The 113,754-nt window shown below is 73.6% G+C and carries 104 protein-coding genes and 2 tRNA genes (2 of these 106 running past the window's edge); 64 read left to right on the forward strand and 42 right to left on the reverse strand.

Annotated elements, in window-relative coordinates; all coding sequences use genetic code 11:
- Together ABZ249_RS03155 and ABZ249_RS03160 are read right to left on the reverse strand one after the other, a co-directional pair.
- Positions 1–515: the 5' portion of a HAMP domain-containing sensor histidine kinase gene (locus tag ABZ249_RS03155; RefSeq protein ID WP_220564970.1), read on the reverse strand. The gene continues 772 nt to the left of window position 1, outside the view; 515 of the gene's 1,287 nt are visible here — the first part of the coding sequence; the start codon lies at positions 513–515; its stop codon lies beyond the left edge, outside the window.
- 58 nt (positions 516–573) lie between these two features.
- Positions 574–1,242, reverse strand: coding sequence for a response regulator transcription factor (locus ABZ249_RS03160; protein ID WP_017570862.1), 669 nt, complete (start codon positions 1,240–1,242; stop codon positions 574–576).
- Positions 1,243–1,693: 451 nt separating this feature from the next.
- Between ABZ249_RS03160 and ABZ249_RS03165 the strand changes: the two genes are divergently transcribed.
- Positions 1,694–2,101 (forward strand): hypothetical protein, encoded by a 408-nt coding sequence (locus tag ABZ249_RS03165; RefSeq protein ID WP_355256528.1) that lies wholly within the window; start codon positions 1,694–1,696, stop codon positions 2,099–2,101.
- Positions 2,102–2,172: 71 nt separating this feature from the next.
- Here ABZ249_RS03165 and ABZ249_RS03170 read toward each other — a convergent pair whose 3' ends face one another.
- Positions 2,173–4,293: a 5'-nucleotidase C-terminal domain-containing protein gene (locus ABZ249_RS03170; RefSeq protein ID WP_355256531.1), complete on the reverse strand. Its 2,121-nt coding sequence runs from the start codon at positions 4,291–4,293 to the stop codon at positions 2,173–2,175.
- A 252-nt stretch (positions 4,294–4,545) separates the two neighbouring features.
- On the opposite strand from ABZ249_RS03170, the gene ABZ249_RS03175 reads away from it, so the two are divergent.
- Positions 4,546–5,079 (forward strand): hypothetical protein, encoded by a 534-nt coding sequence (locus tag ABZ249_RS03175; protein WP_355256534.1) that lies wholly within the window; start codon positions 4,546–4,548, stop codon positions 5,077–5,079.
- Here the strand turns inward: ABZ249_RS03175 and ABZ249_RS03180 are convergent.
- Positions 5,064–6,089 carry a serine/threonine-protein kinase gene (locus tag ABZ249_RS03180; protein WP_355256536.1) on the reverse strand — a complete coding sequence of 342 codons (1,026 nt, stop codon included), beginning with the start codon at positions 6,087–6,089 and terminating at the stop codon, positions 5,064–5,066. The two genes, ABZ249_RS03175 and ABZ249_RS03180, sit on opposite strands and share 16 nt — an antisense overlap.
- Before the next feature lie 123 nt (positions 6,090–6,212).
- Between ABZ249_RS03180 and ABZ249_RS03185 the strand changes: the two genes are divergently transcribed.
- The 8 genes from ABZ249_RS03185 to ABZ249_RS03220 all read left to right on the forward strand — a co-directional run bounded on the left by ABZ249_RS03185 (position 6,213) and on the right by ABZ249_RS03220 (position 15,372).
- Complete coding sequence (locus tag ABZ249_RS03185) at positions 6,213–7,262, forward strand: hypothetical protein (RefSeq protein WP_355256539.1); 1,050 nt, start codon at positions 6,213–6,215, stop codon at positions 7,260–7,262.
- A 91-nt stretch (positions 7,263–7,353) separates the two neighbouring features.
- A complete protein-coding gene (locus ABZ249_RS03190) occupies positions 7,354–7,734 on the forward strand; it encodes an MmcQ/YjbR family DNA-binding protein (RefSeq protein ID WP_355256542.1) in 381 nt (126 codons plus the stop codon).
- 15 nt (positions 7,735–7,749) lie between these two features.
- A complete protein-coding gene (locus ABZ249_RS03195) occupies positions 7,750–9,990 on the forward strand; it encodes an ATP-dependent RecD-like DNA helicase (RefSeq protein WP_355256545.1) in 2,241 nt (746 codons plus the stop codon).
- Complete coding sequence (locus tag ABZ249_RS03200; RefSeq protein ID WP_355256548.1) at positions 9,972–10,424, forward strand: (deoxy)nucleoside triphosphate pyrophosphohydrolase; 453 nt, start codon at positions 9,972–9,974, stop codon at positions 10,422–10,424. Before ABZ249_RS03195 ends, ABZ249_RS03200 begins: the two co-directional genes overlap by 19 nt.
- 168 nt (positions 10,425–10,592) lie before the next feature.
- Positions 10,593–12,485, forward strand: a complete 1,893-nt coding sequence (typA, locus tag ABZ249_RS03205; RefSeq protein WP_355256551.1) for a translational GTPase TypA — start codon at positions 10,593–10,595, stop codon at positions 12,483–12,485.
- Positions 12,486–12,586: 101 nt separating this feature from the next.
- Complete coding sequence (locus ABZ249_RS03210; RefSeq protein ID WP_355256554.1) at positions 12,587–13,246, forward strand: DUF6758 family protein; 660 nt, start codon at positions 12,587–12,589, stop codon at positions 13,244–13,246.
- An 85-nt stretch (positions 13,247–13,331) separates the two neighbouring features.
- A complete protein-coding gene (locus ABZ249_RS03215) occupies positions 13,332–14,207 on the forward strand; it encodes a PHP domain-containing protein (RefSeq protein ID WP_355256557.1) in 876 nt (291 codons plus the stop codon).
- A 109-nt stretch (positions 14,208–14,316) separates the two neighbouring features.
- Positions 14,317–15,372 carry an MBL fold metallo-hydrolase gene (locus ABZ249_RS03220; protein ID WP_355256560.1) on the forward strand — a complete coding sequence of 352 codons (1,056 nt, stop codon included), beginning with the start codon at positions 14,317–14,319 and terminating at the stop codon, positions 15,370–15,372.
- An 81-nt stretch (positions 15,373–15,453) separates the two neighbouring features.
- On the opposite strand, the gene ABZ249_RS03225 is transcribed toward ABZ249_RS03220, so the two are convergent.
- Complete coding sequence (locus tag ABZ249_RS03225) at positions 15,454–16,362, reverse strand: alpha/beta hydrolase (RefSeq protein WP_355256563.1); 909 nt, start codon at positions 16,360–16,362, stop codon at positions 15,454–15,456.
- Between the two features lie 158 nt (positions 16,363–16,520).
- Positions 16,521–18,074: a DEAD/DEAH box helicase gene (locus tag ABZ249_RS03230; protein ID WP_355256565.1), complete on the reverse strand. Its 1,554-nt coding sequence runs from the start codon at positions 18,072–18,074 to the stop codon at positions 16,521–16,523.
- Between the two features lie 576 nt (positions 18,075–18,650).
- On the opposite strand from ABZ249_RS03230, the gene ABZ249_RS03235 reads away from it, so the two are divergent.
- From ABZ249_RS03235 to ABZ249_RS03245, 3 genes are all read left to right on the forward strand, one after another.
- The gene (locus tag ABZ249_RS03235; protein WP_355256568.1) at positions 18,651–19,346 is read left to right on the forward strand and encodes a ferritin-like fold-containing protein; all 696 of its coding nucleotides are present in this window, start codon (positions 18,651–18,653) and stop codon (positions 19,344–19,346) included.
- Between the two features lie 225 nt (positions 19,347–19,571).
- On the forward strand, positions 19,572–19,883 hold the full coding sequence (locus tag ABZ249_RS03240) for a DUF6401 family natural product biosynthesis protein (RefSeq protein ID WP_220564986.1): 312 nt from the start codon (positions 19,572–19,574) through the stop codon (positions 19,881–19,883).
- Positions 19,884–20,288: 405 nt separating this feature from the next.
- The gene (locus ABZ249_RS03245; RefSeq protein WP_220564987.1) at positions 20,289–20,531 is read left to right on the forward strand and encodes a hypothetical protein; all 243 of its coding nucleotides are present in this window, start codon (positions 20,289–20,291) and stop codon (positions 20,529–20,531) included.
- Positions 20,532–20,660: 129 nt separating this feature from the next.
- Here ABZ249_RS03245 and ABZ249_RS03250 read toward each other — a convergent pair whose 3' ends face one another.
- From ABZ249_RS03250 to ABZ249_RS03260, 3 genes are all read right to left on the reverse strand, one after another.
- Positions 20,661–21,473 (reverse strand): hypothetical protein, encoded by an 813-nt coding sequence (locus tag ABZ249_RS03250; RefSeq protein ID WP_355256572.1) that lies wholly within the window; start codon positions 21,471–21,473, stop codon positions 20,661–20,663.
- Between the two features lie 280 nt (positions 21,474–21,753).
- Entirely contained in the window at positions 21,754–22,404 is a 651-nt protein-coding gene (locus ABZ249_RS03255; protein ID WP_355256575.1) for a TetR/AcrR family transcriptional regulator, read from the reverse strand.
- A 193-nt stretch (positions 22,405–22,597) separates the two neighbouring features.
- Entirely contained in the window at positions 22,598–22,816 is a 219-nt protein-coding gene (locus ABZ249_RS03260; protein WP_355256578.1) for a hypothetical protein, read from the reverse strand.
- A gap of 302 nt (positions 22,817–23,118) precedes the next feature.
- Between ABZ249_RS03260 and moeZ the strand changes: the two genes are divergently transcribed.
- From moeZ to ABZ249_RS03290, 6 genes are all read left to right on the forward strand, one after another.
- Positions 23,119–24,282, forward strand: coding sequence for an adenylyltransferase/sulfurtransferase MoeZ (moeZ, locus tag ABZ249_RS03265; protein ID WP_355256581.1), 1,164 nt, complete (start codon positions 23,119–23,121; stop codon positions 24,280–24,282).
- 141 nt (positions 24,283–24,423) lie between these two features.
- Positions 24,424–24,810 carry an SPW repeat protein gene (locus ABZ249_RS03270; protein ID WP_355256584.1) on the forward strand — a complete coding sequence of 129 codons (387 nt, stop codon included), beginning with the start codon at positions 24,424–24,426 and terminating at the stop codon, positions 24,808–24,810.
- Between the two features lie 92 nt (positions 24,811–24,902).
- The gene (locus ABZ249_RS03275; protein WP_220564993.1) at positions 24,903–25,229 is read left to right on the forward strand and encodes an MGMT family protein; all 327 of its coding nucleotides are present in this window, start codon (positions 24,903–24,905) and stop codon (positions 25,227–25,229) included.
- An 86-nt stretch (positions 25,230–25,315) separates the two neighbouring features.
- The gene (locus ABZ249_RS03280; protein WP_355257094.1) at positions 25,316–28,456 is read left to right on the forward strand and encodes an ATP-dependent DNA helicase; all 3,141 of its coding nucleotides are present in this window, start codon (positions 25,316–25,318) and stop codon (positions 28,454–28,456) included.
- Positions 28,449–31,832, forward strand: a complete 3,384-nt coding sequence (locus tag ABZ249_RS03285) for an ATP-dependent DNA helicase (RefSeq protein WP_355256588.1) — start codon at positions 28,449–28,451, stop codon at positions 31,830–31,832. The genes ABZ249_RS03280 and ABZ249_RS03285 overlap by 8 nt, the downstream gene beginning before the upstream one ends.
- 41 nt (positions 31,833–31,873) lie before the next feature.
- Complete coding sequence (locus tag ABZ249_RS03290) at positions 31,874–32,758, forward strand: phosphotransferase (protein ID WP_355256591.1); 885 nt, start codon at positions 31,874–31,876, stop codon at positions 32,756–32,758.
- Between the two features lie 77 nt (positions 32,759–32,835).
- On the opposite strand, the gene ABZ249_RS03295 is transcribed toward ABZ249_RS03290, so the two are convergent.
- Positions 32,836–33,462 carry an NAD(P)H-binding protein gene (locus tag ABZ249_RS03295; RefSeq protein ID WP_355256594.1) on the reverse strand — a complete coding sequence of 209 codons (627 nt, stop codon included), beginning with the start codon at positions 33,460–33,462 and terminating at the stop codon, positions 32,836–32,838.
- Positions 33,463–33,564: 102 nt separating this feature from the next.
- Here ABZ249_RS03295 and ABZ249_RS03300 point away from each other — a divergent pair, with 102 nt between their 5' ends.
- A complete protein-coding gene (locus tag ABZ249_RS03300) occupies positions 33,565–33,924 on the forward strand; it encodes a helix-turn-helix domain-containing protein (RefSeq protein WP_355256596.1) in 360 nt (119 codons plus the stop codon).
- A 67-nt stretch (positions 33,925–33,991) separates the two neighbouring features.
- On the opposite strand, the gene ABZ249_RS03305 is transcribed toward ABZ249_RS03300, so the two are convergent.
- Positions 33,992–34,327: a multidrug efflux SMR transporter gene (locus ABZ249_RS03305; RefSeq protein WP_355256599.1), complete on the reverse strand. Its 336-nt coding sequence runs from the start codon at positions 34,325–34,327 to the stop codon at positions 33,992–33,994.
- Complete coding sequence (locus ABZ249_RS03310; protein WP_355256602.1) at positions 34,324–35,079, reverse strand: SDR family oxidoreductase; 756 nt, start codon at positions 35,077–35,079, stop codon at positions 34,324–34,326. The genes ABZ249_RS03305 and ABZ249_RS03310 overlap by 4 nt, the downstream gene beginning before the upstream one ends.
- 131 nt (positions 35,080–35,210) lie before the next feature.
- Here ABZ249_RS03310 and ABZ249_RS03315 point away from each other — a divergent pair, with 131 nt between their 5' ends.
- On the forward strand, positions 35,211–35,825 hold the full coding sequence (locus tag ABZ249_RS03315) for a TetR/AcrR family transcriptional regulator (RefSeq protein WP_355256605.1): 615 nt from the start codon (positions 35,211–35,213) through the stop codon (positions 35,823–35,825).
- Positions 35,826–35,925: 100 nt separating this feature from the next.
- Here ABZ249_RS03315 and ABZ249_RS03320 read toward each other — a convergent pair whose 3' ends face one another.
- Positions 35,926–36,471 carry an EF-hand domain-containing protein gene (locus tag ABZ249_RS03320; protein WP_355256608.1) on the reverse strand — a complete coding sequence of 182 codons (546 nt, stop codon included), beginning with the start codon at positions 36,469–36,471 and terminating at the stop codon, positions 35,926–35,928.
- A gap of 114 nt (positions 36,472–36,585) precedes the next feature.
- Here ABZ249_RS03320 and ABZ249_RS03325 point away from each other — a divergent pair, with 114 nt between their 5' ends.
- The 9 genes from ABZ249_RS03325 to nudC all read left to right on the forward strand — a co-directional run bounded on the left by ABZ249_RS03325 (position 36,586) and on the right by nudC (position 45,803).
- Positions 36,586–37,365, forward strand: a complete 780-nt coding sequence (locus tag ABZ249_RS03325; protein ID WP_220564997.1) for a GntR family transcriptional regulator — start codon at positions 36,586–36,588, stop codon at positions 37,363–37,365.
- A 138-nt stretch (positions 37,366–37,503) separates the two neighbouring features.
- The gene (locus ABZ249_RS03330) at positions 37,504–38,622 is read left to right on the forward strand and encodes a TIGR03364 family FAD-dependent oxidoreductase (RefSeq protein ID WP_355257097.1); all 1,119 of its coding nucleotides are present in this window, start codon (positions 37,504–37,506) and stop codon (positions 38,620–38,622) included.
- Entirely contained in the window at positions 38,619–39,290 is a 672-nt protein-coding gene (locus ABZ249_RS03335) for a phosphonatase-like hydrolase (RefSeq protein ID WP_355256612.1), read from the forward strand. The genes ABZ249_RS03330 and ABZ249_RS03335 overlap by 4 nt, the downstream gene beginning before the upstream one ends.
- A gap of 3 nt (positions 39,291–39,293) precedes the next feature.
- Positions 39,294–40,358, forward strand: coding sequence for an ABC transporter ATP-binding protein (locus tag ABZ249_RS03340; protein ID WP_355256615.1), 1,065 nt, complete (start codon positions 39,294–39,296; stop codon positions 40,356–40,358).
- Complete coding sequence (locus ABZ249_RS03345) at positions 40,355–41,275, forward strand: 2-aminoethylphosphonate ABC transporter permease subunit (RefSeq protein ID WP_355256618.1); 921 nt, start codon at positions 40,355–40,357, stop codon at positions 41,273–41,275. Before ABZ249_RS03340 ends, ABZ249_RS03345 begins: the two co-directional genes overlap by 4 nt.
- Complete coding sequence (locus tag ABZ249_RS03350; RefSeq protein WP_355256621.1) at positions 41,262–42,059, forward strand: ABC transporter permease subunit; 798 nt, start codon at positions 41,262–41,264, stop codon at positions 42,057–42,059. The genes ABZ249_RS03345 and ABZ249_RS03350 overlap by 14 nt, the downstream gene beginning before the upstream one ends.
- Positions 42,060–42,099: 40 nt before the next feature.
- Positions 42,100–43,149, forward strand: coding sequence for a 2-aminoethylphosphonate ABC transporter substrate-binding protein (locus ABZ249_RS03355; protein ID WP_355256624.1), 1,050 nt, complete (start codon positions 42,100–42,102; stop codon positions 43,147–43,149).
- A 163-nt stretch (positions 43,150–43,312) separates the two neighbouring features.
- Positions 43,313–44,689 carry a dipeptidase gene (locus tag ABZ249_RS03360; RefSeq protein ID WP_355256627.1) on the forward strand — a complete coding sequence of 459 codons (1,377 nt, stop codon included), beginning with the start codon at positions 43,313–43,315 and terminating at the stop codon, positions 44,687–44,689.
- 133 nt (positions 44,690–44,822) lie between these two features.
- Positions 44,823–45,803 (forward strand): NAD(+) diphosphatase, encoded by a 981-nt coding sequence (nudC, locus tag ABZ249_RS03365; protein WP_355256630.1) that lies wholly within the window; start codon positions 44,823–44,825, stop codon positions 45,801–45,803.
- 78 nt (positions 45,804–45,881) lie between these two features.
- Here nudC and ABZ249_RS03370 read toward each other — a convergent pair whose 3' ends face one another.
- Positions 45,882–46,370 (reverse strand): ANTAR domain-containing protein, encoded by a 489-nt coding sequence (locus ABZ249_RS03370; protein WP_255647067.1) that lies wholly within the window; start codon positions 46,368–46,370, stop codon positions 45,882–45,884.
- Positions 46,371–46,476: 106 nt separating this feature from the next.
- Positions 46,477–46,737, reverse strand: coding sequence for a mycoredoxin (locus tag ABZ249_RS03375; protein ID WP_220565553.1), 261 nt, complete (start codon positions 46,735–46,737; stop codon positions 46,477–46,479).
- 295 nt (positions 46,738–47,032) lie between these two features.
- On the opposite strand from ABZ249_RS03375, the gene ABZ249_RS03380 reads away from it, so the two are divergent.
- The 6 genes from ABZ249_RS03380 to ABZ249_RS03405 all read left to right on the forward strand — a co-directional run bounded on the left by ABZ249_RS03380 (position 47,033) and on the right by ABZ249_RS03405 (position 52,294).
- Positions 47,033–49,159: an ATP-dependent DNA helicase UvrD2 gene (locus ABZ249_RS03380; protein WP_355257100.1), complete on the forward strand. Its 2,127-nt coding sequence runs from the start codon at positions 47,033–47,035 to the stop codon at positions 49,157–49,159.
- A complete protein-coding gene (gene tesB, locus ABZ249_RS03385; protein WP_355256633.1) occupies positions 49,156–50,070 on the forward strand; it encodes an acyl-CoA thioesterase II in 915 nt (304 codons plus the stop codon). The genes ABZ249_RS03380 and tesB overlap by 4 nt, the downstream gene beginning before the upstream one ends.
- A gap of 181 nt (positions 50,071–50,251) precedes the next feature.
- On the forward strand, positions 50,252–50,668 hold the full coding sequence (locus ABZ249_RS03390; RefSeq protein ID WP_355256636.1) for a hypothetical protein: 417 nt from the start codon (positions 50,252–50,254) through the stop codon (positions 50,666–50,668).
- A gap of 206 nt (positions 50,669–50,874) precedes the next feature.
- Entirely contained in the window at positions 50,875–51,153 is a 279-nt protein-coding gene (locus ABZ249_RS03395; RefSeq protein ID WP_220565007.1) for a WhiB family transcriptional regulator, read from the forward strand.
- Between the two features lie 57 nt (positions 51,154–51,210).
- Entirely contained in the window at positions 51,211–51,372 is a 162-nt protein-coding gene (locus ABZ249_RS03400) for a hypothetical protein (protein WP_355256639.1), read from the forward strand.
- 349 nt (positions 51,373–51,721) lie between these two features.
- Positions 51,722–52,294 (forward strand): M48 family metallopeptidase, encoded by a 573-nt coding sequence (locus ABZ249_RS03405; RefSeq protein ID WP_255647068.1) that lies wholly within the window; start codon positions 51,722–51,724, stop codon positions 52,292–52,294.
- Between the two features lie 48 nt (positions 52,295–52,342).
- Here ABZ249_RS03405 and ABZ249_RS03410 read toward each other — a convergent pair whose 3' ends face one another.
- Positions 52,343–52,900: an NUDIX domain-containing protein gene (locus tag ABZ249_RS03410; protein WP_220565009.1), complete on the reverse strand. Its 558-nt coding sequence runs from the start codon at positions 52,898–52,900 to the stop codon at positions 52,343–52,345.
- Complete coding sequence (locus ABZ249_RS03415; RefSeq protein ID WP_355256642.1) at positions 52,901–54,349, reverse strand: zinc-dependent metalloprotease; 1,449 nt, start codon at positions 54,347–54,349, stop codon at positions 52,901–52,903.
- Positions 54,350–54,472: 123 nt separating this feature from the next.
- Here ABZ249_RS03415 and ABZ249_RS03420 point away from each other — a divergent pair, with 123 nt between their 5' ends.
- The 3 genes from ABZ249_RS03420 (at position 54,473) to ABZ249_RS03430 (ending at position 57,185) form a co-directional block, all read left to right on the forward strand.
- Positions 54,473–55,537, forward strand: a complete 1,065-nt coding sequence (locus ABZ249_RS03420) for an NAD-dependent epimerase/dehydratase family protein (protein ID WP_220565011.1) — start codon at positions 54,473–54,475, stop codon at positions 55,535–55,537.
- A gap of 97 nt (positions 55,538–55,634) precedes the next feature.
- Positions 55,635–56,072, forward strand: a complete 438-nt coding sequence (locus tag ABZ249_RS03425; protein WP_220565012.1) for a molybdenum cofactor biosynthesis protein MoaE — start codon at positions 55,635–55,637, stop codon at positions 56,070–56,072.
- A gap of 51 nt (positions 56,073–56,123) precedes the next feature.
- Positions 56,124–57,185, forward strand: a complete 1,062-nt coding sequence (locus ABZ249_RS03430; RefSeq protein WP_355257103.1) for a PDZ domain-containing protein — start codon at positions 56,124–56,126, stop codon at positions 57,183–57,185.
- 68 nt (positions 57,186–57,253) lie between these two features.
- On the opposite strand, the gene ABZ249_RS03435 is transcribed toward ABZ249_RS03430, so the two are convergent.
- Positions 57,254–57,760: a PPA1309 family protein gene (locus ABZ249_RS03435; RefSeq protein ID WP_255647069.1), complete on the reverse strand. Its 507-nt coding sequence runs from the start codon at positions 57,758–57,760 to the stop codon at positions 57,254–57,256.
- A 266-nt stretch (positions 57,761–58,026) separates the two neighbouring features.
- On the opposite strand from ABZ249_RS03435, the gene ABZ249_RS03440 reads away from it, so the two are divergent.
- The 3 genes from ABZ249_RS03440 (at position 58,027) to ABZ249_RS03450 (ending at position 61,513) form a co-directional block, all read left to right on the forward strand.
- The gene (locus ABZ249_RS03440; protein ID WP_355256647.1) at positions 58,027–61,014 is read left to right on the forward strand and encodes a UPF0182 family protein; all 2,988 of its coding nucleotides are present in this window, start codon (positions 58,027–58,029) and stop codon (positions 61,012–61,014) included.
- A 146-nt stretch (positions 61,015–61,160) separates the two neighbouring features.
- Positions 61,161–61,237: transfer RNA gene (locus ABZ249_RS03445), tRNA-Met, on the forward strand.
- Positions 61,238–61,439: 202 nt separating this feature from the next.
- Positions 61,440–61,513: transfer RNA gene (locus ABZ249_RS03450), tRNA-Met, on the forward strand.
- 210 nt (positions 61,514–61,723) lie between these two features.
- Here ABZ249_RS03450 and ABZ249_RS03455 read toward each other — a convergent pair.
- The 5 genes from ABZ249_RS03455 to hisN form a co-directional block, all read right to left on the reverse strand.
- On the reverse strand, positions 61,724–62,353 hold the full coding sequence (locus ABZ249_RS03455; protein WP_355257105.1) for an ABC transporter ATP-binding protein: 630 nt from the start codon (positions 62,351–62,353) through the stop codon (positions 61,724–61,726).
- An 86-nt stretch (positions 62,354–62,439) separates the two neighbouring features.
- The gene (locus ABZ249_RS03460; RefSeq protein WP_355256649.1) at positions 62,440–63,489 is read right to left on the reverse strand and encodes an efflux RND transporter periplasmic adaptor subunit; all 1,050 of its coding nucleotides are present in this window, start codon (positions 63,487–63,489) and stop codon (positions 62,440–62,442) included.
- Positions 63,490–63,498: 9 nt separating this feature from the next.
- Positions 63,499–64,749: an ABC transporter permease gene (locus ABZ249_RS03465; protein ID WP_355256652.1), complete on the reverse strand. Its 1,251-nt coding sequence runs from the start codon at positions 64,747–64,749 to the stop codon at positions 63,499–63,501.
- A 191-nt stretch (positions 64,750–64,940) separates the two neighbouring features.
- Complete coding sequence (locus ABZ249_RS03470) at positions 64,941–65,471, reverse strand: hypothetical protein (RefSeq protein ID WP_355256656.1); 531 nt, start codon at positions 65,469–65,471, stop codon at positions 64,941–64,943.
- Between the two features lie 72 nt (positions 65,472–65,543).
- Positions 65,544–66,350 (reverse strand): histidinol-phosphatase, encoded by an 807-nt coding sequence (gene hisN / locus ABZ249_RS03475; RefSeq protein WP_355256659.1) that lies wholly within the window; start codon positions 66,348–66,350, stop codon positions 65,544–65,546.
- Positions 66,351–66,486: 136 nt separating this feature from the next.
- Here hisN and ABZ249_RS03480 point away from each other — a divergent pair, with 136 nt between their 5' ends.
- Together ABZ249_RS03480 and ABZ249_RS03485 are read left to right on the forward strand one after the other, a co-directional pair.
- Positions 66,487–67,065: a TetR family transcriptional regulator gene (locus tag ABZ249_RS03480; RefSeq protein WP_355256662.1), complete on the forward strand. Its 579-nt coding sequence runs from the start codon at positions 66,487–66,489 to the stop codon at positions 67,063–67,065.
- The gene (locus ABZ249_RS03485; RefSeq protein ID WP_355256665.1) at positions 67,062–67,313 is read left to right on the forward strand and encodes a DUF2087 domain-containing protein; all 252 of its coding nucleotides are present in this window, start codon (positions 67,062–67,064) and stop codon (positions 67,311–67,313) included. The genes ABZ249_RS03480 and ABZ249_RS03485 overlap by 4 nt, the downstream gene beginning before the upstream one ends.
- Before the next feature lie 6 nt (positions 67,314–67,319).
- Here the strand turns inward: ABZ249_RS03485 and ABZ249_RS03490 are convergent, their stop codons facing one another.
- On the reverse strand, positions 67,320–68,213 hold the full coding sequence (locus ABZ249_RS03490) for an NAD(P)-binding domain-containing protein (RefSeq protein WP_355256667.1): 894 nt from the start codon (positions 68,211–68,213) through the stop codon (positions 67,320–67,322).
- A 91-nt stretch (positions 68,214–68,304) separates the two neighbouring features.
- Here ABZ249_RS03490 and ABZ249_RS03495 point away from each other — a divergent pair, with 91 nt between their 5' ends.
- The gene (locus ABZ249_RS03495) at positions 68,305–68,646 is read left to right on the forward strand and encodes a helix-turn-helix domain-containing protein (RefSeq protein WP_355256670.1); all 342 of its coding nucleotides are present in this window, start codon (positions 68,305–68,307) and stop codon (positions 68,644–68,646) included.
- On the opposite strand, the gene rsgA is transcribed toward ABZ249_RS03495, so the two are convergent.
- Both rsgA and aroA read right to left on the reverse strand, forming a co-directional pair.
- Positions 68,643–69,659, reverse strand: a complete 1,017-nt coding sequence (gene rsgA, locus ABZ249_RS03500) for a ribosome small subunit-dependent GTPase A (protein WP_355256673.1) — start codon at positions 69,657–69,659, stop codon at positions 68,643–68,645. The two genes, ABZ249_RS03495 and rsgA, sit on opposite strands and share 4 nt — an antisense overlap.
- Complete coding sequence (gene aroA, locus ABZ249_RS03505) at positions 69,656–70,930, reverse strand: 3-phosphoshikimate 1-carboxyvinyltransferase (protein ID WP_355256676.1); 1,275 nt, start codon at positions 70,928–70,930, stop codon at positions 69,656–69,658. Before aroA ends, rsgA begins: the two co-directional genes overlap by 4 nt.
- Before the next feature lie 51 nt (positions 70,931–70,981).
- Between aroA and ABZ249_RS03510 the strand changes: the two genes are divergently transcribed.
- Positions 70,982–72,169 carry a cysteine desulfurase family protein gene (locus ABZ249_RS03510; RefSeq protein ID WP_355256679.1) on the forward strand — a complete coding sequence of 396 codons (1,188 nt, stop codon included), beginning with the start codon at positions 70,982–70,984 and terminating at the stop codon, positions 72,167–72,169.
- A gap of 16 nt (positions 72,170–72,185) precedes the next feature.
- On the opposite strand, the gene ABZ249_RS03515 is transcribed toward ABZ249_RS03510, so the two are convergent.
- Complete coding sequence (locus tag ABZ249_RS03515) at positions 72,186–72,815, reverse strand: peptidylprolyl isomerase (protein WP_355256682.1); 630 nt, start codon at positions 72,813–72,815, stop codon at positions 72,186–72,188.
- An 84-nt stretch (positions 72,816–72,899) separates the two neighbouring features.
- Entirely contained in the window at positions 72,900–73,283 is a 384-nt protein-coding gene (locus ABZ249_RS03520; RefSeq protein ID WP_355256685.1) for a PLD nuclease N-terminal domain-containing protein, read from the reverse strand.
- A gap of 187 nt (positions 73,284–73,470) precedes the next feature.
- Here ABZ249_RS03520 and ABZ249_RS03525 point away from each other — a divergent pair, with 187 nt between their 5' ends.
- The 3 genes from ABZ249_RS03525 (at position 73,471) to ABZ249_RS03535 (ending at position 75,960) form a co-directional block, all read left to right on the forward strand.
- On the forward strand, positions 73,471–74,289 hold the full coding sequence (locus ABZ249_RS03525; RefSeq protein ID WP_220565025.1) for a helix-turn-helix transcriptional regulator: 819 nt from the start codon (positions 73,471–73,473) through the stop codon (positions 74,287–74,289).
- 74 nt (positions 74,290–74,363) lie between these two features.
- Positions 74,364–75,578, forward strand: coding sequence for an amidohydrolase (locus ABZ249_RS03530; protein ID WP_355256689.1), 1,215 nt, complete (start codon positions 74,364–74,366; stop codon positions 75,576–75,578).
- A gap of 196 nt (positions 75,579–75,774) precedes the next feature.
- Positions 75,775–75,960, forward strand: coding sequence for a hypothetical protein (locus ABZ249_RS03535; RefSeq protein ID WP_355256692.1), 186 nt, complete (start codon positions 75,775–75,777; stop codon positions 75,958–75,960).
- Positions 75,961–76,153: 193 nt separating this feature from the next.
- Here ABZ249_RS03535 and ABZ249_RS03540 read toward each other — a convergent pair whose 3' ends face one another.
- A complete protein-coding gene (locus ABZ249_RS03540) occupies positions 76,154–76,972 on the reverse strand; it encodes a TIGR03089 family protein (protein ID WP_355256695.1) in 819 nt (272 codons plus the stop codon).
- 285 nt (positions 76,973–77,257) lie between these two features.
- Between ABZ249_RS03540 and ABZ249_RS03545 the strand changes: the two genes are divergently transcribed.
- Genes ABZ249_RS03545 through ABZ249_RS03555 form a run of 3 tightly spaced genes read left to right on the forward strand, consistent with a single transcriptional unit; the run spans position 77,258 to position 81,394 of the window.
- A complete protein-coding gene (locus ABZ249_RS03545) occupies positions 77,258–79,297 on the forward strand; it encodes a hypothetical protein (protein WP_355256698.1) in 2,040 nt (679 codons plus the stop codon).
- A 43-nt stretch (positions 79,298–79,340) separates the two neighbouring features.
- Positions 79,341–80,285 carry a glycosyltransferase family 2 protein gene (locus ABZ249_RS03550; protein ID WP_355256700.1) on the forward strand — a complete coding sequence of 315 codons (945 nt, stop codon included), beginning with the start codon at positions 79,341–79,343 and terminating at the stop codon, positions 80,283–80,285.
- On the forward strand, positions 80,282–81,394 hold the full coding sequence (locus ABZ249_RS03555; RefSeq protein ID WP_355256702.1) for a glycosyltransferase family 4 protein: 1,113 nt from the start codon (positions 80,282–80,284) through the stop codon (positions 81,392–81,394). Before ABZ249_RS03550 ends, ABZ249_RS03555 begins: the two co-directional genes overlap by 4 nt.
- Positions 81,395–81,440: 46 nt before the next feature.
- Here the strand turns inward: ABZ249_RS03555 and ABZ249_RS03560 are convergent, their stop codons facing one another.
- The 4 genes from ABZ249_RS03560 to ABZ249_RS03575 all read right to left on the reverse strand — a co-directional run bounded on the left by ABZ249_RS03560 (position 81,441) and on the right by ABZ249_RS03575 (position 85,438).
- Entirely contained in the window at positions 81,441–82,487 is a 1,047-nt protein-coding gene (locus ABZ249_RS03560) for a hypothetical protein (RefSeq protein WP_355256705.1), read from the reverse strand.
- A gap of 186 nt (positions 82,488–82,673) precedes the next feature.
- Entirely contained in the window at positions 82,674–83,804 is a 1,131-nt protein-coding gene (locus ABZ249_RS03565) for a CU044_5270 family protein (RefSeq protein WP_355256708.1), read from the reverse strand.
- The gene (locus ABZ249_RS03570) at positions 83,801–84,406 is read right to left on the reverse strand and encodes a sigma-70 family RNA polymerase sigma factor (protein ID WP_355256711.1); all 606 of its coding nucleotides are present in this window, start codon (positions 84,404–84,406) and stop codon (positions 83,801–83,803) included. Before ABZ249_RS03570 ends, ABZ249_RS03565 begins: the two co-directional genes overlap by 4 nt.
- Positions 84,407–84,475: 69 nt before the next feature.
- Entirely contained in the window at positions 84,476–85,438 is a 963-nt protein-coding gene (locus ABZ249_RS03575) for a lysylphosphatidylglycerol synthase domain-containing protein (RefSeq protein ID WP_355256714.1), read from the reverse strand.
- A 157-nt stretch (positions 85,439–85,595) separates the two neighbouring features.
- On the opposite strand from ABZ249_RS03575, the gene ABZ249_RS03580 reads away from it, so the two are divergent.
- Entirely contained in the window at positions 85,596–88,211 is a 2,616-nt protein-coding gene (locus ABZ249_RS03580) for a bifunctional FO biosynthesis protein CofGH (RefSeq protein WP_355256717.1), read from the forward strand.
- 127 nt (positions 88,212–88,338) lie between these two features.
- On the opposite strand, the gene ABZ249_RS03585 is transcribed toward ABZ249_RS03580, so the two are convergent.
- The 5 genes from ABZ249_RS03585 to cofD form a co-directional block, all read right to left on the reverse strand.
- Complete coding sequence (locus ABZ249_RS03585) at positions 88,339–90,693, reverse strand: glycosyl hydrolase family 18 protein (protein WP_355256720.1); 2,355 nt, start codon at positions 90,691–90,693, stop codon at positions 88,339–88,341.
- A 155-nt stretch (positions 90,694–90,848) separates the two neighbouring features.
- Positions 90,849–92,108 carry a glycosyl hydrolase family 18 protein gene (locus tag ABZ249_RS03590; protein WP_355256723.1) on the reverse strand — a complete coding sequence of 420 codons (1,260 nt, stop codon included), beginning with the start codon at positions 92,106–92,108 and terminating at the stop codon, positions 90,849–90,851.
- A 163-nt stretch (positions 92,109–92,271) separates the two neighbouring features.
- Positions 92,272–93,855, reverse strand: coding sequence for a Na+/H+ antiporter (locus ABZ249_RS03595; RefSeq protein WP_355256726.1), 1,584 nt, complete (start codon positions 93,853–93,855; stop codon positions 92,272–92,274).
- A 170-nt stretch (positions 93,856–94,025) separates the two neighbouring features.
- A complete protein-coding gene (locus tag ABZ249_RS03600; protein ID WP_355256728.1) occupies positions 94,026–95,330 on the reverse strand; it encodes a coenzyme F420-0:L-glutamate ligase in 1,305 nt (434 codons plus the stop codon).
- Complete coding sequence (gene cofD, locus ABZ249_RS03605; RefSeq protein WP_355256731.1) at positions 95,327–96,313, reverse strand: 2-phospho-L-lactate transferase; 987 nt, start codon at positions 96,311–96,313, stop codon at positions 95,327–95,329. Before cofD ends, ABZ249_RS03600 begins: the two co-directional genes overlap by 4 nt.
- Before the next feature lie 262 nt (positions 96,314–96,575).
- On the opposite strand from cofD, the gene ABZ249_RS03610 reads away from it, so the two are divergent.
- The 4 genes from ABZ249_RS03610 to ABZ249_RS03625 all read left to right on the forward strand — a co-directional run bounded on the left by ABZ249_RS03610 (position 96,576) and on the right by ABZ249_RS03625 (position 103,844).
- Complete coding sequence (locus ABZ249_RS03610; RefSeq protein WP_355256734.1) at positions 96,576–97,895, forward strand: hypothetical protein; 1,320 nt, start codon at positions 96,576–96,578, stop codon at positions 97,893–97,895.
- 238 nt (positions 97,896–98,133) lie between these two features.
- Positions 98,134–98,421, forward strand: coding sequence for a WhiB family transcriptional regulator (locus tag ABZ249_RS03615; RefSeq protein WP_211715498.1), 288 nt, complete (start codon positions 98,134–98,136; stop codon positions 98,419–98,421).
- 323 nt (positions 98,422–98,744) lie between these two features.
- Positions 98,745–102,194, forward strand: a complete 3,450-nt coding sequence (locus tag ABZ249_RS03620; RefSeq protein WP_355256737.1) for a glycosyltransferase — start codon at positions 98,745–98,747, stop codon at positions 102,192–102,194.
- A 3-nt stretch (positions 102,195–102,197) separates the two neighbouring features.
- Complete coding sequence (locus tag ABZ249_RS03625; RefSeq protein WP_355256740.1) at positions 102,198–103,844, forward strand: DUF5719 family protein; 1,647 nt, start codon at positions 102,198–102,200, stop codon at positions 103,842–103,844.
- A gap of 69 nt (positions 103,845–103,913) precedes the next feature.
- Here the strand turns inward: ABZ249_RS03625 and ABZ249_RS03630 are convergent, their stop codons facing one another.
- Positions 103,914–104,264, reverse strand: coding sequence for a metallopeptidase family protein (locus tag ABZ249_RS03630; RefSeq protein ID WP_255647077.1), 351 nt, complete (start codon positions 104,262–104,264; stop codon positions 103,914–103,916).
- Positions 104,265–104,531: 267 nt separating this feature from the next.
- Between ABZ249_RS03630 and ABZ249_RS03635 the strand changes: the two genes are divergently transcribed.
- From ABZ249_RS03635 to ABZ249_RS03650, 4 genes are all read left to right on the forward strand, one after another.
- Positions 104,532–104,906: a DUF3499 domain-containing protein gene (locus ABZ249_RS03635; RefSeq protein WP_220565046.1), complete on the forward strand. Its 375-nt coding sequence runs from the start codon at positions 104,532–104,534 to the stop codon at positions 104,904–104,906.
- 118 nt (positions 104,907–105,024) lie between these two features.
- Positions 105,025–106,377 carry a phosphomannomutase/phosphoglucomutase gene (locus ABZ249_RS03640; protein WP_355256744.1) on the forward strand — a complete coding sequence of 451 codons (1,353 nt, stop codon included), beginning with the start codon at positions 105,025–105,027 and terminating at the stop codon, positions 106,375–106,377.
- 65 nt (positions 106,378–106,442) lie between these two features.
- Complete coding sequence (locus tag ABZ249_RS03645) at positions 106,443–106,619, forward strand: Trm112 family protein (protein WP_013154764.1); 177 nt, start codon at positions 106,443–106,445, stop codon at positions 106,617–106,619.
- Between the two features lie 197 nt (positions 106,620–106,816).
- Positions 106,817–108,175, forward strand: a complete 1,359-nt coding sequence (locus ABZ249_RS03650) for a protein kinase (RefSeq protein ID WP_355256748.1) — start codon at positions 106,817–106,819, stop codon at positions 108,173–108,175.
- 61 nt (positions 108,176–108,236) lie between these two features.
- Here the strand turns inward: ABZ249_RS03650 and ABZ249_RS03655 are convergent, their stop codons facing one another.
- Positions 108,237–109,376 carry a hypothetical protein gene (locus ABZ249_RS03655; protein ID WP_355256751.1) on the reverse strand — a complete coding sequence of 380 codons (1,140 nt, stop codon included), beginning with the start codon at positions 109,374–109,376 and terminating at the stop codon, positions 108,237–108,239.
- Between the two features lie 103 nt (positions 109,377–109,479).
- Positions 109,480–109,872: a MerR family transcriptional regulator gene (locus ABZ249_RS03660; protein ID WP_220565050.1), complete on the reverse strand. Its 393-nt coding sequence runs from the start codon at positions 109,870–109,872 to the stop codon at positions 109,480–109,482.
- A gap of 128 nt (positions 109,873–110,000) precedes the next feature.
- Here ABZ249_RS03660 and ahcY point away from each other — a divergent pair, with 128 nt between their 5' ends.
- Together ahcY and ABZ249_RS03670 are read left to right on the forward strand one after the other, a co-directional pair.
- The gene (ahcY, locus tag ABZ249_RS03665; RefSeq protein WP_355256754.1) at positions 110,001–111,437 is read left to right on the forward strand and encodes an adenosylhomocysteinase; all 1,437 of its coding nucleotides are present in this window, start codon (positions 110,001–110,003) and stop codon (positions 111,435–111,437) included.
- A 67-nt stretch (positions 111,438–111,504) separates the two neighbouring features.
- Positions 111,505–112,767: an adenosylhomocysteinase gene (locus ABZ249_RS03670; RefSeq protein WP_355256757.1), complete on the forward strand. Its 1,263-nt coding sequence runs from the start codon at positions 111,505–111,507 to the stop codon at positions 112,765–112,767.
- A gap of 39 nt (positions 112,768–112,806) precedes the next feature.
- Here the strand turns inward: ABZ249_RS03670 and ABZ249_RS03675 are convergent, their stop codons facing one another.
- Positions 112,807–113,622 carry an RDD family protein gene (locus ABZ249_RS03675; RefSeq protein WP_355256760.1) on the reverse strand — a complete coding sequence of 272 codons (816 nt, stop codon included), beginning with the start codon at positions 113,620–113,622 and terminating at the stop codon, positions 112,807–112,809.
- 114 nt (positions 113,623–113,736) lie between these two features.
- Between ABZ249_RS03675 and ABZ249_RS03680 the strand changes: the two genes are divergently transcribed.
- A protein-coding gene (locus ABZ249_RS03680) for a stage II sporulation protein M (protein ID WP_355256763.1) crosses the window boundary here: on the forward strand, positions 113,737–113,754 show its start. 987 nt of this gene lie beyond the right edge of the window; 18 of the gene's 1,005 nt are visible here — the first part of the coding sequence; the start codon lies at positions 113,737–113,739; the stop codon falls past the right edge of the window.

The raw sequence follows: 113,754 nt of genomic DNA on the forward strand, positions 1-113,754 counted from the left end.
AGGCGCTCGGCGGTGGCCGCCAGGTCGACCAGCGGCAGCGTGAGCCTCCGGGCCTGGAACATCGACAGGCCCACCGCCACGCCGATCGCCAGCAGGGACAGCGAGGCGATGCCCAGCCAGGCGCGCACCACGCTCTGCTGGACCACCTCGCCGCTCATCCACACCTCGACCACCGTGCCCCGCCCGGTCGTGGCCGTGGCCCGCAGCAGGGGCGGGGCCTCCGGCGCGTTCGGGTCCAGGGCGGGGTTCCCGGCCGTCACGGTGCTCGAACCGTCCGCCGTCGTGATCCGGATGAACCGTTCGGGGTGGTCCCGGTCGAACTCGGCGAGGTTGATCTCGCCGTGGATCTCCAACATGGTGTCGCTCTCGGCGCCGATCAGCTCGGCCTCGCCCAACAGGGCGCGACTGCTCTCGTCGTGCACCAGCTTGTAGGTGAGCGCACCCAGGGGCAGGCCGAGCAGCATGACGGCGATGACGGTCACCACCAGGGTGGAGAAAACCATCCGCCTGCGCATGTCACCTCATGTTCGTCCGACCGGGAGACGGCCGAGGCGCGTCGGACACACGGTCCGATCAGTCCCGCTCGAAGCGGAAGCCGACGCCCCGGACGGTCGTGATGTACGACGGCTGGTTGGCGTCGTCGCCGAGCTTGCGCCGCAGCCAGGAGATGTGCATGTCGAGGGTCTTGGTCGAGCCCCACCAGTTGGTGTCCCACACCTCGCGCATGATCTGCTCGCGTGTGACGACCTTGCCCGCGTCGCGCACCAGCACGCGCAGCAGGTCGAACTCCTTGGTGGTGAGCTGGAGCTCGCGCTCGCCCAGCCAGGCCCGGCGGGAGTCGTTGTCGATGCGCACGCCGTGGACGACGGGCACCTCCGCCCCGCCCCGGCGCAGCAGCGCGCGCACCCGGGCCAGCAGCTCGGCCAGCCGGAAGGGCTTGGTGACGTAGTCGTCGGCGCCGGCGTCGAGGCCGACCACGGTGTCGACCTCGTCGGCGCGGGCGGTCAGGATGAGGATCGGCGTTCCGTGGCCCTCGGCTCGCAGCCGACGCGCCACTTCGAGCCCGTCCATCTCGGGCAGACCCAGGTCGAGGACCATCAGATCGATGTCCCCCGCACGGGCACGGTCGAGTGTCTCAATGCCGTTGACGGTCACGTCCACCGTGTAGCCCTCGCGTCGGAGTGCGCGCGCGAGAGGCTCGGAGATCGAGACATCGTCTTCGGCCAGCAAAACGCAGGTCATGATGTCGATCGTAGGTCCGGGGTCACGCATTTCCCTATTATGCGCGCCGGATGGCCCAAGGTTGGCCGAAAATACGGTATTCGCATACCGGACAAATAGTTCAGTTGCTCAATTCGTGTGCTTTCTTTGCCCTTGCTTGGTGAAAACCCGGTTCTTGGTGAAGTGGTGTGCGTTCGGTGGCCGGTGTGCGCCGTGGGGTCACCGTTTCCCGGAGTCGGCGGTCGTTTCCTGGGGCAAGGGGTGATCCGGAAGGAAAAGCGGCGCCATCCCGGCGGCCCGGGTTCACGGGGAGAACGCGCGGGCCGAAGTCGTGCACGTGTCGCGACGGGGGAATTGTTCACTCTGAGTGACAATATGGTGATGGATGGTTATCGCCGTCCGTCGTCCCATTCCAGCAGGATCATCCGCCCCGCGCCGGCGACCGGTGCCCGGGGAGCCGAGGAGCATTCCGATGACCCGAGCAGGCACTCTGCGCGCCGCGGCCGCCGCCGTCGCCCTGGCCCTGCCCCTGACCCTGGCGGCCCCGGCCACCGCCGCACAGGACGCCCGGGAGCCGGCCGGCACGGCCGCCGCGGAGCGCGGCGCCCTCTCCGTCCGCCACTACTACACGACCTGGCGCGACGCCCGCTCCTACTGGTCGGCGGACACCCGCTACGCCACCAGCGGCTGGCTGTGGGCCGGCCGGCACTACTTCTTCTGCCAGACCGAGGGCACCGCCCACTCCGACGGCGAGGGCGCGTTCTCCACCTGGTGGGTGCTCACCGACGACGACACCGGCAACCGCGACGTGTTCGTCAGCGCCACCGCCCTGCGCGTCGCCGAGCCGTGGAAGCCCGTCGAGGGCCTGCCCCGCTGCTGACCCGGGGCACCGGCCCCGGAACGCGGAAGGGCCCCGCCGGACGGATCCGGCGGGGCCCTCGGCTCACGGGGTCAGGCGTCCGGAGCGGTGTCGTCCGCCGGCGCCGCCTTGCGCTTGCGGCCCAGGTACAGGGCCGCGCCGCCCGCACCGGCCGCGACCACGGCCGCCGCGACCAGGCCGAGGACCGCGGTGCCGGTCCTGGGCAGCGAGCCGTTGCCGTTCCCCGGCTTGGGGCTCTGGCTCGCCGGGTCGGAGGGCTTGCCGCTCGGCCCGTCGGTCGGTCCGGCCGTGGGGCCGTCCGTGGGGGAGGGCGACGGGGACGGGGAGGGGGACGGGCTCGGCCCGGTGCCCGGCTCGGGGACGGTCGCCTCCTCGCCCACGATGATGCGGCCGGAACCGCCCTCGGGGTAGGCGGCCTCGGTGATCCGGCCGTCCAGGGTGCCGGTGACCAGGCGCTCCAGAGCACCCTGGTAGGTGGAGCCCACCACGGTGTAGTCCGCCCCGCGGAAGGGGTACAGGTCGCCGCCCCGGGCGGAGAAGTCGTTGGTCACCACGGTGACCGGGTCGCCGTCCACGACCTCGCCGTCCTCCACGATCACCGTTCCGTCGTGCAGGATCACGTTGCGGACCCGCTCGCCCGGTGTCGTGATGGTGCCGTCCGCCGCCGCCACCTGGGCGGTCCGCTCCGGGTCGTAGGCGAAGTTCACGCCCGCCACCTGCATGAAGGCGCCGCTGGCCGTCGGGGCGGCGGCCACGCCCTGCTCCAGCAGCTCCTTGATCTGGGAGCGCGGGAGGTCGGGCACCACGGCCACCTGGTTGGCGAACGGGGCGATGGCGTAGGTGTCCAGCGCGGTCAGCGGCCCGGCCGGGATCACCGAGGCGTTGCGGATGCCGCCGCCGTTCTGGATGCCGATCTGCGGCTCGGGCACCCCGTACTGCGCGGCGTTGCGGACGCCGGTGTCCAGCAGCCCGTCGGCCACCAGGTTCCCCAGGTTGGTCTCCTGGGTCCGGACGCCCGGGTTCTGGACGCCGTTGAGGTCCACCTCGCTCTGGGCGACCACGGTCTCGGCCAGCTCGGCCACGTGGTCGGAGACCGGCTTGGTGACCTGCGCCTCGACCTCGGGGTGCGGGGCGACCGCGTCGTCGCCGGTGCCCGAGACGCGGACGGCGCCGGAGCGGTCCGACACCGACGTCACGTTGCCCTCGGCGTCGAAGTTCAGGACCAGCAGGCCCACGTACTTGTAGTTGGAGCCCGCGGTGACGATCGGCACGGTCTCGCCGTCCGGGTTCGTGGCGAGCAGCGGGTAGGACAGCGGCTGCCCGGTGTCCGGGTGGACGGTGACCTCGTCACCGGGGACCAGGGCGTCGTCCGCGTTGGCCATGACCTCGTGGCCGCCGCCCGAGACGATCGCGTCGATCCCGGTCAGCTCCCGGGCGACCCGCTCCTCGTAGGTGATGTTCTGCAGGTGCGAGATCATGATGATCTTGTCCACGCCCGCCGCGTCGAGGCGGTCGACCTCGGCCTGGACCGGGGCGACGAGGTCCTCGACCACCACGCCGCGCGGGCTGGTGATGGTGGCCAGCGGCGGGTACAGCGCACCGACGATGCCGACCTGCTCCCCGCCCGTCTCGACGACGGTGCTGGGCGCGATCCGCCCGGCCTCCTCCAGGGCGGCCAGCGACGGCTCCTTGGAGACGTCCACGTTGGCGGCCACCACCGGGACGTCCGGCAGCTGCTCGATGAACTCGGCGTACACGTCCGGGCCGAAGTCGAACTCGTGGTTGCCCATGGAGACCGCGTCGTAGCCCGCGTACCGCGCGGCCACCGCGTCGTAGAACGGGGCGCCGTCCTCGCGGGAGGCGGCGAACTCCGGGCCGGGCAGGTACATGTCGCCGGAGTTGACGGTCACCACACCGCGGTCCTCGGCCTCGTCCGCACCGGCCAGGGCCCCCGACTCCTCCGCCGCGCGCAGCTCGTTGACGAGGGTGGTGAACCGGGCGGCGCCGCCGAAGTCCTCCTGTCCGGAGGCGGCCAGCAGCTGAGACTCCGGGTCGTTGGCGTGCAGGAGCGACAGCGTGAACGCGGTGTCGCCCGCGGGCTCCATCGGGGCGGCTCCCGCCGCGGGGGCCAACGGCACCGTGAAAGCGCCGGTCAGCATCAGTGCGGCCGAGGCGCGCACGAGTCTGGACATGGGTTCCGTGCTCCTTCGTGGGGGATCGGGGGATCGTCGTGATGTGCCGCTCGGGGTGGAAGCGGGCCCAGAGACGCAACCCTAGATGTGATCGCTCCGGGGGTCATGGGCCCCAGGGTTACGATTTGTAGAATCTGTCGGACTGAAGCAGATTTTTCGACCCGTCCGTATCACCGGGTCCTGCACCTCGTCCCACCCCCGGCCCCTACCATGAGGGGTGCCGGTGACCCCGAAACCCCTTGGAGGACGGTCGTGGCTCCCCCTGGCAAGGACCCCTACGAGCCCGAGCATGGGGGCCTTCCCGACTTCGAGGCGAGCTTCGCCGCCCTGCGCCCGGACGCGCCCCTGCCCCGGCGGGTGGCGGTCGTGCGCATCCTCATGTTCATCGGCGGGGCCTGCGGCATCGCGATGGCGCTGCTCTTCCTCCAGGGTCTGGTCCTGCCCCAGGAGCAGATGGAGGAGGCGCTGGCCGTCCAGGCCGAGGCGCTCGCCCAGCAGGGCGTGCGACTGGAGCTGGGTGTGGAGGCCATGCGGGCCATGATCCTCGTCCTGGCCCTCGTCACCGGCGTCTACGGGGTGCTGTCCACCCTGCTGGCCGCCCGCATCAGGCGGCGCACGGTCGGCGTCTTCTGGGGCGTGGTGCTCTTCCACGGCGCCGCGGGGGCGCTGCTCGCCTGGAACCTGTTCGCCGGCGCCTGGGAGGCCGTCGTGCCGCTGGGCTTCGCGGTGTACATGATCGCCGTCATGTTCGGGCGCGACGCCCGCGCCCACTACGGCCTGCTCTGACCGAAGAGGCGCAGCCCCTGCCGGGGCGGCTCCGGCGGGCGCACCGCCACCTCCGTCCAGGACCGCTCCAGCAGCTCGCGCACCGTCGCCGCACCGTCCAGGGCCAGCACCCCGCGCAGCAGCCCGCCCGCGTCCGGCCGCTCCCCGGGGTCCTTGGCCACGGCCGCCTCGACCACCTTCTTCAGCCCCGGCGGCAGGTACTCCAGGTCGGGCTCCTCGAACAGCACCCGCCGGGCCATCTCCCTGGCGTCGGCCCGGCCGAACGGGTCGTGGCCCAGCGCGGCGAACGCCACCGTCGCCCCCCACAGGAACACGTCCGAGCCCTGCGTGGTGGGCTGGCGGGAGTACTGCTCGGGGCTGATCCACCCGGGGGTGCCCAGCTTGTCCACCCAGGCGGCGACCCGCCGGTCGGGCAGGGTCTCGGGCGAGGGCAGCCCGAGGTCGCGGTAGGCGCGGCGCATCCGCCGCAGCCGGATCCACTTGGTGGGGTCGGGGTCCTCCACCGGGTGCGCGATCCCGAAGTCCACCAGCTTGGGGCCCTTCGCCGACAGCACCACGTTGCTCGGCTTGAGGTCCCGGTGGACCACCCCGGCGGCGTGGATGGCGCGCAGGGCCTCGGCGGTGCCCGCGGCGACCCCGAGCAGCATCCCCTTCTTCAGCCGGCCGAACCGCTCCACGTGGTGGCGCAGCGTCGGGCCGGGCACGTACTCGGTGATCATCCACGGCAGGTCGGCCTGCACGTCGGCGCGCACGAACCGCGCCACCGAGGGGCTGTTCACCCGCGCCAGCAGCCGCGCCTCCAGGGCGAACCGGTCCCGGAACCGGTGGTCGGACGCCTGCTCGGGGTGGATCACCTTGACCGCCATGTAGCCGCCGCTCCCGGGGGAGGCCGCGGCGTAGACGGTGCCCATGCCCCCGGAGCCGACCCGGCCCACGATCCGGTGGCCGCCGACCTCCTCCGGGTCGCCGGGTTCCAGGGGGTGGAGCCTGCGGATGCCGCGCGCCTTCATGGGGACTCCGATCACGGGGGACGTGGCGGGAGTCTATCCGCGGGGCCCCGTCCGAAACCGGGACCGCGGACCGCCCGTTCGATATAAAGGAGGACGGAATCCCCCTTCCCCCAGAGGAACCGCTTGGACGTCACACTCGCCGACGGTCGCACGATCCCCCTGAGCCGCGGGCTGGCCGAGGCGGTGCTGGGAGCCTCCCCGCTGCCGGACGCCCCGCACGTGTGGTCGCCGGTGTACCTGGGGGCGCCCGGCAACGCGGCGCTCATCGACCTGGGCCTCGCGGAGCGCACCCGCCAGGGGTTCCTGGGGCTGACCCCCCTCGGCCACGAGGTCCGCGCGCGCCTCCAGGACCCGCGCCCGGAACGGGTGACCCTGGACCCCGGGCTGTCGGGCGACCGCAAACAGGCACTGCTGGTGGCGCTGGCCGACCCCGGAGCGGGGCCCGGACCCCGGGGGAGGCGCTGGACCGCCCCGCGGGTGGTCTACGCGGCGGCCATCGCATTCCTGGCCGTTCTGCTCCCTTCGGCGGATCCGCCCCTTATCGCGTACATCCCCGTGGCCGCGGTCCTGCTCGCCGTCATCACGGTCTCCTCGCACCTGGCCGACCGGGAACGCGAGCGCCGCGATCCCCGTCGTGTCCTGGAGTCCCTGGCCGACCACTACGTCCTCCAGGAGCAGGTGGAGGGGGAGTACCGGGTGCTGCTGGAGCGCACCCGCGCCGCCGTGGACGCCGTCCTGGAGTCGGCGCCGCACCGCGAAGGGCTGCTCCTCGACACCGTTCGCAACCGGGTGGTGCTGGCCGAGACCGAGTGGACCATCGCCCGCGGCCTGGCCCGCCTGTCCGGCGAGGCGGCCCGCGCCGACGGCACCCCGATCGCGGGCGAGCGCTCCCGGGCCGCGGCCGAGCGGGCCCGCGCCGCCCTGGCCGAGGAGCGCGGCCACCTCGAAAGGCGGATCGGGCTCCTGGAGGAGTACGCGGCGGGTGTGCGCTCCTTCGAGGCCGAACGCGCCGACGCCGCCTCGGCGCGCGAGTTCGACGCGATCACCGACCGGGTCCTGGAGTCCGGCGCCGCCCACGGCCTCCACGACGAGGCGCTGGCCTCCCTGGTCCGCGCCCAGGAACTCGCCCTGCGCCTGTCCGACCTCACCGGCCCCGAACGGCCCCGCCCCTGACCGCGGCGGCACCCGCCCCGGCCCGGGGGTCGGGAGGCGTTCCCGAACGTCGGCGGGGTCTGGCAGGCTCGGGGGAGGAGAGGAGGCCGCCGTGAAACCCGCCCGTTTCGTCGACGCCGCCCTGTGGTTCCCCGAGGCCGTGGAGACCGAGCCCTTCGGTCCCGGCATCCTCGTCCACAAGGTGTGCGACCGGATGTTCACCCTGCTGTGGGAGGGGGAGGACCCCCGTGTCAACCTCAAGTGCGACCCCCTGCACGCCCTGGAGCTGCGCGACCGCTTCCCCGGCGTCACGCCCGGCTACCACATGAACAAGGACCACTGGAACACCGTCACCCTGGACGGCACCGTCCCCGAGGACGAGATCCTGGAGATGCTGCGCGACTCCTACGTGCTGGTCGCCCGCGGGCTGCGCAGGGCCGACCGGGAGCGCGTGCTGGCCGCGCTCGGCGACGGCCTGCCCGAGGCCGGCTGACGGAGAGGAACCCGGGTGCCCGAGGAGAAGCGCGCCCCCGCCGTCGTCCAGGGCGTCCTGGAGCGCATCACCTACGCCAACGAGGAGACCGGCTACACCGTCGCCCGCGTCGACACCGGGCGCGGCTCCGCCGACCTGCTCACCGTGGTCGGCGCCCTCATGGGCGTGCAGCCGGGCGAGGCCCTGCGCATGCACGGCCGGTGGGGCTCCCACCCCCAGTACGGCCGCCAGTTCCACGTGGACGACTACACCACCGTGCTCCCCGCCACCGTCCAGGGCATCCGCCGCTACCTGGGCTCGGGCCTGATCAAGGGCATCGGCCCCAAGATGGCCGAGCGCATCGTCGGGCACTTCGGGACCGACGCCCTCGACGTCATCGAGCAGGAGCCCGGGCGCCTCATCGAGGTGCCCGGACTGGGCCCGAAGCGGACGAGGCTCATCGCCGAGGCGTGGGAGGAGCAGAAGGCCATCAAGGAGGTCATGGTCTTCCTCCAGGGCGTCCAGGTCAGCACCTCGCTCGCGGTGCGCATCTTCAAGAAGTACGGCGAGGCCTCCATCGAGGTCGTCCAGAAGGAGCCCTACCGCCTGGCGACCGACGTGTGGGGCATCGGCTTCAAGACCGCCGACACCATCGCGCAGGCCGTCGGCATCCCCCACGACAGCCCCCAGCGCGTCATGGCGGGCATCCAGTTCACCCTCTCGGAGTCCACCGGCGACGGGCACTGCCACCTGCCGGAGGAGAAGCTCATCTCCGCCGCCGTCAAGATCCTGGGCGTCGACTCCGGCCTGGTCATCGAGTGCCTGTCCCGGCTGGTGGAGGAGGAGGGCGTGGTCCGGGAGGAGGTCCCCGGCCCCGACGGCGGGCCGGTGCGGGCGATCCACCTGGTGCCCTTCCACCGCGCCGAGGTCGGCGCCGCCGCCGGACTGCTCACCCTGCTGAACCACCCGCACGACCGCATGCCCGCCTTCGCGGACGTGGACTGGGACGTCGCCCTGGACTGGCTGCACAGGCGCACCGGAACCGAGCTCGCCGAGGAGCAGCGCGCCGCCGTGATCCAGGCGCTCACCCGCAAGGTCGGCGTCCTCACCGGAGGCCCCGGCTGCGGCAAGTCCTTCACGGTCGCCTCCATCGTCACCCTCGCCGCCGTCAAGGGCGCCAAGGTGGTGCTGGCCGCCCCCACGGGCCGGGCGGCCAAGCGCCTCACCGAGCTGACCGGGCACGAGGCCGCCACCGTCCACCGCCTGCTGGAGCTGCGCCCGGGCGGCGACGCCTCCTACGACCGCGACAACCCCCTGGACTGCGACCTGCTCGTGGTGGACGAGGCGTCGATGCTGGACCTCATCCTCGCCAACAAGCTCATCAAGGCCGTCCCGCCCGGCGCCCACCTGGTGCTGGTGGGCGACGTCGACCAGCTGCCCTCGGTGGGCGCCGGGCAGGTGCTGCGCGACCTGCTCGCCGAGGACTCGCCCCTCCCCAGCGTCCGCCTCACCCGGGTGTTCCGGCAGGCGCAGCAGTCCGGGGTGGTCACCAACGCCCACCGGATCAACCGCGGCGAGCCCCTGCTCTTCGAGGGCATGCGCGACTTCTTCCTCTTCCCCTGCGAGGAGTCCGAGGACGCCGCGGCCATGGCCGTCGACGTGGTCGCCCGCCGCATACCGCGCACCTTCGGCCTGGACCCGCGCCGCGACGTGCAGGTCCTCACCCCCATGAAGGGCGGGCCCGCCGGGGCCGGCAACCTCAACACCGCGCTCCAGGAGGCCCTCACACCGGCGGGGGAGGGGGTGCCCGAGCGCCGCTTCGGCGGCCGCGTCTTCCGGGTCGGCGACAAGGTCACCCAGATCCGCAACAACTACGACAAGGGGGCCAACGGCGTCTTCAACGGCACCCTCGGCGTCGTCACCGGCCTGGACCCGGTCGCCCAGGAGCTGACCGTGCGCACCGACGAGGACGAGGAGATCGCCTACGACTTCGCCGAGCTCGACGAGCTCGCCCACGCCTACGCCATCACCGTGCACCGGTCCCAGGGCAGCGAGTACCCGGCCGTGGTGATCCCGGTCACCACCAGCTCGTGGATGATGCTCCAGCGCAACTTGCTCTACACCGCCGTCACCCGCGCCAAACGCCTGGTCGTGCTGGTCGGCTCGCGCCGCGCCCTGGCCCAGGCGGTCCGCAACGCCTCCTCCGGGCGCCGCCACACCGCACTGGCGCACCGGCTGCGCGGATACGCTCAGGGATCGTGGACCGAGACACCCTGATCGTCGTGGGCGCGGCCATCATCCGAGATGGCCGCATCCTGGCCGCCCAGCGCGCCGAACCCGCCGCCCTGCGCGGCCGCTGGGAGTTCCCCGGCGGCAAGGTCGACCCCGGCGAGAGCCCGGCCGACGCCCTGGTGCGCGAGTGCCGGGAGGAGCTGGGGGTCACGGTCCGAGCCCGGGAGGCGGTCGGCGCCGACGTCCCCTTCCCGGCGACCCCGGGGCGCACCAGGCCCGCCGTGCTGCGGCTGCTGCGCGCCGACCTCGTCGAGGGCGAGCCCCGGGCCCTGGAGCACCTGTCCCTGCGCTGGCTCGCCGCCGCCGACCTGGACGGCCTCGACTGGCTCCCGGCGGACGTGCCGTTCCTGGGGACGATCGGGGACCTGCTCGCCCCCCGCGACACACCCCGCGGCGAACCTCCGTCCGCCGCCGGGTGAACTCTCGGCGTCCGCGGGATGATTCGGCCCCGCGCCGCCGTTGACCCTGTGGGCGTGAGTCGGGGTGACCTGTGCGTTTCCCGACCAGCCCCCCATGACCGCATAAACTGGCAACGGGCCGTGGCATCCTGCGGTCTCTACCCGGTATCAGGAGATCGAGACTTTTCCATGTCCACCGTCACGCCCGTCCAGGGCTCCGCCCGCCGTAGCGACCTTCGCAACGTCGCCATCGTGGCCCACGTCGACCACGGTAAGACGACCCTCGTGGACGCCATGCTCTGGCAGTCCGGTGTCTTCCGCGAGAACCAGGACGTGGACGACCGCGTGATGGACTCCAACGACCTGGAGCGCGAGAAGGGCATCACCATTCTCGCCAAGAACACGGCCGTCCACTACACCACGCCCGAGGGCGAGGACGTGGTCATCAACATCATCGACACCCCGGGCCACGCCGACTTCGGCGGCGAGGTCGAGCGCGGCCTGTCGATGGTCGACGGCGTGGTCCTGCTCGTGGACGCCAGCGAGGGCCCGCTCCCGCAGACCCGCTTCGTGCTCCGCAAGGCCCTCAAGGCCAAGCTCCCCGTCATCCTCGTCATCAACAAGGTGGACCGGCCCGACAGCCGCATCGCCGAGGTCGTGGACGACACCTACGAGCTGTTCATGGACCTGGACGCCGACGAGTCCCAGATCGAGTTCCCGATCGTCTACGCCTGCGCCCGCGACGGCAAGGCCTCCCTGGAGCGCCCGGCCAACGGCACCGTTCCGGACAACGACAACCTGGTGCCGCTGTTCTCCACCATCCTGGACACCATCCCGGCGCCCGAGTACGTCCCGGACGCGCCGCTCCAGGCCCACGTCACCAACCTCGACGCCTCCCCGTTCCTGGGCCGCCTGGCGCTGTGCCGCGTCCAGCAGGGCGAACTGCGCAAGGGCCAGCAGGTCGCGTGGATCCGCACCGACGGCACCACCCAGCAGGTCAAGATCACCGAGCTGCTCATGACCGACGGCCTGGAGCGCAAGCCCGCCGAGAAGGCCGGCCCCGGCGACATCGTCGCCATCGCGGGCATCGAGGACATCATGATCGGCGAGACCCTCGCCGACCTGGAGAACCCGGTCCCGCTGCCGCTCATCACGGTGGACGAGCCGGCCATCTCCATGACCATCGGCACCAACACCTCGCCGCTGGTCGGCAAGGTCAAGGGCGCCAAGGTCACCGCCCGCCTGGTCAAGGACCGCCTTGACAAGGAACTGGTCGGCAACGTCTCCCTGCGCGTGCTGCCCACCGAGCGCCCCGACGCCTGGGAGGTGCAGGGCCGCGGCGAGCTGGCGCTGGCCATCCTCGTCGAGCAGATGCGCCGCGAGGGCTACGAGCTGACCGTCGGCAAGCCGCAGGTGGTCACCAAGGTCATCGACGGCAAGGTCCACGAGCCGGTGGAGCGCCTGACCGTGGACGCCCCCGAGGAGTACATGGGCGCCATCACCCAGCTCCTCAGCGTCCGCAAGGGCCGCATGGAGAACATGGTCAACCACGGCACCGGCTGGGTGCGCATGGACTGGCTGGTGCCCTCCCGCGGCCTCATCGGCTTCCGCACCGAGTTCCTCACCGAGACCCGCGGCACCGGTATCGCCCACCACGTGTTCGAGAAGTTCGAGCCGTGGTTCGGCGAGCTGCGCACCCGCCCCAACGGCTCCCTGGTGGCCGACCGGGCCGGCGCCGCCGTGGCGTTCGCGATGTTCAACCTCCAGGAGCGCGGCACGCTGTTCGTCGAGCCGGGCACCGAGGTGTACGAGGGCATGATCGTCGGCGAGAACGCCCGCGCCGACGACATGGACGTCAACATCACCAAGGAGAAGAAGCTCACCAACATGCGCTCGGCCACGGGCGACGAGCTGGTGCGCCTGGTGCCGCCGCGCAAGCTGTCCCTGGAGCAGGCCCTGGAGTTCTGCCGCGAGGACGAGTGCGTGGAGGTCACCCCCGAGCACGTGCGCATCCGCAAGGTCATCCTGGACCAGAAGGAGCGCGGGCGCATCACCGCCAACAAGAAGCGCCATCAGCAGTAGCCGCGGCCTTCCGGGGGCTCCTCCCCGACGGGTGGGCGGGTCGCGTCGCGGCCCGCCCACCGGCGTTTTCCGGCCAGGTCACACGGGTAGACCGCTATGACATGAAGACCGATCCCTCGTGTCCCAGGTGCGGGCGCGCGGTCCGGCCTCCGGGGTTGTGGACCAGCGCGTGGCAGTGCGACGCACACGGCCCGGTCACACCTCTGCAACCGGTCCGCCAGCCCGGCCCCGCCGTCCTGGAGGCCCTCCTGCCCCAGGCCCGCGTCCCGGTGTGGATCCCCTGGCCGCTGCCCACCGGGTGGGTGGTCACCGGGTTCGCCGAGGCGGGCGACGACCGCAGCGGGGCGCTGGCGACCGCCGTGGCCCTGTCCGGACCCGACCCGCTGGGCGGCGTCGGCGAGGCCGTCGTCGTCGCGGAGGCCCCCGGGATCGGCCTGGGCGCCCGCCTGGCCGGCCTGGAGGGGCCCGACGCCGGCGACGGGTTCGACACCCGGGCGCCCGACGCCAAGGTGCGCTTCGAGGGCCACGAGATCCCGCTGTGGAACCTCGACCTGGGCCGCGAGCGCGCCGGCTACACCGGGGAGGCGCTCTCCCAGTGGCTGTGGGTGGTGTTCGCCACCGCCGACACCGCCCTGCTGATGTGCGAGATCGGCTCCCTGCGGGACCTGCGCGACATCAAGGACGGCGGGGTCGCGCTGGAGCCGCCCTTCGGCGCGCCCAGCCCGTTCCTGGCGTCGGCGCTGGCGCCCCGCTCCGCCTGAGCGGGGCGGCCCCGGCCGCCGGACCGGTGCCCGGCCGGCCCGGCGCGGTGGCCCGATCCGGGCCGGGGCTTAGTACGATCAGCCGGTGACACGTATCGACCTGCACTCCCACAGTTCCGTCTCCGACGGCGGCGATGCTCCGGAGGAGGTCATCGGGTACGCCGTCGCCGCGGGCCTGGACGTCCTCGCCCTCACCGACCACGACACCGTCGGCGGCGTCGAGGCGGCCGCCGCCGTCCTGCCGCCCGGCTTCACCCTGGTCCCGGGCATGGAGCTGTCCTGCGCCTACCGGGGCTCCAGCGTCCACCTGGTGTCGTACCTGTTCGACCCGGACGACGCCGACCTCAACGAGGAGCTGCGCCGGGTCCGCTCCGACCGCGCCTCCCGCGCGGAGGAGATGGTCCGCAAGCTCCAGGCGAACGGGGTGGACGTCACCTGGGAACGGGTGCTGGAGATCGCGGGCGCCGGACACGCCGAGTACGCCGACGCCAACACCATCGGCCGCCCCCACCTGGCCCGCGCGATCGTGGAGGCCGGGGCCGCCCGCGACGTACAGGACGCCTTCGACCGGTGGATCGGCTCCGGCGGGCCCGCCTACGCCTCCCGGTACGCCATCGACCCGGTGCGCGCCGTCCGGCTCGTGCGGGCGGCGGGCGGGGTGTGCTCCCTGGCCCACCCGGCCCGGGCCGAGGGCGCCCTCAACGGGTCCGTGCCCCTGGAGCTGGTCGAGCGCATGGCCGCCGCCGGCCTGGGCGGCATCGAGGCCGACCACCCCTCGCACAACAGCGCGCAGACCCGCCACTGGCGCGGTGTCGCCGCCGACCTGGGAGTGGTGGTCACCGGCTCCAGCGACGACCACGGCTCCCTCACCGGGCACCGCCTGGGCGTCCGGACCACCGCGCCGGAGGCGTTCGAGGAGCTGGTGGCGCCGGCCACGGGGGTCCCCCTGATCAGGGGCTGAGGGTGTCGGTTCACCCTGTGGGTTCGGTACGGTACGGACCACCGTGCGCGGGCGCGACAATGGTCGCAGCGCAATCACCCATATCGGACTAAGTGAGAGGTCTGACGCCGTGTTCTGGAAGCGGAAGTCGAAGAAGCAGGACGGCCCGGAGGCCACCGATTCCGCTGCGGAGGCCGCGGTGGACGACACGGCGGAGGACGCCGAAGAGGCCGGGGAGGCCGAGGGGGCGGCCGGAGCCGCGCGGGCCACCGAGGACGGGAAGGCCGACAAGGGCGAGAAGGACGAGAAGTCCGAGAAGGACCGGAAACCCGAGGAGGAGGACACGGAGGCGGAGGCCGACGAGGCCGGCGACGCCGACGCGGACGACGACTCCGAGGACACGGACTCCGAGGACACGGGCTCCCGGGACGACGCCGAGGCGGAGGCCGACCGGGACACCGGCGAGGACTCCGACGACGACTCCGAGGCCGAGGACGACGAGGCCGGGACCTCCGACGACATCTTCGCCGACGACACCGAGGAGGCCGGTGTCACCGGTCCCGACTCCGAGGGCATCACCCGGGTCCGCGCCGCGGTCACCTTCGAGTTCGACGACGAGAAGTTCGAGTACATCGGCAACACCTGGATCGTCCAGGCCGACGACGACGGCGTCATCGTCATCGACCCGGGCCCCGACGCCGAGGCCGTCCTGGAGGCCGTGGGCGAGCGCGAGGTCTACCTCGTGGCCTGCACCAACGCCTACGCCCCGCACATCGAGTCCGCGGTGAAGATCGTCGAGGAGACCGAGGCCCCGGTCGCCCTGCACCCCCGCGAGATGCGCCTGTGGCGCCGTCAGCACGGCGCCGAGCACCGCCCCGACTACGAGGTCGAGGGCGGCGGTTCCATGACCATCGGCGACCTCCAGATCGACGTCGTGGCCCTGCCCGGCACCTCCCCGGGCACCGTCGGCTACTCCATCAGCCAGCTCGGCGTCGTCTTCTCCGGCGACACCCTGCGCAAGGGCGAGCCCGGCATGGTGGGCAACACCTACATCGACTACACGACCCAGCTCGCCTCCATCGGCGAATCGCTGCTGTCGCTGCCCCCGGACACCCGCATCCTGCCCGACCGCGGCCCGGCCACCAACGTGGTCGCCGAGAGCAAGAACTTCGACTCCTGGGTCTGACCCCGCCCGGGGTCCGCACCCGTCCGGACACCACGGCGCCCCGGCCCCCTCGCGGGGACCGGGGCGCCGCGGCGTGCGCGGTCAGCGGCGGCCGACCGACTCCACCTCGTTCCAGAACGCGGTGAACGCGCTGGCCGTGGTCTCGGGGGCCTCCACGTTGGGGGAGTGGCCCGCGCCGGGCACCACGATCCGCCTGGCGTCCAACCGCTTGGCCATGTCCTCCTGGAGGGAGGGCTCCCACGCGTCGTCGTTCTCGCCGTACATCACCAGGGCGGGCAGCCGCAGCGCGGCCAGCTCCTCGACCCGGTCGCGGGCTCCCAGCAGGTCCTCGGCGCAGCGCAGCAGGCCCAGGGCGCTGCTGTGCACCAGCCGGTCGCGCAGGAAGGAGCGGACGCCCTCGTCGGGGGTGCGCTGACGCGCCTCGGCGTCGAACCGCTCCTCCCACAGCTCCTCCAGGCGTTCCCGGGAGGGGTCCATGGACAGCGCGGCGATCAGGGCGCGGGTGCGCATCGCCGCCTGGCCCGGCAGGGCGGCGGGGCCGCTGCACAGCAGCGTCAGCGAGGCCAGGTCGGCCATGCCGCTCAGCGCGGTCTCGCGCACCACCAGGCCGCCGAAGGAGTGGCCCACCAGGTGGACGGGCATCCGCCCGCCGACCTGCTCGACGACCTCGGCGACGACCTCGCCCAGCGAGGCCAGCCGGTAGTCGGGGGCCCGCACGCCGGGCGGCGGGGTGAGGGTCTCCGGGCCCGGCGACCCGTAGGTCCCCGGAAGGTCGATCGCGACCACCTCCCGACCGCCCTGGGCCAGGGTCTGGAGGATCGCGATGAAGTCCTCCTTGCTGCCGGTGTAGCCGTGCACGAGCACGGCGGGCGCCAGCTCGGCGCCCCCGGAGACGGGCAGCGCCCGCAGGGCCGCCACCGGGCCGTAGGACAGGTCGAGGTCGACCCGCCGCACGCCCGGCGGCAGGTCGAGGAACTTAGGTGTACTCACGTCCGGTCACCCTAGACGATGGCGGCCCGCTCCGGGGCGGAGCGGGACCGTGATCTCCCACGTCGGCGCGGCACCGGCCGGTACCGCGCCGCCTGTGCGCCGCGGCCCCCGTCCGGGTGCCGCGGCCGTGCCCTCTCCGGCCCGGCGGGCCGGACCGGTCAGGTGTTCTCGGGGTCGCGGCGGACGGCCGAGCCGCTGCGGGTGCGGCGGCGACGGCGGACCGTGCGGGTGCCCTCGCCCCCCTCGCCCTTGTCGGCCACGGGGGCGGCCGGGGCCGCCGCGGGCGCCTCGGCCCGCTTCTCCGCGCGCTTGTCGGCTGCGGGCGCCTCGGCGCCCGCGGCCACGCTCTCACCGCCGCGGGTGCGCCGGCGCGAGCGCCCGCTCCTGCCGCCGCGGCGGCGGCCCTCGCCGCGCTCCTGGTCGCCCGAGCGGTCCCGGTCGCGGCCGCCGCGGCCGCGCTGGGTGCGGGGCCCGCCGGTGTCACCGATGTCCTCGATCTCCTCGGCCTCCAGGCCGGCGTGCTCGGCGCGCTTGTCGGCGGCCAGCCGCCCCTTGGTGCCCGCGGGGATGTTGAGCGCCTCGAAGAAGTGCTTCGAGGTGGAGTAGGTCTCCTCCGGCTCGGTGAACCCCAGGTCCAGCGCGGCGTTGATGAGCTTCCACCGCGGCATCTCCTGCCAGTCCACGAACGTGACGGCGGTGCCGGTGCGCCCGGCCCGGCCGGTGCGGCCGATCCGGTGCGTGTAGGTCTTCTCGTCCTCGGGCGTCTCGTAGTTGACGACGTGGGTGACGTCGTCCACGTCGAGCCCGCGGGCGGCCACGTCGGTGGCGACCAGGATGTTGATCTTGCCGTTGCGGAAGGCGCGCAGCGCCCGCTCGCGCTGGCTCTGGCCCAGGTCGCCGTGGACGGCCGCGACCGCGAACCCGCGGTCCTTCAGCTCGCCCGCGACCCGGTCGCACGCCCGCTTGGTCTGGCAGAAGACCATGCTCTGCCCGTGGTCCTCCGCCTGGAGGAGACGGGCCAGCATCTCGATCTTGTCCATCTGGTGGGTGCGGAACGCGTGCTGCGCGATCCGGCTGGTGATCGCCGACCCGTCGATCTCGTTGTCGTCGCCGGCCCGCACGTGGGTGGGCCGCCGCAGGTACTTGCGGGACAGGGAGACGATCTCGCTCGGCATGGTCGCCGAGAAGAGCATGACCTGGCGCTCGGCCGGGATCTTGGTGAGGATGCGCTCGATGTCCGGCAGGAAGCCGAGGTCGAGCATCTTGTCGGCCTCGTCCAGGACCACTGCGGCGACCCCGTCCAGCCGCAGGTGCTTCTGGTTCTCCAGGTCGAGCAGGCGGCCCGGGGTGCCGACGACGACGTCGACGCCCTCCTTGAGGCCGTTGATCTGCGGCTCGTAGGAGCGGCCGCCGTAGACGGTCAGGATCCGGGCGCCGCTGCGCTTGCCGGCGGTGGTCAGGTCGGCCGCGACCTGGATGGCCAGCTCACGGGTGGGGACCACGATCAGGGCACGGGGGCTCTTGGAGGTCCCGGGGGCCTCCTGGGCCCGCTGGAGCAGGGGGAGCCCGAAGGCCAGCGTCTTGCCGGTACCGGTCCGGGCCTGTCCGATGATGTCGCTGCCGCCGAGGGCGATCGGCAGGGCCAGCTCCTGGATGGGGAAGGGCTCGATGATCCCCTCGGCCTCCAGGGCGTCGGCGATCTCGGTGCTCACGCCGAGGTCGCGGAAGGTGATGCGGGGCTGTTGTGTCTCGTCTGTGCTGCTCAGGGCTCAGGCCTCCATCTTGGCGGTACACGAACTGCGTGTCCGCGTCGGGATGCGGTCGCGTGCGGCTTCGGGGGCCGCCGCGGAAGGCGCGGCTCGCCGTCCGTTCCGGTCGGAACGGGGCGGCGGCGCTGCCGTCGGATCCGCGGCCCGGGGGCTCCCGGCCGGAGGTCGGATCCATCCGCTCGGCGCGCTCCCGTTCTCCTTCGGGGGCCCGCCGTGGTTCGTCGGGTTCGTCCGCGCGGTCGTCGGTCGCCCTGGGGCGGCCGGATCGCGCGGCGGGGCGCGGCATCCGTGGGACACCGCTGCGTGCGGGAACGTACCCGCGGGTGTGAGAAGGGGTCCGTGTCGGTCCGCACGCGCAGGTCGTCACGGAGAGTCTAGCCGGTGACCCGCCCGGCGGACGTGGCCGCCATCCGTAGCGGGACGGCATGGACCTACCCGTTCCCAGCTGGTGCAACCGTGCCGTTCGGACGTTTAGTCCCCGGTTCGGTGTGAGAACGGCCGGGCGATACCCTGGCGCCCATGACCAAAGGCCCCTCTGTGAACCCCGGTGTGATCGATCTCCTCGGCCTGCTGGCCTACGCCGAGCTGGGTTCCTTCTTCCGTCTCGCCGGTGACGCGGTGCTGGCCCCCACCCTGCGCGGCAAGGGTCGCCTGGCGGCGCTGGCCGCCACGGAGCAGGCCCACTACCAGGTGCTCCGCGACCGCCTGGAGGAGCTGGGGGTCGACCCGGAGGAGGCGATGGCCCCGTTCGTGGAGCCGCTGGACGCCTGGCACGAGCGCACCGAGCCCAAGACCTGGCTGGAGAGCCTGGTCAAGACCTATGTCGCGGACGGGATCGCGGGCGACTTCTACCGCAGGGTGGCCGAACTGGCCGACGACGAGACCCGCACCCTGGTCGAGGGCGTCCTCGCGGAGACCGGCCGCGCCGAGTTCGTCGCCGAGACCGTGCGCGAGGCCCTGGCCGAGGACCCGGTCCTGGCCGGCCGGCTGTCGCTGTGGGCCCGCCGCCTGGTCGGCGAGGCGCTGGGCCAGGCCCAGTCCGTGGCCGTGCGCCGGCCCCGCCTGGCGGCCCTGCTCGCCGAGGGCGTCGACCGGCCGGAGACCGGCGGGGAGGACACCACCGGCCTGGGCGACCTGGCCGCGGTGAGCCGCATGTTCGCCTCCCTCACCGACCGGCACGCGGGCCGCCTGGAGGCCATGGGCCTGAGCGCCTGAACCCCGTCCGCGGGCGCCGTCCGGGGCCGTCCGGCCCGCCCGGCCGCGCCGGGTTACCCGCGCGGGCCCGTTCCGATTCCCCCTCGTACCCGTTCTTGACCCGCGCTTGGGGACACTCTGGTCAAGGGCGGGTAATTTCCAACACTTTCGTGACGATCGGTTGGGGCGCGGACGTAAACTCGATGAAGTTTCCCGTGTCTCGACCACCCCTGAGTAGGTACTTCCATGCCCCGTGGGACCTCAGTGCGCCACCCGTTGGCCGGACTCACCCGTGACTTCCACAAGATCGGCCCCCTCGCCGGTCCGATCGACCCCTGGATGTGCGCTGAGCTGGACCAGCACGCCGCGCAGGTGTGCGACGGCATCGCCTCCTCCGGCGGCGAGGTGACCGCCCGGACCCTGGGCACCTACCTCCACGGGTTCCTCGACGGCTGCCTCGAGCGGGGCTGGGACTCCGCGGCCGTCGAGTACGACTGGGAGACACTCCGCGTCCTCGCGATCTGCCGCTTGGCCAAGGAGCGCGGTTTCGTCCGCTAGGTTGTTGCCAACCGCAGGCACCGTTGTGACCGACGACGCGCCGTCCCCGAGGACGCGTTCGGTGGATGCTTCCGCGCGGTCGGCGCGGCGAGCGGCGGCCCGGCCGTTCCGCGGAGGCATCGCGCCGGAGGCGTTCCCGAGGCCGGCGGCGGTCGACGGGCGGACCCGGAACGGTACGCCGGACACGCCCTCGGTCACCCGCCCTGCCCGTTCACCGGCGAAAACCCCTTCACGGGCCTAGGCTGGGGACATCGGCGACCCCACGGCGGCCGGACACGCGCCCCGACGAACCGGGCGCGGACCTGCGGAATGCAACGTGGGATGCACGGTGTTATGCCGGTCCGGGACGGACCGGACGCCGTGACTGGCGGAGCGGCCCGCAGGAGCCGCGAGAAAGGAATGCGAATGAGGAGCGGTCGGCACGGGGCGGCGCGCCCACCGGTCGGCGTCCTGATCCAGCAGGATCGCGTCGACTTCGCGCTTTTCGCACTGATCTTCGTCGTCGCGGTGGCCTCGATGGTCTTCACCGGGCCGGGCAGCGTCGTCTTCTGGCTGGCGCTGCTGCCCATGATCGCCACCGTGGTGCTGGCCGTCCGGCGGATCGAGCACCTGTCCCGCCTCGAGCTGCGGGACTCGGAGTTCCTGTAGCCGGCGACGGCGCACGACAGCGGGAGGGCGGGGCCTCGAGGCCCCGCCCTCCCCTGTCTCCTTCGTCTTGTACCTCTGCGATCCCGAGCCCCCTTTCCCTCGACTGCACGCCTGTGGCGTCCGTACCCGTCAGACGCCGCCCTCGGGGCGCTCGCCCGTGCCCGGCGCGCCCGGGCCGGTGCGCACTCCGGCGGTGCGGGCGTCCTCGGCACCGGCCGGTCCGGTGGTCGCGGGACGGTCCATGGCGGCCTTGCGGCCCGCCTCGTAGCTGCTCTTGTCGGCCAGGCGGCCGGTCTCCTCCTCCGCGCGGTCCAGCCAGCGGTCCCAGCGCGACTGCATCGGCCGGATCAGGCCGCCGCCGACGCCCACCACGATGACGCCGCCGACGGTGGCCAGCACGGCGACGAGCACCGGCGTGGTCACGGTCGTGGCGATGCCCATCTGGTTGAGCGCCGCGATGACACCGAGGGCCAGGATGGCCACGGCGGCGATGTTGGCCAGCAGCCGGCCGTACGAGAGGCCGCCCAGTGCGTTGCTGACGATGTCGCGGACCGCCTTGGCGATCATCGCGGTCACCACCACGATGACCAGCGCGACGATGCCGCGCGGCATCCAGGCGATGACCTCGTTCAGGAGGGTGCTCACCGGGTTCGGTCCGAAGACGTTGAACGCGAGGGTGAACACGAACAGCAGGGCGACGTAGTAGATGATCTTGCCGCACAGCTCACTGGCGCTCCAGTTGCTGCGCTCGAAGTACTCGCCCACCCCGCCGCGGTGGAGGGCGCGGTCCAGCCCGACCCCGTGCAGCGCCTTGCCGACCGCCTTGCCCACGAGCCAGGCGATGATCCAGCCCACTACGAGGACGACCAGGAAGCCGGCCAGCAGTGGTACGAAGCTCGCCACCATCTGCCAGGCCGTCATCAGACCCTGACCCACATCCATGACGTCTTCACCCCCAAGTCGCTCCGTTCGGTCGTACCGAATGGTCGCCGTTCGGAACGGCGAAAAGAGGCGCGGTGCCTCTCACCCCGCCGATACCCGGAGTGCCCGGTTCAAATCCTTTATCGGAGCAGGTCGGAAGGTATTGCCTTTTCTTGGGAGTTCTCTGGCCGGAAAAAGGGGCGCGGATCATTGTCGGTAGTGGACAATGCGCCGACCCGGGGCGGCCGCGCACGGCGGAGGGCCCCGGTCGCCCGGGGCCCTCCGTGGTGGTGTGCGGGGGTCAGGAGTCCTGGCCGGCCGGCTGCCCCTCGCCGCGGTGCAGGTCCCAGCCGCTGATACCGCGCCAGGCCAGCCGGGCCACCAGCAGTTCGGCGGCGTCCTTGGGAACCGAGCCCTGGGTGTTGATCCAGTAGCGGGCGCTGGTCTCGGCCATGCCGACCAGCCCTATGCTCAGCAGGTGCGCCTCCTCGTCGGAGATGCTGGTGTCCTGTCGGATGACCTCGCCGATCAGCTCGGCGCAGCGCTGGAAGGTCTGCTCGCTCTTCTCGCGCACCGCCGGGAGATTGCGCAGGTCCGATTCGAAGACCAGGCGGAACGCCTCGCCGTCGCCGGCCACGAAGTCGAAATACGCGCGGAAACTCGCGATGACCCGCTGGCGGTTGTCATCGGTGCTCTCCAGCGCCTCGCGCTGCTTTTCGACCAGCGCCTCGGAATGCTCTTCCAGGAGGGCGAGGTACAGCTCCAGCTTCCCCGGGAAGTGCTGGTAGAGGACCGGCTTGCTCACCCCCGCGCGCTCGGCGATCTCGTCCATCGCGGCCGCGTGGTACCCGCGGGCGACGAAGATCTCCTGCGCGGCGGCGAGGAGCTGTCGGCGGCGCCTGACCCGGGGCAGACGGGTGCCCCGGGAGCGGGCGTCTGAAGGAGCTGTCACACCCACACCCTCCGAACTCGGCATGGCAGATGCACGCCATCATCGGACATCTGCGTGGCTGGCGCCGTCGTGCGCGCGTCCCCGTCACAGGGTGCGCTCCACGGCGTTTTCCGCCATCTTACTCCTGCGTAAGTTACCTGTGACATAGGGATTCGTCCCGCGGAACGAGACGGCGCGGGCCGGTGGCCGCCGATCAGCGCCGATCGTCGTCGTCGGCCCCGGCCTCGCGCAGCTGCTCCACGACGTCGGCCTCGTTCGCGTCCGGGAGCTCCCCGCCCCCGGCGCGCTCCAGCCAGTGCTCGTCGTCCTCCGCGTCGGAGGCGGACAGCCGCTGTTCGGCGGCGTCGGCCTCGGGGACCGCTGCGTCCGGGTCCTCCGCGGGTGCGGGACGTGTCCTCGGGTCCTCGGTCACGGGTGCCTCCCCCAGTCGACGGACGTACCACCGACACTACTCTCCGCCGCGCCGCGGGGGGCGGAGGGGAATGGATCGGCGGGTCAGGGCGGTTGCCGACGAGAGGGGGCGGCCGAGGTCCGGCGGCTCGGGCGGGTGTCCGCCACTGTGCCCGTCGACACCGCCCCGGGGGTGGGAATGGAAAACCCCACCCGTTAGGTTGGGTATAAGAGCAAGCACGCTTCGCGCCCCGCGACCCCTGCGCCCGTGGTCCTCCTGCTTCGGGCGGTGTGAAGCATCACGAACAGACATGAGGAGTCACCGTGTCGCTGCCGCCGCTGGTGGAACCAGCTGACGAGCTGACCGTGGACGAGGTGCGCCGCTATTCGCGACACCTGATCATCCCCGACGTGGGCATGGACGGGCAGAAGCGCCTGAAGAACGCCAAGGTGCTCGTCGTCGGTGCGGGCGGGCTGGGTTCCCCGGCGCTGCTCTACCTCGCCGCCGCGGGTGTGGGCACCCTCGGCATCATCGACTTCGACGTCGTGGACGAGTCCAACCTCCAGCGCCAGGTCATCCACGGCCAGAGCGACGTGGGCCGCCCCAAGGCCGAGTCGGCCCGCGACAGCATCAAGGAGGTGAACCCCAATGTGACGGTGATCCTCCACCAGGACCGCCTGGACTCCGACAACGCGCTGGAGATCTTCGCGGACTACGACCTGATCCTGGACGGGACCGACAACTTCGCGACCCGCTACCTGGTCAACGACGCCGCGGTCATCCTGAACAAGCCGTACGTGTGGGGTTCCATCTACCGCTTCGACGGCCAGGTCAGCGTCTTCTGGAACGAGTACGGGCCGCAGTACCGCGACCTGTACCCCGAGCCCCCGCCGCCCGGCATGGTCCCCTCCTGCGCCGAGGGCGGCGTCCTGGGCGTGCTGTGCGCCTCCATCGGGTCCGTCATGGTGAACGAGGCCATCAAGCTGATCACCGGGATCGGTGAGCCGCTGGTGGGCCGCCTGCTCATCTTCGACGCCCTGGAGATGTCCTGGCGCGAGGTGAAGGTCCGCAAGGACCCCGACACCCAGCCGGTGACCGAGCTCATCGACTACGAGGCGTTCTGCGGCGTCGTCTCCGACGAGGCCAGCGAGGCCGCGGCCGGGTCGACGATCACCGCGGGCGAGCTCAAGGACCTCCTCGACAACAAGCCCGACGAGATCTTCCTCGTGGACGTCCGCGAGAAGAACGAGTACGAGATCGTCAGCATCCCGGGCGCCACGCTCATCCCCAAGGGCGAGTTCCTCAACGGCAAGGCCTTCGAGAAGCTCCCCCAGGACAAGCGCGTGGTCCTGCACTGCAAGTCGGGCGTGCGCTCGGCCGAGGCGCTGGCCGCGGTCAAGGCCGCGGGCTTCTCCGACGCGGTGCACGTCGGCGGCGGCGTCCTGGCCTGGGTCAACCAGATCGACCCCAGCCTGCCCAGCTACTGAGCGGCCTGTCATAGCGCGTCGCGGACGGCGCCGGGGCGATCCCGGCGCCGTCCGCCGTATGCGGGCGCCCGATTGGGTACAAGACCTCCCAGGGGCCGCCGATCGAACGTCGGGGCGGCCCCGCCGCAGGGAGGTGGCACCATGCGTGAAAAGGGACGCCGGGCCGACTGGGTGGCGATCGCCGCCGGTCTGGCGCTGGGGATCAGCTTCGTCTGGCACGGGATGTACGGGTTCAGCGGCGGAGTGCTGTTCGTGCTCGGGCTGGGGGTCATCATGGCCGCCGTCGTCTCCCTCACCCGCCCCGGCGCGCTCTCCGGGGAGATCGCGGTGCTGGCGATCGGCGTGCTCGTGTTCGCGATGCCCTGGCTGCTGGGCTACACGCACCTGGCCCCGGCCGCGTGGACGGCCTGGATCATCGGCGCCGCCATCGCCGTGCTCGGCGCCTACGGCCTGGTCCGGGCCCGCCAGACGCGGCGGCGCGACCCCGACTCCGTCTGGAGCGCCCACGTCAACGAGATCCCGACCTGACCGGGAGCGCGACGCGGGGCCGGTGCCGTGCGGCACCGGCCCCGCGTGTTCCCGGCGTCGCGTCCGTCGGCGGCCCTCGCTAGGGTGTGGCCGTGTTCACCGATGAGGACGGCGGGCCCGACGAGTACGCCGACGAGGTCCTGGCCGTGGTCGAGCGGATCCCGCCGGGGAGGGTGATGTCCTACGGGGACATCGCCGAGTACGTGGGCCGGGGAGGCCCCCGGCAGGTCGGCTCCGTCATGTCCACCTGGGGCGGCGGCGTCCCCTGGTGGCGGGTGGTCCGGGCCGACGGCAGCCCCGCCTCCGGACACGAGGTGAGAGCCTTGTCGCACTATGCCGCGGAGGCCACTCCGCTGCGGCCCGGAAGCGACCGTGTGGACATGCGCAAGGCCCGGTGGGACGGGGAAAGCGGAGGCTGAGGGCACCTCGCGGGCTCCCCGGGCCGTCCGGGACGGTCGGCACCCTCTGGTGAACTGGTGGGGTGAACACATCCCCGTACCGTCTCGTGCGGCGCCCCCACCGGGTGCAGCCGCCGCCGGTGCTGGACGAGAACCAACGCAAGGTCGTCGACCACGAGGGCGGCCCCCTCCTGGTGCTCGCCGGTCCCGGCACCGGCAAGACCACCACCATCGTCGAGGCCGTCGTCGACCGCATCGACAACAGGGGCGTGGACCCCTCCCGCATCCTGGTCCTCACCTTCGGCCGCAAGGCCGCGCAGGAGCTGCGGGAGCGCATCACCGGGCGGCTGCGCCGCACCACCCGGGAGCCCCTCGCCCTGACCTTCCACGGCTACGCCTACGCGCTCATCCGCCGCGAGTTCCAGCGCATGGGCGACCTGCCGCCCCGCCTGCTGTCCGGCCCCGAGCAGCTGATGGAGATACGCGAGCTCCTGCGCTGGGAGGCCGCGGACGGCGGTTCCGCCTGGCCCGAACGCCTGCGCCCGGCCCTGGAGACCCGCGGCTTCGCCGAGGAGCTGCGCGACTTCCTGATGCGCGCGGAGGAGCGCGGCCTGGGCCCCGACGCCCTGGCCCGGCTGGGCCGCGAGCGCGGCCGCGACGACTGGGAGGCCGCGGCCGGGTTCCTGGCGCGGATGAACGGCCGGTTCGACATCGCCCCCGTGCCCACCCTCAACTACGCCGAGCTGGTGCGGATCGCCGCCGGACTGCTCTCCGACCCCGCGGTGCAGGAGCGCGAGCGCTCGGCGCACGAGACCGTGTTCGTCGACGAGTACCAGGACACCGATCCGGCCCAGGAGGAACTCCTCCAGGCCCTGGCGGGCGACGGCCGCGACCTCATCGCCGTCGGCGACCCCGACCAGTCCATCTACGGGTTCCGCGGCGCCGAGGTGCGCGGCATCCTGGAGTTCCCCGACCGCTTCCGCACGGTCCGCCGCACGCCCGCCCCCGTGGTGGCGCTGCGCACCTCCCGCCGCAGCGGCTCCGGCCTGCTGGCCGCCTCGCGGGCGGTCACCCGCCGCCTGCCCGCCGTCGCCTCCGCGCCCGGCCGCGTCAACGAGCACCGCGAACTGGTCCCCGCCGCCGGGGTGCCCGCCGGGAGCGTGCGGCTGCTCATGGCCGAGAGCCCCACCCAGGAGGCGGCGGTCATCGCCGACACCCTGCGCCGCGCCCACCTGGTGGACGGCGTCCCCTGGTCGGACATGGCCGTCCTGGTGCGCTCGGCCACCCGCCAGCTGCCGGTGCTGCGCCGCGCCCTGGTCGCCGCGTCGGTGCCGGTCGCCGTCGGCGCCGACGAGCTGCCGGTGGCCGCCGAGCCCATCGTGCGGCCGCTGCTGTCCCTCATCCGGTTCGGGCTGCACCCGGCCGAACTCGACGACGAGGCCGCCCGCGACCTGCTCACCGGCCCCTTCGGCGACGCCGACGCCATCGGCCTGCGCCGCCTCACCCGCGCCCTGCGCCGCCTGGACCTGGACCGGGCCGCCGCCGAGCGCGAGAACGGCGGGGGCGACGGGACCTACCGGCCCGCCTCCCAGCTGCTGGTGGACGCCCTGCGCGAGCCGGCCGACCTCACCCTGGTCGAGCCCGAGGTGGCCGCGCCCGCCCTGCGCATCGCCACCGCCCTGGCCACCGTCCGCGAACTCGACGCCCGCGGCGCCGACGCCGAACAGGTGCTGTGGCGGCTGTGGCGCGACAGCGGCCTGGCCGACCGGCTGCTGCGCGCCAGCCTCGCCGGCGGCCGCCGCGGCGCCGCCGCCGACCGCGACCTCGACGCGGTGGTCGCCCTGTTCGAGAGCGCCGCCCGCTACTGCGACCGGCTGCCCCCCGGCACCCCGGAGGGGTTCCTCGCCGACCTGGCCGCCCAGGAGATCCCCGGCGACAGCCTCGCCGAGCGCGCCCCCGACGGCGAGTCCGTGCGCATCCTCACCGCCCACCGCTCCAAGGGGCTGGAATGGGGCCTGGTGGTGGTCGCCGGGGTCCAGGAGGGCGACTGGCCCGACCTGCGCCTGCGCGGTTCCCTGCTGGGCGTGGAGGAGCTGGTGGACGCCGACGTGCACGGCGCCGACTCCTCCGGGGCCGCCCTGGCCTCCAAGCTGCTCGCCGAGGAGCGCCGCCTGTTCTACGTGGCCCTCACCCGCGCCCGGCACACCCTCGTGGTCACCGCCGTGGGCGGCGACGACGCCGAGCAGCGGCCCTCCCGGTTCCTCAACGAGATGGGCGCGGGCGACCCCGAGCCCGTCGGCACCGGGGTGCGCTGGCTGTCGCTGCCGTCCCTGGTCGCCGACCTGCGCTCGGTGGTCACCGACCGGAACGCGCCCGGCGCCCTGCGCGACGCCGCCGCCATCCACCTGGCCCGCCTGGCCGAGGAGGGGGTGCGCGGGGCGGACCCCGCCGAGTGGTACGCCCTGACACCCTTCTCCGACGACCGGCCGCTGGCCGGGGAGGGCGACACCATCCGGGTGTCGCCCTCCCAGGTGGAGAGCTTCACCAACTGCCAGCTGCGCTGGCTGCTGGAGCGCGCCGCCGGGGCCTCCTCCGGCGACTCGGCGTCCGCCCTGGGCACCGTCGTGCACGCCGTCGCGGTCCTGGTCGCCCAGGGCACCCCGCCGCAGGACATCTCCCGGCGGATGGACGAGATCTGGGCCGACCTCGACTTCGGCGGCCCCTGGCAGGCCGACAAGCAGCGCGAGCGCGCCGACACCATGGTCCGCAAGCTCCTCACCTGGGACGCCGCCAACGACCGCGAGCTCGTCGTCACCGAGGAGGGGTTCAAGGTCGACGTCGGGGGCATCGAGATCACCGGCCGGGTCGACCGGCTCGAGCGCGACGACCAGGGCCGCGCCGTCGTCGTCGACATCAAGACCGGCGCCGCCAAGGCCGAGGACCTGGACCGCCACCCCCAGCTCGGCGTCTACCAGATGGCCGTCCTCAAGGGGGCCTTCGCCGAACTCGGCCTGGCGCAGCCCGGCGGGGCGATGCTCGTCCAGCTCGGCGAGAAGCTCAAGAACGCCCGAGAGCAGGTCCAGCGCCCCCTCGGCGAGGACCCCGACCCCCGCTGGGCCCAGGACCTCGTCACCGAGGTCGCCGCCGGTATGGGCGGCTCCCGGTTCACCGCCACCCGCAACAAGGGATGCAGGTCGTGCGCCGTGCGCGCCTGCTGCCCGGTCCAAGACGAGGGCAGACATGTCTGAAGCCCACCCCCGTTTCACCCCCGCCGAACTCGCCCGCGTCCTCGGGCAGCCCGAACCCACCGCCGAGCAGTCCGAGGTGATCTCCGCCCCCCTCGAACCCGCGGTGGTCATCGCGGGTGCCGGTTCGGGCAAGAGCGAGACCATGGCCTCCCGCGTGGTGTGGCTGGTCGCCAACGGGTACGTGCGGCCCGAGCAGGTCCTCGGCCTCACCTTCACCCGCAAGGCCACCGCCGAGCTGGCCGAGCGCGTGCGCAAACGCCTGGACCAGGTGCGCGACAGGCTCGGTGAGGAGGTCGTCGGCGAGGGCGTGCTGGACGGCGAGCCCACCGTGTCCACCTACAACGCCTACGCGGGGCGCATCGTCGCCGACCACGCCCTGCGCGAGGCCGTCGAGCCCACCGCCCGGCTGCTCAGCGAGGGCCAGTCCTGGCAGCTCGCCGCCCGGGTGGTCGGCGAGTACGACGGTCCGATGGACCTGGTCAACGTGGGCGCGGACACCGTCATCGAACGCGTGCTGCACCTGTCCGGCGAGATCGCCGACCACCTCACCACGGTCGAGCGGGTGCGCGGCATCGGGCGGTGGATCCAGTCCCAGGTGGACGCCCTGCCCAAGAGGCCCACCGCCGACACCCGGGACCTGGTCGGCACCCAGCGCCGCCGGGAGCAGCTGCTGCCCCTGGTGGAGCGCTACGACCACGCCAAGCACTCCCGCGAGGCCATGGACTTCGGCGACCAGATGGCCCTGGCCGCGCGCATCGCCGAGAACCACCCCGAGGTGGGGCTGGTGGAGCGCAGCAGGTTCCGGGTCGTGCTGCTGGACGAGTACCAGGACACCAGCCACGCCCAGCTGGTGCTGCTGCGCTCCCTGTTCGGCGACGGCCACGCCGTGACCGCGGTCGGCGACCCCTGCCAGTCCATCTACGGGTGGCGGGGGGCGATCGCCGCCAACCTCACCCGGTTCCCCACCGACTTCCCGGCCGCGCCGGGGCGGCCCGCGGCCGTGCGCAGGCTGTCCACCAGCTTCCGCAACGGCGAGCGCATCCTGGGCGTGGCCGGATGGATCTCCGAGGAGCTGCGCGCCGAGGCCGCCGAGGTGCCGGTGCTGTACCCGGGGCCGGCCCGGCGCGGGCGCGGGCGGGCCGACGTCGCCCTGTTCCGCACCGAGTCCGAGGAGGCGGCCTGGATCGCCTCGCGCATCGCCGAACTGGTCAAGGGGGTGCGCCGCGACCCGGAGACCGCGCCGGACGGGATGCCCTGGCCGCCGGGCGAGTCCGGCGGCGCCCAGGACGGGGGAGTGTCCCCGGGCGACGTCGCCGTGCTGTGCCGCCGCCGAGCCCAGTTCCCGGCCCTGCGCGAGGAACTGGAGGCGCGCGGCGTCCCGGTCGAGGTCGTGGGCCTGGGCGGGCTGATGCTCGTCCCGGAGGTGCGCGACATCATCGCCACCCTGCGCGTGGTGCACGACGCCGCCGCGGGCAACGAGCTGGCCCGCCTGCTCACCGGGCCGCGCTGGCGGTTCGGGCCCCGCGACCTGGCCTCCCTGGGGGCGCGCGCCACCGAGCTGGCCCGCCACTCCCGCCGCGACCTCACGGGGGACGGGCCGGACGGGGCGGGGGACGACGTGCTGCGCCGCACCGTCCTGGACCTCACCGCGGAGAGCGGCAGCCTGGTGGACGCGGTCGACGACCCGGGGGACGCCGAGAACTACTCCGAGACCGGGTACGCGCGCCTGCTGCGCCTGTCCGAGGAGCTGCGCGGCCTGCGCAAGCTGGTCGGGCAGCCGCTGCCGGACCTCATCACCGAGGTCGAGCGCGTTCTGGGCCTGGACATCGAGGTGGCGGCCCGCAGCGGGCGCGACCCGCTGTCGGCCCGCGCCGATCTGGACGCGTTCGTGGACCACGCCGTCCGGTTCGTCGGCAACAGCGACGACCCCTCGTTGGGCAGCTTCCTGAGCTACCTGCGCGCCGCGGAGGAGAACGAGAGCGGCCTGGCGCCGGGGGAGCGGGTCGGCGGGTCGGACAGCGTCAAGCTCATGACCATGCACGGGGCCAAGGGGCTCCAGTGGCCGGTGGTGTTCGTGCCGGGCATCAGCGGCGGGCGCAACCCGGTGTTCCCGGCGTCGCCGCGCCACGCCAAGGCGTGGGTCGCGGCCGACCACCTGCTGCCGTACCCGCTGCGCGGCGACCGGGCGAGCCTGCCCGAGCTGACCGGTGTGGACAAGCAGGCCATCGCCGCGTTCAAGGAGGAGGAGGCGGCCCGCCACCTCACGGAGGAGCGCCGCCTCGCCTACGTGGCGGTCACCCGGGCGTCCTTCCTCCTCGTGTGCACCGGGCACTGGTGGGGGCGCACCGGCACCACGCCGCGCGGCCCGTCGGTCTTCCTGGAGGAGATACGCGAGGCCTGCGAGCAGGGGGCGGGGCGGGTGGTCGACTGGGCCGACCCGCCCGAACTCGACGAGACCAACCCGCACGACGAGGAGGAGGGCGAGGCCGTGTGGCCGCCCCTCCAGGGCGACCCGCAGAGCGACGGCGAGGCCACCCCGGACACGCTCGCCCAGGTGGAGGGCGCGGTGACCCGCCGGACGGAGATCGAGGCGGGCGCCGCGCTGGTGGAGCGGGCCCGCGCGGCGCTGCGCGAGGGCAGGGCGGTGCCGCCGGACCCGGCGCGCTACGAGAAGCTGGGGCGCCGGCTCCAGGGGTGGGAGCGCGACACGGGGCTGCTGCTGGCCCACCGCGCCCGCGAGGCCCGGCGGGCCGAGGACGGCACGGTCCCGGTGGAGCTGCCCGACCACCTGTCCGTGTCCTCCATGGTGTGGCTGGCCCGCGACCCGTCGGGGCTGGCCCGCCAGATCCGGCGGCCGCTGCCCCGGCCCCCGGCCCCCCACACCCGGCGGGGGACCGCGTTCCACACCTGGCTGGAGCGCCGCTTCGGGCTGGGCACGGCCACCCTCCTGGACGAGCTGCCGGGGGCGGCCGACGAGACGGCGGGGGAGGACGACGACCTGGCCGAGCTCCAGACGCTCTTCGAGGAGAGCGAATGGGGCGGGCGGATCCCGGTCGAGGTGGAGGTGCCGTTCGAGACGGTGATCGGGGACCGGCTCATCCGCGGGCGGATGGACGCGGTGTTCCACGACCCGGAGAAGGGCTACGACGTCGTGGACTGGAAGACGGGGCGGCCGCCGCGGGGCGCGGCGGAGCGGCGGGCGGTCGGCGTGCAGCTGGCGGCGTACCGGCTGGCGTGGGCGGACCTCCAGGGGGTGCCGCTCGACGAGGTGCGCGCGGCCTTCCACTACGTCCGCGCCAACGAGACGGTCCGTCCCACCGACCTGCTCGACGCCGACGGCCTGGCGGCCCTCATCGCCTCCGTCCCCGAGCCCTGACCGGGGCGCGGGGACGGGCGGGCGTGCGAGGATCGGCGGCGATGGAGACGATCGCGGCCGCCGTCGCCGCCCGCCACGGGATACCGCCCGCCGACGTGCGCCCGCTCCCCGCGGGTGCGGCCAACCACGTCCTGGCCCTGGGGGAGTCCCTCGTGCTGCGCGTCCCCCGGGGGCCGGACCACGAGGCCGACCTGCGCAAGGAGGCGGCGCTCATCCCGGTGGTGCGCGCCGCGGGGGTCCCCACCCCGGAGCTGGTCGAGTACCGCGAGGGCGAGCCGCCGACGATGCTGCTGGAACGCCTCCCGGGCACCGACCTGGTCGGCCGCGCCCCGGGCCGGGACGTGCTGCTCGACCTGGGCCGCCGGCTCGCCGCGCTGCACGCGGTCCCGGCCGACGCCCTGCCCGGCCTGCCCCGGGAGACCGGGGACCCCGACCCGGCCGCGCTGGTCGGAAGGGTGCACGCCGCGGGGTACATCGACGCCGACACGGCCGGCCTGCTGCGCGCCTGGTGCGCCGGACTCGCACCGCTGGTCCCCGCCGCGGCGGCCTCCGCGCCGGTCCACGGGGACATAGCCCCGCAGAACCTGATCGTGACCCCCGAAGGCGCCCTCGCCGGGATCGTGGACTGGGGCGACGCCGCCGTCGCCGACCCGGCCACCGACTTCGCGAAGCTCCCTCCGGCCTGGCTGCCCGCCGTCCTGGAGGGCTACGGCGTCCCGGGCATGGAGGCCCGGGTGCTGTGGCACCACCTCGCCTGGGCGCTCGGCCGCCTGCTGCGGCCCGACCCTGTCCTGGGGCGGCGCCACTGGACCGCGCCGCCCCTGAGCCGGATCCTCGCCCTGCTGCTGTTCTTCGCCTCCGGCCCGCCGGACCCCTGGCCCCGCCTCGGCCCGGGAGCCCTCCCGTCCGCGCCCGCCGCCGGGTGACGCCCGCCGGGGTCGAGGCCGGGGCCGGGTGCGGCCGGCGGACTACGGGGCCGCGCTGTCGGCCGGTGTCCCCGGCGTCACCGGACGCCCTCCACGCCGATGTGGACGCGGTGGTGCCGGGGGTCCTCGATCTCGTCCAGCACCGCCAGGGCGAAGTCCTCCGCGGTGATCGTGCTGTCCGCCGCTCCGGGGGCGACCCGGTAGCGGCCGGTCGGAGCGGACTCCCGGTCGAAGTCCCCCGCCGGGCTCAGCGCCACCCAGTCCGCCGCGCCGCTCCCGGACAGGACCTCCAGGGCCGCGGCGTGCGCCGCGAAGAACGCCCGGTGGTCCGGGTACCCCGGCTCGTCCATCAGCGGGGTCCCCGCCGCCGTCGGCAGCAGGGGGGCCAGCCCCACGTGGACGAGGCGGACCGCCCCGGCGGCCCCCTCGACCAGCGCGCGGGCGTTGGCGGGGAAGAACACCGACGGGTCGGAGCCCTGGTCGTACACGGTGCTCACCAGCGCCCCCCGCCCGCGGGCGGCCTCCCGCACCGACGCCGGGTCCACCGCGTCGACCCGGAGCACCCGCACCCCCTCGCCCGCCAGGTCGGTGTGCCGCTCCGGGGAGCGCACCCCCGCCGTCACCTCGTGGCCGCGGCGCACCGCCTCCGCCACGACCGCGCGCCCCACCCTGCCGCCCGCACCGACGACCACGATCCCGGACATGCCGTACCTCCGATTCCCCGTCGGCCCCGGGTCGGGACCGATCGACCGGGACGCTACCGGGGACCCTGGTTCCCTCCGGGATACCTCGCCTAGACTCACGGCGTGCCCGAACCCCTGGAACCCGACATGTTCGACCCCGTGTGCCCCTCGGCGCTCACCCCGATCCGGGTGTCCGGGAGCAAGTGGTCGGCCCTGGTCCTGCGCTGCCTGGAGGACGGCCCGCGCCGCTTCCACGAGCTGCGCGTCCCGATCCGCACCACCGCCAAGGTGCTCACCCGGACGCTGCGCGCCCTGGAGCGCGACGGGTTCGTCTCCCGCTCGGCGGCCTCCGACCGCGGTGTCGAGTACTCCCTGACCGGCCTGGGCCGGGGGATGCTCGGCGCGATGGCGCCGGTGTGCGAGTGGACGAGCGAGCACTGGGACGAGCTGGTGGACGCCCACGAGGCGGGTGCCGGCCGCTGAACGCGCGGCGGGAGCGCCGGGGCGCCGTCCCGGGGCGGGGCTCGCGTTCTTCGCCGCGGGCGGCCGGTCAGGGGCGGGAGTCCAGGAGGTGCAGGCCGACCACGCCGGCCAGGATGAGCAGTACGCAGCCGATGCGCAGCGGGCCCGCGCTCTCGCCGAGCAGCGTGATGCCCGCGAGTACCACACCGGTCGCGCCCAGGCCGACCCAGGCCGCGTAGGCGGTGCCGACGGGCAGCTCCCGCAGGGCCAGCGAGAGCAGGCCGAAGCTCACGGCGGCCGCGCCGACGGTCAGGACGCTCGGCCACAGCCGCGTGAAGCCCTGCGACTCCTTCATGGCGAGCGCCCACACCACCTCCAGTGCGGCGGCCGCGGTCAGCAGGGCCCAGGCGAGCGGCCCGCTCACGCGTTCGCCCCCGCGTCCACCAGGATCGAGGTGCCGGTGATGTTGCGCCCGCCCGGCCCCGCCAGGTGCGCCACCGACGCGGCCACGTCCTCGGGCGAGCAGTACCGCCCCAGGGCGGTGAGCGCGCGCTCGGCCTCGGCGTCGGGCCCGTCCGCCGGGTTCATGTCGGTGTCGGTCGAGCCGGGGTGGACGAGGTTCACCGTGATCCCCCGGGGCCCGAGCTCGCGGGCCAGCGAGCGGGTCAGCCCCAGAAGGGCGGACTTGCTGGTGGAGTACAGCACGGTCTCCGGCACGGAGGCGCGTTCGCTCAGGTTGGTGCCGACCCCGATGATCCGGCCCCCGGGCCCCATGTACCGGACGGCGGCCTGGGCCGCGACGAACGCGGCGCGGGCGTGGACGGCGATCGCCCGGTCGAAGTCGGCGACGGTGAACTCCTCGAACGGCCCGAAAGGCGCCACCCCCGCGTTGCCGACCAGGATGTGCGGCCCGCCGAGCCGCTCGTGGACGAGGTCGACGGCCGAGCGCAGGGCCTCGGGGTCGGCCGAGTCCGCGCGGACGGCGAGCGCCCGGACCCCCAGGGCCTCGGCGTCCCGGACGACCGCGGGGGCGTGCTCCCCGGAGCGGGTGTGGGTGAAGGCGACGTCGGCCCCGTCGGCGGCCAGGCGGCGGACGATCGCGGCGCCAATGCCCCGGCTGCCGCCGGTGACGAGTGCGGTGCGCCCTTCGAGGGGGCGGATGCTGCTGGGGGTCATGGACGGCTCCCGGTTCGTGGAGGGGTGTTCCAGCACGCACGACCATAAGTGGAATTAATTCCGTTTACAAGCCGTGCAGGTGGGGCCGCTATACTCGCGGCGCATCCGCGGTTCCGAGGGAGGACGGTCACGTGAGCGGTCGCGCCCCCCGTCGCCCGCCGCTGCCCATGGCCGGGCAGGCCCGCCCCGAGCGTGCCGACGCCGCGCGCAACCGCAGGCTCCTCCTGGCGGCCGCCCGCGAACTCCTCGCCGAGCGCGGTGTCGAGGGCCTCACGCTGGAGGCCGTCGCCGCACGGGCGGGGACGGGGGTGGGGACCGTTTACCGCCGCTTCGGCGACCTGGCCGGGCTCACCCACGCCATGGTCGACGCCCAGGAGTACGAGTTCCAGCGCGGGTTCCTCCAGGGCCCTCCGCCACTCGGCCCGGGGGCCCCGCCGCGGGAGCGCCTGCACGCCTTCGTCGACGCGTTCGTCGACCGGCTGGAGGCCCAGGCCGAACTCCTCGCCGTCGCCGAGACCGCCTCGGTCCAGGCCCGGTACGAGAGCGGCGCCTACGCCGCCCACCATGCGCACCTGGCGGCCCTGGTGACCGAGCTGCGGCCGGACGCCGACCCCGCCCACCTGGCCGACGTGCTGCTCGCCCCGCTGGAGGCAGCCCTCCACGTGCACCAGCGCCGGACCCGGGGCATGTCGGCCGACCGGGTCCGGTCAGGGCTGCACGCGGTGGTCGACCGCCTCATCGGCTGAGCGCGCGGCGGCCCGCGTCGCCGGGCCGGCTCCCGGGGACGCCCGCCGTGCGGGGGACGCGGCCGCCCCGTCCCGGACGGCGGCGCCCCCGCGTACGCGCTCAGACCACGCCGAAGACGAAACCGCCGGGGGAGTCGCTGTCCTCGCCGAACAGGAACTGCCGCGCCGACAGCACGAACTCCTCCCGGCTCATGTCCCCGTCCCCGTCCGTGTCCACGTGCGCGAACCGGGTGCGGGCGTCGGCCTCGCCGGCGCCCAGCGCGGCGGCGTACACGAGGAACTCCTCCAGGCTGATCCGCCCGTCGCCGTCCTCGTCCAGCAGGTCGAACACCGCCTCGGCCACCGCCTCGGCCGCGTTGGACCGGCTGCGGTCCTCCGACGCCGCGTGCATGGCCGCGATGAACTCCTGCCGCTCCAGGCGGTCCCCGGCCCCGGAGTACCGCACAAGGCGGTCCCACAGCGACCGGTAGGCCGTCTCGACCGCGTGCGCCTTGGGCTCGGTCGGGTCCAGCGTGTACCCGGTGATGTACCGGTCCACCAGCCGCTGGTAGTCCGCCCAGGTGGCGTACTTGTCCCCGTCGGTGTCGAGTACGTCGAACAGCTCGTTGAACCGGGCGACGATCGCCTCGGAGGGGGTGATGCTCACGTGGTTCCTCCCATCGGTGGGGCGGGTGGTTCCCTCCCCGTCCTGTGAGTCCCATCGTGCCGAAAAGGTTCCCTCCGTGCGCTGTTGGCGGCCCGTTCATCCCGATCGTGGACAATGTCCTGTGTGCCGAGCCCAGGAATCCCCCAGGACAGCGGCGCCCCCGTCCGGGCCGGTGTGCCCGAGCACGGCCGGGTGCCCAAGTACTACGCCGTCCGCATCCGCCTGACGGAGCTGGTCGACGGGCTGGAGGTGGGGCGGACCCTGCCCACCGAGCGGGAGCTCGCCGAACGCTTCGGCGCCGCCCGCGAGACCGTGCGCCAGGCGCTGCGCGACCTCCTCCTGGAGGGGAGGCTGCGCCGCCGCGGCCGGGGCACGGTGGTGGCCGGGCCCAAGCTGGAGCAGCCGCTCTCCCTGGCCAGTTACACCGAGGGCGTCCGCCGCCAGGGGCTGCGCCCGGGGCGGACCCTGGTGGACCTGCGAAGCTGGCCCTGTCCGGAGGGGCTGGCCCGGGAGCTGGACGTCGCCGCGGGCGAACCCGTCTGGCACATGGAGCGCGTGCTGCTCGCCGACGACGAGCGCGTCGGCCTGGAGTCCACCTACATCCCGGTGGCCCGCGTGCCCGGACTGGACAGCGAGTTCGACCCCGACTCCACCTTCTACGGCTACCTGGCGGACAAGGTCGGCATCGTGTTCGCCGACGCGGACGAACGCCTGGAGACGGTGCTGGCCACCCCGCGCGAGGCGCTGCTCATCGGCACTCCGCCGGCCCTGCCGATGCTGCTCATCCACCGGGTGTCGCGGGACGGGGAGGGCCGCCCCTTCGAGCGGGTGCGCTCGCTGTACCGGGGGGACCGGTTCAGCTTCAGCGCCCACCTGTCCGGCGACGGCCGCTGACGCGCACGGGGCCTCCGCCCCGCTTTTTTATCACGAGAAGATAACGGGTCTAGTCCAAAGTTTCGCGCCGGTTCACCGGGACGCCTCTGCGCTGCTCGGTGCGCTCCACCTGCGCCGACCACGCTCGTGGCCATGCGAGTGATCATCGTCGGTGCCGGAGTCCTGGGCACCATGCACGCCTGGCAGGCCGTCTCCCGAGGCCACGAGGTCGTCCACATCGAACGCGAGGACGCCGCCCGCGGCGCCTCGGTCCGCAACTTCGGCCTGGTCTGGGTCGGCGGCCGCGCCCCCGGCGCGGAACTGGCCGCGGCGCAGCGCTCCCGCGTGCTGTGGGAGGAGATCGCCGAACGGGTGCCCGCCCTGGGCTTCCGCCCCTCCGGCTCCCTGACCGTCGCCGCCACCGAGCGCGAACTGGCCGTGGCCGAGGCCGCCGCCCGGAGCCCGGAGGCGGCCGAACGCGGCTACGAGCTCCTCGGCCCCGACCGGGTCCGCGAGGTCAACCCCGCCCTGCGCGGCGACCTGCTGGGCGCCCTGTGGTGCCGCCGCGACGCCCAGGTCGAACCCCGCACCGCCCAGGCCGCGCTCCAGGCCGAGCTGGCCCGCAGCGGACGCTACACCCTGCTGACCGGCCGGGAGGTCCGCGACCTCGCCGGACCGGCCGCCGTGCGCGACGACCGCGACGAGGTCCACCGCGGCGACACCGTCGTCCTGTGCACCGGCGCCTGGCTGGGCGGGCTGGTGCGCGAACTGGTCCCGGACCTGCCGGTGCGCCGGGTCCGGCTCCAGATGGCGCAGACCGCGCCGCTGGGGGAGGCCCTCACCACCTCCGTGGCCGACGGCGACAGCTTCCGCTACTACCCCGCCTACCGGGGCCCGGAGCTGGACGCCCTCAACGCCGCCCAGCCCCAGGGCCCGGTCCCGGCCGGGCACGCGATGCAGCTGCTGATGGTCCAGCGCGCCGACGGCTCGCTCACCATCGGCGACACCCACGAGTACGACGCCCCCTTCTCCTTCGACACCTCCGAGGACCCCTACGACCACCTCGCCGGGGTCGTCACCCGCCTGCTCGGCCGCCCGATGCCGCCGATCCGCCGCCGTTGGGCGGGGGTCTACGCCCAGTGCCTGGACCCCGCCGCCGTCGTCCACCGCGCCGCCGTCGCCGACGGCGTCCACCTCGTCACCGGCCCCGGGGGGCGCGGCATGACCTGCTCCCCGGCGATCGCCGAGACCACCGCCGAAGAACTGGGATGGTCATGACCTCCTCCACCGACATCGAACTCGTCACCCTCGACATGGCGGGCACCACCGTCGCCGACGACGGCCTGGTGGAGCGCGCCTTCGCCGCCGCCCTGCCCGAGCGCACCGCCGCCGACCTGGAGTACGTGCGCGCCACCATGGGCGAATCCAAGATCACCGTGTTCCGCCACCTCACCGGCGGGGACGAGGACCGCGCCCAGGAGGCCAACCGCGCCTTCGAGGACGCCTACGCCCACCTGGTCGACGACGGCCTGTGCGCGCCCCTGCCCGGCGCCGAGGACACCCTGCGCCGCCTGCGCGCCCAGGGCCGCACCGTCGCCCTGACCACAGGGTTCGGCCGCGACACCCAGGACCGCATCCTGCGTGCCCTGGGCTGGACCGGCCTGCCCGACCTGGTGCTGTGCCCGGCCGACGCGGGCGGCCGCGGCCGCCCCCACCCGGACATGGTCCTCACCGCGGCCCTGCGCGCGAAGGTCTCCGCGATGGCGGCGGTCGCCGTCGTCGGCGACACCGCCTCGGACGTGCGCAGCGGGATCAACGCCGGGGCGGGGCTGGTCGCCGGGGTGCTCACCGGCGCCCACGGCGCCGAGGCCCTGCGCGCCGCCGGCGCCGCCCACGTCCTGCCCGGGGTGTCCGGGCTGCCCGCCCTCCTGGACGGGGAGGGCTGACCCGTGGGCATCCGCTTCGACCGCGTCAGCGTCGCCTACGGCGACACCGTCGTCCTGGACGGCCTGGACCTGACCGTCGAGCCCGGGGAGTTCACGGCCCTGCTGGGGCCCTCCGGGTCGGGCAAGACCACCGCCCTGCGCGCCGTCGCCGGGTTCGTCCGCCCCGCCTCGGGCCGGGTGCTGCTCAACGGCCGCGACGTCACGGACCTGCCGCCCCACGCCCGGGGCGTGGGCATGGTGGTGCAGAGCTACGCCCTGTTCCCGCACATGCGCGTCGACCAGAACGTGGCGTTCGGGCTCCGCGCGCAGGGCACCCCGCGCAGGGAGATCCCGGGCCGGGTCGCCCGGGCCCTGGAGATGACCGGCATGGCCGGCTACGCCCGCCGCCACCCGCGCGAGCTCTCCGGCGGCCAGCAGCAGCGGGTGGCGATCGCCCGCGCCCTGGCCATCCGCCCCAAGGTGCTGCTGCTGGACGAGCCGCTGTCGGCGCTGGACGCCCGGCTGCGCTCGGACATGCTCGGCGAGCTGGCCCGCCTGCACCGCGAGCTGCCCGACGTCACCGTCCTCTACGTCACCCACGACCAGAGCGAGGCGCTGACCCTCGCCGACCGGGTGGCGGTGCTGGACCGGGCCCGGCTGCGGGAGTACGACACCCCGCGGGCCCTGTACGCACGGCCGCGCACCGCGTTCACCGCACGGTTCGTCGGCGGCGCCAACCTGCTGCCCGCCCGCCTGGAGGGCGGCCGGGTCCACTGCCTGGGCACGGCCTGGGAACCCGCGCCGGAGGAGCTGCCGGCGGGCGCGGGGGAGGGCGCCGAGCTTCGGGTGTGCCTGCGCCCGCACCGGGTGGTGCCGGGCGGGGCCGAGTACACGCTGCGCGGGGAGGTCTCCGAGGTGCAGTGGCGCGGCTCCGTGCACCGGATCACCGCCCTGGTGGGCGGCCACCCGGTCACCGCCGAAGTGCGGGAGACGGCCGAGCCGCCCGCCCCGGGCGAGCCCATCTCCCTGGGCTTCACCCGCGCCGACGCCGTCCTGCTGGAGCCGGAGCCGGAGGAGGTGGCCACGTGACCGCCGCGACGGACACGGCCCGGGCCCCGGAGCGCGCCGCCGCCCCGCCGCCGGCCCCGCGGTCCCGGCCGCCCCGGCGCTCCCCCGCCGCGCTGTGGGCGGTGCCCCCGGTGGTGCTGCTGGCCGCGGTCTTCCTGTACCCGCTGCTGCTGGTGGCGGCCGAGTCGGTCACCGACCCCGCGGGCGGCCTCACCCTCGCCCACCACGCCGAGGTGCTGGCCTCCGACCGCTTCCGCTCGGCGCTGGGCACCACCGTGTTCATCGCGGTGACGGCCACCGCCGGATGCCTGGTCCTGGGGTTCCTGCTCGCCCTGGTGGTGGCGTTCGTGCCGTTCCCCGGCAGCGGGGCGACCGCCCGGTTCATCGAGACCTACCTCTCCTTCCCGTCCTTCCTCATCACCCTGGCCCTGCTGTTCGTCTACGGCACCGTCGGCATGGCCAACGGCCTGTGGACCGACGTCACCGGGGCGGACCAGGGGCCCTTCCGGTTCCTGGCCACCCCCTGGGGCGTGATCCTCGCCGAGGTCACCTACTTCACGCCGTTCGTCATGCGCCCGCTGCTGGCCGCGTTCGGGCAGATCGACACCGCCCGCCTGGAGGTCGCCTCCTCCCTGGGCGCCCGCCCGCTGCGGGTGGTGCGGTCGGTGATCCTGCCCGAGGCGCTGCCCGCGCTGGCCGCCGGGGGAGCGCTGGTCCTGGTGCTGTGCCTGAACGAGTTCGCGATCGTGCTCTTCACCGGCGCCAAGGACGTCGTCACCCTGCCGATGCTCGTCTACAGCTCGGCGATCCTGCGGGCCGACTACACCACCGCCTGCGTCGTCGCCGTGGTCAACGCGGCCCTGTCGGTCACCCTCTACCTCGTCTACCGGGCCCTCACCGCCCGCCTGGGAGGAGGCGCCGACCGTGCTCGTGCATAGCCGCGCCGCCCGCCTGACCGTGTGGGCGCTGTTCGCCCTGATCGTCGTGCCGCTGTTCCTGCTGCCGCTCGGGGTCATCGCCGTCGCCGCGTTCTCCACCTCCTGGAGCGGCGTGCTGCCCTCGGGGCCGACCCTGGACAACGTCTCCGGCGCTCTGGGCGGGCCGAACCTGGAGGCGCTGCGGGTCAGCCTGGCCACCGCCGCCACGGCGAGCGTGCTGGCCCTGGTGCTGGGCACCTGGGCGGCACTGGCCGCCGACGGCCTGCGCCGCCGCGGCCGCGCCCTGATGGACGCCCTGTTCATGACGCCCGTCGCGGTGCCGACCGTGGTGGTGGGCCTGGCCCTGCTGGTGGCGTTCAGCCGCCCGCCGCTGCTGCTCAACGGCACGCAGACGATCGTCATCGCCGCCCACACCGTGCTGGTCACGTCGTTCGCCTACCAGTCGGTGTCGGCCGCGCTCACCCGGCTGGACCCCGTGTACGCGCAGATGGCCGCCTCACTGGGCGCCCGTCCGCTGCGGGTCCTGCTGCGGGTGCGCCTGCCCCTGCTGCTGCCCTCGCTGAGCGCCGCCGCCGGGCTCTGCTTCGCCCTGTCCATGGGCGAGCTGAGCGCCACGATGATGCTCTACCCGCCGTCCTGGCTGCCGCTCCCGGTGCGGATCTTCGCGGCCACGGACCGCGGCGCGCTCTTCGCCGGGGCCGCCTCCGCCCTCGTCCTGATGGCCGCCACCCTGGCCGTCCTCCTGCTGCTGTCCCGGGTCCGCACCCGGGCGGCGTTCCGCTGAGCCCCCCGCCACCGTGCGCCTTCACCGAGAGGTTCCCACCATGACCACCAGATCCGGGGCCGCCGCCGCGGCCGGCACCGCCGCGCTGGCCCTCGTCGCGGGCCTGACCGCCTGCGGCCCCGCCGAGACCGGCCCCACCGTCACCGTCTACTCCGCCGACGGCCTGCGCAACGAGGAGGGGACGGGCTGGTACGACGAGCTCTTCGCCGAGTTCGAGGCCGAGACCGGCATCTCCGTCCAGTACGTGGAGGGCGGCTCCGGGGAGATGGTGCAGCGCGCCGCCCGGGAGAGGTCCAACCCGCAGGCGGACGTCATCGTCACCCTGCCGCCGTTCATCCAGCAGGCCGACGGCCTGGACCTGCTCCAGGAGTACGTGCCCGAGGGCGCCGAACACGTTGAGACCAAGGACCCGAACGGCAGGTGGACGTCCATCGTGGACAACTACTTCTGCCTCATCCACAACACCGAGGAGCTGCCGGAGCCGCCCGCCACCTGGGAGGACCTGCTCGACCCGCGGTTCGAGGGCCGGCTCCAGTACTCCACGCCCGGGGTGGCCGGCGACGGCACCGCGGTGGTCATCCAGGCGGTCCACGACTTCGGGGGGCTGGAGCCCGCCATGGACTACCTCGGCGAACTCCAGACCAACAACGTCGGCCCGTCCTCCTCCACCGGAGCGCTGGGCCCCAAGGTCGACAAGGGCGAGCTGCTGGTGGCCAACGGCGACGTGCAGATGAACTACGCGCAGTCCCGCACCATGCCCGACATCGGCATCTGGTTCCCGGCCGTGGAGGAGGGCGGGGACCCCGCCACGTTCGCCCTGCCCTACACGGCGGGCCTGCTCACGGGGGCGCCCAACGCCGACAACGGCCGCGCCCTCATCGACTTCCTGCTCAGCGAGAGCGCCCAGAGCCGGGTGGCCCCGGTGGCGGGCGGCTTCCCGGCGCGCGGGGACGTCGAGCCGGAGGGCGAGGAGGCCGAGGAGCTGGCGGCGCTGCTGGAGGGGGTCACGGTCTTCGAGCCCGACTGGGAGGTCGTCGAGGCCGAGCTGCCGACCTACCTCGACGCCTGGGAGCAGGCCACCGGCGGCTGACCGCGCACGGCGGGGCCCGCCCGGTCCGCCCCGGGCGGGCCCCGCCGCGCCGTGCCCGGACGCCCCGCCGGCGGGCTCCCCGGTCCGGGTCCCTGCGGACTCCGACGTATCCGACCAGGTCTAAGGTCGGAAGCGACAAGGACGTCGGAACGAGGACACGAACATGGACGTACGCACCTACATCGAGGACCACCGGGACGAGTTCCTCTCCTCCCTCAAGGAGTGGCTGGCGATCCCCTCGATCTCCGCGGACCCCGGGCACCACGAGGACGTGCGCCGCTCCGCCCGCTGGCTGGCCGACCACCTCTCCGCCACCGGCTTCCCCACCGTCGAGGTCTGGGAGACCCCGGGCCTGCCCGCCGTGTTCGCCCAGTGGCCCGCCGCCGACCCCGGCGCCCCCACCGTCCTCGTCTACGGCCACCACGACGTGCAGCCCGTCGACCCCGTCGAGGAGTGGGACACCCCGCCCTTCGTCCCCACCGAGCGCGGCACCTCCCTGTACGGCCGCGGCGCCTCCGACGACAAGGGCCAGATCCTCTTCCACACCCTGGGCCTGCGCGCCGCCCTGGCCGCCTCCGGGGCCGACGCCCCGCCGGTCACGATCAAGCTCCTGATCGAGGGCGAGGAGGAGTCGGGCTCCGTCCACTTCGCCGAGCTCATGAAGGCCAACCGCGCCCGCCTGGACTGCGACGTCGCCGTCATCTCCGACACCACCATGTGGGCGGCCGACACCCCGTCCATGTGCGTGGGCATGCGCGGCCTCACCGACGTCGAGATCTCCCTGTACGGCCCCGGCCGCGACCTGCACAGCGGCTCCTTCGGCGGCGCCGTCCCCAACCCGCTCAAGGCCATGAGCGACCTGCTCTCCGCCCTGCACGACGAGGACGACCGGGTCGCGATCCCCGGCTTCTACGACGGGGTCGTCGAGGCCGGGGCCGAGGAGCGCGAGCTCATCGCCCGCCTGCCCTTCGACGAGGGGGAGTGGCTGGCCACCGCCGCCTCCACCGCCACGTGGGGCGAGCGGGGGTACAGCACCCTGGAGCGCATCTGGCTGCGGCCCACCGCCGAGATCAACGGCATGTGGGGCGGGCACACCGGCGCCGGCGGCAAGACCATCGTGCCCCGGTCCGCCCACGCCAAGGTCAGCTTCCGCCTGGTCCCCGGACAGGAGCCCCTGAAGATCCAGGAGCGCGTCCGCGACTTCGTCGACTCCCGCGTCCCCGACGGCCTGCGCGCCGAACTGGAGTTCGGCGGCCCCGGCGTGCGGGCCTGCGCCTCCGACCTGTCCTCCACCGCCCTGAAGGCGGCCCGCCGCGCCATGGAGCGCGCCTTCGGCACCCCGGTGCTCTTCACCCGCGAGGGCGGCAGCGGCCCCGAGGCCGACATCGCCGACATCCTCGGGGCGCCGCTGGTGTTCGTCGCCGTGGGCCTGGACGAGGACAACATCCACGCGCCCAACGAGAAGGTCGAGACGCCGCTCCTGCTCAAGGGGGCCGAGAGCGTCGCCTACCTGTGGGAGGAGCTGGGCGCCACGGCCTGACCCGGCCCGCGACGACCCGAGGGGCGCTCCCGCGGGCCCGGGCATGCGACGGGCCCCGACGGCGTTGTCCCTGTCAGCCGGCGGCCGCACCCCCGGGTGCGGCCCCGCTCCCGCACACTTCCCGGAAGGACCCATGCACGTCGACACCACCGCCTCCCGGCCCGGCCCCGCCGCGTCCCGCCCCATGCTCTCCCGCGCCGCCGTGGACGCCGCCGCACACCGGCGCACCGACCAGGCCTGGCTGGAGCGGGCGTGGCAGGACCCCGACACCCGGGTCCTCGTCCTGGAGGGCGGCGACCCCACGAGCTACGGGTGGAAGGCCCTGATGGCCAAGCAGTCACGGGCGCTGGTCACCACCGACGGGGACCCCGAGCTGGTCCTCACCGCGCCGGAGGCCGCACCCGAGGGCGAGCGCTACCTGCTGGGGGTCGACGGCGGCCGAGCCTACTTCGCGGTCCGCTCCCCGGCCGGACTCGTCGAGCGCGACGGCGCCCGGCCCGCGTCCCTGCGCGAGCTCGGCCCGCTGCTCGGCGACCGCGACACCGGACTGCTCACCCGCGCCGTGGCCCTGGCCAACTGGCACGCCACCCACGGGTTCTGCCCGGCCTGCGGCGCGCCCACGGTCATCTCCGCCGCCGGCCACCTGCGCCTGTGCGAACGCGAGGGGCGCGAGCAGTTCCCGCGCACCGACCCGGCCGTCATCATGCTGGTCCACCGCGGAGAGGGCGGGGACGAGCAGGTCCTGCTCGGCAACAACCCGAACTGGGACGCGCGCCGCTACTCCGTGCTGGCCGGGTTCGTCGACGCCGGAGAGTCCCTGGAGCAGGCGGTCGTCCGCGAGGTCGCGGAGGAGGCGGGGATCGTGGTCGAGGAGCCCCGCTACCTGGCATCGCAGCCGTGGCCGTTCCCGCGCAGCCTCATGGTGGGCTACACCGCGCGGGCCGTCGGCGAGACCGAGCGCACCGACGACGAGATCGGCTCCCTGCGCTGGTTCACCCGGGCCGCGCTGGCCGAGGCGGCGGCCACCGGGGAGATCGTGCTCCCCGGTCCCGTCTCGATCGCCCGCACCCTCATCGAGCACTGGCAGGGGGAGGCCCTCCCCGGTCAGTGGTGACCGAGGGGGCGTCGCGGGGGCGGGCCCGTCCGCCGACCCTCCCGACAGGGTCGGTGGCCGTCGTGCCGCGGAGCCGGGTCAGTTGGTACCGGGGGAGACGCCCAGCTCGTCCGGCAGCACCGTCAACGGGCTGGTGCTGCTCTCCACCACGTCGCTCGCCAGGTCGGCGACCTTGCGGCCGCGCGAGCGCGCCGAGGAGCGCAGCCGCTCGAACGCCTCGCGCGGCGGCATGGTGTGCCGTTCCGCGAGGACGCCGATCGCCTGCTCCACCACCACGCGCGAGTGCAGCGCGTGCTCCAACTGGGCGATGGTGTGGCGCAGGCGCTCCACCTCGGTCGCCCCTTCCGGCGCCCGTCCGGGCGCCTGCGCCCGCCGGCGCTCCCCGCCCGCCTCCGCGGTGAGCAGGTCGGCGAGGACCATCGCGCTCACCAGGTCGGGCAGCTCGTGCCCGTTCCCCACGCGCCACCCCGTCGGGGTGCGGCGCACCACACCGACGTCGACCGCGTCGGCGACCGCTATGTCATGAGAACTCACGTCGTCCCCCAACTCAACACTCCCCGTCGTCATACGTCCGAGCCGTCCATGGCCGAGAGCGGCCGCACCGGGGAGAGGGCCCCTCGGGGTCACGGGGCGGTCGGCCCGCGGGCGGGACCCGCGGGCCGGCTTCTCCGGGCTACGACAGCTCGGCCAGCTTCTGCTTCACCTGAGCGAGCGACGGGTTGGTCATCGCCGCTCCGTCACTGAAGACCACCGTCGGGACGGTTTGGTTCCCGTTGTTGACCTTCATCACGAGTTCCGCGGCCTCCGGGTGCTCCTCGATGTTCACCTCACGCCCGGTGATCCCCTCGCGTGCGAGCTGGCTCTTGAGCCGCTTGCAGTACCCGCACCAGGGGGTGGTGTACATCGTGAACTGTTCGGTGGCCGTGTTCGTCATCTCGCTCACGTTTCTTCTCGTCCTACGGTCGGCGTTCTCGCCCGGTCCCACATCCCAACACCGCGGGGCCCGGTCCGCTTCCCCCGACCGTGTGACACAACGTGGGACGCCTCACAGGCCGGGCTGGTTCTGAAATGTGTCGGTCGGCTCCGTGGCCGCAACCGGCCGCGGTCCGCCCGCCCGGTCCCCGCGAGGGCCGCCTGTGGACGGGTGCGGTTCCGTCCCCGGCGCGGCCGATACTTGAGAGACTGACCCACAGAACCGCACAACCGTCTCGACCATGTTCAGGAGCACCATGGACCCCGACCGCGTCCTGGAGGGACTGGACCCCGAGCAGACCCTGGCGGCGCGCGCCCTGCGCGGCCCCGTGTGCATCCTGGCCGGTGCCGGAACGGGCAAGACCCGGGCGATCACCCACCGCATCGCCCACGCGGTCGCCAGCGGGGTCGTCTCCGAGCAGCAGATCCTCGCGGTCACCTTCACCACCCGCGCCGCCGGGGAGATGCGCGGACGGCTGCGCGCCCTGGGCGCCCCCCGCGTGCAGGCCCGCACCTTCCACGCCGCCGCGCTGCGCCAGCTCTCGTTCTTCTGGCCGCAGGTGATCGGCGGCGAGAAGCCCACCCTCATCGAGAGCAAGATCCAGGCGGTGGCCCGCGCGGCCCACTCCGTGGGCGTGCAGCCCGACCGCACCGGCCTGCGCGACCTCGCCTCCGAGATCGAATGGGCCAAGGTCACCCAGGTCCGCCCCACCGACTACGAGAGCGCCGTCGCCAAGGCGTCCCGGCAGGCGCCGCTGCCCGCGGGCGAGGTCGCCCGGGTCTTCGAGGCGTACGAGGAGCTGCGCCGCGAGCACAACCTGCTCGACTTCGAGTCCATGCTCGAACTCACCGCCGGCATGATCAACGAGTACCCGGCCATCGCCCAGCGGGTCCGCGAGCAGTACCGCTACTTCGTCGTGGACGAGTTCCAGGACGTCAACCCGCTGCAGAAGCTCCTGCTCGACGCCTGGCTCGGCGACCGCGACGACCTGTGCGTGGTCGGCGACCCCAGCCAGACCATCTACTCCTTCGCCGGGGCCACCCCCTCCTACCTCACCGGCTTCGCCGCCCGCTACCCGCACGCCACCGTCGTGGAACTGGTCCGCGACTACCGCTCCACCCCCCAGGTGGTGCGGGTCGCCAACCACGTCATCTCCCAGGCCCGGGGCACCACCTCCGCCGGGCACCTCACCCTCCGGGCCCAGCGCCCCGACGGCCCCGACCCCGTCTACCAGGAGTACGACGACGAGCCCGCCGAGGCCACCGGGGTCGCCCGCAAGATCCGCGCCCTGATGGAGGAGGGCGTCCCGGCCGGGGAGATCGCCGTCCTGGTGCGCATCAACGCCCAGTCCGCCGCCTACGAGCAGGCCCTCACCGACCAGGGCATCCCGTTCAGCGTGCGCGGCACCACCAGGTTCTTCGAGCGCCCCGAGATCAAGCAGGCCGTGCACCTGCTGCGCGGCGCCCGCCACGAGGCGGCCGGGGAGGAGCCCGCGCCGCTCATCGCCACCGTCCGCCAGCTGCTGGGGCAGATCGGCCTCACCGACACCGCGCCCGAGGGCCGCCAGGCCCGTGAGCGCTGGGAGTCGCTGGCCGCGCTGGCCCAGCTGGCCGAGGACATGGCCGCCGCGCCGCGCCCCGGGGGCGCCCCGGTCACCATGAACGACCTGGTCGAAGAACTCGACGTGCGCATCTCCACCGAGCACGCGCCCGGCTTCGAGGGCGTCACCATCGCCTCCCTGCACGCCGCCAAGGGCCTGGAGTGGGACGCGGTGTTCCTGGTCGGCCTCACCGAGGGCATGATGCCGATCATCTACGCCGAGACCGACGAGCAGGTCGAGGAGGAGCGCCGCCTCTTCTACGTCGGCGTCACCCGCGCCCGCGAGCACCTGGCGATGTCGTGGTCCCTGGCCCGCTCCCCGGGCGGGCGCAAGACCCGCAAGCCCTCCCGGTTCCTGGACGGCCTGCGCCCGGCGTCCCCCAGCACCGCCGCCCGCCGGGCCGAGCGCCGCCGCGGGCCCGCCCGCTGCCGGGTGTGCGGGAACACCCTGACCGACGCGGCCGAGCGCAAGCTGGGCCGCTGCCTGGACTGCCCCTCCAGTTACGATGAGGCGCTGCTGGAGCGCCTGCGCGACTGGCGGCGCGCGGTCTCCCAGGAGCAGAAGGTCCCCGCCTACGTGATCTTCACCGACGCGACCCTCCAGGCGATCGCCGAACAGGAGCCCTCCGGGGTCCCGCAGCTGTCGGCGGTGTCCGGTGTCGGTCCGGCGAAACTCGACCGCTACGGGGAGGCGGTACTCGCGCTGGTCGCGGGCGCCGAGCCCGCCGAGGTCATGGAAGGTCGGGACTCCCCCGACGGCGAAGAGGAGGATGTGGCCGGATGAGCGACAGAGCCGACGAGACCCGGCGGGACCAGTCGTTGGCCGACCTGCTGGCGGTTCTGGACCTGGAGCGGATCGAGGTCAACATCTTCCGGGGCAACAGCCCCCAGGAGGGCCCCCAGCGGGTCTTCGGCGGGCTGGTCGCGGGCCAGGCCCTGGTGGCCGCGGGCCGGACCGCGCCCGAGGACCGGTACGTCCACTCCCTGCACGCCTACTTCATCCGCCCCGGCGACCCGGCGGTGCCGATCGTCTACGAGGTGGACCGGGTCCGCGACGGCCGGTCGTTCACCACCCGCAGGGTGGTCGCCGTCCAGCACGGCAAGCCGATCTTCACCCTGTCGGCCTCCTTCCACAAGGAGGAGCCGGGGCTGGACCACCAGATCCCGATGCCCGACGTCCCCCCGCCCGAGGAGCTGCCCAGCACCCGCGAGCGGCTGCGCGCCGAGTTCGGCCGGGTCCCGGGGTTCGTGCGCTGGCACCCCATCGAGCTGCGCCCGGTGGGGCCGCTGTCCTACGAGGCCGAGCGCGACCCCCGGCTGCGCACGGCGGTCAACCCGGTGTGGCTCAAGGTCGACGGGAAGCTGCCCGACGACCGGCTCACCCAGGTGTGCCTGATGACCTACGCCTCCGACCTCACCCTGCTGGACACGGTGCTGCTGCGCCACGGGCGGTCCTTCGCCGGGATCTCCATGGCGAGCCTGGACCACGCCATGTGGTTCCACCGCCCGTTCCGCGCCGACGAGTGGCTCCTGTACGCGCAGGAGACCCCCAGCGCCCAGGGCGCCCGGGGGCTGGCCCGCGGCCTGGTCTACACCCGCGACGGGCAGCTGGTGTGCTCGGTGGTGCAGGAGGGCCTGATCCGGGTGGTGGACGCCGAGGGCTGGTCCGACGCCCTGCGCCCCGGCCCGGTGTGACCGCTACCGGCCACGGGGCCCGGCAACAACGCGGGGATCCCGCGGATTCCCTGGAACCCGTGGCCGGATGAGGACGTTTTCCCAGGTCAAAAATAGGTTGCTAGTTTTCGCGGGCGACCCTTAGTCTGTACATCGTCGCCAAGACCGCTCTATGGCGCGGGAGGGATCCCGCCGCCCGACCGTGAAGGAGGTGCCCGATCAAATGATGACCACGAGCTTCGCTTCGGCCGTGTCGTCCCGTCAGCAGTGGCTGAACGCCGTCCCGGGCACCGCCCTGTCCTGCGGTCTGTCCGGCGGCTCCGCCCTACGCGGTGAGCGCGCCATCGCCGGCGATGCCCTGAGGGGCATCGGCCTGGCCTCGGCCGAGGGTGCCCGGAAGGGCGTCTTCGTCGAGGGGACCGGTCCGGACTTCGGGGGCTTCGGCTTCCGTCCCGTCGCGACCGTGATCCTCGCCGCCGAGCACGAGTCCAACGGCAGTGGTGTGTCCACCGGCAACGAGAGCGCCCGTGACCGCGGCGAACTCATGACGGCTCGCACCGAAGGAACCCCGCGCCGCTATGGCGCACCGGGGAAGTGTCCACGGAGGAATCCGGCCTAGCCGACTAGGCCCAGGGTCTCCATCCGTGGCCGCGGTCCCCGAATTCGGGGCCGCGGCTTTCTTTGTATCCTCGTCCGCCCGATCTCCCCCGGGGAGGCAGGGCAGGCGTCTGCATCGCAAGTCAGGTCCCGCACCGGAACCGCATCCGGTGAACCGAGAACACCGACCGCGTTGTACGAGACGAACAAAGATCTTGGAGGGCACCGATGCTCGCGTCGGTCCTGGAAACGCCCTGGCTGGGCGAGACCGAAATCCCCTGCCGTATGCAGCCCGACCTGTTCTTCGCCGAGGCCCCCGCCGACGTCGAGGCGGCCAAGGCCCTCTGCGGCTCCTGCCCGGTCCGGGAGCAGTGCCTGTCCGACGCCCTGGACCGCAAGGAGCCCTGGGGTGTCTGGGGAGGCCAGCTGCTCGTCGCCGGCCAGGTCGTGGCGCGCAAGCGCCCGCGCGGACGCCCCCGCAAGAACCCGGCTCCGGTCGCCGCCTGACGGCTTCACCCGAACTCTCCACCGCAGTACTACAGACCCCGAAGGACTGAACGAGACATGATGATCCTGGAACTCCTGGACATGACCAACGAGCCGAGCGCCGAGACCCGCGAACGCCAGGGCATCCGCCTGACGGCACGGGAGATGCGCGCCCGCCAGCGGGAGCAGCGCCGTGCCGAAGACGCGCTCATGGAAATCGCGTGGTCACGCCTGTGTTGACGGGGTGACCGGGCGCGGTGGTGACCTGGGGTGACCAGCGCGCCGGACCCGGCCGACAACGGCGGACACATGCGGAACCGGTGCGGAACCGAGACGGGGCCGGACGGCGATCCTCGAAGGGGATCACCGTCCGGTCTCTTTTCTGTGTACGGACAATAAAGGAGTGCTTCGGAACAGGGTCCGGAAGGCCCTCCGAAGCGGGGTGGAATACCCCAGGTCAGGCCGGAATGCGCGACGGGGCCGGGATTTCCGCCCACCCGGTCCGTTCTCACCGAGGAGACGAAATCAAAGACATAACGGGACAACACACTCCTGTTCGAGAGCGCTGTCCTCGGCTACCGTAAAGTTCGTGCCCTCGAACACCAAAATCGAGGTGCGACGCAGTCCTCGCCGCCGGCGCACCGTGTCGGCCTACAGGGACGGGGACACGACCGTCGTCCTCGTGCCCGCGACGTTCTCCCGCGCAGAGGAAAAGCGCTGGGTGGGACGCATGCTGCAACGCCTGGAGGCACGCGAGGAACGCCGTCGCCCCGGTGACGGGGAGCTCCACGAACGCGCGGTCGAACTGGCCCGCCGTTATCTGGACGGCACCCGATTGCCGGACAGCGTCCGCTGGGTCGACAACCAGAATTCCCGCTGGGGTTCGTGCACCCCCGACACCCGCACGATCCGCATCTCCCGACGCGTCGCCGGAATGCCCTCCTGGGTGGTCGACTACGTCCTCATCCACGAGCTCGCGCACCTGTTCATCCCGCACCACGGCTCGGAGTTCTGGGAACTGGTGCACCGCTACCCCAAGGCCGAGCGCGCCCGCGGCTACCTGGAGGGGTTCAGCGCCGGATCGCGCTCCGAGCCCTGCGAGCCAGGCCTGGCCCCGGAGGAGCCGCTCACCGGCGCCGAGGTCGCCCTCGCGGAGGAGTGACCCCGGGCGGCGGAGCCGCCGGGGACAGCGGCCCGCGGCCGGTCCCCCTCACCGGGCGGCGAGGTGGGCGGCGACCGCGGCCGCGGCGGCCGACACCAGGGAACGGGTGACCTCGTCGGTGGGTTCGGGGAGCGCGTCGACCGGGAACCAGCCCAGGTCGGCGGACTCGTCCGGGTCCATCACCGGCTCCGCGCCGGCCGGTGCCAGCAGCGCGTACTGCACGTCCAGGTGGAAGCTGCCGCCGCCGCAGGGCACCGCGTGGCGGTCCAGCCGGATCGGTCCCGGTAGCAGCTCCAGTCCCGGGATGCCGGACTCCTCGGTCGCCTCCCGCAGCACGGCCTCCGCGAGCGTGGCGTCCTGCGGCTCGCAGTGGCCGCCGGTCTGGAGCCACATCCGGTGGACGCGGTGCAGGGTGAGCACCACCCGGTCGCCCTCGGCGGAGACGACCGCCGAGCTGGCGGTGATGTGCCCGGGCAGGCAGCCCCGCCACATCCCGTCCTCGTGGGCGTCCAGGTGCGCCACGTACGCGCGGCGCAGCTCCTCCTGGCGCGCGTCGGGCGCGGCCCAGGCGGACAGCACCGCCCGGGCGTCGGCGTGCAGCGACACCTAGGAGTCCCCTCCCGGCCGGTCCGGCTCCCCCTCGTCGGGCTTCCCGTCATCCGGCTTCTCCTGCTCCGGCCCCTCGCCGGCGGACGCCCCGGGGGCCTCGCCGGTGAGCGTGGAGATGTCGAAGTCGGCGTCGGCGAACGCCCCGCCGCTGACGAACGCCGTCGGGTCGTCCAGGTCCTCGCTGCCCGGCATCAGGTCCGGGTGCTGCCACACGGCGTCGCGCCCGTCGATGCCGCGCGCCTCCTCCAGCGCCTTCCACAGCGCCTGCGCCTCGCGCAGCCGCCGCGGACGCAGCTCCAGCCCGACCAGGGCCGCGAAGGTGTGCTCGGCCGGGCCGCCGGTGGCCCGGCGCCGCCGGGTCGCCTCGGCCAGGGCGTCCGCCTGCGGCAGCCGCCCGGTCACCGCGCCCGACACCACGGTCGCCACCCAGCCCTCGATGAGCGCCAGCGTGGTCTCCAGCCGGTTCAGCGCCGCCTTCTGCTGCGGCGTGTCCTCGGGCTGGAACATGCCCTGGCCGCCCAGCACCTCCTGGAGCGACTCCGGGTTGTTGATGTCGATCTCGCCGAGCCGGTCCTCCAGGCCGCTGATGTCGAAGGACATCCCGTCGGCGTACTCGGCGACCAGGCGGAACACGTGCGAGCGCAGCCACGGCACGTGCGAGTACAGCCGGTGCACGGCCGCCTCGCGCGCGGCCAGGTACAGCCGCACCTCGTCGTCGGGGATCTGCAGGCCCTCGCTGAACTTGGCGACGCCCAGCGGCAGCAGCGCCGCGCTGCCCTCGCCGGCCAGCGGCAGCCCGATGTCGGCGGTGCCCACGACCTCCTGGGAGAGCTCTCCCACGGCCTGGCCCGCCTGCTGGCCGACCATCATGCCGCCCATCTGCTGGATCATGCCGAGCAGGGGACCGGCGACCGACTGCATCTCCTCGGGCAGGCTCTGCCCCATGGACCTGACGGTCTTGCTGGTCAGCGGGTCGCACAGCTGCGCCCAGGAGTCCATGGTCTTCTCGACCCACTCCGAGCGGCTCCACGCCTGCGCCGTCTGCACGCCCGAGGGCAGCGAGGTGGACTGGTCCAGCCACAGGTCGCCCAGGCGCAGCGCCTCCTGGACCCTGGCGTAGTCGCCGGGCGGCACGCTGGGGTCGCCCTTCTGCGCGACGACCTGTCGCGCTATGTCCTTGGCCATACTCCAGTTGATGCCCGAGCCCGTGCCCTGTCCGGCGGGGGTGCCGCCGGGGGCGGGCTGGGCCGACATCATGTCGGCGAACCGGCGCAGCATGTCGGCCATCTGCTGCGGGTCGCCGAACGGGAATCCTTCGGGTGTTCCGGAGTCCCCTCCGCCCGGGCGGCCGCTGCCGGCACCACCCGAGCCGGAGTCGCCAGCGCGGCGTCCGGACTCGTCATCGGGATCGTTCGGCATGCTGAAACCGAAAGGCAGGTCGCTCACAATCAGACCTCAGGCAGGATTAGGTTTGGTCTCCACTGTCACGTTAGCTGGGAGTCGCCCGGAGTGAATACCGAAAGCAGCCAGGTTCGCCCAGAGCACAGCCGGTCCGGAGGGGCCGGGGCGGTGGTCGCGGTCACCGGCGCGGCCTCCGGGGTGGGCCGACTCCTCGTGCAACGCCTGGCGGCGCCGGAAGGTTCCGCCGCCCCGCGCGAGGTCGTGGCCATCGACGCCGAGTTCGCCGACCTGCGCGGCGTCACCTGGCGTATCGCCGACGTCTGCGACCCGGGGCTGGTCTCCCGCCTGGACGGGGTGGACGTGCTGGTGCACACCGCCGACGACCGCTCCCCGGACACGCGGCCCGCGGACCGGCGCGCCCACAACATCCGGGCGGCGCAGACGGTCCTGACCGCCGCGGCCGCCTCGGGGGTCCCGCGCGTGTTCCTGGTCACCAGCACCATGGTCTACGGGGCGGCCCCGGACAACCCGGTCCCGCTGCCGGAGAACGCCGTCCGCGTCTCGGACAACAGCGACGGCCTCATGGGCGACTTCGCCGAGATCGAGGCGCTGGCCGAACGCGCCCGCCGGGCCCACCCCGGCCTCACCGTCACCGTGGTGCGACCCGCCCCCCTGGTCGGCCCCGGCCTGGACACCCTGCTCAGCCGCCATTTCTCGGCGCCGCGCCTGCTCACCGTCAAGGGGCACGAGCAGCACTGGCAGTTCTGCCACATCGAGGACCTGGCCGGCGCGCTGGCGTTCTGCGCCCTGCACGGGGTGGACGGCCCCGACGGCGTGGTGGCGGTCGCCAGCGGCGGCTCCCTCACCCAGGGCCAGGTGGAGGAGATCGCCGGGATGAAGCACTTCGAGGTGCCAGCCAACCTCGCCTTCGGCACGGTCCGACGCCTGCACCAGGCCAGGATCACCCCCGCCGCGGAGGGGGAGCTGAAGTTCCTCGTCTACCCCTGCGTGGTGGACTGCGCGACGCTGCGCGAGGCCGGGTGGAAGCCCGACCACGACGGCGAGGCCGCCCTGGCGAGCCTGCTGGAGTCCCGCGGCGGCCCGGCCCTGGTGGGCCGCAGCATCGGCCGCAAGGAGGTCGCCGTCACCGCCGCCGGGGCCGCGGGCGCCGCCGCGGCCGCCATCGGGACCGCCGTCACCATCCGCCACCTGCGCAAGCGCAAGGGCGGCTGACCGGTCGGCCACCGGGACCCCGTGGCCTCCGCGCGGCCCGACACCCGGGGCGGAACACCTGTGAGGTGCCACAAGGGACGATTGGTACCTTCTAGGAGTGGAACAGATCACTCTCGCCTCGGTGCGCGACACCCCTCTCTCGGTGGACGAGGTCCTCGCGGCCGTCCAAGACCCCCGTGCCGGCGGCACCGCCGTCTTCATCGGCACCGTCCGCGACCACGACCACGGGCGCGACGTGGCCCGCCTGGGCTACTCGGCGCACCCCACCGTCGAGGCCATGCTGAGGACGGTCATGGAGAAGGTGCTCGCCGACACCGCCGTCCCGGGCCGCCCCGTCGTCAGGCTCGCCGCCGTCCACCGGGTCGGCGACCTGGAGATCGGCGACCTCGCGGTCGTCGTCGCGGCCTCCGCCGCGCACCGCGAGGAGGCGTTCGCCGCCTGCCGCAGGCTGATCGACGACCTCAAGGCCCAGGTGCCCATCTGGAAGCACCAGGCGTTCACCGACGGCGACCAGGAGTGGGTGGGGACTCCCTGACACGTCCCCTACCCGGGCCGCAATAAGGTGTGCAGCATGCTTCGTCGTGTCATGACCCTTGTCGTCGCCCTCGTCCTGCTCGTCGGGCTCGGGTTCGGCAGCCGTTTCCTGCCGATGCCGTACCTGGTGGCCGGGCCGGGCGTCACCCTGGACACGGTGGGCCGCACCGAGGAGGGGCCGGTCATCGAGATCGACGGCGCCGAGAGCTACGAGCACGAGGGCTCGCTGTCGATGGTCACCGTGCAGTACGCGGGCGGCCCCCAGCGCCGGCTCGACTTCTTCACGGTCGTGCGCGCCTGGCTCTCGCCGACCGAGGCGGTCATGCCCGAGGAACTGCTCTTCCCCGCCGGCCGCAGCCCCGAGGAGGTCAGCGAGCGGCAGGCCACCCAGATGAACGACTCCCAGACCGACGCCACGGCCGCCGCCCTCAACGAGATCGGCATGGGCTACGACGCGGTCCCGGTGGTCGCCGACGTGGTCGAGGACATGCCCGCCGAGGGCCTGGTCGAGCCGGGCGACGTCATCCTCGCCGTCGACGGCGAGGAGGTCGACACCCGCTCCGAGGGCGAGCCCGGCACCGCCGTCGGCAGCGCGGCGGTCGTGGAGCGCGTGGGCGCGCGCGAGCCCGGCGACCCCGTCTCCCTGACCCTGGACCGCGGCGGCGAGGAGGTCGAGGTCGAGCTGGTCGCCGCCGAGGGCGAACAGGGCCGCGCCGCGGTCGGCGTCCTGATCGCCGACGAGATGGACTTCCCCATCGAGGTCGACATCACCGTCGGCGACATCGGCGGCCCCAGCGCCGGGATGATGTTCGCCCTGGGCATCATCGACCGGCTCAGCGAGGAGGGCCTCACCGGCGGCGCCTCCGTCGCCGGGTCGGGCACCATCGACTCCGCGGGCCGGGTGGGCGGGGTCAGCGGCATCCCGCAGAAGATGGTCAGCGCCCAGCGGGACGGGGCCCGGTACTTCCTGGTCGCCGCCGACAGCTGCTCCCAGGTCGCCCAGTCCGCCGCCTACGGCGAACTGGAGGTCGTCCGCGTCGAGACCCTCTCCGACGCGGTGGAGGCCCTGGAGACCATCCGCACCGGCGAGGGCGAGCTGCCCCGCTGCGAGTAGGCGGCCCGCACGGCCGCCCCGCCCCCGCGGGATCCGCGGGCGGGACCGGGGCCCCGCGGGGACGCCGCTCAGCCCTCCAGGTCGAGGGTGAGGGCCAGCGCCGAGGTGAGCGCCGGGACGAGGTCGGCGCCGTTGAGGACCGCCTCCTCGCTGTCGTGGCTGCGCATGCGCAGCGCGCAGTGCCGCGAGCCGTCCCGCAGGACCCCCGCGACCATGCGGATCTCCTCCGTCTCCCTGCCCTGGGCGGAGGCGTCCTCGCCGGGGGAGAGGGTCTCGTCGGAGCCCTTCACCACCAGCCGCTCCATGACCAGGGCGCAGCCGGCCACCCCCTCCGGCCACATGATGCGGCCCAGCGCCTCCTCCAGCGGCAGGTCCGCCGGCAGCGGGTCCTGCTCGACCGGGGTCAGCTCCAGGGGGTCCGGCGCGCCGGAGACGCCCAGCATCTCGGCGAGGGCGGGCTCGGCGGCCAGCAGTTCGGCCGTCGGCACCAGGGCGTACAGGCCCAGCGGCCGGTCCCATCCCTGAGCGGCGGCGTGGCGTTCGAGGTCCATGACGGCTTCGCGAATGTTCGACACGTTCCCATAGTGGCCGATGGGGGAACCTCGCCGCTCCCGTTCGCGGACAGTAGGGTCACAAAGGGACCACAGGAAACCACGGGGTTGCCGGGCCGATACACCAACGATGCGACCTTGTCACCCCCACGGAACGGGTTCCGGGAACTCCGAAGGGTCGAAGTGAAGTTCTCCGTAAACAAGGCGCTGCACGCGCACCGAACGCACCTAACAAGCCATAACGAGGGGGAGGCGTGAGCTTCCGATCGCCCGGCGCACCACCTGCGCGCATGCCTCGTCGATCAAGGTTGCTCGCGCCAGTCGCGGCGACCGTGGTCGTCATCATCGCGGGGTTGATGTTCGCCGCGAACTTCTGGACCGACTTCATGTGGTTCCAGTCCGTCGGCTTCACCTCGGTCTTCCTGACCGAACTCTGGACACGGGTGCTGCTGTTCGCCGTGGCCGCGGTGGTGATGGCCGTCATCGTCGGCGCCAGCATCTTCTTCGCCTACCGGGCGCGCCCCGGAATCCGGCCGATGAGCCTCGAACAGCAGGGCCTGGACCGCTACCGGCAGTCCATCGACCCGCACCGCAAGCTGTTCTTCTGGATCGCCGTGGGCGCCCTCGCCCTGCTCTCCGGCGCCGCGGCCAGCGGTGACTGGCGGTCCTACCTGCAGTTCGTCAACGGTGTGGACTTCGGGGTGACCGACCCCGAGTTCGGGATGGACGTCGCGTTCTTCGCGTTCGTCTACCCCTTCCTGAGGATCCTGCTCGGCTACCTCTACGCCGCCGTGATCCTGGCCTTCATCGCCGCGGTCATCGTCCACTACCTGTACGGCGGCGTCCGCCTCCAGAACGACACCGGTCAGCGCGCCACCCCCGCGGCCCGGGTGCACCTGTCGGTGCTGCTCGGCCTCTTCGTGCTGCTGCGCGCCGGGTCGTACTGGCTGGACCGGTACGGGCTGGTGTTCTCCGAGCGCGGCTACACCTTCGGCGCCTCCTACACCGACGTGAACGCGGTCAAGACCGCCCTGACGATCCTCACCGTCATCTCGGTCATCTGCGCCCTGCTGTTCTTCGCGAACATCTACTTCAAGAACACCATGGTCCCGGTGGCCAGCCTCGGCCTGCTGGTGCTGTCCGCCGTGATCGTCGGCGTCGCCTACCCCGAGATCGTCCAGCGCTTCCAGGTCAGCCCCAACGAGCAGCGCCTGGAGAGCCCGTACATCCAGCGCAACATCGACTCCACGCGGGCGGCGTACGACATCGAGGACGCCCAGGTGGAGCCCTACGACGCCACCACCGAGCTGAGCGCCGAGGACCTGGTCCAGGAGGCGCAGGGCACCACGGTCCGGCTGGCCGACCCCGCCGTGGTCTCGCAGACCTTCCAGCAGATGCAGCAGGTCCGCGGCTTCTACCAGTTCCCCGAGGTGCTGGAGGTCGACCGCTACCCGGACAGCGAGGGCAACCTGATCGACACGATCGTCGCCGTCCGCGAGCTCGACGGTCCCCCCTCGGACCAGGACAACTGGCTCAACCGGCACCTGATCTACACCCACGGCTTCGGCTTCGTCGCGGCCGCGGGCACCCAGATCGACGCCGAGGGCCGCCCGGTCTTCACCGAGTACAACATCCCGCCGCGGGGCGAGCTCAGCGACGTCGTCGGCGACTACCAGGAGCGCGTCTACTACGGCCGGGAGGGCGCCGAGTACGTCATCGTCCAGGCCGAGGAGGAGTACGACTACCCCCTCGACGAGGAGGGCGCGACCCCCGAGGTCTCCACCCCGGAGGACGCGGTCGAGCCCGAGGTGAGCCCGAGCCCGGACGACGCCCAGGCGCCGGCCGACGCGGACGCCGAGGCCGCCGACGAGGAGGCCCCGGCCGAGGAGGGGACCACCGAGGAGGAGGCCGGCTCCTCCGCCGGCTCGCAGCAGTACAACCGCTACGACGGCAGCGGCGGCGTGCAGCTGGACTCGTTCTTCGAGCGGATCCTGTACGCGATCAAGTACCAGGAGCCCAACATCCTGCTCAACAGCGCGATCACCGGCGACTCGCGCATCCTGTACGAGCGGGACCCGCTGGACCGGGTCGAGAAGGTCGCGCCGTTCCTCACCGTGGACAGCCGCCCCTACCCGGCGGTCGTCGACGGCAAGATCGTGTGGATCGTGGACGCCTACACCACGTCCAACAACTACCCGTACGCGAACCGGATCGACTTCACCCAGGCGGTGACCGACACGTTCACGGACGGGTCGCTCACCCAGGTCAGCGCGCTCCCGGGCAACCAGGTCAACTACATCCGCAACTCGGTCAAGGCCACCGTGGACGCCTACGACGGCACGGTCACGCTGTACGCCTGGGACGAGGAGGACCCGGTCCTGCAGACGTGGATGGGCGCCTTCCCCGGCACCATCCAGAGCCGGGACGACATGAGCGAAGAGCTCGTCGACCACCTCCGCTACCCGGACGACCTGTTCAAGGTGCAGCGCGAGATCATGCGCGAGTACCACGTGACCGACCCGGCGGCCTACTACGGCGGCCAGGACTTCTGGGCGGTGCCCAACGACCCGACCGGCGCCACCGAGCGTCCCGAGTCGCCCTACCGCCAGACCATCCAGTACCCGGGCGAGGAGGAGGCCAGCTTCTCGCTGACCAGCACCTTCGTGCCCCGGGGCCGGGAGAACCTGGCGGCGTTCATGGCCGTCAACAGCGACCCGCGCTCGGAGGACTACGGGCAGCTGAAGCTGCTGGAGCTGCCGCGCAGCACCGTCATCTTCGGCCCCGGGCAGGTCCAGAACGCGTTCGACGCCGACGCCAACGTCCGCGAGGTGCTGCTCCCGCTGGAGCAGTCCAACGCCGAGGTGACCAGGGGCAACCTGCTCACCCTGCCGTTCGCGGGCGGTCTGCTCTACGTCGAGCCGCTGTACGTGCAGGCGGGCGGCGGCGGTGCCGCGTCCTTCCCGCTGCTGCAGCAGGTCATGGTCGGCTTCGGCGAGGAGGTCGCCATCGGGAGCAACCTCCCCGACGCGCTGAGCAACCTGTTCGACGGGGCGGAGGCCCCGCCGCCGGCCGAGGGCGAGGAGGAGGCCCCGCAGGAGGAGGCACCCGACTCCGAGGCCGGCTCCGGCGGCGGCGACCAGGACCTCACCGAGTCCCTCAACGAGGCGGTGGAGGCCTGGGAGGAGGCCCAGGACAACCAGGAGGAGGCGAACGACCGCCTGCGCGAGGCCCTGGAGGCCATCGAGGAGGCGCTCGCCGAGCAGGAGGGCGGCAACTAGCCGTCCGGACGGGGCGGGGCGCCGTGCCCCGCCCCATCCGCCCTCCCGGACCGCGGCCGGGGCGGGGACCGCAGGGTTCCCGCCCCGGCCGCGGCGTATCGATTCGCTTTCCCGTCCCGGGCGCGCTACTGTAGAGAACACAACGACGCGGGGTGGAGCAGTTCGGTAGCTCGCTGGGCTCATAACCCAGAGGTCGCAGGTTCAAATCCTGTCCCCGCTACCAAGGCCCGGACCCGGGATGAATTCCCGGGTCCGGTGCTTTTCCCGGTCCATTCCCCCGTGGAATGGACCGGGAGGGTGACGGTCTTCACGGCCGCCGCCGGTCCGGGCCCCGAGCCCGGGCGAACAGGGCCGATCTCACCGTTCTCCCTCACCGGAAACGATTTGCGGCCCGGGGGGAAACCCTCTAAAGTAGAGATCAACGACGCGGGGTGGAGCAGTTCGGTAGCTCGCTGGGCTCATAACCCAGAGGTCGCAGGTTCAAATCCTGTCCCCGCTACTGAAACCGGGCCCGGAAATCCAATGGATTTCCGGGCCCGAGTCTTTTCCCGACCGCTCCCGTTCTTCCCGCTTCCCGCCGGGGAGCCGCCCCGGGCGGGTGCCGCCGCCCGGAGCGACACGGCCCGCCCGGTCCGGTACCCGGGAGGCGGAGCCTCCCGGGGGTCCGGGCGCCGTCGGGCGAGGGGACGCGGCGACGGCGCCCGGGGTCTCAGCGGGTGCGGCCCTCCACGAGCTCCACCACGCGGTCGGCGCGCTCGGCGACCTTGGGGTCGTGGGTCACCACGACCACCGCCGAGTCGCGGATCCGGGCCTGCTCCAGCAGCTGGTCCATGATCATCCGGCTGCTGGCGGCGTCCAGGGCGCCCGTGGGCTCGTCGGCGAGGATCAGGGCGGGATCACGGCTGAGCGCCCGCGCCAGGGCCACACGCTGCTGCTCGCCGCCGGAGAGCTGGTGCGGCTTGGAGTGGAGGCGGTGCCCCAGCCCCACCGCCTCCAGCAGCTCGCGGGCCCGGCCCCGGCGGCGCAGCGCGGGCATCCCCGCCAGCACCAGGGGCACGCCCACGTTGGCCATCGCGGTCCGCCGCTCCAGCAGGTGGAACTGCTGGAACACGAACCCGATGCCCTCGCCGCGCAGCCGCGAGCGCGGGCCCTCGCCCAGTCGGCTGGTCGCCCGCCCGTCGAACGTGTACTCGCCGCCGCTCGGCTTGTCCAGCAGCCCGAGCAGGCTGAGCAGGGTCGACTTGCCCGAACCGGACTGGCCGATGATCGCGACGACCTCGCCCCGGTACACGTCGAACGTGCAGTCGTGCAGGACGTCGATCCGGGTCCCCGACACCATGAAGTGCCGGGTCAGCCCCTCCACCCGCAGCAGCGGGGCCTGGGGCGGGGGAGCCTGCGGGGCCAGGGGGGACGGAGCGGTGGACACTACATCCCCTCCCCTTCGACCATGAACTCCTCTTCGACCCCGTCGTCGGCGCCGGGCACGTCGAAGCGCGGGTCGAGCGGGATCGGGTCCATGACCTGCTCGCCGACCTCCAGGCCGGAGACGACCTCGATGAACGAGCCGTCGGAGATGCCCAGCTCCACCGGGCGGGCCTCCTCGGTGCCGTCCTCGGCGACGACGATGACCTCGCCCTCGCCGGTGGTGCCGCGCACCGCCGTCATGGGCACGACCACGACGTCCTCGACCTTGCCGGTGCTGATCGACAGCTTGCCCTGGACGCCCTCGAACACCTGGACGTCGGCGGGCACCCGGCAGGCCAGCTCGCCGCCGGAGCCGCCGCCGGTGTCGCCGCCCTCCATCGGGAAGCCGAACTCGTCGGTCTCGGGCTGCTCCTCACCGCCGCCGCCGGCCTCGGCGGCGCCCAGCGACAGGAAGTCGCACTGGGTGGGCGGCGGGCCGTTCGTGATCTCCAGGAGGATGTCGTCGGGCTCCTCGTAGAACCGGTACAGGTCGTTGGCGGGGATCGTGGCGACCGCCCGGTAGATGTCCGGGGCGACGGTGGCGACCACGGCCCCCGGCTCCAGGACGTCGCCGACCTGCACGTCGGCCAGACCGGTCACCTTGCCGTCGACCGGCGCGTAGAGGCTGACCTCGCGGGTCACCGGCTCGGCCGGGGCCTCGCCCTCACCGGTGCCGGTGCCCGGGGCGGGCTCCTCGGTGTACTTCACGTTGAGGATGGGCGCGCCCTCCTCCACCGTGGCGCCGTCGGTCACCCACAGGTGGACGACCTGGCCGCCCTTCTGGGCCTTGACGCTCCTGCCGGGCTCGGCCTGCACGGTGGCGTCCAGCACCATGACGGAGTCGATGGTGCCCAGCTCGACGGGGTAGGGGACGCCCCCCACGTCGACGGCGCCCTCCATCGGGAGCTCCTCGCCGGAACCGCCCAGCCGGTTCAGCAGGAAGTACCCGCCGCCGGCGACCGCGACCACGAGCAGCAGCGCCACCGAGCCGATGATGATCCACTTCTTCACGTGTGTCTCCTATTCCCGCAGTCCGGCGACGACGGACGAGCGCAGTGCCCGCAGGGCGGGGATGACTCCGGCGAGCAGGCCGACACCGGCGGCGCTGCCCAGGCCGACCAGGACGGCGGTCGGCGGGATGGCGATGGGTACGTCGGGGGGCAGTTCGATGAACGAGGCGGCGATCGCGCCGCCCGCGGCGACCAGGGCCCAGCAGCCGAGCAGGGCGATGACGCCGGCGACCAGCGACACCACGACGGATTCCATCACGACGGCGACGAACAGGGTGAACCTGGTCGCGCCCAGGGCCCGGTAGGTGGCCAGTTCGCGCCTGCGCTCGCGCACGGTGACCAGGCCGACGTTGAGGACGCCGAGCAGGCCCGTGGTGAGCGTGATGGCGGCGATGCCGATGAGCCCGATCGACAGGTACCCGATCATCTGGTTGACCTCTTCGGCGTAGTCCGCCCGGTAGGCCATGAGCGAGTCCTGGCGCACCTCGCCCCAGCGGTCGGAGGCCGACAGCAGGCGTTCGGTGAAGACCTCGCCCCAGGGGTCGGTCGCGGCCGGGTCGGAGGGGTCGATCCGGACGCTGTACTCGGGGTCCCGGATCGAGATCGGCGCGGTGGCGCCGTCCTCGGAGGTCTCGACGGGCTCGCCGTAGATCAGCTCCTCGCTGGCGGGCGCGCGCAGCAGGAAGGCGGTGTACCAGCCGCCGTCCAGGGCCGAGCTGGAGGAGACGCCGACCACGCGGACGTCCATCCAGTGGTCGGTGCCGATCTGCACCCGGGTGATGTCCTCCATGTCCGCGGCCAGGCTCTCGTTGACCACCAGCACGGGGGCCAGGGACTCGGCGTCGGCCTCGGTGAACCAGCGGCCCTGGGACATGGTCATCCGGCGGATGTCGCCGAGGGAGACGTCCACGGCCCGGATCTCCACGTCGGGGATGCCCTGGTCCCCGGAGCGCATGGAGACGCCCTCGACCATCTTGTAGATCGACACGTCCACGCCGCCGGCCCGGACCAGGTCCTCCTCGAAGGCCCGCACGTCGGTGATCTCGGTGTCCCAGCTGGAGACGCTCAGGGTCGCGGCGCGTCCGGCGTTGGCCTCGCTGTAGGCGGTGGCGAACCGCTGCCCGAAGTCGCCCGCGGTGACCACGGCGATCAGCGAGCCGACGCCGACGACGATGCCGGCGCAGGACAGGATCGTCCTGGCGATGTTGGCGCGGGAACCGGCGAAGGCGAGCAGTATCCCGGCCACGAGGGAACGCAGCATACGGTCCCTTCCCAGTGAATGTGTGTGGGGTGGCGCCGCCTCGCGGGCGGCGCCGTGCAGGCCCGCGGGGGCGGGGCCTCACCCCAGATCATCGCGGATGTCGCAGGTTTCGGTTCATGATCACCGGGGGATTTTTGTTTTTTTCGGGACCGGAATGGGGACGGCTTGGCGGACCGGGCCGGCGGCGGGGGTCAGACCTCGAAGCCGTCGCAGGTCAGCGGGGTTCCCGTGGCGGTGTCGGACCAGAGGACGGTGTACACCCCGGCGGCGAGGTCGGAACCGCCTTTCTCGGGATAACGGACATGCGACCACTCCCCGGGGGCGGTGTCCGTTTCCAGGGTGTGGAGGTCGTCGCCGGGGGTCCGGACCGTGACGGTCACCGCGGTCGGTTCGACGTCTTCGGGCGGCAGCAGGCCCAGTTCGACCGGGCCCTCCCCGACGGCGGTGCGCGGCGCCTCGGTGCGCCAGGCGTCCCCGCCCGGGACCCCCGCGGTGTCCACGGCGGGCGTGCACAGCAGGAGGTCCGGGTCGAAGACGGTGTCGCCCGCGTCGACGGCGGGCCCGGAGCCGGGCCCGCCGTCGCGCACCGAGTCGGCGATCATCGCGTCGAGTTCGTCGGGGGTGTGCCCGTGGCCGCCGCCGCAGGCGGTGGCGGTGAGCAGGAGCAGCACGGCGGCGCCCAGGCGTACGGGCGCGGGGATGTGGGTCGGCACGGTCGCCACGCTACTACTCTCCGTATCCACTCCGCTGCGCAATATCGAAGAGCGGGGTCCGCGACCCGGGGGCCTCCCGACTCAGACGGAGCGCAGCGGCGTCGGCCCGCCGTTCAGCCAGGTCAGCGCCTGGTCGTGCAGGATCCCGTTGGTGCACACCAGCGGCCCGCCGTCGGCGAACGCGTCGCCGCGCAGGCTCGTGGCCCGCCCGCCGGCCTCCTCCAGGATGATCGGCAGGGGGGCGGCGTCCCACAGCGACAGCTCCGGCTCGGCGGCGATGTCCACCACGCCCTCGGCCACCATCACGTGCGACCAGAAGTCGCCGTAGGCGCGGGTCCGCCACACCGACCGGGTCAGGCCCAGGAACGACTCCAGCCGCCCCTGCTCCTCCCAGCCGCTCAGGGACGAGAAGCTCAGGGAGGCGTCGGACAGCTCCGACACCTTCGACACGTGGCAGCGCGAGGCCTTGGACAGGCTCCGGCCCTGCCACGCGCCCCCGCCCAGGGACGCCCACCAGCGCCGGAACAGCGCCGGGGCCGAGACCACGCCGACCACCGGACGGTCGCCCTCCAGCAGGGCGATGAGCGTCGCCCACACCGGGACGCCGCGCACGTAGTTCTTGGTGCCGTCGATGGGGTCGATCACCCACACGCGGTTGCTGTTGCCGCTCTTGCCGTACTCCTCGCCCACCACGGCGTCCCGGGGGCGGGCGCGCGACAGGACACCGCGGAGCGTCTCCTCGACCAGCCGGTCGGCCTCGGTCACCGGGGTCAGGTCGGGTTTGGTGTCGACCACCAGGTCCAACGCACGGAAACGCTTCAGTGCGATGTCGTCGGCAGCGTCGGCGAGCACGTGGGCCAGCCGCAGATCATCGTCAAAGGACGCCATGGGCGGTAACGCTACCCTCCCGGGCACGAACATGGCCAAAGGGCCCCACACGCGTGACCAGAGTGTTAGTCGCCGACGCCTCCGGGTCACCGAACCGGGGGTGGGAGTCCGGGCGTCCGGATGCCACCATGGGGGGATGGATACCAGACAGGGCGGATCGGTCCGCGAGCGGCTGATGGACGCCGCCTACGCCGAGGTCGTCTCCGGCGGGTGGGGCGAGCGGCGGATGGCCGACATCGCGGCCGCGGCCCAGGTGTCCCGCCAGACCCTGTACAACGTGTTCGGCAGCAAGGAGGGGCTGCTCCAGGACGTCGTGGTGCGCGAGGTCAACGCCCTGCTGGACGAGGTGATGCGGGTCCTGGCCGCCGAGCACGGCGATCCGGCCCACACCGTGAGCCGGACCGCCCGCCTGATCCTCGACACCGCGCGCGGCAACCCCCTGCTGCACGCGGTGGTCACCGGAGACCGCGAACTGCTCCCGGTGCTGACCACGCGCTCGGAGCCGCTGCTGGAGGTGCTCGGCGAGCGCATCGCCGCCTCCCTGCGCGAGCACCGCCCCGACCTCGACCAGGCCCTGGCCGAGGCGGTCGCCGACGTCGGCGTGCGGCTCACCGTGTCGTACGCGCTCCAGCCCATCGACCCCGCCGAGGCGGCCCGCCGGATCGAGACGGTGACCCACGGGATGCTGCTGGTCGGCCACCGGGAGGAGTGTTGACCGGGGAGGAGCCCGCCCGGGCCCGGATCACGGCCATCCCGGTGCGCAGACCCGAGCGGCTGGCCGTGCTGGACCGGGTGGCCCGCGCGTTCGAACCCGGCGTGCGCTACACCGAGTCGCAGGTCAACGACGTCATCGGCGGTTTCAGCGCCGACGTCCCCGCGCTGCGCCGCGGCCTGGTGGACGAGGGCTTCCTGGAGCACGACCGCGTCCACTACTGGCGCTGCGGCGGCACCGTCGACCTGTGACCCGGCTCAGGCCGGGTCCTCCAGGAGGCGGTCGACCAGCCCGGCGCCGTCCTGGTCCCCGCCCCCGTCGGCGACGTGCCGTTCCATGAGTTCGGCGTAGGGGCGCAGCAGTTCGGTGCTCACCCTGGCCTCCCGCGCGGTCCGCAGCAGGGTGTCCAGGCCCCGGGACTGCATGGCCAGGTTGGAGACCACCCCGGTCGTGAGGTCTCCGCTCTCCAGGCGTTCGGCGAACCCGCCGGCGGCGTCGGACAGCATCGCCCCCACCCAGCCCTCCAGGAGCCCGGCGGCCTCCTTGGGCGGGACCCCGGACCGGCGGGCCAGGGCGAAGGCGTGCGTGAGCCCGCCGAACATGCCGTTCATGGCGCTGAGAAGCGCCACGTCCAGCAGCGCGGCCAGCCCCGGGTCCCCGCCCTGGAACCGGGCGCCGGTGGGGACCGACAGCGCCTCCCGGTGCTCGGCGAACGCCTCCTCCGAACCGCTGTAGAACGTGTACGCGCCCGTCTCCAGGGCGCCCACCATCGGCGGTACGGCCATGATCCCGCCGCTGACGAAGCGGGCCCCGCGCGCGGCCGCCCACTCCGCGCGGGCGCGCGCCTCGCCGGGGGTGCCGGTGGTGATGTCGACCAGGTCCCTGCCGGCCAGGTCCACCCCCTCCAGGACGGCGCCGACGGAGGCGTCGTCGAACAGGCAGGTGACGACGAGCCGCCCGGCGGCCACCGCCGAGGCGGGGTCGGCGGCGACGTCGGCGCCCTCGGCGGCCAGGGGCTCGGCGCGGGAAGCGGTGCGGTTCCAGACGGTGAGGGGGTGCCCGGCGGCGAGCCAGGCGCGGGCGAACGCGGTGCCCATGTCGCCCAGCCCGAGCAGGACGATACGGGACGGATCGGTGGTGTTCTCTGTCATGTGGACTAGGCTCGTGGCGGGCGGCGACGCCCACAAGTACGCACTTTGAAGTGGGTGCTCACCCCGAGGTGAGCATGCAGGCAGGGGGAACATGAGGTCTCTTCGCCGCCCGGAGTCGTATCACTGCGGGACCGCCGCCGCGATGGACGTCATCGACGGGAAGTGGAAGATCGTCATCCTGTGGGCGCTGGGCGAGCGCCCGCACCGGTTCGGCGAGCTGCGCCGCACCCTGGACGGCGTCTCGGAGAAGGTCCTCGCCTCGCACCTGCGCGAGATGGAGGAGGACGGGCTCGTCCACCGCGAGGTCTTCGACGAGGTCCCGCCCCGGGTCGAGTACTCGCTGACCCCGCTCGGCGTCTCCCTCAACCAGGCCCTGGAGCCGCTGGCCGACTGGGGGGAGCGGCACGTCATCGGCCGCCTCCCCACCGCCTAGGGCTCGCGTTCCTCGTCGGGCTCGGCGTCGCCCTCGCGGCCGGCGAGCAGCCTGCGCAGGGACGCCACCCGGGCCGGGTCGGCCTCGCCGCGCGCCAGGGCGCCGCCGATGGCGCAGCCCTCGGCGCCGTCCTGGTGGGTGCAGCCCGCCGGGCAGTCCAGGGCGAGGTCGGCCAGGTCCGGGAAGCCCTCCACGATGTCCTCCGGGGCGATGTGCGCCAGGCCGAAGCTGCGCACCCCCGGGGTGTCGATCAGCCAGCCGCCCTCGAACGGCAGCGCCACCGCGGACGTCGAGGTGTGGCGCCCCCGGCCGGTGACCGCGTTGACGTGGCCCACCGCCCGGTCGGTGCCGGGGATGAGCCGGTTGAACAGGGTGGACTTGCCCACGCCCGAGGACCCCACCAGCACGGTGGTGCGTCCCGCCAGCCGCCCTTCGAGGCCGGTGAGGTCGCCCTCGGGGCTGAGCACCTCGTAGGGCACGCCCAGCGGCTCGTACATCCGCAGCAGTTCGCCGGGGTCGGCGAGGTCGGCCTTGGTCAGGCACAGCAGCGGGGACAGCCCCGCGTCGTAGGCGGCCACCAGGCAGCGGTCCACGAACCGCGGCTGCGGGGCCGGGTCGGCCAGGGCGCACACGATCGCCAGCTGGTCGGCGTTGGCTACGATGATCCGCTCCACCGGGTCGGTGTCGTCGGCGGTGCGGCGCAGCACCGAGCTGCGGTCCCTGACCCGGACGATCCGCGCCAGGGTGTCCGGGAGCCCGGACAGGTCGCCGACCACGTCCACCCGGTCGCCCACCACGATCGACCCGCGGCCCAGCTCGCGGGCCTTCATCGCCACCACCCGGGTGCCCTCGACCAGGCACCGGTACCGGCCCCGGTCCACGGCGGTGACCAGGCCCTCCACCGCGTTCTCGTGCTTGGGCCGGTTGCGGGTGCGGGGCCGCGACCCGCCCCGGGCGCGGACCCGGATGTCGTCCTCGTCGAGGTGGCGCCCCCCGCCCCGGGTGCGGCTCATGCCAGCGCCTCCGCCCACAGGCCGGGGAAGTCCGGCAGGGTCTTGCGCGTGGTGGCGATGTTCTCCACCTCCACCCCGGGCACCGCGAGCCCGATGACGGCGCCGGAGGTGGCCATCCGGTGGTCGTCGTAGGAGTGGAAGACACCGCCGTGCAGCGGCCGGGGCTCGATGACCAGCCCGTCGGGCAGCTCCTCGGCGTTCCCGCCCAGGCGGTTGATCTCGGCGGCCAGGGCGGCGATGCGGTCGGTCTCGTGGCGGCGCAGGTGCGCGATGCCGGTGAGCCGGGAGGGGGTCGAGGCCAGGGCGGCCACCGCGGCGATGGTGGGGGTGAGCTCGCCCACCTCTCGCAGGTCGGCCTCCAGGCCCAGGATCCGCCCGGTGCCGCGCAGGGTCAGCGCCCCGCCGTTCCGGGACACCTCGCCGCCCATCCGGGTGAACAGCGACCGCAGGTGGTCGCCGGGCTGGGTGGTGTGCTCGGGCCAGCCCTCGACGGTGACCTCGCCGCCGGTGACCAGCGCGGCCGCCAGGAAGGGGGCGGCGTTGGACAGGTCCGGCTCCACGGTGATCTCGGTGACCTTGACCGGTCCCGGCTCGACCGTCCAGACGTCGTCGCCCACCAGCACCGTCACCCCGGCGGCGCGCAGCATCTCCACGGTCATGTCCAGGTGCGGCCGGGAGGGCACGGGGGCGCCCTCGTGGCGCACCCGCACGCCCTGCTCGAACCGGGCGCCGGCCAGCAGCAGCGCGGACACGAACTGGGAGGAGCCCGAGGCGTCCAGGACGACGTCGCCGCCGCGCACCCGGCCGGTCCCGTGCACGGTCATCGGCAGGGCGCCGGCGGAGTCGTCGATGTCGGCGCCCAGGGCGCGCAGCGCCGCCAGCAGCTCGCCCACCGGCCGCTCCCGCGCCCGCGGGTCGCCGTCGAAGTCCACGTCCCCGGCGGCCAGCGCGGCCACCGGCGGCACGAACCGCATCACCGTTCCGGCGTTGCCCACGTCGACCGAGGCGGGGCCGCGCAGCGGGCCCGGGGTGACGAACAGGTCCTCGCCGCGCTCCTCCACGGTCGTGCCCAGGGCGCGCAGCGCCCCCACCATCAGCTCGCTGTCCCGGCTGACCAGGGGACGGCGCACCAGGCACGGCGTCTGCGACAGGGCGGCCAGGATCAGCGCCCGGTTGGTGACCGACTTGGAACCGGGCAGGGAGAGTCGGGCGCGGACGGGGCCCTCGGCGACGGGAGCGGGCCAGTGCGGTGCTGCTGTGGGCTCAGGCATGCCCCCAAGGTTATCGGGAGCCCTCCCCGGACGCTTATTCTTGGTAACGCCATGGTGTATCTGGATCACGCAGCCACGACCGAGGTCCGCCCCGAGGTGATCGCCGAGGTCGCGGCCGGGCTCGGCTCCCTCGGCAACCCCTCCTCCCTGCACGGGCACGGGCGCGCCGCCCGCCGCGCCGTCGAGGAGTCGCGCGAGCGCGTCGCCGAAGCCCTGGGGTGCACACCGCACGAGGTGGTCTTCACCGCGGGCGGCACCGAGTCGGACAACATCGCCATCAAGGGCCTGTACTGGTCCCGCCGCGCCGAGGACCCGCGCCGCCGCCGGGTCATCACCAGCGCCGTCGAGCACCACGCCGCCCTGGACCCCGCGCACTGGACGGCCGAGCACCAGGGCGCGGTCCACGAGACGCTGCCGGTGGACCCCCTGGGCCGGGTGGAGCCGCGGGTCCTGCGCGAGGCGATCGAGCGCGACCCGGAGTCCGTGGCCGTGGTGTCGGTGATGTGGGCCAACAACGAGGTCGGCACGGTGCAGCCGGTGGCCGAGCTGGCCGCCGTCGCCGCGGAGTACGGGATCCCCTTCCACACCGACGCGGTGCAGGCCGTGGGCGTGGAGCCGGTGGACTTCGCCGCCTCCGGGGTGAGCGCCCTGACGGTCAGCGGGCACAAGCTCGGCGGCCCGGTGGGCACCGGGGCGCTGCTGCTGGCGCGCGGGCTGAGCCCGGTCCCGGTGCTGCACGGGGGCGGCCAGGAGCGCGACGTCCGCTCGGGCACCCTGGCCACGCCGCTGGTGCGCGGGCTGGCCACCGCGGTGCACCTCGCGGTCGCCGAGCGCGAGAAGCACGCCGCCCACCTGTCCGGGCTGCGCGACACCCTGGAGGAGCGGGTGCGCGGGGTGGTCCCCGACGTCGTCGTCAACGGGGACCCGGACCGGCGGCTGCCGGGCATCGCGCACCTGTCCTTCCCCGGCTGCGAGGGCGACGCCCTGCTCATGCTGCTGGACGCCAGGGGCGTCTCCTGCTCCACCGGCTCGGCCTGCTCCGCGGGGGTGGCCCAGCCCAGCCACGTGCTGCTGGCGATGGGGGCCGACCCCGACACGGCCTCCAGCAGCCTGCGCCTGTCGCTGGGGCGGACCTCCACCGAGGCCGACGTGGACGCGCTGGTCGAGGCGATCGGGCCCGCGGTGGAGCGTTCGCGGGCGGCCCTGGCCAAGCGCCGCGGGAACGCGAGGCGGCCGTAGGCCGTCCGCGGAGGGCTCAGCCCGCGCGGTGGACGGTGACGGACTCGATCACCACGTCCTCGACCGGGCGGTCCTGGCCCTCGGTGGCGATCTGGGAGATCTCCACGGCCACGTCCATCGAGGCGTCGTCGGCGACGTGCCCGAAGATCGTGTGCTTGTTCTGCAGGTGCGGGGTCGGCGCCACGGTGATGAAGAACTGCGAGCCGTTGGTGCCCGGGCCGGAGTTGGCCATCGCCAGCACCCCCGGCTCGTCGAAGGTCTCCTCGTCGCTGAACTCGTCCTGGAACTGGTAGCCCGGCCCGCCGGTGCCCGTGCCCTGGGGGTCGCCGCCCTGGATCATGAAGTCGGGGATGACCCGGTGGAAGAGCGTGCCGTCGTAGAACTCGGCCTCGCCGGTCACCGGGTTGGCCACTCCCGCGCCCTCGGCCAGGCCGACGAAGTTGGCGACCGTGACCGGCGCGATCTCGGGCAGCAGGTCCACGGTGATGTCCCCGTGGTTCGTGTGCAGGGTCGCGCCCTCCACGTCGCTGACGTCCACGTCCGGGACCTCGGTCGAGGCCGGCGCTTCTTCGTCGTTGCCGCAGGCGGCGGTCGTGGCGAGCAGTGCTCCGGCCAGCAGGCCGGCGGACAGGGTGGTCAGGCGCATGGAACACTCTTCGGGGTCGGTGGGGACGGTGGACGCCACTGAAGGGTACCGACCCCGTCGGCCCGTCCCGCCACGCGGGACCCGTCAGTCCCGCGTCTCCTCCGGGCCGTCCTGGTCCCGGCGTTCGGCCTGCTCACGGGCGCGGCGGCGCTGCTCCTCGGCGCGTTCGCGGCAGCGGCGCAGGAACTCCTCGTCCTCCTGCGGCGTCGCGGCCCGGGCCCGGTTGGGATGGTCGTATTCGGGGAAGGGGGAGGGCGGGCGCACGGGGCCGGCGGTCCGGGCCCGCCGCGGCCGGCCCAGGGCGAACCACGCCAGCGCGCCCAGCTTGGGCAGCAGCAGGACGATCACCACCCAGGCGGGCTTGGGCAGCAGGCGCACCGCGTCGGCGTCCGAGCCGACGGCGTCGAACAGCGCGTACACCCACACGGCCAGCGCCACGACGAAGAACAGCAGGTAGAGGTAGGCCACGGGTTCTTCCTGTTGATCGGGGGAACACCCGGAGCGCCGGGTGGCATTGTCAGACCTTGTACTGACTTATCACGGATCGCCGCACTCATCGGTCGCTTGACCGGGCACCCCGCTCCGGGAGAGGGTCGGACCACGGGGCCGCCCGGCGTCGATCCAGGTCCGGCCCCACGGGCGACGGAGGAGGATGATGGGCGTGAACACGGTGTTGCCCTCGGCGGTATGGCTCCCCTTCGGCGCGCGGATCCTGCGCGCCCGCTCGGACAAGGGGCTCTCCCGCGCCGAACTCGCCGCCACGGTCGGGGTGAGCGACGACAAGCTCGGCGAGGTGGAGAGCGCCCGTTGCAGGCCGGCCCGCTCCCTGGTCGAGCGGGTGGACAACGCGCTGGGCACCGAGCACCAGCTGGTCGACGCCTGGGCGGTCGCGCTCCAGGCGGAGGCGTTCCCCAACGAGTTCGGGGACCTGCGCGAACTCACCGTGCACGCCCCCGAGGTGTGGGAGACCCAGCCGGTGGTCATCCCGCCGTTCCTGCGCACCCGGGAGTACTCCTGGGCGGTGCTGCGGCCCAGCTACTTCGACCTGTCCGACGACGAGGTCGAGGCCATGGTCGAGGAGGAGATGTCCCTGCGGGCCGCGATGACCGGACCCGACGGGCCGTCGCTGCGGGTGGTCCTCAACGAGACCGTGCTCCGGCGGCCCCAGGGCGGCGCCGAGGTGCTCAACGCCCAGCGCGGCTTCCTCGCCGACCTGGTGGCGGCCGGGATCGTGCGGCTGGGGATGATCCCGGAGAAGTCGCCCCGTCACCCCGAGCTGGGCGGGCCCTTCCGGCTCATGGAGTACGGCGACCGGTCGCCCATCGTGTACGCGTTCGCCGCCCAGGGCGGGGAGCTCATCACCGACGCCGAGCAGGTCCTGCGGTGCTCCATGGTCCGCGACGCCATCGAGGAGGTCACGGTGGAGCTGACCCCCGAATCGGAGATCCTCAGCGCGCGCTGGCCCGAGGGCTGAACGCGGGCGGGCCGGGGAAGCGCTCCCACGAAAGGTCTTGGGGCGGGGTCCCATGATGGGCTAGGTTGCCCGCCATGGATATCGCGATCACATCCGGATACGTCGTGCCCGTCGACGGGGACCCCATCGACGGCGGCACGGTCCTCATCTCCGACGGCAGGATCACCGCCGTCGGCCCCGACTCCGAGGTGGCCGTCCCCGAGGGCGCCACCGTCGTCGACGCCTCCGGCAAGTGGGTCCTCCCCGGCTTCGTCGAGGCCCACGGCCACATCGGCATCGACGAGGAGGGCATCGGCTGGGCCGGTGACGACACCAACGAGATGACCGACCCCAACGGGGCGCGGATGCGCGCCCTGGACGCCATCAACCCCGCCGACCGCGGCTTCGTCGACGCCCTGTCCGGAGGCGTCACCAGCTCGGTGGTCAAGCCCGGGTCGGGCAACCCCATCGGCGGGCAGACCGTGGCGGTCAAGTCCTGGGGCCGCAGCATGGAGGACCGGCTCATCAAGCACCCCGCCAGCGTCAAGAGCGCGCTCGGCGAGAACCCCAAGCGGGTCTACGGCAACAAGGACAAGCTGCCCTCCACCCGCCAGGGCGTGGCCGCGGTCATCCGCGACGCCTTCACCAAGGCCCAGGACTACAAGGCCAAGAAGGAGCACGCCGAGGCCGAGGGCAAGCCCTTCGACCGGGACAACACGCTGGAGGTGCTGGTCCGGGTCCTGGACCGGGAGCTGCCCTGGTGCCAGCACACCCACCGGGCCGACGACATCCACACCGCCATCCGCCTGTCGGACGAGTTCGGCTACCGGCTCATCGTCAACCACTGCACCGAGGGCCACCTGCTGGCCGACGAGCTGGCCGCCCGGAACATCCCCGTGATCACCGGCCCGCTGATGACCAGCCGCTCCAAGGTCGAGGTCAACAACAAGACCCTGGCCAACCCGGGCATCCTGGACCGCGCCGGGGTGAAGGTGGCCCTCACCACCGACCACCCGGTCGTGCCCATCGAGTTCCTGGTCCTCCAGGCCGCCCTGTGCGTCAAGGAGGGCATGGACCCGGACTCGGCCATCCGCGCCCTGACCGTGAACCCGGCCCAGATCATGGGCCTGGACGACCGGATCGGCTCCCTGAAGCCGGGGCTGGACGGCGACGTCGTGCTCTGGTCGGGCGACCCGCTGGACCTGCGCAGCCGCGCCGAGCGCGTGTTCATCGAGGGCCGCGAGGTGTACACCTACGACTACGGTGCCCGCCGCGGCACGGCCGCGGACGCCTACTACCGCGAGTCCTGAGGCGGTGGTCCCGGGCCGCTCCGGCCGGCCCGGGCCCCGCCCCCCTCAGGCCCCCCTCAGACCGCGGTGGGCGGGATATGAGGCGGCCGTGGCCTGCGATATACGCCGATATGCCGATGTGCGGGCAGGGTCCTTAGCGGGAGTCTGAGGTCATCCGGGACGACGGAGCCCGGGACGGGACCTCCGGGAGGACGCCATGAACCACCACGACCCCGCGGCAGAGGCCGCCGAGTTCCACCGCCTGGAGCGGGAGCGGGAGGCCGCCCGCGAACGCGAGCTGCGGCGCATCCGCGAGGAGCGCCTCCGGGACGGCGACCGGCGCCGGTTCGGGCGGCCCCGCGGCCGGGGCGGGCCTACGGACGACTACGACCTCGCCGTCTAGACCCGGCCGATCCGACGCCCCGGGTCGGGCCGGGGAGAAGGGGGCGGTGCGCCGCGCGGGGTGCGGCGCACCGCCCCCGTGTCCGTCCGGGGAGGGGCGTCGGCGGTGAGGGCGGGCGGTGGCCTCTTCACCGCCCCGTGTTCCGTCCGGGGCGGGGCGGGCGCGACCGGTCGGCGGGACCCGCCCCGCGGGCTCAGCCGGCCGTGGAGATCCGCCGCAGGGGGGACCCGCCGGGCGGGTCCGCGTCGTCCGCGGTCGCGAACACGGTGGCGCGCTCCGCCTCCAGCCGCTTCCAGGTGTCCCGGGGGTCGGCGCCGGGGCCGGGGAACGGCGCCAGGATGATCGGAGCCCCCGCCGCCATCGGTCCCAGCAGCAGCTCCGCGCTCCGGCCCAGCACCTCCAGCGGGGCCGCGGGGTCCAGGAGCAGCGCCACCCGGTCGGCCTCGGTCAGCTCCCAGCGCCGCGCACCCTCGCGGCCGTGGACGACCAGGGCCTCGCCCGTGCGGGTCTCCGACAGGCGCAGGGCCGGGGCCAGCGGGTCCACAGGGTAGGGGGAGAAGCGGTCGCCGTACCCGCGCACCTCCACCGAGTAGTCCAGCACCATCGGCGGGACCTCCCGCAGCGGCAGGCCCAGCGGGTGCAGCGAGGTGCCCACGACCTCCTCGGCCCCGCTGTCCAGGGCCGCCTCCAGGCGGGCCTCGTCGGCCACCGCCACCTGGGCGTCCGCGGGCAGGCCGGACCCCGCGGCCGCCTCGGCGACCGCGCCCACCGACCAGCACGCCGTCAGCCACACCAGCGCCTGCCAGTGCACGGGCAGGGCCGCCACCACCCGGTCGCCCGGCTGGGTGCCGAAGCCGTCCACGAGCATGTTCGCGGTCTTGGACACCCAGTTGTCGAAGGTGGCCCGGGACAGTTCCACCCGGCCGCCCGAGGCGTCGTAGGAGGTGACGAACGGGCGGGAGGGGTCGGCGGCGACCAGGTCGCGCCACAGCTGCGCGGGAGTTTCGGACATGGCCACCACTCTAGGGCGTGTTCGGTGGATGCTTTCGAGCGTTTCGGCGCTTGCGCCGAATGCCGGGAGCGGCCGCGAGGCGATCTCTCGCAAGACGGCCGGCGCGGGTCGGCCCGGGGTCGGCTGTCCGAGCGCAGGCGGCGCGGCGAGAGGAGGCCTCGCGGCCGCGACCCGGAATGATCCGCCGAACACGCCCTAGAACCCGCCGGGAGCGGGAGGCGGCGGGTCCGTAACAAAGCGCCGCACGGTGTGCGAGGGGGTGACGGGAAGTGTCAGAGTTACCCCATGCGCTTGCTCCCCGGACGATTCCTCGCCCGTGTCACCGCGCTGCCCGCGATCGCCGTGTCCGCCTGGCTCCTGGTGGCCTTCCCCCTCCTGGCACTCGGTCTGTTCACTCCCTGGATCGCCCTGATCCTCGGGGTGCCCGCCGTGATCGCGGCCGGCGCCCTGGTGCCGCGGCTCATCCCCGACCCGGAGGAGGACGTGCCCTGGTGGCCCGTCGTCCTGGTCCTGGTGGTCGCGGCCGCGTTCGCGATCGTGCAGATCGCCTACCACGCCGAGGCCCTGGTCATCCGCCGCGACCCGGCCTCCTACGCCATGTACACGGTGTGGATCGCCGAGAACGGCCACCTGCCGATCCCGCAGCAGCGCGAGCTCATCGCCGGGGACGACCCCGCGCTGAGCTACCAGAGCCTGGCGCACTACGAGCGCGGCGACGTCATCTGGCCCCAGTTCATGGCGGGCGCCCCCCTGGTCACCGCCATCGGGTACTGGCTGGGCGGGCTCGACGGCATGCTCGTCGCCACGCCGGTCCTGGGCGCACTGGGCGTCCTGACCTTCGCCGGACTCGCCGCCCGCCTGGTCGGCGCCCGCTGGGCGCCCCTGGCCGCCCTGGTCCTGGCCCTGTGCCTGCCCCAGCAGTGGGTCAGCCGGTTCACCTACAGCGAGCCCGTCACCCAGATCCTCCTCCTCGGCGGGCTGGTCCTGGCCTACGACTCCCTGGTCAGGCGCACCCACATCACCGACAGGTGGTCGCGGACCCAGACCCTGGCCGCCGTCGCCGGACTGGTGCTCGGCCTGGCCCTGGTCGTGCGCATCGACGCCATCCGCGACCTGCTGCCCGTCATCGGGTTCGTCGCCCTGCTCCTGCTCGCCCGGCGCGGCCAGGCCCTCCCGCTGCTCGGCGGCCTGGCGCTCGGCACCGGTCTGGGCTTCTACGCGGGGTACGGGCTGTCCCTGCCCTACCTGGAGTACCTGTCGGACTCCCTGGACCCGCTGCTGATGATCAGCGGCGGGGTGGTCCTGGCCGCGGCCGCGGGCACCGCGGTCCTGTGGCGGCACGGCCTGCCGCGCACCGACCGGGTGCGGTGGCTGCCCGTCGCCGTCGCCGCCCTGGCCCTGGTCACCATGGCCGGCTTCGCCGTCCGTCCGCTGCTGTGGCCCGACTACGGCCACGGCAGCGACTTCACCGACGGCTGGGTCGCCTACGTCCAGTCCCAGGAGGGGCTGCCGATCGAGGGCAGCCGCACCTACTACGACATGAGCCTGTACTGGGTGGGCTGGTACGTGGGCCTGGGCACCGTCCTGTTCGCGTCCCTGGGCGTGGCCATGGTCCTGCGCCGCCTCACGCAGTGGCGCGACCCCCAGTGGCTGCTGCCCGCCATGCTGCTGGTGTGGTCGGTGGCCACCACCCTCATGCGCCCCGCCATCACCCCCGACCACCCCTGGGCCAGCCGCCGCCTCATCGTCCTGGTCATCCCCGCGTTCGTGCTGTTCGCGGTCTGGTTCCTGGCCTGGCTCACCCGCTACTGCGCCGTCGCCGTACAGGCGGAGAAGCAGGGCTCGGCCCTGCGCATGCTGCCGGTGGTGGTCGCCGCCGGCGCGGCCGTGGCGATGGTCGCCCCCACCGCCGTCACCTCCTTCGCCGGCATCATGGGGTACCGGCAGGACGTGGGGACGGTGGCGGCCACCGAGCGATTGTGCGCGGCCCTGCCCGACGACGCCTCGGTGGTCGTGGTCGACCCCGGCATGGCGGGCAACTACATGCCGCTGCTGCGCAACGTCTGCGGGGTGCCCACCGCCGCGCTCGACGACGCCTCGCCGGAGAACACCGACCGTGTCATCGCCGCGATCCTGGAGCGCGACCGCACACCCGTGCTCGCCTCCGAGGACTGGGCGCAGCTGGCCGACCTCGTCCCCGAGGTGGAGCCGGAGCGGCCCTTCCACGTGGTGGCGCAGATGGACCCGAGTACCCTCATGGAACCGCCCACCGGCCATTGGAGCTTCGTCGGGAGCGTGTGGATCACGGTCGTCCCCCGACCCTGACCCGCGCCCCGCGCAGCCCGCCCGCACCCTCTGAGAAGAACGCATGAGCCAGACACACGACGACGCCAGCCCCCGTCCCGAAGCCGGGTCCGAGGACCCGCCGGTGCGGGTCACCATCGTCCTGCCCTGCTACAACGAGGAGGACCACGTCGTCGACGAGGTCAAGCGGATCTGCTCGGCCATGGACGCGTCCGGGTACGGGTACGAGCTGCTGGCCGTCGACGACGCCTCCACCGACTCCACCCTGGAGCGGCTGCGCGAGGTCGCCCCCGTGTTCCCGAGCATGCGGATCATCGCGTTCGGGCACAACGGCGGCTCCGGCACGGTCCGCCGCATCGGCAGCCAGCGCGCCCGCGGCGAGTACGTGGTGTGGACCGACGCGGACATGAGCTACCCCAACGAGCGCATCCCCGAGCTGGTCGCCATGCTCGACGAGGACCCCGAGATCGACCAGGTCGTGGGCGCCCGCACCCAGGAGATGGGCAGCCACAAGGCACTGCGGGTGCCCGCCAAGTGGGTCATCCGCAAGATCGCGGAGAAGCTCACCAACACGCGCATCCCCGACCTCAACTCCGGGCTGCGCGTGTTCCGCCGGGACGTGGCCCGCCCCTACCTGCGGCTGCTGCCGCCCGGGTTCTCCTGCGTCACCACCATCACCCTGGCGTTCCTGTCCAACCAGCACCCGGTGCGGTACGTGCCGATCGAGTACGCCAAGCGCGCCGGGAAGTCGAAGTTCCACTTCGTCACCGACGCGTACCGGTACATCCTCCAGGTGCTGCGCATGGTCATGTACTTCAACCCGCTCAAGGTACTGATGCCGCCCGCGCTCGCCCTGCTGGGCGTGGGCGCCGCCAAGTTCGTGTTCGACCAGGTGCGCAACCCGCTGTACATCCCCAACAACACCGTCATGATCCTCATGACGGGGCTGATCATCGCCGCGATCGCCCTGCTGGCCGACCTGATCGTGCGCTCCCGGGACGGGGCGTGAGCCCCGAGCGGGTGGCGCTGGTCGGCCCGGTCCACCCCTACAAGGGCGGCGGCGCCCGGCACACCACCGAGCTGGCGCACCGGCTGCGGGCCGCCGGGCACCCCACCGCGGTCGAGTCGTGGCGGGCCCAGTACCCCGCGGCCCTCTACCCGGGGACGCAGACCGTCGACGAGCCCGAGGGGGAGCCCTACCCCGACACCAGGCGCGAGCTGGCCTGGTACCGGCCCGACGGGTGGTGGCGGGCCGGGCGGCGGCTGGCCCGGGAGGCCGACCTGGTGGTCCTCACCCTGTTCTCGCCCGTGCAGGTGCCCGCCTACCTCGGCGTCCTGGCCGGGGTGCGGTCGGTGCGGGGCGACCGCACGCGGGTGGTGGCCCTGTGCCACAACGTGCTGCCGCACGAGCGGCGGGCCGTGGACGTGTCGCTGGTCCGGTCGCTGCTGCGGAGGGTGGACGGGGTGCTCGCGCACTCCGCCGACCAGGCCCTGCTGGCGCGGGGCATGCGCGGCGCCGGGGCCGGCGCCCCGGTCACGGCCGTGCTGCCCCCGCACCTGCCCGACACCGGCGCGGCCGTCCCCCCGAAGCCGGGGGAGCGCCGCCACCTGCTGTTCCTGGGCATCGTCCGCCCCTACAAGGGCGTGGACGTGCTGTTGCGCGCCCTGGCCGCGGGGGCGCCCGGCGACGTCTCGCTGACCGTCGCAGGGGAGTTCTGGGGCGGCACCGCCGAACTGGAGGCGCTCACCGCGGAACTGGGGCTCGGGGACCGGGTGCGGCTGCGGGACGGGTACGTGCCCGCCGAGGAGCTGCCGGACCTGTACGCCGGCGCCGACGCGGTGGTGCTGCCCTACCGGACCGCCACCGCCAGCCAGAACGTGTGGCTGGCCCACGAACACGGCCTGCCGGTGATCGCCACCCGCGCCGGGGCGCTGGCCGACCACGTCCGCGAGGGCGTGGACGGGCTGCTGTGCGCCCCGGGCGACGTTGACGACCTGGCCCGGGCGCTCGAGGAGTTCTACACCCCGGGCACCCCCGAGCGCCTGCGCGCCGGCGTCCGCCCGGTCGACCCCGCGCCCTGGTGGGCCGACTACGTCGAGCGCCTCCTGTCCGCCTGAGCGCCGGGACCCGCGCCGTCCACCGCGGATCCCGGCGGGCGGCGGCCTACAGCGGCGGGCCGTCGATCCACATGGAGTACTCGTAGAGCGTGTACTTCACCACGTCTCCGGGCTCGCACCAGTCGGCCGCCGACGCGGCGGGCTCGACCACCACGTGTTCCTGGGAGAGTACCCAGCCGGTGGCGGGGTCGAAGAGGACCCGGTGCTCGACGGTGCCGATGTCGGTCGGGTCGAGGGTGTAGGCCACACCCACGGCCGGTCGGCCGGACACGTCCCGCACCGCCTCGAGCGGCCGGACCCCGGGCAGCCCGGCCAGGAGGGTGTACATGCCGGCTCTGACCTCGGGCGGGAAGGGCAGGTGCAGCGACCGGCTGACGTAGGAGAACCGCCGCGCCTCCTCGCCCTCGTGTCCGCCTCCCGTCGTCGACGGGTGCCTGATGCCGTCAGGACCCTGCGCCACCGGGTCGTCAGGCATGGGCTCCGAGGCGGGGAACAGCATCTCCTCGAGGTCTTCGGGGTCGGGGGACGCCTCCTGGAGACCCCGGTGGTCCACGGTGCCGAGTCCGAAGTCCCAGCCCCCGGGATGGGGGCCGGACATCTCCCCGAAGTCCTCCTCCTGCGTGGGGATGTCGCTGCGCTCCCCCTCGGGTCCGGGCTCCCACCGGACGGGGGAGCCGTCACGCTCCCACGCGGCCCAGGCGTCCTCGTTCAGCAGCCTCCACGTCGTCGCATCGGTCCGCTGGGCGTGCAGCCCCCACTCCTCGCCCCCCTCGCTCCGGCCGGTCCCGATGTCGTACTCGTCCACCCAGCTCCAGGTCTCGGAGTGGTAGATGTCGTACACCCCGTACCTGTCGTCCTCCGGGCCCACCCCCCACGCCTCCGCCGAGTCGGTGCGCAGGTTCCAGACGTCGCCCCTGACGGGCATGTTCCGGGCCTCCTCGATGACCGGGGCCATCACCTCCAGGGCGGTGGGCACCTCCTCCGCGGACTCCGCGGACGTCTCGGCGGCGGGCGCCGCGGCGCCCTGGTTACAGGCGGTCAGGGTGAGGACCACGGCCGCGGTGGCCGGGAGCAGGGAACGGACGGTGCGCATGGGGCTCCTGTTTCGGGGGGCGGATTCTCAGGGGCGGAACGCCCCTGTCGGGACGCCCGCCCCGGGCGTGCGGTTCACCTCCCGGGGTGCGCGCGGTCCCTCGTGTGCACCCCGGGCAGGCCGTGGACGCCCCGCCGCGTCCTTCCCGGAGGGCCTCCGGGCGGCCTGCGGCGGGGCGCGGGACCGCTACAGCGGCGGCTCGGCGATCCAGGCGGTCTCGTAGATGGTGTAGTCGACCACGTCTCCGGGCTCGCACCAGTCGGCCGCCGACGCGGCGGGCTCGACCACCACCTGTTCCCGGGAGAGCAGCAGGCCGGTGACGGGGTCGAAGAGGAGACGGTGCTCGACGGTGCCGAAATCCCCGGGGTCGGCGGGGGTGTAGGCCACGCCCACGGCCTCCCGGCCGGCCAGGTCCGTCACCTCCCCGAGCGGTCGCAGGCCGGAGAGCCCGGCCAGGACGGTGTACATGCCGGCCATCGTCTCGGGGGGAAGGGGGATGGCCAGGTTGTGGCCGATCTCCGAGAAGAGCCGGTCCTCCTCGCTCGAAGGCGCATCCGGGTCGTCGTGCGCGAGGATCATCTCCCGCAACGCCTCCGGGGAGGGGGACAGCTCCTGGAGGTCCCGGTGCTCCTGCTGCCCGCCCCCCAGACTCCACGTGGCGCCGCCGGGGCCGATGAGTTCACCCTCGACGTTCGAGGCGGAGGCGTAGGGGACCGGTCCATCACCGGTCTGGTCGTTCGTCCAGGACTCGGGGGAGCCGTCGCGCTCCCAGGCGGCCCGATGCCTGTCGTCCACCAGGGCCCAGCCGCCGAAACCGTAGCGCAGGGCGTTCAGGCTCTCCTCCTCGCCCGGGGAGCCGCCCCTCTCGACGGGGAGCTCGCCCATCCAGCTCCACTGCTCGTTGGAACGGATGTCGTAGACCCCGTACCTGTCGTCCTCGGGGCCCACCGCAAGGGCCCGCCCCCCGGTGGTGCGCTGGTACCAGACCTCGCCCTCGACGGGCTGGTTCCGGACCGCCTCGATGATCGGGGCCATCGCCTCCATAGCGGGGGCGTCCGCCTCCGTCGCCTCCCCGGAGGGGTCGGTGGCCGGTCCCACACCGACGGTGAGCGAGCCGGGGAACACCACCAGCGCCAGGAACACCGCGGCCGCCGCGACGACCGCGGCCCCGCTCAGCGCCAGTGACAGCAGGCGTGGTCGCCGCACCGGCCGGAAGTCCCTCCCGCCCGGCCGCCAGCCGGTGAGGAGCGCCAGCTCCTCGGGGGAGCGCTCGGGGACGCGGGACCTCAGATCCCTCAGGTGGTCGAGCTCGTTCACCGGGTCACCTCCTGGTGGTCGGCGGCGGATGCGGGCAGGTCGGCGCGCAGGCGCCTGCGCGCGCGGTGCAGCCGGGAGCGCACGGTGCCCACGGGGATGCCCAGCACCGAGGCGGTCTCCTCGTAGGTCAGCTCGCCCCAGGCGATGAGCAGCAGGACGTCGCGGTCGCCCTTGGACAGCCCCGCCAGGGAGCCGGCCAGGGAGGCCGACACCGAGGCGGCGTCCACCCGCTCGCCGACCCGGTCGGCGTGCCCCTCCATGACCGGGTCGACGCCGGTCCGCGCCAGGGCGCGGTAGTGGCGGGTCTCGGTGCGGTGGTGCCTGCGGATGAGGTTGGCGGCGATCCGCCACAGCCACGGGCGCGCGTCGGGGTACGCCGGGTCGTAGCGGTGCCGCTTGCGGAAGGCGATGTGGAAGGTCTCGGCGACCACGTCGTCGGCTTCGGCGGAGCCGAGCCTTCGGGCCGCGTAGCGGTGCAGTGCGGGCGCGTGCCGGCGGAAGATCTCACCGAAGTCGGTGGGCTCGTGCAGTGACCGGCGGACGACCGACGCGTCGCTCTCCGCTTCTTCGGGCGGGAACGCCCTGGAGGCGGTGGGGGACATGGGGGTCCAATCCGTGGGGACGTCGGGAACGTGCTTCTACCCGTGTTAGCCCGATCCCCCCGAGGGGGTTCACGCCGGTCCGGACCGCGGCCCGTCCGCGTCCGCCGAGCGGTCCCCGAGCCGGGACAGCGGCACCGACAGCCCCGCCCACGCGACGTCGGCGGCCGTCATGACCAGCCGCGACAGCACCGCCGCGACCAGCGCCGCCCCGGCGTCCACGACCGGGGCCAGGGCCACCACCAGCACCGCCTCGCGCACCCCCAGCCCGGCCGGGGCGAACACCACCAGCAGGCCCAGCGTCCACGCCAGCGCGTACGCCCCCACGGCCGGGGCCAGCGCCCCCCGGGGGTCGCCGCCCACCGCCCACACGAGCACCCACAGGTGCAGGCCCAGCGGCACCCACGCCGCCAGGGTCCACCCCAGCGCCGCCGCCATCGCCCGGCCGCCGATGTCCAGCGGGCCGGCCTCGGCGACCTCCCGGAACCGGGCGAACGGGCGCGCCGCCAGGCGCACCCCCCACCGCACCACGCGCGGGTGCAGTCCGGCCAGCAGCAGCGGGGCCAGGGCCAGCGCCCACCACCACGTCCGGGCGGCCTCCGCCGAGGACAGCGGCAGCGCCACCGCGGCCACCGCGAGCCCCGCGGCCACCGTCACCCCCACCGCCAGCAGGGTCGCCGCCGTGCCCCGGACCCGGGGCACCTCGCGGTCGCGGGCCAGCTCCACCTGGGCCACGAACGCCCACACCGAGCCCGGCAGGTACTTGCCCAGCTGGCCCACGAACATCACCCGCGCCGCCACCGGCACCGGCAGCGGCGAGCCCAGCCCGGCCAGCAGCGCGCGCCAGGCCATCATCTGCGCGGTCAGCCCGGCCATCCCGGCCAGTACCGCCAGCGGCAGCGTCCACAGCGGAAGGGACAGCGCGGCGTCGCGCGCCTGCTCCCAGTGCCCGTGCAGCGCCCACGCGGCGCACGCGCACAACAGGACCACCAGCGCCGATCGCACCCAGGGGTCGCGGCGCAGTCGAGCGAGCACGCGGTCCCTCCTCATCTCCGTCCTGCGCCGACCCTACGCCCCGGGCGGTGCCCGCCGGACCACGGCGCCCTCCGCTCCCGCCCTCCGGCCGCGCGGCCCCCGCCAGGGGCCGGTGCGGTTCACCGGGGCGGAACCTCCGGGGCGTAGGGTGCGGCTTATGACCGGTGCGAACGAACCCGCCCCCACGCCGTCCGCCGTGCGCCGCGCCCTGGCCCGCGCCCGCGACGGCAAGACCCTGGACGCCGCCGAGGCGGAGGTCCTGCTGCACGCGCGCGGCGAGGACCTGGAGACCCTCCTGGGATACGCCTCCCGGGTGCGCGACGCGGGCCTGGAGGCGGCCGGCCGGCCCGGTGTGGTGACCTACAGCCGCAAGGTGTTCGTCCCCCTCACCCGCCTGTGCCGGGACCGCTGCCACTACTGCACCTTCGCGACCGTGCCCGGCCGCCTGGAATCGCCGTTCATGTCCCCCGACGAGGTCCTCGACATCGCCCGCCGGGGCGCAGCGATGGGCTGCAAGGAGGCCCTCATCACCCTGGGGGACCGCCCCGAGGACCGGTGGAAGCAGGCCGCCGAGTGGCTCGACGCCCACGGCTACGACGACACCCTGTCCTACGTGCGCGCCGTCTCCATCATGATCCTGGAGGAGACCGGGCTGCTGCCCCACCTCAACCCGGGCGTGCTCACCTGGGCCGACTTCCAGCGCCTCAAGCCCGTCGCCCCGTCCATGGGCATGATGCTGGAGACCACCTCCCGGCGGCTGTTCGAGGAGAAGGGGCAGCCCCACTACGGCAGCCCGGACAAGGACCCGGCCGTCCGCCTGCGCGCCCTGGAGGACGCGGGCCGCACCAGCGTCCCCTTCACGACCGGGATCCTGCTGGGCATCGGGGAGACGTTCGCCGACCGGGCCGAGTCCATCTTCGCGATGCGCTCCGTCGCCCGCCGCCACGGCGGGATCCAGGAGGTCATCGTCCAGAACTTCCGCGCCAAGCCGGACACCGCGATGATGCACCGGGCCGACGCCGAGATCGACGAGATGGCCGCCACCATCGCCGTCACCCGCCTGGTCATGGGGCCCAGGGCGCACATCCAGGCCCCGCCCAACCTCATCGGCGGGCAGGACGGCGGCCGCGACGAGTACGCCCTCATGCTCCGCGCGGGCATCGACGACTGGGGCGGCGTCTCCCCGCTCACCGCCGACCACGTGAACCCGGAGCGGCCCTGGCCACAGATCGACGACCTGGCCGCCCGCACCGCCGCCCAGGGGTTCGAGCTCAGGGAGCGGCTCACCGCGTACCCGGAGTACGTCCTCGCCGGCGAGCCGTGGCTCGACCCGCGGCTGCGGGCGCACGTCGAGGCCCTGGCGGACCCCGAGACCGGCCTGGCCCGCGAGGACGCCCCCGTGGTGGGCCGCCCCTGGCAGGAGCCCGAGGCCGTGCTGGCCGACACCGGGCGCACCGACCTGCACACCGCGGTGGACACCGAGGGCCGCACCGGCGACCGGCGCGGCGACTTCGACTCGGTGTACGGCGACTGGGAGTCCCTGCGCGAGGGCGTCGACCGCGAGGGCGCGGTGCCCCGCCGGTTCGACCCGGAGGTCGCCGACGCCCTGCGCGCCGCGGAGAAGGACCCCGCCGGGCTCTCCGACGCCCACGCCCTGGCCCTGCTGCACACCGACGGGCCCGAGCTGGAGGCCCTGGCGGAGCTGGCCGACGGGCTGCGCCGCGACGCGGTCGGCGACGACGTCACGTTCGTGGTCACCCGGAACATCAACTTCACCAACGTCTGCTACACCGGCTGCCGGTTCTGCGCGTTCGCGCAGCGCCGCACCGACGCCGACGCCTACACCCTGTCCCTGGACCAGGTGGCCGACCGCGCCGAGGAGGCGTGGAACGCCGGCGCCACCGAGGTGTGCATGCAGGGCGGGATCCACCCCGACCTGCCGGGCACCGCCTACTTCGACATCGCCGCCGCCGTCCGCGAGCGCGTCCCGGGCATGCACGTCCACGCGTTCAGCCCGATGGAGGTGGTCAACGGGGCGGCGCGCACGAACCTGCCCGTCCGCGAGTGGCTCACCCGGGCCCGCGACGCGGGGCTCGGGTCGATCCCGGGCACCGCGGCGGAGATCCTCGACGACGAGATCCGCTGGGTCCTCACCAAGGGCAAGCTCCCGGCGAGCGAGTGGATCGAGGTCATCACCACCGCGCACGACCTGGGCATCCCCACCACGTCGACGATGATGTACGGGCACGTGGACTCGCCCCGCCACTGGGTGGCGCACATCAAGCTGCTGCGCTCGCTCCAGGAGCGCTCCCTGGAGCGCAACGGGCGGCCGGGGTTCACCGAGTTCGTGCCGCTGCCGTTCGTGCACACCAGCGCGCCCATCTACCTGGCCGGCCTGGCCCGCACCGGCCCCACCGTCCGGGAGAACCGGGCGGTGCACGCGCTGGCCCGCCTGCTGCTGCACGGGGCGATCGACAACATCCAGTGCTCGTGGGTGAAGCTCGCCGAGGACACCTGCCGCCTGCTGCTGCGCGGCGGGGTCAACGACGTGGGCGGCACCCTGATGGAGGAGACGATCAGCCGGATGGCGGGCTCGGACCAGGGCTCGTACAAGACCATCACCGACATCCGCGCGCTGGTCGGGCCCACCGGCCGCCCGCTGCGCCAGCGCACCACCCTCTACGGCGAGGTCCCCGAGGAGCGCCGCGCCGTCGCCGAGGCCAGCGACGGCGTCGCCCCGAGCATCCTCCGCCGCTCCCTCCCCCTCGTCTGAGAACCCGCACGCGCCTTCCCGGAGAAGACGGAGGGGCGGGAGCGCCGGGGGAACGGCGCTCCCGCCCCTTCTCATGCGGGGCCGCGCGGAGCGGGTGGGGGGACGGGCCCCCGCGCGCGGCCCGGGGTCAGCAGGCGCCGACGAGGCGCCAGACGCCCCATTCGCCGGTGGTGCCCGGCTCGTCGCCCTGGGTCCACCACTGGGCGCGCCATTCGGAGCCCTCGTGGGAGACCACGTCGCCGCCGTTGTAGACGGTGCCGGAGGCCCAGGCGGGGGCGGTGCAGTCGCCCGGCTCGCCGCCGCCGGGGTCCCCGCCGCCGGGGCCCTCCACCACGGTGCCCTCGCGCGGGTGGTCGTAGGTGATGGCGTACTCGGTGCCGCCCACTTCGATCCGCCAGTTGGAGGGCTGCGCGATGGGCAGCCGCCAGCTGAGGTCGAACGAGAACGTCCCGCCCGCCGGGATCGACTGCCAGCCCGGCACGGTGATCTGCGCCCGGTGGAAGTCCCCGTCCAGGCCGCCGACGTTGTTCGCCCGGTCGTGCCCGATCTGGAGGTGGGTGAGCCCCAGGCCGGACTGGTCGCCCATGTTGCCCGGGGCGGAGGTGCCGTAGTCGAAGGTGATCTTGGACCCGCCGGGGATCTCGGCCGCCGAGTTGTTGGTGATGGTGACCTTGGGGTTGATGGGGTAGTTGTTGTCGCCCAGCGCGAATTCCCCGAAGTCCACGTCCACGTCCAGGACCTCGGCCGGGGCCTCGGTCTCGGCCTTGATCGCGCCGTACGGCCCGGCGTCGCTCAGGGTCTCGTGCAGCGACGTGATGAGGGTGTCGCCCATCTCGTACTGGCCCGCGGCGGTGTTGTAGGAGTAGTCGCCCGCCATCTCCCAGATCATGACGCCGCCCAGGCCGGTGTCGGCCACGTAGTCGGCCTTGGTCCGGATGGTCTGTTCGGCGTCACCGGTCAGGAACGTGCGGGTCTGCGCGTTCCACCACCACTCGTTCTTCGTGACGTCGTCCCAGTGCCGCACGTAGGTGCCCTCGAGGGTGCCGTCCACCCCGTAGTCGTCCACGTAGTCCCCGACCACGCCGTCCTCCAGGTTGAGGACGTGCCAGATCGGGTTCGCGCCCGCCGGGATCTCCCCGCCGGTCACCGGGTCGCTGTCGTGCCACAGGTTGTCGATGCCGCCGGCCCCGTTGCCGCAGGGGGTGTTGACGCCGGTGCCGGGCGGGCACTGCGTCTGGTCCGGCAGCGCCGAGGTCCCCCACAGCCCGTTCGTGCCGCCCTGCACGTCCGTCCAGCCGCGTGTGTAGAACGGCACCCCCAGGTTGATCCGGCCCGCCTGCATCGCGCCCCGGAAGTAGTGGTGGGCCCAGTCGGCGTTGAGGTAGCCGATGCCGTTGTAGGCCCCGTACACCGCGCTCAGCTCGGGGTCCAGGCCGCTGTCGTACAGCGCGCCGTTGTGGCCGACGAAGTGGTTCCAGGTGCCGTGCAGGTCGTAGGTCATCATGTTGACGAAGTCGAGGTACTGCACGACCTGGTGCACCTCCTGGCCGCGCAGCAGCCAACCGGAGGCGGGCACCGCGGCGGTCAGCTGGTAGTACGTGCCGTCCTGGGCGGACGCCTCGTCGAGCTTCTCGCGCAGGACGCGCATCAGCTCCTCGTAGCCCTCCCACAGCAGGCCGCGCCGGGCGTCGGAGATCCAGAAGTCGTCCGGGCTGCCCGCGCCGTTGTTGGAGGTGGCGTACTCGTAGTCGATGTCCAGCCCGTCGAACCCGTACTCGCGCACGAACTCCACGGCCGAGTCCGCGAACGTCTCGATGCCCTCGTGGTTGACCCCGGTGGGGGTCGTGGTCATCGAGTAGAACCCGCCGCTGGCCACCCGCTCGCCGTCCGCGTCGAAGTACCCGCCGGTCTCGGCCCAGCCGCCGACCGCCACCAGGGTCTTCACCCCGGGGTGCTCCTTCTTGAAGCTGTTGAGCAGGTTGAAGTGCCCCTGGTAGTCGAACTCCGGGTCGGGCTCCAGCCCCTCCCAGGTCATCCCGGTGGCCGGGTTGTCGGGGGTGTCGGCGCCCACGGAGACCCGGTTGTCCGGGCCCACGTGCGCGAAGGCGTAGTTGATGTGGGAGATCCGGTCCCAGGGGATGTCGTCGGCGAGGTACTCGGGCTGCCCGTTGGCGCCGTTGCGCCAGCTGGTGAAGTACCCGATGACCCGGCGGTCCAGGTCGTTGGGGAGCTTCTCGCGGCCGTCGGTGTCGTAGACGTCGCAGTAGGGGACGTCCACGCCGGGGGTGGGGTACAGCCCGTCGGGGCGGCACTCGGCGTCGGAGGAGGCGGACACCTCGGCCGGAGCGGCCGGAGCGGTGGGCGCGACCGGTGCGGCCTGGGCGACCGCGGGGGTGAACAGCGCCCCCGCCGCCAGGGTCAGCGCCGCCAGGGCGGAGCCGAACCGGCGGGCGGGGCCGCCGCGGGGTCGGGTTTCGGGCATGGGGGACCTTCCTCGGGATCTCGGGGGATGCGCCGGACCCGTCCGAGGGCACGGCAGAGGACCCCGCCGGCCGGTGGCCGGGGGGAGCGGGGGAGGGGAAGGGGCGTGGGCGGGCCGCCCGGCGGCCTGCGCCGGGCGGCCCGATCAGGGGCGGGTCAGCAGGCGCCGACGAGGCGCCAGACGCCCCATTCGCCGGTGGTGCCGGGCTCCTCGCCCTGGGTCCACCACTGGGCGCGCCATTCGGAGCCGTTGTGGGAGACCACGTTGCCGCCGGTGTAGACGGTGCCGGAGGCCCAGGCGGGGGCGGTGCAGTCGCCGGGCGGGTTCGTCGGCGGGTCGGTGGGCGGGTCCGTCGGCGGGTTGGTGGGGCCGGTGCCGGGACCCTGCGCCAGGCGGTCGGAGATGGTGTTCGCGAACGCGTAGCCGTTGGTGGCGTCCCAGTTGATGGACCAGGTCATCACGCCGCCGATGGGGCCGTACGGGGTGGCGGGGGAGAAGCTGCCGCAGTTGGTCCCGGCCTCCAGGCAGTCGAGGGCGCGGACGACCTGGCTCGGGGCCATGTGCCCGCCGCCGGCGGCGCGGGGCGTGGCCGGCAGTCCCAGGCCGACCTGGCTCGGGGCCAGGCCCATCTCCAGTTGGATGCAGGCCAGGGCGGCGACGAAGTCGGGCGTGCCCTGGGAGTAGACCTTCTGGTCGCAGCCCATCATCGTGCCGGAGTTGTAGTACTGCATGTTGACGATGGTGAGGATGTCGGAGATGTTCGACGCCAGCTGGTAGTACCCCATGGTGGGGGCCTGGAAGTCGATCGTCTGCGGCGCCATCGTGATGATCAGGTCGTTCCCGGCCTGGCCGTGCAGGTCGCGCAGCGCGTCCGTCATGTACTGGGCGTTGATGCCGTGTTCGAGGTCGATGTCGACGCCGTCGAACCCGTAGTCCTGCATCAGCGCGTACGTGGTGTCGGCGAAGTTCTGCGCCTGGGTGGGGTTGGAGACGATCACGTTCCCGCGCTCGCCGCCGACGGAGATGACCACCTTGCGGCCCTGGGCCTGGATGGCCGCGATGTCGGCGCGGAACTGCGCGTCGGTGTACCCGCCCAGTTCGCCGCTGGCCAGGTTGAACGTGATACCGCCGGGGAGGCTCGGGTGGTTGTCGGCGAAGGCGACGGCGACGAGGTTGTACTCGGAGGGGATCTCCGACAGCGGCATGACGGTGGAGCCGTTGTCGAAGTTGTGCCAGTAGCCGGTCAGCCACTGCCCGTTCGCCTGCACGGCGGCCTCCTCTGCGGCCACGGTCTCGGCCTCGGTGGGGCCTGCGGGGAGTTGGGCGGCGCCGATGGCGAACGCGGCGGTCAGGAGCGCGAAAGCCCCGGTCACCAGGGCTTTCGCCCGGGGGGAACGGCTTCGGTGACGGTTCACGGTCGGGGGGTTCCTTCCGTCGAGCGGGTGACGAAGGTCGGGGGATTGAATTGTTAAGAAACCTTAGAGTTGCCTTACCCGCGCGTCAATGCAATGGGAAGGAAAGCTTTCAGTTTTCTTCGGTGCCCGGTACCGAAAGGGACTCCATTCGTCCGCCTGGAATTCACCCGCCCTGGAACGGCCCGCCCTTGCTCTCGCCGAGGTCCATGTCCCTGCTCAGCGACTGGAAGACCGCGTGGTCGATGCGCCCTTCCCGGTACAGCGCCTTCAGGGTGTCGCGGCGGGCGTCCAGGATCCGCGCGTGCACCGCCTTGACGCTCTCCGCCCGCTCGAACGCCGAGTCGTCCTCGTCCAGCAGCGCCTGCACCTCGCCCACCCGCCGGGAGTACGCGCTCCGCAGCGACTCCGCGGTCCCGGCGTCGACCTCACCGGAGGTCTGGAGCTCGTCCACCTTGCTCAGCGCCGCGCAGCTCATCGCGTGGTCGGCGATCAGGAACTCCTTCCGGTGGGAGTCCCCGCCGCCCACCCCCAGCCTGCGCAGCACCAGGGGCAGGCTGAGCCCCTGGCCCATCAGCGTGCCCATCACCACCACCCCGGCGACGAAGATCAGCCCCCCGCGCTCGGTGAACGGCTCGCCCCCGACGGTGGCGGGCAGCGACAGCGCGATCGCCAGCGACACGGCGCCGCGCATCCCGCTCCACCCGATGACGACCCTCTCCCGGAAGGACGACACCTCCAGGTTGAGGAAGGGGATCACCCGTTGCAGCGGGATCACCACCATCATCAGCCCCATCCGCAGGACCACCGCCGTGACCGTCACCAGCAGCGCCACCAGCACCAGCCGCGGGAACGAGTAGTGTTCGCGGACGGCCGTGATCACCGCGTCCAGCTGCAGGCCCAGCAGCACGAACAGCATGGACTCCAGCACCGCCACCAGGGTCTGCCACAGCGTCTGCGCGGTCACCCGCACCTTCGGCGGCAGCAGGCCCTCGCCCCGGGTGCCCAGCACGATCCCGGCCAGCGCCGCCGACAGCACCCCCGAGAAGCCCAGCATCTCCGAGGGGACGTAGGCCGCGAACGGGGTGATCAGCACGATCATCAGCTGGACGGAGGAGTCCTCGATCAGCCTGCGCGACCAGGACACCAGCCACGCCACCAGCGCGCCGAACGCCAGCCCGCCCACCACGACCTTCGCCAGCTCCACGACGCCCTCGGACGGGGTCAGCGGATGCGACATCGCCGTCAGCGCCAGGCTGAACAGGGTCAGCGCGACCGCGTCGTTGATCAGCGACTCGCCCTCCAGGATCGTCAGCACCCGCCGGGGCGTGCCCACCCGCTTGAGGATCGCCGACGCCGCCACCGCGTCCGTCGGCGCGATCGCCGCCCCCAGGGCGATCGCCGCGGGCCAGCTCACCGCCGGGATGAGGAAGTAGACGACCGCGGCCAGCCCCAGCGCCGTCACCAGGGTCACCCCGACCGCCATGACCACGATCGGCCGGAGCAGCTCCCGGAAGTCCCTGGGGGAGGTGAAGAACGCGGCGTTGTAGATCAGCGGCGGCAGGAACACCAGCAGCACGATCTCGGGGGCGATCGTCAGCGAGTCCACCCCGGGCAGCAGCCCCAGCGCCATGCCCAGCACCACCAGGACGATCGCGTCCGGGATCCGCAGCCTCATGGCGATCAGCCGGCCGATGATCACCGCCACCACGACCACCAGCGTGCCGACCACGTACTCTTCGACGCCCATACCGCCGCCCCCTCGCCCGCACCCCCGTACGGCACCCCAGGATGCCCGCCGCACCGCGGCCGGGCCCCCGGCGACGCGCCGGGCGCCCCCGGGCGGGGCGGCCCGGAGGCACCGCGGCCGCGGGCCCGGCGCTCGGCGGGGACCCGCGGCCGCGGCGCCGGGGACCGGCCTCAGCGGACCTCGATGAAGTCCTCCGGGTCGCGCGGCGGCCGCTCGCGCGGCGGCTCGGCGGCGTGCCCCACCGCGACCGCGCCCATCGGCCGCCAGTGGTCGGGCACCTCCAGCACCTCCCGCACCACGTCGGCGCAGAACATCGTGGAGGAGATCCAGGCCGAGCCCAGCCCCTCGACGGCCAGCCCCACCAGCAGCCCCTGCACCCCGGCGCCCATCGCCACGTGGAACATGGTCCGCTCGGCGTCGGCCCGCCGCTCGTCGGGATAGGCGTGCGCCCCGTCGGCCACCAGGAACGGCACCACCAGGTAGGGCGCCCCCCGCAGCACGTCGCCGCGCCGGGTGCGCCGGGCGATCGCGTCCTCGTCGAACCCGTCGCCGCGCAGGTCGGCCACCCACGCCTGGAGCATCGCGTCCAGCAGTCGCTTGCGCACCGGCGCCGACTCCACCAGGACGAACCGCCACGGCGTCGTGTGGTGCGGGGCGGGCGCGGTGACCGCCGCCGCCACCGCGCGGCGCACCGCCGCGGGGTCCACCGGGTCGTCGGTGAACGCGCGCACCGTGCGCCGGGCGGGCACCACGTCGCGCGAGCCGTACCGGAACAGGTCGGCGTCCGCCGTGCGCACCAGCGCCGCGGCCCCCGGCCCGTCCGCGTCGGTGACGACCGACAGGCCGCTGACCACCGCCACCGGCACACCGCTCGTCTTGCCCTTGACCAGCTCGCCGGCGGCGGCGATCTCGTCGGCGACCGCGTTGACGGTCGCCTCCATGAGGTTGCCGTGGGTGTCCGTCGTGCCCCGGAGGTCCTGCACCGGGTCCAGCCCGGCCGCGCCGATGGCCACGTCGGTCTGCCCGACCCGCCAGGGCCGCCCGAAGGTGTCGGAGACGATCACGCCCACCCGCACCCCCAGCCGCTCGCGCAGCCCGGCGCGCAGGGCGCGGGCGGACGCGTCGGAGTCCTCGGGCAGCAGCAGCACCGTGCCGGGTTCGACGTTGGAGGCGTCCACCCCGGCGGCGGCCATCACCAGCCCGTGCCGGGTCTGCACGATCCGGGTCCTCCCGGCCCGGGCCACCACCCGCACGGTCTCGGCGTCGACGGCGGCCTCCCGGGCCATCCGGCGCAGCCGCCCCTCGGCCTTGGCGACGATCTTGGAGGTGACCACCAGCACGTCGCCGTCGGCCAGCGGCTCTCCCGAGGCCTCGACGGCGTCGGCGATCAGCGCGACCAGGTCGGCGCCTGCGCCCACCTCCGGCAGGCCCGCCAGCCCGCGCACCCGCACGTCGCTCCCCGCGTCCGCGCTCACTCGCCGCCGCCCTTGCGCCCGGCCAGCTCGCGGCCCAGGTCCAGGGCGGCCCGGGCGATGGCCTCGGTGGCCCGGGGGTCGCTCATGTACAGCGGGCGCGAGCGCACCTCGATCCCCTCGACCTCGGTCCCGGCGTCGGCCTCGTCCACCAGCCACCCGTCGAGCAGGTCGGCGCCCAGGTGGGCGGCGACCGCCCCGGCGCTCGTCTCCACACCGATCGCGTTCAGGCAGGCGTCGGCCATACCGCGCACCGGGGCGCCGCCGATGATGGGGGAGACGCCCACCACGGTCTTGGCGGCCAGCGCCTCCCTGATCCCGGGGATCCCCAGGACGGACCCCACGCTCACCACCGGGTTCGACGGCGGCAGGACCACGAGGTCGGCCTCGGCGATCGCCTCCAGCACCCCGGGCCCGGGTTTGGCGTCCTCCGCGCCCACGCTCACGATGCTCTGCGCGGGCACCGCCGCCCGGTGCCTGATCCACCACTCCTGGAAGTGGATCGCGCGCCTGCGCCCGTCCTCCTCGACGACCACGTGCGTCTCGACCTGGTCGTCGGTCATCGGCAGCAGCCGCACCCCGGGCCGCCACCGGTCGCACAGCGCCTCGGTGACCGCCGACAGCGGGTACCCCGCCGCGAGCATCTGGGACCGCACGATGTGGGTGGCGGTGTCCCGGTCGCCCAGGCCGAACCAGGTGGGGCGCATGCCGTAGGCGGCCAGCTCCTCCTTGACCGTGAAGGTCTCGTCGGCCCGCCCCCAGCCGCGCTCCTCGTCGATACCCCCGCCCAGGGTGTACATCACCGTGTCCAGATCCGGACATATCCTCAGTCCGAACAGAGTGATGTCGTCACCCGTGTTGCCGATGACGGTGATGGCGTTCGTGCTCTGCTCCTCCGGGACCGGGGAGTCGATTCCCAGGGCGGCCTTCAGGCCCCGAAGGAAGCGTGCTCCGCCGATACCACCGGCCGGTACGACTATCCGCATGCGTCCAAGTCTGGCAGGCTGGAAGCATGTACGGGTCGTCTGCCCCACCGTGGGCGCGACCCCGGCGTGACCGTACCGGTACCGCCGGTTCGCCGTTCGGCCGAACCCCGGTACCGTGGCCGCCGTCCCACTTTCACGGTCCGGTCCTCCGGCGTCCCCGTGTTCCGCGGCCGGGATCGACCGATTCCAACCGAACAGCCCGACGACAGAGCCACTCTTCCTCCCACGAGGGCGGCGACGAAGCAGCAGAGGGGAATCTCCCTTGAACAACGAAACACTGGAACGCCTGCGCCTACCCGCGGCGTGGGTCCTGATCGGTGCCGTCGGCGCCGGTGTGCTGGCGGGTTTCATCCGGTTGATAGCCGGATCGGGCTACCCGGGGTCCTTCGCCTCGGCACTGGGGGGCGCGGGGGGCAACTTCTTCGGCCTGTCCGTTGTGGTCCTGCTCGCCGCCGCGGTGCTCCTGGTCCTCACCTCCGAGCGGACCCGTCCGGCGGCCTTCGGCGTCGTGCTGACCGCGCTCATCTTCTCCGGCCTGGGGCTGCTCTTCGCGCTCATCAACCTGATCACCGAGTTCATCGCCGCCAGTGAGATCGACGCGATCAGCCTCGGCTTCGCGGGTTTCCTGAGCACCCTGGGCCAGGGCGCGGTGCTGGGCATCTTCGCCTTCGCGCTGCTCAAGGCGTTCAACGACCCGAACCTGGTGCCGCGGGCCACCCCGCAGGCGCAGACCTACGGCGGCTACCCGCAGGCGTACGGCCAGCCCGGCTACCAGGACCCGACCATGACCGGCGGCCAGCCCGCGGCCGACCCCGCTCAGGCCGTCCCGGGCCAGGCGCAGCAGCAGGCGGCGTACGACCCGAACCAGTACGGCCAGGCGCAGGTCCAGCAGCACTACGCCACGGGCGCCCAGCAGTCCTACGCCCCGCAGCAGTCCTACGACACGTCGGGCCAGCAGGCGCAGGCCTACGACGCGTCCCAGACGCAGCAGCCGCAGGCCGGGTACGACGCGAACCCGTACGGCCAGACGCAGGTGCAGCCGCAGTACGGCACCGGCGCCCAGCAGTCCTACGGCCAGGCGCAGTACGGCACCGACGCGTCCGGTCAGCAGCCGGCCTACGACCCCAACCAGTACGGCCAGGCCCAGCAGCAGTACGGCACCGACACGTCGGGCCAGGCGCAGCCGCAGGCCGGATACGACGCGAACCCGTACGGCCAGACGCAGGTGCAGCCGCAGTACGGCACCGACGCCTCGGGCCAGCAGCAGGGCTACGGCCAGGCCTACGACCCGTCCCAGTACGCCCCGCAGCAGGGCGAGCAGCCGGCCTCCGGCGAGCAGGCGGCCCAGGACGCCATCAACTACGGCTGGTACGGGCAGGGGCAGGCCCAGGGCCAGCCGTCCGAGAGTGGAGTTGAACCTTTCTTTAACTCCGGTGAGAACAACGCCACGGAGACGACCGACCAGGGCGGCTCCGGCTACGGAGACCAGTACGGCTCGGGCTCCGGATACGGCTCTGACCAGCAAGGACAGGGCGGTACCGGGGGCCAGCAGGGCTGGTACGGGGGCGAGGGCCAGCGCTGAACCCTCCGCGTGGGCCCCGAGCCCCCCGCCTCCTTGGAACGTCGTGAATTGCGTGGTAATCCGCAGAACGGACATGAACCGAGCAGCGTTGGCGCTTCGTTACATGATATTCAGTGGATTACCACGCAGGGCGCTTGACGAGTAGCACTGCGTCCACGTGTAATTTCAAGGTGGGATTCCGCCCGGCCCGGGGGACGAAATGGGTCGGGTCATCTATGGGGGGCAACAGGAGGTGCGCATGAGCGAGGTCATCCCGCTGGCGCACGGCTCGGATGAGGATCTGGGCTGGCAGGAACGCGCACTGTGCGCACAGACCGACCCGGAGGCGTTCTTCCCCGAGAAGGGCGGCTCGACCCGGGAGGCGAAGAAGGTCTGTCAGTCGTGCGACGTGCGCGCGGAGTGCCTGGAATACGCGCTCGAACACGATGAGCGCTTCGGTATCTGGGGGGGACTCTCCGAACGCGAGCGCCGAAGGCTGAAGAAAGCCGCCGGAGGGGATTTCGATTTCCTGGCGGACATGCTGTAGCAGGGCGCGCGCGTGAGGCGCGCCCGGGCCGCGAGCCCGGGCGCGCTTTTTTCATGTTCCCGACCGTTCAGGTCCAAAGTGAGGTTTGGCACGCAAGGCCACGCAATGGCGAATAGGGGGATAAGTCGCCGGACGTCGGACCGGAGGCGAATAGGTACGCAATGGTGTGAGGTGGCGTAGGGTGATGTCCCGCACGCACCCGTGCCACCCCCGACCCGCGGTCGGGACCGGCGTGACCGCACGCCCACCGCCCCGGCGCCCCCGCCCTTCGGCCCGGCGCCCGGGAGGCCCGCCCCTTCCCTCGGAGAGAACCCACCACAGCCGTGCTCGACCTCGACTCAGCCCGACACGTCGTGACCGCGGTCATCGTGTCCCACGACGGGGCGCGCTGGCTGCCGGAGACCATGGCCGCGCTGCGCGCCCAGAGCCGTCCGGTGCAGCGTGCCGTGGCCGCCGACACCGGCAGCACCGACGGCGGCGTGGACGTCCTCCGCGAGTACCTGCCGCCGGACGCGGTCATCGGCCTGCCCGCCCGCACGGGCTACGGCGACGCGGTGCGCGCCGCCCTCGAACTGCCGCGCTCCACGTCGCCGGTCCACGGGTTCGACGAGGACGCCACCGAGTGGATCTGGCTCGTCCACGACGACCTCGCCCCCGAGGAGGACGCCCTCGCCCACCTCCTCGCCGCCGCCGACCGCGACCCGCGCGCCGCCGTCCTGGGCCCCAAGCTCCGCGACTGGTTCGACCGCCGCCTGCTGATCGAGGCCGGCGTGACCATCGACGGCGCGGGGCGCCGAGAGACCGGGCTGGAGCCGCGCGAGTTCGACCACGGCCAGCACGACGGCACCCGCCAGGTCCTGGCCGTGTCCAGCGCGGGCATGCTGGTCCGCCGCGACGTGTGGGAGCGCCTGGGCGGCTTCGACCGAGCCCTGCCGCTGTTCCGCGACGACATCGACCTCTGCTGGCGCGTGGGCGGTGCTGGGCTGCACGTCCTCATCGTCACCGAGGCCGTCGCCTACCACGCCGAGGCCTCCGCACGCCGGCGGCGACCCATCGGCGCCACCCGCAACCACCCGCGCCGGGTGGACCGCAGACACGCCGTGTTCGTGCTGCTGGCCAACCTGCCCTTCGGCGGCATGCTCGCCGCGCTGCTGCGCAACTCCGTCGGGTCGCTGCTGCGCGTGATCATGTACCTGTTCATGAAGCAGCCCGCCAACGCCCTCGACGAGGCGGCCGCGATCACCCTGGTCTACCTGCGGCCGGACAAGCTGCTGCGGGCCCGCTTCCGGCGCCGGCGCGACCGCCGCCGCACCTACAGCGCGATCCGGCCCTACCTGGCGCGCGGTGTGGCGATGCGCCAGTTCGCGGACTTCCTCACCGGGGTGCTCTCCGGCGAGCCGGTCATCGACACCGCGGGCCGCCACCAGGCCGTCACCACCGCCCCCGCCCCCGAGGACGAGGAGGCTCCCACCGACACCGGGGGCTTCCTGCGCCGGGTGGTGCTGCGGCCGGGCCCGCTGCTCGTCATCGCGCTGACGGTCGTCGCGCTCGTCGCCGAACGCTCCCTGCTCTTCGGCCCCCTGCTGGCCGGCGGCGCCCTGCCGCCCGTCGCGGGCGGCGCCGCCGACCTGTGGAACCTCTACCTGTCCGGGGCCCCCGACTCCGGCCTGGGCTCCGACGGCCCGGTCCCGCCCTACGTCGGGATCCTGGCCCTGCTGTCCACGGCCACTCTCGGCAAGCCCTGGATCGCGGTCTCCGTACTGCTGCTGGGCTCCGTGCCCCTGGCCGGCGCGACCGCCTACCTGCTCGCCCGCGAGGTGCTCGGCTACCGGCCCGCCCGCGTCTGGATGGCCGCCTCCTACGCACTGCTGCCGGTCGCCACCGGCGCGATCGCCCAGGGGCGGCTGGGCACCGCCGTGGTCCACGTGCTCATGCCGGTCCTGGGCCTGCTGCTCATCCGCGTGGTGGCCATGCCGGCCAAGCACTCCCGGCGGGCCGCCTGGGGGCTGGGCCTGACCCTGGCCGCCGCCACCGCGTTCGTCCCCCTGGTGTGGCCGCTGGCGCTGGTCACCGGCCTGCTGGTGGCGGCCGCCTTCGGGCACCTGGGCCGCCGCCTGTACGCCGACGTCGGCATCGCCCTGGGCGTCCCCCTGGTCATGCTCATGCCCTGGACCCTGGACCTGCTGCTGCACCCCTCCCAATGGCTGCTGGAGGCCGGGCTGCACCGCCCCGAGCTGTCGGAGCCGGGCGCCACCCCCGAACAGCTGCTCATGCTCTCCCCGGGCGGACCCGGCGCGCCCCCGGTCTGGGTGACCGCCGGGCTGCTCGCCGCCGCCCTGTGCGCGCTGCTGCTCCTGCGCAACCGCGTCCTGGTCGCCGCCGGCTGGTCCCTGGCCGTGTTCGGGCTGCTCGTCGCGATCCTCACCTCCCGCCTGGTGGTCGAGCCCCACTTCGGCGGACCGCCCGCGGCGGTCTGGCCCGGCGTGGCGCTGACCTTCGCCGCCACGGCGGTGCTGCTGTCGGCGGCCACCGCCGCCCGCGCCTTCCGCACCATGCTGTCCCTGGGCGGCCTGCGCAGGGCCTTCGCCGTCGGCGTCGCACTCCTCGCCGTCGCCACACCCCTGGCCGGGGCGGGCGTGTGGATGTGGGAGGGCGTGGACGGACCGCTCACCTCGCGCGCCGCCCCGGTCCTGCCCGGCACCCTGGTCGGCGCCGGGGTCGGCCTGAGCGACGACGGCACCGAACCGCGCACCCTCGTCGTCGCCCCGGACGGCGAGGGCGGTGTGGGCTACACCGTCGTCCGCGGCCGCGAACCCCGCCTGGGGGAGGAGCGCATCCGCCCCGACGACGCCTCCCGGGCGGCCGTGGACCGGGCCGTCGCCGAACTGGCCATCGGGCAGGGCGGCGACCGGCTGCGCGTCCTGGCCGACCACGGCATCCAGTACGTGCTCTACCCCCGGCCGCGGACCGGAACGCTCACCGACGTCACCATCGTGGACATGCTGGACGGAACCCCCGGGCTGATGCGGGAGTCGCTGTCCGACCGCTACGGCCTGTGGCGGCTGGCCGAGCCCACCGGGCGGCTGCGCGTGGTCTCCCAGGACGGGCTGGAGACGGAGCCGCTGCGGGTGAGCGGGCCCGGCCACGACTTCACCGCCCGGGTGGAGGAGGGCGGCACCGGGCGCCGCCTGGCCCTGGCGGAGACCGCCGGGAACGGCTGGCGGGCGGACATCGGCGGCACCGAGCTGACCCCGGCCGAGGGGCCGGGCGGGACCCAGTCCTGGGAGCTCCCGGCGCAGGGCGGCGAACTCCGGGTGTGGCACACCGACCACGTGCACACCGCCTGGGTGGCCACCCAGGGCGTGCTGCTGCTCGTCGTCGCGGTCCTGGCCGCCCCCGGCGTGCGGACCGAGGAGGACGCCCGCCTCATCGAGTCGACCCCCGCCCCCCGGCCCCGCCGCCCGGCGGGGCTGCGCGTACCGCGCCGCGGCCGCCGGGGCTCCCGGGCGCGCACCGCCCCCGGGGCCGACCCGGAGGCCGACGCCGGGGAGCCGTCCCCGGACGGAGAGGCGGAGGAGCCCCCCACCGGCGGGTTCGCCACAGGGGAGCCCGCCACCGGCGAGTTCGCCGTCACCGACACCGGGTCGATCCGAGCGGTGCGCGGCCGCCGCCGCGGCACCCGCCGCAAGGGGCGGCGCCGGGCCGGTTCCGCGCGGGACGGTGCGGGCCCCGACACCGGTGCCGACGCCGCCGGCGACGAGAGGGAGGAGTAGGCCGTGCGACTGATCGTGGAGAACCGGTTCGCGCTGTTCGGACTGGTCGCGCTGGCCCTGGCCGCGCTGTTCGGCATCGCCGTGGCGGTCCGGCCGGTGACCGCCGAACTGGGCGTCACCGGCCCCGGGACCGCCCGCCCCTCCCACACGCTGCGGGTCTGCCCGGCACCGCACGACGAGGACGCCGACAGCTCCGTCGCCGCGTTCGCGCCCCGGGTCAGCCGCGACGACACCGGCGGCCTGTGGGCCGTCCCGGTCCCGCCCGCCGCCGAGGACACGGACGAGGACACGGACGGGGCCGGGGGCGCGGCGGGGCGGGACGGCTCCGACGCGCAGAGCACCTCCACCGGCACCAGCGGCGCCCCCGACCCCGACATGCTCCTGGGCGAGGAGCTGACCGAACCCGGCAGCGTGTGGGGGGTCGACACCTCCGGCGCCGCCGAGCCGACCGCCGTCCATGCCCGGGGCTCGCTCGCCTCCGGCCTGGAGTCGGCCCAGATCACCGTCGCCTCCGACGGCGTTACCGAGGTGCGCTGCGCCGAGCCCTCGGTGAGCACCTGGTTCGCCCTGCCCGGCGGCGGCGACTCCGAGGGCGTCCGGCTGGAGCGGATCACCGTCCACCTCGCCAACCCCGAGACCTCCCGGGCCACCGCCAGCCTGGACATCCACACCAGCGGCGGGCCGTCCTACTCCCTCGACAGCCGGGGCATCTCCCTGCTGCCCGGTCAGTCCACGGAACTGGACATCACCGAACTGGCACAGAGCATCGGCGGGATCGGCGTGCAGGTGCGCACCAGCACCGGCCGGGTCGCCGCCTCGCTGCTCGCCGAGCACGTCGAGGGGCACACCGACTGGGTCCCGCCCACCGCGGCCCCCGCCCGCGAGCACGTGATCCCGGGCGTCCCGGGCGGCGGCGGGCGGCGCCACCTGGTCGTCACCGCCCTGGGTGAGGAGCCCGCCCGGGTGCGCGTCCACGTCATCGGGCCCGACGGCGGATCCGGGCAGGCCGGGGAAGGGGCCGGGGAGGGCGGGGAGGACGACGCCGTGGCGGCCGAGGGCACCCCGGACGACCCTCTGGAGCTGCGGGTCCCACCCGCCGCCTCCGCCCGGGTCAGCCTGGACGCCGCCCTGGCCGGGCGGGCCGGAGCGGTCGTGGTGGAGTCCGACGTGCCCGTGGTCGCCGGGGTGGCCGCCGAGTCCACCGGCGACGACCCCGACGAGATCCTGGAGACCGCCTACACCGCGGCCGTGCCGCCGCTGTCGTTCCCGCTGGACACCACGGCGGTGCTGCCCGACTCCCCGGAGGGCACCACGACCCGGCTCGTGCTCACGGCCCCGGAGGGCGACGTCCGGCTGATGGCCACCCCGGTCGGGGCCGACGGCACCCAGGGCGACGCGGTCCGCACCGAGATCGCCGCGGGCACCACGGCCGTGTTCGGCGGGGACGGCGAGGGCTGGACGGCACCGGAGGGGACCGACCCCGCGGACGGCTACACGGTCCGCCTGGACCTGCTGGAGGGCTCGGGGCCGCTGTACGCGGCCCGGATCCTCACCGACGGCGACGGTCTCAGCGCGCTGCCGGTGCGCCCGGCGCCGGTGGAGGTGGCCCTGCCGGTCGTGCGCGACACGATGGTGGGCCTGGTGCCCTGAGCGGCGCGGGCCGGGGCCCGGCGGCGGTCTCCACGGGCCGCCTCCGGGACCGGGACCCGGCCGGCGCGGTCAGTTCTCGGGGTCGACCGACTCCGGTTCCACGCCGAGCAGGTTGGCGACCTCCTCGACCACGGTCTCGTGGACGAGGAGGGCCATCTCCTCCGGGTCCTTGGTCCGGATCTCCAGCGGACGCCGGTACACCACGATGCGGGCCCGGCCCGAGGGATCGGTCTCCAGTCGGGAGAAGGGGATCGCCTCGGTCAGGGGGCCCCGGGGCGGAACCGGCGGGACGTCCTCCACGAGGAAGTCGACGTTCGCCAGTTCGCGCGCCCACAACCGCTCCAGGCGTTCGACCGCGTCCAGCACGAGGTCGTCGAACGCCTGCGCACGGCTGCGGAACACCGGCAGGTCGGAGGGCACGAGAGGACCGCGGATGCCTCGGCCGCGGCGGTCCCGGCGTCGCACTCGGTCAGGTTGGCCATGGGAAGGGCGCACTCGTCGCACACTTCGAGACTAAGCCATCACGGGCGCCTCGCGTAGCCCCGCGGGCGCGCCGATCGACCGGCCCCCCGCGCCGCCCCGGCGGAAGGCGCGTCCGGCACCGGTATCGCGTTGGACACCACGAAACAGACCAGGTCGTGGAACGATGCTGGCGTGTCCCTCAGTAAAGGCATACAGTCGAACGCTGTGAGCCCTGTTCGACGCTGCTCCCGAACCGCCTGCCGGCAGCCCGCCGTCTTCACGCTCACGTACGTCTACGCCGACTCGACGGCCGTCCTCGGACCGCTCGCCGCCTACGTGGAACCGCACTGCTACGACCTCTGCGCCATGCACGCCGACCGCCTGACGGCACCGCGCGGCTGGGAGGTCGTCCGGCTCCCCGTCGAGACGGTGGGCGGAGGTCCCGGAAGCGACGACCTGGAGGCCCTCGCGGACGCCGTACGTGAGGCGGCGCGCCCGCCGGCCCGCCCGGCCGACGACGCCGACGGCCCCGACGGCATGCGCCGCGGACACCTGCGGGTCGTCCGCTCCGACCCCTCCCGGCCGGATCCCCGACCCTGAGCGGCCGGCGCGCCCTCGTACCGGGGGGCCGCCGCGCCCCTTGCTAGGTTGGTACCGCGCGCGGGCGTGCCCGCGCGGCATGACCATTCGGAGCAGGACCGATCCGGCCGGAGAAGACGTGGCAGACCTCGCAGGCATCTTCAAGGCATACGACGTACGCGGTGTGATCCCTGACACCCTCGACGCGGACATCTCCCGGGCGATCGGGGCGGCCTTCGCCCGGACCGTCGGCGGACCGGCGGTCGTGGTCGCCCACGACATGCGCCCCTCCTCGCCGGAGCTGGCCCGCGCCTTCGCCGACGGGGTCACCTCACAGGGCGTCGACGTGGTCTTCGCCGGACTGGGCTCCACCGACCTGCTGTACTACGGCTCCGGCGCGCTCGACCTGCCCGGCGCGATGTTCACCGCCAGCCACAACCCCGCCCAGTACAACGGCATCAAGATGTGCCGGGCCGGGGCCGCCCCCATCAGCGCCGAGACCGGCCTGGCCGAGATCCGCCGACTGGCCGAGGAGGGCGTGCCCGCCCACGACGGCCCGGCCGGCACGGTCACCGAGAAGGACCTGCTCACCGGGTACGCCGACCACCTGCGGACCCTGGTGGACCTGTCCGGGATCCGGCCGCTCAAGGTCGTCGTGGACGCGGGCAACGGCATGGGCGGCCACACCGTCCCGGCCGTCCTGGAGCAGGGCCTGCCGCTGGAGATCGTGCCGCTCTACTTCGAGCTCGACGGCACCTTCCCCAACCACCCGGCCAACCCCCTGGACCCGGCCAACATCGTCGACCTCCAGAAGAAGGTCCGCGAGACCGGCGCGGACATCGGCCTGGCCTTCGACGGCGACGCCGACCGCTGCTTCGTCGTGGACGAGAACGGCGACGCCGTGCCGCCCTCGGCGATCACCGCCCTGGTCGCGGTGCAGGAGCTGGCCCGGGACCCCGGCGCGACGGTCATCCACAACCTCATCACCTCGCACGCCGTGCCCGAGATCGTCCGCGAGCACGGCGGCGTCCCGGTGCGCACCCGCGTGGGCCACTCCTACATCAAGGCCACCATGGCCGAGACCGGCGCGGTGTTCGGCGGCGAGCACTCCGCCCACTACTACTTCCGCGACTTCTGGAAGGCCGACACCGGCATGCTCGCCGCCATGCACGTCCTGCGCGTGCTGGGCTCCGACGAGCGGCCGCTGTCGGAGATCACCGCCGAGTACTCGCGTTACGCCGCCTCGGGCGAGATCAACTCCGAGGTCGCCGACGCCGCCGGCCGTACGGCCGCGGTGCGCGACGCTTTCGCCGGGCGCGAGGGCGCCGAGGTCGACGAGCTGGACGGCCTGACCGTCACGCTGCCCGACGGCTCCTGGTTCAACCTGCGGGCCTCCAACACCGAGCCGCTGCTGCGGCTCAACGTCGAGGCCCCGGACGCGGCCGCGGTCAACGCGCTGCGCGACGAGGTGCTGGCCATCGTCCGCTCCTGAGAGGGGGCATGATGGAGGGGTGGGACGTTCGGCCGTCCCGCCCCGCACGACGAGGAACGAGGACCATGAGCACGAAGATCGACGGCTGGCTGCTGGAGATCCTGGCCTGCCCGCAGAGCCAGGCGCCGCTGCGCCACGACCCCGAGACCGACGAGCTGGTCTGCGACGAGAGCGGTCTGGCCTACCCGATCCGGGACGGCATCCCCGTCCTGCTGGTCGACGAGGCCCGCAAGATCGGCTGACGGTGTCCCGGACGGGGAAGGGGCCGAATTCATGTCGGACCCTTATGGAACGTTATGGGCATTCCGGTAGTCATAGCGGGTGCGACGAAGTGAGAGACTTCGTCTCCGGGGGGTGACGGACGCACCGTCCCATACCCCCGCAAGCCGTACCCTGTTCGTGCCCACCCCGTCCAACACGACCTCCCTGGAGGACACCGATGCCCGGTCCCGAACCGCTACAGCCGAGCGACCCCTCCGCGTTCGGCGATTACAGCGTGACCGGACGCCTGGGCAAGGGCGGCCAGGGCATCGTGTACCTGGCCGAGGACCCGCAGGGCGAGGAGTACGCGGTCAAGGTCCTCAACGACCAGTGGTCCCGCGACAGCGACCTGCGCAAGCGGTTCGAGAAGGAGGTCCGCGCCGCGCAGAAGGTCGCCTCCTTCTGCACCGCCGCGATCATCGACGCGCAGCTCGACAGCGACCCGCCCTACGTGGTCAGCGAGTTCGTGCCCGGCAAGGACCTCCAGGAGACGGTCGCCAAGGGCGCCCCGCTGCGCGGCTCGGCGCTGCAGCGGCTCGCGGTCTCCACCGCCACCGCGCTCGTGGCCATCCACAAGGCCGGGATCGTCCACCGCGACTTCAAGCCCGGCAACGTGCTGCTGGGCCCGGACGGGCCCCGCGTCATCGACTTCGGCATCGCCCGGGTCGACGACGGCACCGCCACCATGACCAACTCGATCGTCGGCACGCCCTCCTACATGGCGCCCGAGCAGATCGAGGGGCGCGGCATCACCGACAAGTGCGACGTCTTCGCCTGGGGCTGCGTCATCGCGTTCGCCTCCAGCGGGCGTGCGCCGTTCGGCTCCGACACCGTCCCGGCGGTCGTGCACCGGGTCATCAGCGCCCCGCCGGACATCGACGGCGTCGACGAGGCCCTGCGCCCCATCGTCGCGGCCTGCCTGAACAAGGACCCCGCCCAGCGGCCCACCGCCCAGAAGCTCCTCATGCGCCTGCTCGGCCACGAGGACGCCGACGAGGCCCCCTCCACCGAGGACGCCCTCAAGCAGGGCGAGCAGATCGCCCAGACCGGCCTCATCCCGCAGGGGCAGATGCCGGTGCGTCCGCAGACCGGGCCCCAGGGCGGGTTCGGCCACGGCCACCCCGGCACCTCCAACCCGCGGCCCGGCATGGGCCTGCCGGGGCACCCCGGGACGTCCAACCCCCAGCACGGCATGGGCGTGCCCGGCCACCCCGGCTACCCGCACCCGGGCACCTCCAACCCGCGGCCCGGCATGGGCCTGCCGGGGCACCCCGGGACGTCCAACCCCCAGCACGGCATGGGCGTGCCCGGCCACCCCGGCACCTCCGGCCCGCGGCCGGTCGGCCCCTACCCGCAGGGGCCCCAGCCGCAGTTCGGCAACCCGCTGGTCACGGGCAACCCCAACCAGACCTACGGGGGACCGGCGCAGCAGCCGCCCGCCGAGGAGTCGATCCTCCAGCAGAGCTGGGTGATCCCGGCGGTCCTCATGACGATCCTCATCCTCGTCCTGCTGCTGGTCCTCATCGTCGTCTCCTGAACGCGAACGCCCGCGGGGCCCGGCACCGCGCGGTGCCGGGCCCCGCGGGCGTTCGAGGGCGTCAGACCCGGGTGAGCCCGCCCAGCGCCAGGGACACCCCCTCGTCCACCAGGTCGCGGATCCGCGGCCAGCGGTCGTCCACGCAGTCGGCGGGCATCAGGGTCACGGCCTCGGTGCCCGAGATGCCGGGAACGTCGCGCACCCCGTCCGGGTCGGTCAGCCGCCCGTCCACGGTGACCGCCAGCACCCCCGTCCGGGGGCGGCCGATCTCCTGCACCACCACCACGAGCGACAGCGTCGTGTCCTCCACCGTCAGCTCCAGCGCCGTCCACCAGTGAGCGGCGCCCGGGGTGAGCACGGCCCGCCCCGCCTCGGAGAGGCCCTCCGCCCCGGCGCCGGAGTCGTGGCCGCCGGTGCGGACCACGGCGCGCGCCGCGGGGTCCAGGCCGCGCAGGATGAGGCCCACCGACTCCCGGTGCGAGCGCAGGTGGTCCGTCACCCGGCGGCGGGTCACCGCCGCCAGGGGAGGCACCGGCTCCCCGGGGGCGGGCGCGGATCCCGGCGGCGTCCAGCTCAGCTCGTCGCGCAGCGCCGCCGTGACGGCCCGGGCCAGCGCCGAAACGGTCGGCGCCAGGCTCTCGTCGGAGTCCGGGCCGGGGCCCGCGGGCGGGTGCACCGGCGGCAGCGGCGGCAGGTCCGCACGGCGCAGCACCAGCGCGGCCACCAGCCACGGCAGCAGCCGCGGGGCCTCGTTCCCGCGGTCCAGCTCGGTGACGGCCGCCAGTGTCTCGGCGTAGGTGTGCGCCGCGCGGACCAGGGGGTGGCCCGGGACCGCCGCGGGGGCGGCCACGGCGCGGGCCCGGTCGTACTCGACCAGGGGCGCGGCCGGGGCGCGGAAAGCGCCCGGGTCGGGCAGGGAGTGGACGCGGTCGGCGAGTTCGAGCACGTAGTCGGGGTCGAGCGCGCGGCCGCCCATCCCGTCCGCCAGCGCCGACTCCAGGTACTCGGCCAGGGGCCCGCCGACCCCGGCCCCCTCGATCCGCGACCGGACCAGGGACCGGCGCGCGGCCTCGCGCGCCTCCCGGGGCTGGGCCTGCCGGTGACCGGACCAGATCCGGCGCAGCCGGTCGACGTCGGTCAGCTCTTCGCGCACGCGGTCGGGGAGCCGCTCCGGGTCCGCACTCAGGCGTAGGGTATCCACGCTCTCTCCGTAGCCCGTGGGCGCTCCGGTGAAACCTGCCCGATGGCCCCTTGACCGGGCGCCCGGGCCCGCCCGTGCGGCGCGGCGGCTCCGACCTGCGCGATCAGGGGCGCCGGCCCAGCAGGCGCATCGCCTTCTGCTTCTCGAAGTCCAGGGCGCGGGCCGGCGCCGGGGCCAGCCGCCCCAGCCGCTCCCCGTGGGCGCGCACCCGCGCCAGCACCTCGGGCTCGGACAGCACGCGCAGCGCGAACGCCAGCGCGGCCGGGGGGATGTCGAACTCCCGCTCCAGCTCCAGGCCGGTCGCGATGGTCCGCACGTCCTCCTCGGTGAACCGGCGGTGCCGGTGCCCCCGCCCCGTAGGCTGCTCCTGGGTGCGGGGCAGCAGCCCCAGCCCCTCCCGGTACCGGAGCATGCGCGGGGTCGTCCCCACCCGTTCGGCGGCGGCCGAGATGGGCATCGGAACGCCGTACGCGGCGGAGGTGTCGTGCAGGGCCATGCCGACGACCCTAACCGAGCCCGGCGCCCATACCGGCGCAACCTGACACCGCGTTGTCAGATTCGTGCTGATGGCGGGCGCCCGGGCCTAGAATCAGGGGCGCCACGACCATCACGAGTGAGGAACGCATGGCTTTCGACTTCAAGGTCGCCGACCTGTCCCTGGCCGCCTTCGGCCGCGACGAGATCCGGCTCGCCGAGCACGAGATGCCCGGCCTCATGGCGACCCGCGCCGAGTACGGTGACAGCAAGCCGCTCCAGGGCGCCCGCATCATGGGCTCGCTGCACATGACCGTCCAGACCGCGGTCCTCATCGAGACCCTGGTCGCGCTGGGCGCCGAGGTGCGCTGGGTCAGCTGCAACATCTTCTCCACCCAGGACCACGCCGCCGCCGCGGTCGTCGTCGGCCCCGACGGCACCGTCGACGACCCCAAGGGCGTCCCGGTCTTCGCCTGGAAGGGTGAGACCCTGGAGGAGTACTGGTGGTGCACCGAGCAGGCGCTGACCTGGCCCGGCGGTGAGGGCCCCAACATGATCCTGGACGACGGCGGCGACGCCACCATGCTCGTCCACAAGGGCGCCCAGTACGAGAAGGCCGGGGCCGTCCCCGACCCCTCCACCGCCGACAGCGAGGAGTTCGAGGTCGTCCTCAAGCTGCTCCAGGCGAGCCTGGCCCAGGACCCGACCAAGTGGACGACCATCGCCGAGCGCATCAAGGGCGTCACCGAGGAGACCACCACCGGTGTCCTGCGCCTGTACGAGATGCAGCGCGACGGCAGCCTGGCCTTCCCGGCGATCAACGTCAACGACTCGGTCACCAAGAGCAAGTTCGACAACAAGTACGGCATCCGCCACTCGCTGCCCGACGGCATCATGCGCGCCACCGACGTCCTCATCGGCGGCAAGGTGGCCGTGGTGTGCGGCTACGGCGACGTGGGCAAGGGCGCCGCGGAGGCGCTGCGCGGCCAGGGCGCCCGGGTCGTCGTCACCGAGATCGACCCGATCAACGCCCTCCAGGCCGCCATGGACGGCTACCAGGTCACCACCCTGGAGGACGTGGTGGGGACCGGTGACATCTTCATCACCACCACCGGCAACTTCAACGTCATCATGACCGAGCACATGTCGGCGATGAAGCACCAGGCGATCGTCGGCAACGTCGGCCACTTCGACAACGAGATCGACATGGCCGGCCTGGCGAAGGTCCCCGGCATCACCAAGAAGGAGATCAAGCCGCAGGTCCACGAGTGGACCTTCCCCGACGGCCACACCATCCTGGTGCTGTCCGAGGGCCGCCTGCTCAACCTGGGCAACGCCACCGGCCACCCCAGCTTCGTGATGTCCAACAGCTTCACCAACCAGGTCATCGCGCAGATCGAGCTGTTCACCAAGCCCGACGAGTACCCGATCGGCGTGTACACGCTGCCCAAGATCCTCGACGAGAAGGTCGCCCGCCTCCACCTGGACGCCCTCGGCGTCAAGCTGACCAGGCTCAGCAAGGAGCAGGCCGCCTACATCGGCGTGGACGTCGAGGGCCCCTACAAGTCGGACCACTACCGCTACTAGGGCGTCCGCCATCTCCGGGGCCGGCGCCGCACGCCGGCCCCGGAGCCGCCACCACAGAACGGGCTCCATGACCGGGACTCCACACGAGGTCGCCGACCTGGCCCTGGCCCCGGCCGGGGTGCGCCGGGTCGCCTGGGCCGAGCGGTCCATGCCGGTGCTGCGCAGTATCCACGCGCGCTTCGCCGCCGAGCGGCCCCTGGCCGGGCTGCGCGTCGCCGCCTGCCTGCACGTGACCGCCGAGACCGCCAACCTCCTGCGCGTCCTGCGCGTCGGCGGCGCCGAGGTGGCCCTGGCCGCCTCCAACCCGCTCTCCACCCAGGACGACACGGCGGCCGCGCTGGTCGCCGAGTACGGGGTGGCCGTGCACGCCTGGGCCGGGATGGACCCCGCCTCCTACGACCGCAACCTGGTCACGGTGCTCCGGACCCGGCCCCACCTGCTGCTGGACGACGGCTGCGACCTCGTCCACACCCTGCACGCCGCCCGCCCCGACCTGCTCGAAGGCGTCCTGGGCGGCTGCGAGCAGACCACCACCGGCGTCATCCGGCTGCGCCGCATGAGCGCCGAGGGCGAACTGCGGCTGCCCATGGTCGCGGTCAACGACACCGCCACCAAGCGCATGTTCGACAACCGGTACGGCACCGGCCAGTCCACCATCGACGGCATCCTGCGGGCCACCAACACCATGCTCGCGGGCCGCACCGTCGTCGTCGCCGGGTTCGGCTACTGCGGGCGCGGCCTGGCCGAACGCGCCCGCGGCATGGGCGCCCGCGTCATCGTCACCGAGGTGGACCCGGTCAAGGCCCTGGACGCCGTCATGCAGGGGTACACGGTCGCCGCCATGGAGAGCGCCGCCCCGGTCGGGGACGTGTTCATCACCGCGACCGGCAACCGCGACGTGATCCGCGAGGAGCACCTCGCCCTGATGCGCGACGGCGCGATCCTCGCCAACTCGGGCCACTTCGACCTGGAGATCGACCTGGCCGCGCTGGACCGGCTCGCGGTCGCCGTGGACCGCGGGGTGCGCGAGCACGCCGACGAGTACGAGTTCGCCGACGGCCGCCGGGTCCTGCTGCTGTCCGAGGGCCGCCTGGTCAACCTGGGCGCCGCCGAGGGGCACCCGGCCGCCGTCATGGACCTGTCGTTCGCCGCGCAGGCCCTCACCACCGCCTGGCTGGCCCGCGCCCACGCGGACCTCGCCCCGGGCGTCGTGGACGTCCCGGACGAGATCGACACCGAGGTCGCCGGGCTGGAGCTGGCCGCCCTGGGCGTCGCCATCGACACGCTCACCCCAGAGCAGGAGTCCTACCTGCGCTCCTGGCACCCCTGACCGGGGCGTGTCCCGGCACTGGCCGGGAGGCGGCGCGCGTCAGGAGGCGGGGCGGTGCTGGGAGCGCTGCTGCTGGAGGGCGATCTGCTGGCGGCGCCGGCGCTCGGCCAGCACGGCCGCGAGGAAGTCCGCGGGCGCGACGCCCGGCGGCGGGGGCGGGCTGATCTGCGCGGCCACCGCGTCGGCCAGCCGGACGCCCATCTCGTGGCGGGTGTGCTCGGCCAGCTCGTAGTAGCGCAGGACGTACTGGCGGGCCGCCGCGGCCGTCTCCGGCGCGAGCCGGGACAGGTCGGCCCCCGACGCCCACCCCGCCAGGTACGGCGGCATGGGGATGTGCTCCTGGCGGGGGCGCCCCGTCCGCTCCTCCACGACCATGGTGCCCGCCAGGAAGTCGCCGACCCGGCGCCCGTCCTTGCTGATCATCGAGGTGATCAGCGCGATCACGCCGGTCGTCGCCCAGATCTCGAAGAACCCCGCCAGGGCCCGCGCCAGCGCCTGCCGGAACCGCTCGGGCGTCCCGTCGGTGCCGACCACGCGCAGGCCCAGCGCCATCTTGCCCAGGGACCGGCCGCGCGAGATGGTCTCGAACGCCGTCGGGTAGCCCACGAAGATCAGGATCATGCCGCCCAGGAACACCGCGGCGGTCGCCGCCGGGTCCACGGCGGTGCCCATCCAGGCCACCAGCACCATGTGCAGCACGAAGAGCGCGCCCTGCACGATCACGTCGATGAGCAGGGCCACCGCACGGGTCGCGAACCCCGCCGCGCGCAGGTCCAGGACCACCGCGTCCCCCGTGACCAGGGGCGTCGTACCGTACGCGTCGCCGCGCACCTCACCACCGCCGGGATAGGACACCGGTGCTGCTCCCTCGGGGCCGAACGGAACTTCCGACCCCGACACTACCCGCAGGCAGGGCACCGCGTTCCCACCGGCGGCGTTCCCGGGCCGCGAGACGGTAGGGTCCCTTGCGTGGATATCGACGTTTTC

It is taken from the genome of Nocardiopsis sp. NPDC006139, assembly GCF_040614155.1.
GTDB classification, from domain to species: domain Bacteria; phylum Actinomycetota; class Actinomycetes; order Streptosporangiales; family Streptosporangiaceae; genus Nocardiopsis; species Nocardiopsis changdeensis.

Excerpts from the sequence above, each read along its gene's own strand:
- ABZ249_RS03210 (WP_355256554.1), top strand. The coding sequence starts at position 12,587 with ATGAAGACCGATCCCTCGTGTCCCAGGTGCGGGCGCGCGGTCCGGCCT.
- ABZ249_RS03510 (WP_355256679.1), top strand. The coding sequence starts at position 70,982 with ATGGTGTATCTGGATCACGCAGCCACGACCGAGGTCCGCCCCGAGGTG.
- ABZ249_RS03335 (WP_355256612.1), top strand. The coding sequence starts at position 38,619 with ATGACCTCCTCCACCGACATCGAACTCGTCACCCTCGACATGGCGGGC.
- ABZ249_RS03440 (WP_355256647.1), top strand. The coding sequence starts at position 58,027 with ATGCCTCGTCGATCAAGGTTGCTCGCGCCAGTCGCGGCGACCGTGGTC.
- ABZ249_RS03515 (WP_355256682.1), bottom strand. The coding sequence starts at position 72,815 with ATGCGCCTGACCACCCTGTCCGCCGGCCTGCTGGCCGGAGCACTGCTC.
- ABZ249_RS03560 (WP_355256705.1), bottom strand. The coding sequence starts at position 82,487 with ATGCGCACCGTCCGTTCCCTGCTCCCGGCCACCGCGGCCGTGGTCCTC.
- ABZ249_RS03480 (WP_355256662.1), top strand. The coding sequence starts at position 66,487 with ATGGATACCAGACAGGGCGGATCGGTCCGCGAGCGGCTGATGGACGCC.
- ABZ249_RS03455 (WP_355257105.1), bottom strand. The coding sequence starts at position 62,353 with ATGGTGTCGGGGACCCGGATCGACGTCCTGCACGACTGCACGTTCGAC.
- ABZ249_RS03375 (WP_220565553.1), bottom strand. The coding sequence starts at position 46,737 with ATGACGAACACGGCCACCGAACAGTTCACGATGTACACCACCCCCTGG.
- ABZ249_RS03250 (WP_355256572.1), bottom strand. The coding sequence starts at position 21,473 with ATGGATGTGGGTCAGGGTCTGATGACGGCCTGGCAGATGGTGGCGAGC.
- ABZ249_RS03245 (WP_220564987.1), top strand. The coding sequence starts at position 20,289 with ATGAGGAGCGGTCGGCACGGGGCGGCGCGCCCACCGGTCGGCGTCCTG.
- ABZ249_RS03370 (WP_255647067.1), bottom strand. The coding sequence starts at position 46,370 with ATGACGACGGGGAGTGTTGAGTTGGGGGACGACGTGAGTTCTCATGAC.
- ABZ249_RS03290 (WP_355256591.1), top strand. The coding sequence starts at position 31,874 with ATGGAGACGATCGCGGCCGCCGTCGCCGCCCGCCACGGGATACCGCCC.
- ABZ249_RS03170 (WP_355256531.1), bottom strand. The coding sequence starts at position 4,293 with ATGTCCAGACTCGTGCGCGCCTCGGCCGCACTGATGCTGACCGGCGCT.
- ABZ249_RS03430 (WP_355257103.1), top strand. The coding sequence starts at position 56,124 with ATGACCCTTGTCGTCGCCCTCGTCCTGCTCGTCGGGCTCGGGTTCGGC.
- ABZ249_RS03395 (WP_220565007.1), top strand. The coding sequence starts at position 50,875 with ATGCTCGCGTCGGTCCTGGAAACGCCCTGGCTGGGCGAGACCGAAATC.
- ABZ249_RS03525 (WP_220565025.1), top strand. The coding sequence starts at position 73,471 with ATGGGCGTGAACACGGTGTTGCCCTCGGCGGTATGGCTCCCCTTCGGC.
- ABZ249_RS03570 (WP_355256711.1), bottom strand. The coding sequence starts at position 84,406 with ATGTCCCCCACCGCCTCCAGGGCGTTCCCGCCCGAAGAAGCGGAGAGC.
- ABZ249_RS03650 (WP_355256748.1), top strand. The coding sequence starts at position 106,817 with ATGCCCGGTCCCGAACCGCTACAGCCGAGCGACCCCTCCGCGTTCGGC.
- nudC (WP_355256630.1), top strand. The coding sequence starts at position 44,823 with ATGCACGTCGACACCACCGCCTCCCGGCCCGGCCCCGCCGCGTCCCGC.
- ABZ249_RS03545 (WP_355256698.1), top strand. The coding sequence starts at position 77,258 with ATGCGCTTGCTCCCCGGACGATTCCTCGCCCGTGTCACCGCGCTGCCC.
- ABZ249_RS03550 (WP_355256700.1), top strand. The coding sequence starts at position 79,341 with ATGAGCCAGACACACGACGACGCCAGCCCCCGTCCCGAAGCCGGGTCC.
- ABZ249_RS03645 (WP_013154764.1), top strand. The coding sequence starts at position 106,443 with ATGAGCACGAAGATCGACGGCTGGCTGCTGGAGATCCTGGCCTGCCCG.
- cofD (WP_355256731.1), bottom strand. The coding sequence starts at position 96,313 with ATGCGGATAGTCGTACCGGCCGGTGGTATCGGCGGAGCACGCTTCCTT.
- ABZ249_RS03310 (WP_355256602.1), bottom strand. The coding sequence starts at position 35,079 with ATGACCCCCAGCAGCATCCGCCCCCTCGAAGGGCGCACCGCACTCGTC.
- aroA (WP_355256676.1), bottom strand. The coding sequence starts at position 70,930 with ATGCCTGAGCCCACAGCAGCACCGCACTGGCCCGCTCCCGTCGCCGAG.
- ABZ249_RS03235 (WP_355256568.1), top strand. The coding sequence starts at position 18,651 with ATGACCAAAGGCCCCTCTGTGAACCCCGGTGTGATCGATCTCCTCGGC.
- ABZ249_RS03465 (WP_355256652.1), bottom strand. The coding sequence starts at position 64,749 with ATGCTGCGTTCCCTCGTGGCCGGGATACTGCTCGCCTTCGCCGGTTCC.
- ABZ249_RS03580 (WP_355256717.1), top strand. The coding sequence starts at position 85,596 with ATGACCGGTGCGAACGAACCCGCCCCCACGCCGTCCGCCGTGCGCCGC.
- ABZ249_RS03295 (WP_355256594.1), bottom strand. The coding sequence starts at position 33,462 with ATGTCCGGGATCGTGGTCGTCGGTGCGGGCGGCAGGGTGGGGCGCGCG.
- ABZ249_RS03490 (WP_355256667.1), bottom strand. The coding sequence starts at position 68,213 with ATGACAGAGAACACCACCGATCCGTCCCGTATCGTCCTGCTCGGGCTG.
- ABZ249_RS03595 (WP_355256726.1), bottom strand. The coding sequence starts at position 93,855 with ATGGGCGTCGAAGAGTACGTGGTCGGCACGCTGGTGGTCGTGGTGGCG.
- ABZ249_RS03360 (WP_355256627.1), top strand. The coding sequence starts at position 43,313 with ATGGACGTACGCACCTACATCGAGGACCACCGGGACGAGTTCCTCTCC.
- ABZ249_RS03670 (WP_355256757.1), top strand. The coding sequence starts at position 111,505 with ATGACCGGGACTCCACACGAGGTCGCCGACCTGGCCCTGGCCCCGGCC.
- tesB (WP_355256633.1), top strand. The coding sequence starts at position 49,156 with ATGAGCGACAGAGCCGACGAGACCCGGCGGGACCAGTCGTTGGCCGAC.
- ABZ249_RS03285 (WP_355256588.1), top strand. The coding sequence starts at position 28,449 with ATGTCTGAAGCCCACCCCCGTTTCACCCCCGCCGAACTCGCCCGCGTC.
- ABZ249_RS03530 (WP_355256689.1), top strand. The coding sequence starts at position 74,364 with ATGGATATCGCGATCACATCCGGATACGTCGTGCCCGTCGACGGGGAC.
- hisN (WP_355256659.1), bottom strand. The coding sequence starts at position 66,350 with ATGGCGTCCTTTGACGATGATCTGCGGCTGGCCCACGTGCTCGCCGAC.
- ABZ249_RS03270 (WP_355256584.1), top strand. The coding sequence starts at position 24,424 with ATGCGTGAAAAGGGACGCCGGGCCGACTGGGTGGCGATCGCCGCCGGT.
- ABZ249_RS03180 (WP_355256536.1), bottom strand. The coding sequence starts at position 6,089 with ATGAAGGCGCGCGGCATCCGCAGGCTCCACCCCCTGGAACCCGGCGAC.
- ABZ249_RS03400 (WP_355256639.1), top strand. The coding sequence starts at position 51,211 with ATGATGATCCTGGAACTCCTGGACATGACCAACGAGCCGAGCGCCGAG.
- ABZ249_RS03165 (WP_355256528.1), top strand. The coding sequence starts at position 1,694 with ATGACCCGAGCAGGCACTCTGCGCGCCGCGGCCGCCGCCGTCGCCCTG.
- typA (WP_355256551.1), top strand. The coding sequence starts at position 10,593 with ATGTCCACCGTCACGCCCGTCCAGGGCTCCGCCCGCCGTAGCGACCTT.
- ABZ249_RS03585 (WP_355256720.1), bottom strand. The coding sequence starts at position 90,693 with ATGCCCGAAACCCGACCCCGCGGCGGCCCCGCCCGCCGGTTCGGCTCC.
- ABZ249_RS03615 (WP_211715498.1), top strand. The coding sequence starts at position 98,134 with ATGAGCGAGGTCATCCCGCTGGCGCACGGCTCGGATGAGGATCTGGGC.
- ahcY (WP_355256754.1), top strand. The coding sequence starts at position 110,001 with ATGGCTTTCGACTTCAAGGTCGCCGACCTGTCCCTGGCCGCCTTCGGC.
- ABZ249_RS03240 (WP_220564986.1), top strand. The coding sequence starts at position 19,572 with ATGCCCCGTGGGACCTCAGTGCGCCACCCGTTGGCCGGACTCACCCGT.
- ABZ249_RS03380 (WP_355257100.1), top strand. The coding sequence starts at position 47,033 with ATGGACCCCGACCGCGTCCTGGAGGGACTGGACCCCGAGCAGACCCTG.
- ABZ249_RS03535 (WP_355256692.1), top strand. The coding sequence starts at position 75,775 with ATGAACCACCACGACCCCGCGGCAGAGGCCGCCGAGTTCCACCGCCTG.
- ABZ249_RS03355 (WP_355256624.1), top strand. The coding sequence starts at position 42,100 with ATGACCACCAGATCCGGGGCCGCCGCCGCGGCCGGCACCGCCGCGCTG.
- ABZ249_RS03495 (WP_355256670.1), top strand. The coding sequence starts at position 68,305 with ATGAGGTCTCTTCGCCGCCCGGAGTCGTATCACTGCGGGACCGCCGCC.
- ABZ249_RS03160 (WP_017570862.1), bottom strand. The coding sequence starts at position 1,242 with ATGACCTGCGTTTTGCTGGCCGAAGACGATGTCTCGATCTCCGAGCCT.
- ABZ249_RS03660 (WP_220565050.1), bottom strand. The coding sequence starts at position 109,872 with ATGGCCCTGCACGACACCTCCGCCGCGTACGGCGTTCCGATGCCCATC.
- ABZ249_RS03325 (WP_220564997.1), top strand. The coding sequence starts at position 36,586 with ATGTCCTGTGTGCCGAGCCCAGGAATCCCCCAGGACAGCGGCGCCCCC.
- ABZ249_RS03540 (WP_355256695.1), bottom strand. The coding sequence starts at position 76,972 with ATGTCCGAAACTCCCGCGCAGCTGTGGCGCGACCTGGTCGCCGCCGAC.
- rsgA (WP_355256673.1), bottom strand. The coding sequence starts at position 69,659 with ATGAGCCGCACCCGGGGCGGGGGGCGCCACCTCGACGAGGACGACATC.